The sequence below is a fragment of the Streptomyces antnestii genome (assembly GCF_004005495.1).
Lineage (GTDB): Bacteria > Actinomycetota > Actinomycetes > Streptomycetales > Streptomycetaceae > Streptomyces > Streptomyces antnestii.
Window position 1 is genome coordinate 515,856 of the sequence record NZ_RZYA01000001.1, and the last position, 115,343, is coordinate 631,198.

A 115,343-nucleotide genomic window follows, 5' to 3' on the forward strand; every position below is an offset into this window, starting at 1 on the left:
CCGCGGGGAAGGGTGTCGGGGCGAACGAGGGGCGATAGCCGAGGAACGGGGAGCGGGCGTCCGCGGCCCGCAGGACGTCGTGCGCCACGGCGTCGAGCTCCAGGAGCGAGACGCCGACGGCCGCCTTGTCGCGCACCGCGGCGAGTGCCTGGGCCACGACGCGGCCCGCTTCCCGCATCGCGTCGATCGATGTGTCTGTCTTGAGTTCCACCATGCCAATTACAATACCGGTATTTGAATGGGGTCACGCCGCGGGGCCGCCGGTAGACTGGGCGCATGGTCCGTACCCCCTTGACCCCGGAAGAGCGCGAGCGCGGTGAGCGGCTCGGCCTGCTCCTGCGCGAGGCGCGGCGCGGGCGCAGCATGGTGGAGGTCGCCGCGAGCGCCGGACTGTCGGCGGAGACCCTCCGCAAGATCGAGACGGGCCGGGCGCCCACCCCCGCGTTCTTCACGATCGCCGCCCTCGCCCGGACCCTCGGCCTGTCCATGGACGAGATCGCGGCGACCTGCTCGCTCGCGCCCGTGTGACCTGCGCCGGCACTAGCTGTCCGTGAGTGCGCCGGCAGCAACGCGTGAAGTCGGTCGCACTCCGGAAAAGTGCCCGTAGCCGTCCCGTAACGCGAAGGGTGTTTTCTTCCGAACCGGAAGGCTCCACTCTGCGGGGGGATCGGGCGGCGCGTGATGGACGGTCAACAACTCCCCGACGAGGTCCGGGAGTTCGCGGTGTATCTGCGCGACCTGCTGGCCCGACTCGACCAGGCCGCCGGCTGGTGCGGCGTCTTCTGGCAGCGCGACCCCGACGGGATGCGGGCCTGTCTGGCCGGCGGCGAAGTGCCTCCCTGGGATGTCGTGGAGGCGGTCCTCCAGGATCTGGCCGTGGACCACGGGCCCGACGAGGCCGACCGCGAATACGTACGGGCCCGCGCCCTGCACCGCGCCTCGCAGGTCGCGTACGACGCGCTGCCCGGTGTCCGTGACCTGCTCGGCGACCGGCTCGACGTGATGCTTCGCGAACAGCGCCACGCCGCCGGCCGGACGGCGGAGCTCGCCCGGCTCCTGCCCGCGGCCACCAACCCCGAGCAGGCCGACGGGATGCGTCTCGACCTGGCGTGGGCGCGCGACGACCACGCACGCGCGACGGCCCGCTGCGCGGAGTTGCGGGGGAGGATGGCGGACCTGGACCGCGCGGCGCGTTCCGCACCCCCCGAGCCGTCCGCTCCGGCGACCACATCCACCCCGTCTACCCAGTCCACCTCGTCAAGGCCCGCGAAGGAACGCAAGCGCCGCCCGCGCGGCAGCGCCCGTTTCGCCGGGATGCCCGACGTGACCGAGGCGGCCGACGTGCCCGAGCCGGCCGATGCGACCGACGTGACCGACGTGACCGGCCGAGGTGAAAACGCCGTCCCCGCCCCCGGCGCGACCCCACGTGGCGCCCGGTTCGCCGGAGCCGTTGCCACCCGAGCCCATCCTTCCGCGCAGCGCCTCGCCCCGGCGGCGCCCGACCACGACGCGGACCGCGCCACCGCCGCCTGCGTCTCCGCCCTTCTGCGGCTGCGGGGTGAGGGCCGCGGCGGGGAGGCGCACGGCGTGCTCGTCGAGGCCGCCCGCTGGCCCGCCGCCCGATTCCCGCTGCTCGCCGCCGAGTTGCACCGCGCGGGCCTGGGCGCCGACTGGGCGACCCTTCTGTGGGAGACCGCCTCGCTCCCGGCCGACCTCCTCGTGGCCGCCGCCGACGCGCTCGGTGCCGCGGGCCGCACGGCGGACGCGCGGCAGATCCTGCGTCAGGGGGTGGCCCGCCCCGCCGCCGAGATCGGCGAGGCGGTGCTCCGCCTGGGCGCGCAGGGCCGCAGCCGTGAGACCCGCGCGCTCCTCGACGCGTACGTGCGCGTCCGCACCCCGGAAGAAGCCGCCCGCAGCGTCCGGGGCGACCCGGACCGCCTCGTGCCGCTCCTCGTCGACGCGGCGCGAGGCGTGTCGGACGAGCGTTACTGGGACGTGGTCCACGCGCTGCGAGTCGCCGGTTTCCATACCTAGTCCGACCACTCCTCACCCGCACGGGTGCGAAACATGATCGATTCCGCCGGTTGACGGCGATGGTCTTGGCAAGGCCGCCGGTGAGGCTTACGTTCAACCCTCTACGGCCTGCGTCTACGGGCGTAGAGGCTCTCTGACGTCCCCCGGCGGGGCAACAGGCAAAGGAGCGGCACATGGCCCACGTCGTACGCGCCGCGCTGGTCCAGGCGACCTGGACGGGCGACACCGAATCCATGATCACCAAGCATGAGGAACACGCGCGGGAGGCCGCCCGGCAGGGCGCCCAGGTGATCGGCTTCCAGGAGGTGTTCAACGCCCCCTACTTCTGCCAGGTCCAGGAGGCCGAGCACTACCGCTGGGCCGAGCCCGTACCGGACGGGCCGACCGTGACGCGCATGCGGGCACTCGCCCGCGAGACCGGCATGGTCGTCGTCGTACCGGTCTTCGAGGTCGAGCAGTCCGGCTTCTACTTCAACACCGCGGCCGTGATCGACGCCGACGGCACCTACCTCGGCAAGTACCGCAAGCACCACATCCCGCAGGTCAAGGGCTTCTGGGAGAAGTACTACTTCAAGCCGGGGAACCTGGGCTGGCCCGTCTTCGAGACCGCCGTCGGCCGCGTCGGCGTCTACATCTGCTACGACCGGCACTTCCCGGAGGGCTGGCGGCAGCTCGGCCTGAACGGCGCCCAGCTCGTGTACAACCCGTCCGCCACGAGCCGGGGCCTGTCCGCGTACCTGTGGCAGCTGGAGCAGCCCGCCGCGGCCGTCGCCAACGAGTACTTCATCGCCGCGATCAACCGCGTCGGCGTCGAGGAGTACGGCGACAACGACTTCTACGGCACGAGCTACTTCGTCGACCCGCGCGGCCGGACCGTCGGCGAGACCGCGAGCGACAAGGACGAGGAACTCCTCGTACGAGACCTCGACTTCGGCCTCATCGACGAGGTACGCCAGCAGTGGGCGTTCTACCGCGACCGCCGGCCCGACGCGTACGAGGGGCTGGTGCAGCCGTGACGACCGTGACCCGTGAAGGCGCCGACGAAAGGGCCCGTGCAGCCGTGATGACCCCCGACCTCCACGCCCGTCACCGCGCCGTCCTGCCGGACTGGCTCGCCCTGTACTACGACCGCCCCATCGAGATCACCCACGGCGAGGGCCGCCACGTCTGGGACGCCGACGGGAAGCAGTACCTCGACTTCTTCGGCGGGATCCTGACGACGATGACCGCGCACGCCCTGCCCGAGGTGACCAAGGCGGTCAGCGAGCAGGCCGGCCGGATCATCCACACCTCCACCCTCTACCTCAACCGGCAGATGGTCGAACTCGCCGAGCGCGTCGCCTCGTTGTCCGGCATCCCCGACGCCCGCGTCTTCTTCACCACCTCCGGCACCGAGGCCAACGACACGGCGCTGCTGCTCGCCACCGCGTACCGCCGCTCGAACCAGATCCTCGCGATGCGCAACAGCTACCACGGCCGGTCCTTCTCCGCCGTCGGCATCACCGGCAACCGAGGCTGGTCCCCGACCAGCCTCTCCCCGCTCCAGACGCTGTACGTCCACGGCGGGGTCCGCACGCGCGGCCCGTTCGCCCACCTGAGCGACGCCGAGTTCATCGCGGCCTGCGTCGACGACCTGCGCGACATCCTCGGCCAGACCCGGGGCGTCGCCGCCCTCATCGCCGAACCGATCCAGGGCGTCGGCGGCTTCACCTCACCGCCCGACGGCCTGTACGCGGCGTTCCGGGACGTGCTGCGGGAGCACGGCATCCTCTGGATCGCCGACGAGGTGCAGACCGGCTGGGGCCGCACCGGCGAGCACTTCTGGGGCTGGCAGGCGCACGCGCAGAACGGGCCGCCGGACATCCTGACCTTCGCCAAGGGCATCGGGAACGGCATGTCGATCGGCGGCGTCGTCGCGCGCGCCGACGTCATGAACTGCCTCGACGCCAACTCCATCTCGACGTTCGGCGGTTCGCCGGTGACGATGGCGGCGGGGCTCGCCAACCTCATCTACCTCCTCGAACACGACCTTCAGGGCAACGCGCGGCGCGTCGGCGGGCTCCTCATCGAGCGCCTGCGGGCCGTCGCCGCCACGACGGAGTGCGTACGAGAAGTGCGGGGCCGGGGCCTGATGATCGGCATCGAGCTGGTCAGACCCGGTACGGACGAGGCGGACCCGGACGCGGCGGCCGCCGTCAGCGAGGCCGCACGTGAGGCCGGACTTCTCGTCGGCAAGGGGGGCGGCCACAACACCAGCGTGCTGCGCATCGCGCCGCCCCTGACGCTCACCGTCGCCGAGGCGGAAGAGGGCGCGGCGATCCTGGAGCGGGCCCTGCGCACCGTCTGTTAGCCCGTCGCCCGTGGTGAGGAAGGGGCCCCGATGACCGTCACTGCCGCCGAACACGCCCTGTCCGTACGGCAGATACTCGCCCTGGAGCGGATCGCGGCGGGGGAACCCGAGGTGGTCGCCGGGGCCGGCCACCTCGACCGGCCCGTGCGCTGGGTGCACGTCGCCGAGGCCGCCGACGTCGGCGTGATGCTGAGCGGCGGCGAGATGGTCCTCACCACCGGGGTCCTGCTCGCCGGGGACGGCCCCTCACGGACCGACTACATCAAGTCCCTGCACCGGGCGGAGGCGGCGGCCGTCGTCCTCGGGCTCGGCCGCGCCTTCCCGTCCCCGCCCGAGGACATGCGCCGCGCCGCCGAGCGGTACGGCCTGCCGATGGTCGTCCTGCACCGCCCGTTCCCCTTCGCCGAACTGACCGAAGAGGTTCAATCCAGGCTCGTACGAAGGAAGTTCGCCGCCGTCAGCCTCTCCGAGGGCATCCGCACCGCCCTCACCGGACTCATCACGGCGGGCGCCCCGCTCCAGCGGCTCCTCGACGAGGTCGCCGCGCACAGCGCCTGCCCCGTCGTCGTCGCCAACGTCGCCCACCGCGTCCTCGCGACCGCCGGTGAGCGGCCCGCCGTGGACGACGTGCTGCGCGACTGGGAGCGCATCGCCCGCCGGGCCGGGTGCGCCGACGGAGCCGACTGGTACCGCGCCGACCTCGACGGGCGCGGCGAGCGCTGGGGCAGCGTCGTCCTGTGCGGCTACCGAGGCGACGGCCCCACCGGACGCCTCCTCGCCGAACGCGCCGCCGAGGCCCTCGTCCTGCACCGCATGCTGGGCGGCGCGGCGGCTCACAGCTGGGAGGAGCAGTCCGCGCAGAGCATCCTCACCGACCTCGTCTCCGGTGTCGTACCGGCCCGTCAGCTCCTGCCCCGGGCCCGGGCCGCCGGACTGCCCGTCAACCGCCGCACCTTCGTCCCCCTCGTCGTCCGTGACGGAGACCCGGCCGAACTCGGCCGTGTCCTGCGCCTGTTGGGCCTCTCCGGGCTCGCCGCCGAACTCGCCGACGGGGCCACCGCCGTCCTGCTCAGCCTCGCCCGCGACCAGGCGCCCGGCCCGCTCACCGAGCACTTCGCGGCCCGTCTGCGCGACGGCACGGGGGAGCCCGCCGTCGTGGCCGCCGCCGACCCGCGCACCGGCTGGGACGACGTGCCCGCCGGGCTTCGCGAGGCCCTGCACATCGCCGAGGCCGCCGCCGGCACCCCCGACGTCCCGCCCGTCGTGCGCCTGCGCGACGTACGCCTGCGGGGCCTCGTGCGCCTCCTGCGCGACGACCCGCACGTCCAGGCCTTCGCCGAACGCGAACTGGACGGGATCCTGTACGCCGACGACCCCGGCCTGCTGCCCGTCCTGCGGACCTACCTCGCGACCGGCCGCAACAAGTCCCGCACGGCGCAGCTCCACCACATGAGCCGCCCCGCCCTCTACCGCAGGCTGGAGACCATCGAGACGCTCCTCGGCATCGGCCTCGACGACTTCGAGCAGGCCGCGTCCGTCCACATCGCCCTCCTCGCCCATGACGCGCAGAGAGGGTGACAGCGTGGAACGGCGCACGGCGACAGACGTGACACGGTGCAACTCCGTTACGCGGCACGGACTTCCTACGCTCACGGGACACCGAGCGACCGGAGGTCCCCGATGAGCACCGTGATCCGCGCCGCGATCTTCCAGACCGCCTGGACGGGCGACAAAGAGTCCATGATCCAGGTCCACGAGCAGGCCGTCCGCGACGCCGCCGCGCAGGGGGCGAAGGTCCTCTGCTTCCAGGAGCTGTTCTACGGCCCGTACTTCTGCCAGGTCCAGGACGCGACGTTCTACGCGTACGCCGAGTCGATCCCCGACGGCCCCACCGTCCGCCGCTTCCAGGCGCTCGCCGCCGAGCACGGCATCGTCCTCGTCCTGCCGATGTACGAGGAGGAGCAGCCCGGCGTCCTCTACAACACGGCCGCCGTGATCGACGCCGACGGCTCCTACCTCGGCAAGTACCGCAAGACCCATCTCCCCCAAGTCAACGGATTCTGGGAGAAGTTCTACTTCCGGCCCGGCAACTCCGGGTGGCCCGTCTTCGACACGGCCGTCGGGAAGATCGGCGTCTACATCTGCTACGACCGGCACTTCCCCGAGGGCTGGCGCGCGCTCGGCCTGGCGGGCGCGCAGATCGTCTTCAACCCGTCGGCCACCTCACGCGGCCTGTCCGGCTACCTGTGGCAGCTGGAACAGCCGGCGTCCGCCGTGGCGAACGAGTACTTCGTCGGCGCGATCAACCGGGTCGGCCAGGAGGAGTACGGCGACAACGACTTCTACGGGACGAGCTACTTCGTCGACCCGGAGGGGCAGTTCGTCGGAGACGTGGCCGGTGACAAGGAGCCCGAACTCGTCGTCCGTGACCTCGACATGGCCAAGCTCCACGAGGTCCGCAGCCGCTGGCAGTTCTACCGCGACCGCGCCCCGGCCGCGTACACGCCGCTGACCAACCCGTAGGCAGCGCAGGAAGAGGGAGCATGAGCAGCAGCCGTACCGTCATCCGCGGCGGACTCGTCGTCACCGCCGCCGACGAGATCCACGCCGACGTCCTCATCGAGGACGGCCGCATCGCCGCCCTCGCCACGCCCGGCAGCGACGCCGCGGAGTCCTGGACGGCGGACCGGACGATCGACGCCCGGCAGAAGTACGTCATCCCGGGCGGTGTCGACGCGCACACCCACATGGAGCTGCCGTTCGGCGGCACCTTCGCCTCCGACACCTTCGAGACGGGCACCCGGGCCGCGGCCTGGGGCGGCACGACCACCATCGTCGACTTCGCCGTCCAGTCCGTCGGGCACACCCTGCGCGAGGGCCTGGACGCCTGGCACGCCAAGGCCGACGGGAACTGCGCGATCGACTACGGCTTCCACATGATCGTCTCCGACGTGCACGACGAGACGCTCAAGGAGATGGACCTGCTCGTCTCGGAGGGGGTCACGTCGTTCAAGCAGTTCATGGCGTACCCCGGCGTCTTCTACTCCGACGACGGGCAGATCCTGCGCGCCATGCAGCGCTCCGCCGAGAACGGCGGCCTCATCATGATGCACGCCGAGAACGGCATCGCCATCGACGTCCTCGTCCAGCAGGCCCTGGACCGCGGCGAGACCGATCCCCGGTATCACGGGGAGGTCAGGAAGGCCTTGCTGGAGGCCGAGGCGACGCACCGCGCCATCAGGCTCGCCCAGGTCGCGGGCGCGCCCCTGTACGTGGTGCACGTCTCGGCACGTGAGGCGCTCGCCGAGATCGCCCGCGCCCGCGACGAGGGCCTGAACGTCTTCGGCGAGACCTGCCCCCAGTACCTCTTCCTGTCCACCGACAACCTCGCCGAGCCGGACTTCGAGGGCGCCAAGTACGTGTGCAGCACACCCCTGCGCCCCAAGGACCACCAGGAGTCCCTGTGGCGGGGCCTGCGCACGAACGACCTCCAGGTCGTCTCGACCGACCACTGCCCCTTCTGCTTCACCGGGCAGAAGGAGCTGGGCCGCGGCGACTTCTCCAAGATCCCCAACGGCATGCCGGGCGTCGAGAACCGCATGGACCTCCTCCACCAGGCCGTCGTCGACGGACACATCTCGCGCCGCCGCTGGATCGAGATCGCCTGCGCGACCCCGGCCCGCATGTTCGGCCTCTACCCGAAGAAGGGCACCATCGCGCCCGGCGCCGACGCCGACGTCGTCATCTACGACCCGCACGCCGAGCAGACCGTATCCGCCGACACCCACCACATGAACGTCGACTACTCGGCGTACGAGGGCAAACGGCTCACCGGCCGCGTCGAGACCGTGCTCTCACGCGGTGAACTCGTCATCTCCGAGCGGGAGTTCACGGGCCGTGCCGGTCACGGCGTGTACACCCCGCGCGCCACCTGCCAGTACCTGAACTAGAAACGTGGTAGATCCCATGGACTTCGGACTCGTCCTCCAGACCGACCCCCCGGCCTCGGGCGTCGTCGCCCTCATGCAGCGTGCCGAGCGCGAGGGCTTCACGAACGGGTGGACCTTCGACTCGTGCGTGCTGTGGCAGGAGCCCTTCGTCATCTACAGCCGGATCCTCGCCGAGACGACACACCTCAAGGTCGGTCCCATGGTCACCAACCCGGGCACCCGCACCTGGGAGGTCACCGCCTCCACCTTCGCCACCCTGAACGACATGTACGGCAACCGCACCGTCTGTGGCATCGGCCGCGGCGACTCCGCGATGCGCGTCGCCGGACGCAAGCCCAACACGCTCGCCCGGATCAGCGAGGCCATGAAGGTCATCCGGGCGCTCGCCCGGGGCGACGAGGCCGACCTCGGCGGCACGGTGATCCACTTCCCGTGGGTGCGCAACGGGGCCGAACTGCCCGTCTGGATGGCCGCGTACGGGCCCAAGGCCCTGAAGATGGCCGGCGAGGAGGCCGACGGGTTCATCCTCCAGCTCGCCGACCCCTACCTCACCCAGTACATGATCAAGGCCGTGCGTGACGCGGCCACCGCCGCGGGCCGCGACCCGTCCGAGGTGAAGATCTGCGTGGCCGCGCCCGCCTACGTCACCGCCGACGACTCGGCCGCCGCCCTCGCCCACGCGCGCGAGGAGTGCCGCTGGTTCGGCGGCATGGTCGGCAACCACGTCGCCGACCTCGTCAGCAAGTACGGCGAGCACTCGTCCCTGGTCCCCGACGAACTCACCGACTACATCAAGGCCCGCGAGGGCTACGACTACGCCCACCACGGCAGGGCCGGGAACCCCGACACGGAGTTCGTGCCGGACGAGATCGTCGACCGGTTCTGCGTCATCGGCACCGTCGAGGACCACATCGCCAAGCTCCGCGCGCTGCGGGACCTCGGCGTCGACCAGTTCGCCGTCTACGCCATGCACGACGCCAAGGAGGAGGTGATCGACACGTACGGGGAGCGCGTCATCGCGGCGGTGAACGCGTGAGTCCCGTGGTGAACGCCTGAGCCCCACCTCGGTCCACCCCCCCCCGAACCTCCCCGCCAGGGTCCCCACCGCCCGCACCCGCACGGCCCGTTCGCACCTCCCCGCTGACTGAGCCGCGGCTCCTCCGGCTCCCGAACGAATGGCCTGCTCATGACCGACACCGCGCCACCCACGCTGCCCGCGGGCGGCGGCATCGACCTCGGCGCCGACGCCTACCCCGCCGGCAGCCGCTACGCCAACGACGACCTGCGTCCCGTCCCCCTCGCCGAACGCCGCTGGACCACGTACAACTTCGTGGCCCTGTGGATCGGCATGGCCCACTGCATCCCGTCCTGGACCCTCGCCTCGGGCCTCGTCGCGCTCGGCATGGACTGGAAGCAGGCCGTCCTCACCATCGCGCTCGCCAACGTCATCGTGCTCCTGCCGATGCTGCTCACCGGCCACGCGGGACCCAAGTACGGCATACCCTTCCCCGTCCTCGCCCGCGCCTCGTTCGGCCTGCGCGGGGCCAACCTGCCCGCGCTGATCAGGGCGGCGGTGGCCTGCTGCTGGTTCGGCATCCAGACCTGGATCGGCGGGCAGGGCGTCTTCGTCCTGCTCGGCAAGGTGTTCGGCGGCTGGGCGGACGTGTCGCACGTCGGCGGCTACCCCTGGACCCTGTGGCTGTGTTTCGTCCTCTTCTGGGCCCTCGAACTCGCCGTCATCTACCGGGGTATGGACACCCTGCGCCGCTTCGAGAACTGGGCGGCGCCGTTCGTCCTCGTCGGCGCGGTCGTCCTGCTGGTCTGGATCGCGAACAAGGCCGGCGGCTTCGGCCCGCTCCTCGACGAGCCGTCCAAGGTCGGCTGGGGCCCCGGCTTCTGGAAGATCTTCTTCCCCGGCCTGATGGGCATGATCGGCTTCTGGAGCACGCTCAGCCTCAACATCCCCGACTTCACCCGCTTCGGCAAAGGCCAGCGCGCCCAGGTGTGGGGACAGACCCTCGGCCTGCCGACGACCATGACCCTCTTCGCCCTGATGTCCGTCCTCGTGACATCCGGCTCCGAGAAGGTCTACGGCGCGGCCATCTGGGACCCGGTCGCGCTCGCGGGCAAGACCGACAACGTCTTCGGGCTCCTGTTCGCGCTCATCACGGTGTTCGTCGCGACGATCTCGGTGAACATCGCGGCGAACGTCGTCTCACCCGCGTACGACCTCGCGAACCTCGCGCCGAAAATCATCAACTTCCGCACGGGCGCGCTGATCACGGGCGTCATCGGCGTCCTCATCATGCCGTGGAAGCTCACCTCCACGCCCGAGCTGTACATCTTCACGTGGCTCGGTGTCGTCGGCGGACTGCTCGGCACGGTCGCGGGCATCCTGATCGCCGACTACTGGATCATCCGCCGCACCGTCCTCCACCTCGCCGACCTGTACCTCCCGAGCGGACGCTACTGGTACCGGGGCGGCTGGAACTGGACGGCGGTGGCCGCCTTCGCCGTGGGCGGCGTCCTCGCGGTCGGCGGCTCGTACTCGACCCTCGACGCGAAGGGCACGAAACAGGGACCGTTCCCGGCGGACGGGCTGATCCCGTTCCTCAAGCCGCTCGCCGACTACGGATGGGCGGTCGGGCTCGGGTCGTCGCTGATCCTCTACGTGCTCCTCACCAAGGCACGCGGGCGCGCGGCGGACTAGGGCGTGTCCGGCGGATCATGGCCGGGGTCGCGGCTCCCCCAGCTACCGCTGGGAGGTGCCCCCATGCGCACGGCACCTCGCCGCGTTGCCGAAACGCCCGGACACCTCCGCCATCAGGACGCTCCGGCGCCTTGCGATGCACCGCACCAGACGCCGCGACCTGTCCGACCCTGATCCGGCGGACACGCCCTAGCCCTTGGCTGCGGCCAGCGCCGCCACCGCGTCCCCGGCCGCCCGCAGCGCGCCCTTGGAGATCTCGTCCGCGGCGGGCGCGCCGTGGGACTCGAAGTCGCTGCCGTTGTAGGTGACGGTCACCAGGGCGTTGGCCGACCTGACCGTCACCACCGCCTCCCGCTTGTCCTGTTTGTCGTTCGTCGTGAGGGCGACCGCGACCCTGGCCCCGTCACCGAGGCCGGACGCCGCGTCGCCCTTGCCGCGCGCGGTGAACGCGGTGTCCGCCGCCGCGGCCGACTCCTTGATCTCGAAGGAGACGTCGAGCCAGCGGTAGTCGTAGCCCTTCAGCGCGCTCCACGAGCAGCCGCGGCGCAACGAGCGGTCGGCGGCGGAGAGTTCCTTGCCCGCCGCGTCGGCCTTCGGCACCAGGGCGGCGACGGTCTTCGCCGGGACGGCGGCGCACGGCTCGGGCGGCTCGCGGTACGTCCGCCCGGTCCCGGCGGGCGCCGACTTCGAGGCCGGTGTCGGTGTGGGGGTCGGGGTGGCGTGCGGGGCCGCGGCGGGCTGTCCCGCGGGCTCCGCCATCGGGCCCGAGGTCCAGGCCCAGCCGGCGCACGCGAGCACCGCGACGGGCAGGACCCGCACGGTCAGGGCGAGGGGGAGCGGGAGAGAACGCACGGCGTACGTCCCTTGTGTGAGAGGTGGAGGGGACGCCAGTGTCACACGAGTTACCCCGCGGCAACACCGCCCCCTCCCGCCTCATGCGTCAGGCCCTCCCGCTCAGCGCGTCACGATGTCTCCAGGAGCGCGGGCAGGGGCAGGGCGGACTCGATGCGGTCGACCGCGACGAACGCGCCGTAGGCGATCAGATGGACCAGACAGTGGTCGGTGAACGGCGGCTTCAGCCAGGCCGCGACGTCCTCGTCGGTGATGCGGTACGGGGCGAGCGCGGCCAGCAGCGCGAGCCGCGCGCCGGGCCGCCGGTCCCGGTCGGGCAGCTCGTCCCACGCGAGCGGCGGATGCGTGCCGTCCCAGTCGGCGACCACCTCGTGGACCAGGCCCAGGTCGACGTCGTCGAGCAGGCCCGCGCCCATCGACGCGGCGGTGCTCAGCGCCGCGTACGCCGGGCCGACCGTCGTCCCCGCGGCCCAGGCAGGGCCGGGACCCGGGTCGTCGAGAAGGGCGAGGCTCGCGCCGGGCGCGTGCGCCCTGGTGACCGTACGCGTCAGGGAGCGGCCGGCGAGGCTGCGGACGGTGCGCAGGCGCTGGGCGCCCGCGGGCAGCAGGTTGTCGGTCAGGAGCGCCGACACGATCCGGTTGATGAAGTGGAACGAGAGCGCGGTGCCGATGTGCGCGGCGGCCTCGGCGCGCGGGAAGGGCGTCGGGACGAGCGCGGGCGAGCCGGGCACGCGGGTGGCGCGGCCCCAGTCGAGCAGGCGCGCGTGCCGCTCGTCCGCCGGGGTCTCGCCCCGCGCGAGCGACTCGGCGAGCCCGTGGTCGCCGGTGGCGTGCAGCAGCACGGTGTGCGCGTCCACGCAGAACGGGCAGCGGTTGGCGAGCGAGACACCGGCGGCCACCAGTTCCCTGTCGATACGGGTGCCCGCGCCCGCGATCAGCGACTCGCGCATCAACGCCCAGGTGGGCCCGAGGAGTTCGGGCGCCGACGACAGGACGACGAACGTGGACGCCTCCTCGATCCCGAAGTCGTCGCCGAGCTGCCGGTAGACCTCGGCCACGCGCCCGGTGGCGGACTTCGGCGGCGCGGGGGTGGTGTAGCGGAACGGTGTGGACATCTGCTCCTCCAAAGTGACGACGCCAGGTGGCGATGCCGGGTGGCGGTGCCGGATGGCGATGTGTCCGAGACTGGCTCGCGCCGACCTGCCACGCGTCGTACGGCGGTGGCTACTTGGGGCTGCGGCCCGGCGACCGGGTACGCGCCGCGCTACTGCGCCGGGAGTAGTCCGCGGACGGTCCTCACGGGTGACGCGGCGGGCGCCGGACGGGCCCTAGGGTGCCGGTATGGAGGGTGAGAGCGGGCGGGGCGGGGCCGTGGGCGGTGTGTCCGGCAAGGCCCTGGCCGGGGACGCGGCGCTGGCCGTCGTGGTCGGCGCGCTCGTCGTGCTCGCCGCCGCGTCCGGCACGGGCGGCGCGACGCCGCTGGACTACGGGCTGATCGCCGCGGCATCCCTCGTGCTCGCCGCCTACCGCACGGCGCCGCGTCTCGTGCTCGCGCTCGCCACCGTCCTCGACGCCGGGTACGTCGTCCACGCCGGGCCGGGGCCGCTGGCCGCGCTGCCCGTGCTCGCCGCCGCGCACACCGCGTCCCGGGCGGGGCACCGGGGGCTCGCGGCCGGGGCGGGTGCCGTGTTCCTCACGGTGTACGGCGTCTCGGGGCGCCCCCTGGAGAGCTGTCTGCTGCTCGCCGGCTGGTTCCTCTGCGCCGTCGTCACGGGACTCGCCGACAAGAACTGGCAGGCGTATCTGCGCCAGACCGAGCAGCGCGCCCTGGAGGCGGAGCGCACCCGTGAGGAGGCGGCGCTGCGCCGGGCGGGGGAGGAGCGGCTGCGGATCGCGCGCGAACTGCACGACTCGCTGACGCACAGCATCTCGATCGTCAAGCTCCAGGCGGGCGTCGCCGTCCACCTGGCGCGCAAGCGGGGTGAGGAGGTCCCGCCCGCACTGCTCGCCATCCAGGAGGCCGGCGGTGAGGCGATGCGCGAACTGCGGGCCACGCTCGACGTGTTGCGCACGGAGGAAGAGCCTGCGGGGGATCCGGCCGCGCTCGTCGAGCGCGCCAGGTCGGCCGGGCTCGTCGTCGACCTCACCGTCACGGGACGCGAGCGGCCGCTGCCCGGCGGCCTCGAACGGGCCACGTACCGCATCGTCCAGGAAGCCCTGACGAACGTGGCGAGACACGCGGGTCCGACCCCGGTGACCGTACAACTGCACTATGGAGACCGAGAGTTGGAGATACGTGTCGAGGACGACGGCTCCGCCGATCCCGCGTCTCCGCCCACGCCGGGCACCGGCCTCACCGGCATGCGGGAGCGGGTCGCCGCGCTCGGCGGGGAGCTGCGCGCCGGGCCGCGCTCCGACGGCGGCTTCGCGGTCACCGCTCAACTCCCCTACGAAGCAAGGGCAGTGGGGGCGACATGAGCCGTGTGCTGCGGGTCGCCCTCGTCGACGACCAGGCCCTCATGCGCGCCGGGTTCCGCGCGCTCCTGGACGCCGAGGACGGCATCGAGGTCGTCGGCGAGGCCGCCGACGGGGCACAGGGGCTCGCCCTCGTCCGCGAACACGTCCCCGACGTCGCGCTCGTCGACGTCCAGATGCCCGTGATGACCGGCATCGAGGCGACCCGCCACATCGTCGCCGACCCGCGCCTGGCCGGCGTACGCGTCGTCATCCTCACCAACTACGGCCTCGACGAGTACGTCTTCGACGCGCTGCGCGCCGGGGCGTCCGGCTTCCTGCTCAAGGACACGGAGCCCGCGGACCTGCTCGCCGGCATCGAGGTGGTGGCCCGGGGGGACGCGCTCCTGTCGCCCTCCGTGACGCGCCGCCTCATCGGCGAGTTCGTGTCGCGGCCCCCCGACCGTGCCACGCCCCCCGGCCTGGACTGCCTCACCCGCCGCGAACGCGAGGTCACCGCGCTCGCCGCACGCGGCCTCACGAACGAGGAGATCGCCGCGCACATGGTGATCAGCCCGTTCACCGCCAAGACCCATGTGAGCCGCGCGATGACGAAGCTCGGCGCCCGCGACCGGGCCCAACTCGTCGTGTTCGCCTACGAGTCGGGCCTGGTCACGGCACGCGCCGGGGAGTGACACACACCAGGGATGCGCGCCGGGGATTGGGCGCACGCCGGTCACCCGTGCACCCCGTCCCACGGACACCGGCGGCCCACTTCGTACGATCCCTCACACCCGCCCCACATCCGCCTGACGCCCGAGGAGTAGCACCCTTGTTCACCACCCGGCCGACCCTTCAAGGCACCTTCGGCATGGTCTCGTCCACCCACTGGCTCGCCTCCCAGTCGGCCATGGCCGTCCTGGAGAGCGGCGGCAACGCCTACGACGCCGCCGTCGCCGCGGGCTTCGTCCTGCACGTCGTCGAGCCGCACCTGAACGGGCCCGCCGGCGAGGTCCCGATCATCCTCGCCCCCGCCGGCGGGGAGGTCCGCGTCCTGTGCGGGCAGGGCGTCGCGCCCGCCCGGGCCACCGTGGAGCACTACCGCGCCCTCGGCCTCGACCTCGTCCCCGGCACGGGTCCCCTGGCCGCCGCCGTGCCCGGCGCGTTCGACGCCTGGATGCTCCTCCTGAAGGACCACGGCACCAAGTCCCTCGCCGAGGTGCTGAGTTACGCCATCGGGTACGCGGAGGACGGGCACGCGCCCGTGGAGCGTGTCGGCGAGACCGTCGAGTCGGTGCGGGCCCTCTTCGAGACCGAATGGCCCTCCTCCGCCGAGGTCTATCTCAAGGACGGCGCCTCCCCGAAGCCCGGCGAGCTCTTCCGCAACCCGCAGCTCGCCGCGACGTGGCGGCGCGTCATCGAGGAGGCCGAGGAGAGCGCGGGCGACGATCGCGTGGCCCAGATCGAGGCCGCCCGCGCGATCTGGCGCGAGGGCTTCATCGCCGAGGCCCTCGTACGGCAGGCCGGCCGCCCCACCATGGACACCAGCGGCACCCACCACAGCGGCACGCTCACCGCGGCCGACCTGGCCGGCTGGTCAGCGACCTACGAGGCGCCCGCCACCTACGACTGGAACGGGTGGACCCTGTGCAAGGCCGGCGGCTGGAGCCAGGGCCCCGCCTTCCTCCAGCAGCTCGCCCTCCTCCCCGACGAGCTGCCCGCTTACGGCTCCGCCGAGTACGTCCACCTGCTCATCGAGGGCTGCAAGCTCGCCATGGCCGACCGCGAGGCCTGGTACGGGGACGCGGACCCGCAGGGCGTGCCCGTCGCCGCGCTGCTGTCCGACGAGTACAACGCGGCGCGCCGCGCCCTCGTCGACGGCAAGGCGTCCTACGAGTTGCGCCCCGGCAGCCCGCTCGGCGCCGCCCCGCGGCTGTCCGCGCACGCGCACGCCGTGGCGGCGGGCGACGACGGCTTCGACGCCCTGGGGACGGCGGGCGCGGGCGTCGGTGAGCCCACGGTCGCCAAGAGCGGTGACATTCCCGCGGTCGCGAAGGACGGTGACGTTCCCGCGGTCTCGAACAGCGGTGACCAAGAGGTCGGGGCGGACGGTGCGACCCGCGGCGACACCTGCCACCTCGACATCGTCGACCGCTGGGGCAACATGGTCGCCGCGACCCCCTCCGGTGGCTGGCTCCAGTCGAACCCCGTCGTTCCCGAGCTGGGCTTCCCCCTCGGCACCCGCCTCCAGATGGCCTGGCTGGAGGAGGGCCTGCCGAACTCGCTCACCCCCAGGCGCCGGCCCCGGACGACGCTGACCCCCTCGCTCGCCCTGAAGGACGGCGTGCCGGTCCTCGCGTTCGGCACGCCCGGCGGCGACCAGCAGGACCAGTGGCAGGTCCACTTCTTCCTGGCCGTGGCTCTGCGCGAACGCGTGCGCGGCGGGCTCGACCTCCAGGGTGCCGTCGACGCCCCGAACTGGCACAACGACTCCTTCCCCGGCTCCTTCTTCCCGCGCGGCATGCGGCCCGGCAGCGTCACCGTCGAGTCCCGCATCGGCGAGGAGATCATCGAGGAGCTGCGCCGCCGGGGCCATGAGGTGACCGTCGGCGAGCCCTGGTCGGAGGGCCGCCTCTGCGCGGTCGCCCGCGACCCGGAGACCGGCGTCCTGTCGGCCGCGGCCAACCCGCGCGGGATGCAGGGCTACGCGGTCGGCCGCTGAGCCCGGGCGGCGGCCAGGGGTGCCGGGCCGCTGTTGACAGACGGGATGCGGAGGGCGGAATTCACGGTGATTCCACCCTCCGTCCATCCGCCCGGCATGGATTGTCAGAGGCCCGTGCTCTCATGGAGACATGATCGAAGCAAAGGCAATCAAGGAAAGCATCGACGACTTTCTGGTACGGGGCGCCTCCGACGTCGAGCAGGTGATCCGGGACGCGGCAGCGGCCGAGATCACGCCCCGCTTCCGCCGGCTCATGGCGGACGAGGTCGCCCAGAAGAGCGGCCCGCACGACCTGGTGACCGTCGCCGACCGGCTCGCCGAGGAGTATCTGACCCGGGAGCTCGGCGCGCTGCTGCCCGGCTCCGTCGTCGTCGGCGAGGAAGCGGTGCACGCCGACCCGTCGACGTACGACGCGATAGGCGAGGACGCGCCGGTGTGGATCGTCGACCCGGTCGACGGGACACGGCAGTTCGTGCACGGTGACCCCGGGTTCTGCACGCTGGTCGCGCTCGCGGTGCGCGGTGAGGTCGTCGCCTCGTGGACGTTCGCGCCCGAGCTCGACGAGTTCGCCGTCGCGATCCGCGGCAAGGGAGCCTGGCTCAACGGCGAGGCGCTGCACGCCGGTTCGCCCGTGCCGGACGACGGCCTCGACGTGGCGACGTCCCACCCGGACTACACGACGGACGCACAGAAGCGCGACCTGCTCGGCCTGTGGGTCGACGGTGTGCGCCCGCGCCCGTGCGGCTCCGCCGGTCTGGAGTATCTGGCCGTCGCCCGCGGCGAGTTGGATTCGACCGCGTTCTCCTGGGAGGCGGCTTGGGATCACGCGGCGGGGCTGCTCCTCGTCGAGGAGGCCGGCGGGGTCCACCTGACCCGGGACGGCGTGCCCTTCCGGATCACCGGGGGGAACGCGCTGCCGTTCACGGCCGCGCGGGACGAGGCCACGGCTCGCCGGATGGTGGGACTGCTGTCGGGCGGAGCCTGACCTGGAGGCCGGTGTACTCCGGCCGCAGATCGAAGCGGATCGTGGTGACCTCGAACTCGGCGACGGTGCCGACCGGCGGCCAGTCGCCGGGATCGCGGGGCAGCCACGCCATGTCGACGAAGGCGGGCACGTCCAGTGCGTCGAGAGCGACGAACAGGCCGGTGAGCCCGGGACCCCAGGGCAGCACCGAGACCGTGCCGGTCACGCGCGTGCCCTGAGGCAGCGGGCCCGAGTCGTAGCGCGTGAAGTGGCGATGGAACACGGCCCGCGCCCAGGCGCGCTCGAACTCCTCCTCGGTGACCGGTTCGGCGTCGCCGGGCGCGACGACCGGGCCCGGCGTCATGACCCCGTACACCGCCTCGTAGAGCTGCACGCCGAGCGGTCCGAACTCCTCGCGCGCCACGCGGAGTTGGTCACGTGAGGCGGCGACCGCGGCGCCACGGGGCGTCCCGTCGGCGTCCGTGCCGCGATCGGACAGAGGCTCGGAGAGGGGCTCGGACAGGGGTTCCGGAAGCGTCGGCACCCGCAGCGCCCCCGCGAAGACGGCCTCGCGCAGCGGACGGTCGTCGTCACCGGTCTCGTACCAGGACCAGGCGTCGTCCTCGGGCGAGTGGCAGCGGAACCGGCGCGTCATCCGCGGAACCCTACCCGTGCGTCATCCACGGACCTCACCCGCGCCCGGCTCCTGTCGGCGGCCCGGCATATCCTGGCCGCAGTGGCCATCGGCTGACAAAGGAGTCCGAAGGTGCCGTCGATGCTCGATGCCGTCGTCGTGGGTGCGGGACCGAACGGACTGACCGCTGCCGTGGAGCTGGCCCGCCGCGGGCTCTCCGTGGCCGTCTTCGAGGCCAGGGACACGGTCGGCGGGGGAGCGCGCACCGAGGAGCTCACCCTCCCCGGGTTCCGGCACGACCCCTGCTCGGCCGCCCACCCCCTCGGCGTCAACTCGCCCGCGTTCAGGGCCATGCCGCTCGAACGGTACGGCCTGGAGTGGCTGCACGCCGAGCTCCCGATGGCGCACCCGTTCCCCGACGGCAGCGCGGCCGTACTGGCGCGTTCCGTCGCCGAGACGGCCGCCTCGTTCGGGCCGCGTGACGCGGGGACGTACCGGCGGCTCGTCGAGCCCTTCCTGCACCGGTGGGACACCCTGGTGCGGGACTTCATGGCGCTGCCGCTCACGTCCCTGCCCCGCGACCCGGTCACCCTCGCCCGCTTCGGCCTCGTGGGACTGCCGCCGTCGACGTGGCTGATGCGCCGCTTCCGCGACGACCGGGCGCGCGCCCTGTTCGCCGGACTTGTCGCGCACGCCATCGCACCCCTCGGCGGCCTCGCCACGGGAGCCGTCGGACTCGTCTTCGCGCTCGCCGCCCACGCGCGCGGCTGGCCCGTCGCCCGCGGCGGCTCGCAGTCCATCTCCGACGCGCTGACCGCGTATCTGAAGGACCTCGGCGGAGCCGTCCACACGAATTACGAGATCAAGCGCCTCGACGACCTGCCGCCCGCCCGCGCCTACGTCTTCGACACCTCACCCCGGGCGCTCGCCCGTATCGCCGGACTCGGCGGCTACTACGACCGCTACCGGTACGGCGCGAGCGTCTTCAAGCTCGACTACGCGCTCGACGGGCCCGTGCCGTGGACCGCGAAGGAGGCCAGGAGCGCGGGCACCGTCCAGGTCGGACCCGGCAGCCGCGACATCGCCGCCGCCCTGCGCACCGCGTCCCGCGAGGACCGCGCCCCCGACAAGCCGTTCCTCATCACCGTCCAGCCCAGCGTCGTGGACCCCACGAGAGCCCCCGCCGGAAAGCAGGTCTTCTGGGCGTACGGGCACGTCCCGAGCGGCTGGGACGGCGATCTCACCGACGCCGTCGAGCGGCAGCTGGAGCGCTTCGCCCCCGGGTTCCGCGACCGGATCCTGGCTCGGGCCACGGCGGGCCCGCCCGAGCTCGCCGCCCGCAACGCGAACTATGTGGGCGGTGACATCGCCTGCGGCGCGGTGAGCGGGCTCCAGCTGCTGCTGCGGCCCAAGCTGTCGCTGTCGCCGTACACGACCCCGCACCCCGCCGTCTTCATCTGCTCGTCCGCGAGCCCGCCAGGACCGGGCGTCCACGGCATGTCCGGGCACAACGCGGCGAAGGCCGTGTGGAGGAGGATCCGCGCGTCATGACCCGAATCACTCTGGTGAAGGGCGACATCACCGCCGAGACCGCCGACGCGATCGTGAACGCCGCCAACTCCTCGCTGCTCGGCGGCGGCGGGGTCGACGGCGCGATCCACCGGCGCGGCGGCCCCGAGATCCTCGCCGCGTGCCGGGCGCTGCGCGCCTCGCACTACGGCAAGGGTCTGCCCACGGGACAGGCCGTCGCCACGACGGCCGGGAATCTCCACGCCGCCCATGTGATCCACACCGTCGGACCCGTCTGGTCCGCCTCCCTCGACCGGTCCGAGCAGCTCGTGTCCTGCTACCGCGAGTCCCTGCGCGTGGCCGCCGAGCTCGGCGCGCGGACCGTGGCCTTCCCCGCGATCTCGACCGGCGTCTACGGCTGGCCGCTGGACGACGGGGCGCGCATCGCGATCCGCACCGTGCGCCAGGTCGCCGGGCCGCCCGTCGAGGAGGTGCGCTTCGTCCTGTTCGACGACCGGGCGTACGCGGCCTTCGCCGACGCGCTGGCCGACTGACTGAGCTGACTACGGCGCGGGGGTGGCCGGCGGCGGGACCGGCGGGCAGGCTGCGGGACTGGCGGGCCGACCGTGGCGCCGGCGGGCTGATTGCCGCGCCGCTGGGGTCTGCCGTGGGTCGTCCGGGGGTGGACGTGTGTGACGGGGTTCTGGCGTGTCGGCGGGCTGATTGCCGCGCCGCTGGGGTCTGCCGGGGGTCGGCCTGGGGTGGACGTGTGTGACGGGGTCCTGGCGTGTCGGCGGGCTGATTGCCGCGCCGCCGGGGTCTGCCGGGGGTCGTCCCGGGGTGGACGCAGGTGACGGAGTCCTGGCGCGCCGGATGGCTGACTGTCGCGTCGGCCGGGGTCTGCCGGGGGTCGGCCTGGGGTGGACGTGTGTGACGGGGTCCTGGCGCGTCGGATGGCTGACTGCCGCGTCGGCCGGGGTCTGCCGGGGTCGTTCCGGGGTGGACGTGTGTGACGGGGTCCTGGCGTGTCGGCGGGCTGATTGCCGCGCCGCCGGGGTCTGCCGGGGGTCGTCCCGGGGTGCACGCAGGTGACGGCGTCCCGCCGCACCGGCTGGCTGACCGCCCCGCCGCTCGGGCCCGCCCAGGGCCGTCCCGCCCCCACGTACATGTCGGATTCCCGCCAGCCCGGCCGGGTGGGCATCGACGATGCTGGCAGCATGCACACCGACACCGACCGATGCGTGCGGGCCGTCCGGTCCAAGGACGCCCGCTTCGACGGCTGGTTCTTCACCGCCGTCCTGACGACCCGGATCTACTGCAGGCCCAGCTGCCCGGTGGTGCCTCCCAAGCCCGAGAACATGACGTTCCTGCCCAGCGCCGCCGCCTGCCAGCAGGCCGGGTTCCGGGCCTGCAAGCGCTGCCGCCCCGACACGAGCCCCGGCTCCCCGGAGTGGAACCACCGCGCCGACCTGGTCGCCCGCGCCATGCGCCTCATCGGCGACGGTGTCGTCGACCGCGAGGGCGTCCCCGGCCTCGCCGGCCGCCTCGGCTACAGCACCCGCCAGGTCGAGCGGCAGCTCCTCGCCGAGCTGGGCGCGGGCCCCCTCGCCCTGGCCCGCGCCCAGCGCGCCCAGACCGCCCGGATCCTCGTCGAGACGACCGGCCTGCCGATGGCCGACATCGCGTTCGCCGCCGGTTTCTCCTCGGTCCGCACCTTCAACGACACGGTCCGCGAAGTCTTCGCGCTCTCCCCGAGCGAGCTGCGCACCCGCGCGCCGAGGACCGGGTCGGCGGCACCCGGCGCGATCACCCTGCGCCTGCCGTTCCGCGCCCCGCTCACCCCCGACAACCTCTTCGGCCACCTCGCCGCGACCGCCGTACCGGGCGTCGAGGAATGGCGCGACGGCGCGTACCGGCGCACCCTCCGCCTCCCCTACGGGCACGGCATCGTCACCCTGACACCGGCCCCCGACCACATCGGCTGCCGGCTCGTCCTCACCGACCAGCGCGACCTGACCGTCGCGATCAGCCGCTGCCGCCGGATGCTCGACCTCGACGCCGACCCCGTCGCCGTCGACGAGCAGCTGCGCGCCGACCCGCTGCTCGCGCCCCTCGTCGACAAGGCGCCCGGCCGCCGCGTGCCGCGCACGGTGGACGAGGCCGAGTTCGCCGTACGGGCCGTGCTCGGCCAGCAGGTGTCCACTGCCGCCGCCCGCACCCACGCCGCGCGCCTGGTCACCGCGCACGGCGAGCCGGTCGACGACCCCGAGGGCGGCCTCACCCACCTCTTCCCCACGCCCGCCGCCCTCGCCGCGCTCGACCCCGAGACGCTCGCCCTGCCCCGCAGCCGCCGCACGACCCTCACCACGCTCGTCCGTGAACTCGCGGACGGCACCCTCAATCTCGGCCCCGAGAGCGACTGGGACGAGGCCCGCCACCGCCTCATGGAGCTGCCCGGGTTCGGGCCCTGGACGGTCGAGGTCATCGCGATGCGGGCCCTCGGTGACCCGGACGCCTTCCTGCCCACCGATCTCGGAATGCGCCGCGCCGCACAGGAGTTGGGCCTTCCCCACACTCCCGCCGCTCTCACGGCGCGCGCCGCGTCCTGGCGCCCCTGGCGCGCGTACGCGGTCCAGTACCTGTGGGCCACCGACGACCACCCGATCAACTTCCTGCCCGCGTAAGGGACTTCCACCATGAGCGACAAGACCAGTACAACCGACAAGACCGGCACGACCGAAAAGGCCGGCACGACCGGCGTGAAGCAGCACCACGTCATCGACAGCCCCTACGGGCCCCTGACCCTCGTCGCCACCGACGGCACCCTCAGCGGCCTCTATATGACGGAGCAGCGCCACCGCCCCGCCGAGGAGACCTTCGGGGAGCGCGACGGCCGGCCCTTCGGAGCGGTCATCGACCAGCTGGAGGCCTATTTCCAGGGCGAGTTGACGGAATTCGACCTCCCCCTGCACCTCGACGGCACACCGTTCCAGCGCAGCGTCTGGCAACAGCTCCAGCGCATTCCCTACGGCGAGACCCGCACCTACGGGGAGCTCGCCGAGGCCCTCGGTAACGCGAACGCCTCCCGCGCGGTCGGCCTCGCCAACGGCAAGAACCCGGTCGGCGTCATCGTCCCCTGCCACCGCGTGATCGGCGCGAGCGGCGGCCTGACCGGCTACGGCGGCGGCCTGGACCGCAAACAGCGTCTGCTCGACTTCGAACGCGGCACGGCGCTGTTCTAGGGGCAGCCGGTCACCTCGACCTGAGCCGACCGCACCGCACCGCACCGCACCGCACCACGTCGAACCTCAAACCGAACCTCACCGCGCCGCTCACTCGAACAGTCGCCTTCTCGTCGCCGCGTCCCGGCCCGAGTCCGAGGGTGGTCACAGGGGGCCGACCGGGCCGTTGGAGAGGACCGATCCCGTGGTGAGGCTTGCCGTAGACCTGAACCGCTGCCAGGGGTACGCGCAGTGCGCGTTCCTCGCGCCCGATGTCTTCGCCATGCACGGCGACGAGGCGCTGCTGTACGCCCCGGAGGCCGACGAGTCGCAGCGGGCGAGACTGGCCCAGGCCGCCGCGGCCTGCCCGGTCCAGGCCGTCCTCGTCGATGCGGTGGACGTGCCGGCGGACGTACCGGACGAGGCGGTGTCCGGTGCCCGGTGACGGATCCCTGGAACGGCTCAGGCGCGAGGGCCGCATCGTCGTCGTGGGCGCCTCACTGGCCGGCCTGCGCGCCGCCGAAGCGCTGCGGGCCAAGGGCTTCGAGGGCTCCCTGACCATGATCGGCGACGAGCCCCACGAGCCGTACGACCGGCCCCCGCTCTCCAAGCAGGTACTGCTGGGCAGGGCGGCCGCCGACCGCACCGCGCTGCCCAGGCTCCGACCGGTCGACGCGACCTGGCGGCTCGGTGTCCCCGCCAGCGGCCTGGACATGGCCGCACGGCGGGTGCGGCTGGCCGACGGCGACGAGGTGCCGTACGACCGGCTGCTGATCGCCACCGGGGTCCGGGCGCGACCGTGGCCGCACGAGGCCGAGGCGGAACTCGACGGCGTCTTCGTCCTGCGGACCCGTGACGACAGCGCCGCGCTCGCGCGGCGGCTCGACGCGGGGCCCAAGCGGGTCCTCGTCATCGGGGCCGGGTTCACCGGCTCGGAGATCGCCTCCGCCTGCCGTGAACGCGGCCTCCCCGTCACCGTCGCCGAGCGCGGCTCGGCCCCCCTGGTCGGCGCCCTCGGCGGGGTGGTCGGCTCGGTCGCCGCCGAACTCCAGCGGGAGCACGGGGTCGACCTGCGATGCGGGGTCATGGTGACCGCTCTGGAAGGCGACACCTCGGGACGGGTACGCGCGGCGCACCTGTCCGACGGCTCCACCGTGGAGGCCGACGTGGTGATCGTCTCGCTCGGGGCCACCCGCAACACCGAATGGCTCGCCGGGTCCGGACTCGGGGCGGGCCCCCGGGGCATCGCCTGCGACGCCGGCTGCCGTGCCTTCGACATTCGCGGGATAGTCACCGACGACATCTACGCGGCGGGCGACGTCGCCCGCTCTCCCCACGCCCTCTTCGGCTACCAGTTCCTGTCCCTGGAGCACTGGGGCAACGCCGTCTCACAGGCCCGGATCGCGGCGCACAACATGCTCAGCGAGAGCACCGACCGCCTCCCTCACATGGAGGTGCCGGCCTTCTGGTCCGCGCAGTTCGGAGTCAACATCAAGTCCGTCGGGGCGCCGTCGCTGGGGACGGAGATCCTCATCTCGCAGGGCTCGCTCCAGGAGCGGCGGTTCGTCGGTGTCTACGGGTATCAGGGGCGCGTCATCGGCGCGGTCGCCTTCGACCATGCCCGGTGGCTGCCGTTCTACCGGGAGCTGATCGAGACCACCGCGTCGTTCCCGCCACCGTTCGACAACGTAGACCGGCGCCCGGGCGGACAGCGGCCGATCGACGCGGACTTCCCCGACCCGTCGGTCCCCACGCACGGCCCCACCGTGACCCTCAGCGGATACTCGCCGGCCGACCGCCGGATGACGTTCACCCCCGCGCACTGACCCCGTACGGCCAACGGCCACGAGGACCCGCCATGACGCAATCCCTGCTGCACCAGATCCTGGACCACGCCAACCGCGCCAACCCGTACCCGCTCTACGAAGAGCTGCGGAAGACGCCGGTACACCATGTGGACGGCGGCCCGTACGTCGTCAGCACCTATTACGAGATCCGCAGCCTCCTGCACGATCCCCGGATCAGCTCCGACGTCCGCAATCTGGCCTCGACCGCCCGGGACCCGCTGGCCGGGCCGGCCCAGGAGGAGAGCGCCCTGCCGCCCAGTTTCCTGCGGCTCGACCCGCCGGAACACGACCGGCTGCGACGCATGACGAACCGGCCCTTCGGCCCGCCGCACTCCCCCCGCCGGATCGACGGGATGCGCGGGGAGCTCCACGACATCGTCTCCGGCCTCATCGACGACATCGGCGACCCGGACCGGATCGACCTGGTGGACCAGTTCTCGTACCCCTTCCCGGTGACCGTGATCTGCCGGCTGCTCGGGGTGCCGCGCGAGGACGAGGCGCGCTTCCACACCTGGGCGGACACGCTCGCCGCCAGCCTGGACCCCGACCCGGACGCGGATCCCGCCGAGCGGGGCAAGGGCGCGAACGAGGCCCGTATGCAGCTGGGCATGTACCTGGCCGGCCTGATCGAGGAACGCCGCAAGAATCCCGGCGACGACATGCTCTCCCGGCTGGCGACGGCCCAGGGCGAGGACGGCGCCATGACGACGATGGAGCTGCTCAGTACCGCGGCACTGCTGCTGATCGCGGGGCACGAGACCACCGTCAATCTCATCACCAACGGAATGCTGACGCTGCTGCGCCATCCCGACGTCCTGCAGCGGCTGCGCGAGGATCCGGGGTTTGCCGTGCCCCTCGTCGAGGAGCTGCTGCGCTTCGAGCCGCCGGTGCAGCTGGTGCCACAGCGCACCACCCTCGCCGACATCGAGGTCCGCGGCGTCACCATCCCCAAGGGCGCCTCCCTCTGGCTGGTTCTGGCGTCCGGCAACCGCGACCCCCAGCGCTTCGAGGACCCGGACCGCTTCGACCCGGACCGCCGGGACATCCAGCACCTCGGCCTGGGCAGCGGCATCCACAGCTGTTTCGGCGCACCGCTCGCCCGCCTCGAGGCCCAGTTCGCCCTGTCGGAACTGGCCCGGAGGCTGGAGAACCCACGTCTCCTTGAGGACCCGCCGCCGTACCGGCAGAACGCCGTGCTGCGCGGGCCGCGGCATCTGCCCATCTCGTGCGACGGGATCCGCCCGTGACGGCATCCGCCGGGCGTGATCCACACGAGAGGTCCTAGGGGTGCGCCGTGTCTAGTCGGCGCAGCAGCTTCGGCAGCGCGGTGCCGATCGGTTCGCGGATGATCTCGTCGGCCCGTTCGTCGTACGGCGTCGCCTCGGCGTTGACGATGACGAGCCGCGCCCCGTGATCCGCGGCGACACCGGCGAGCCCGGCGGCGGGCTGCACCTGAAGACTGCTCCCCACGGCGACGAACACCTGACACGCCTTGGTGATCGCGACGGCCTCGCCGAGGACCACCGGATCGAGCCGCTCCCCGAACATCACGGTCGCCGACTTGAGGATCCCCCCGCACTCCAGGCACGGCGGATCGTCCTCCCCCGCCTCGACCCGGGCGAGCGCGTCCTCCATCGGCCCGCGCGCGTGACACCGGGTACACGTGAACTTCCGTGCTGTGCCGTGCAGTTCGAGCACCTTGCGATCGGGCATACCGGCGAGCTGGTGCAGCCCGTCCACGTTCTGCGTGATCACCCGCACGGGCACCCCGGCCCGCTCCAGATCCGCGACCGAGCGGTGCGCGGCGTTCGGCTCGGCGGCGAGCGTCCGGTTCTTCCGCCGGATCTGCCACGACCTGCGCCGGATCTCGGGATCACCCATGTAGTAGTCGTACGTGACGAGCTTCTCGGCCTCGGGATCCCGCCGCCACAGGCCGTTCGGCCCGCGGTAGTCCGGGATCCCGGAGTCCGTGGAGATCCCGGCACCACTGAGAATCGCGACAAGCGGCTGCTGCGTGCTCATGGCGCCGAGGGTAGGACGGACCGGTGGTTCCCGGCGAACGCTTAACGCCGCCTGCGGTGCCGTCGCGGGAAGACCGGGCGTCAGTCGTTGCCGGTGAGGCGTCAGCCGTTGCCGGTGAGCGGAGCGCCTTTTCCGGTGAGTGGGGCGTCAGCCGACCGGGACGCCGTCCTCCAGTTCCGCCGCCCCCCGGTCCTCCGTGAGGACGTCAAGGGCCGCGCTCACCCGGCGGCCGAGGGGGCCCGGCAGGTACCGGTGCAGCTCGGCCCGCTCGACGAGGCGCCACGACAGCAGCTCCTCCTCCTGGAGCCTGATCGCCTTGAACTGGTTCTCGTCCAGGACACCGCCGTCGTACAGATACGCCACCAGCGGCGGCCGCGCGGCCGTGGCCGACACCCAGTCGACGGCCAGCAGCCGGCCGAGCGCCACGTCGAGGCCGATCTCCTCGGCCGTCTCGCGCCGGGCGCCCTGGCGCGGGCTCTCCCCGGCGTCGGACTCGACGGTGCCGCCGGGCAGCGCCCACCCGTCGCGGTAGTTCGGCTCGACGAGCAGCACGCGCCCCTCGCCGTCGAGGAAGAGCGCGGCGGCGCCGCACAGGACACGGGGGAGACCCGCGATGTACGCGGCGAACTCGGCGGTGGAGGTCATGAGGGAAGCGTAACGACCGCGCGCGACCGCCCGCGCGCGCCGGATCACTCCTCGGCCAACTCGACGGTACGTGCGGCGAGTTCACTGATCCGCACGCCGTCGAACCCGAACACCGCACTCCGCACCCGGTCCTCCAGCGGGTCCTTCCAGCGCGCCGGGATCGCCGCGGCCCCGCACAGCACTCCGGCCACGGACCCGGCCGTCGCGCCGTTCGAGTCCGTGTCCAGGCCGCCGCGCACCGTGAGCGCGAGGGTGCGGGTGAAGTCGCCGTCGCCGTACAGGAGTCCCGCCGAGATGACGGCCGCGTTCGGGACGGTGTGGATCCAGCCGAGCCCGGCCGTCTCCTCGTCGAGCGTGGCCAGGGCCTCCTCCCGGCTCAGCCCCGCCTCGTGGAGCGACACCGCGCGGCGCACCGTGCGGGACAGGCGGCTGCTCGCCGGGATCACGGTGAGGGCGGTGTCGAGCGCGGCGCGCGCACCCGGCGCCGTGAACGCCGCCGCGACGAGCGCCGCCGCCCACATCGCCCCGTACACGCCGTTGCCCGTGTGGGACAGGACCGCGTCGCGGCGCGCCAGGAACGCCGCGCGGTGCGGGTCGCCCGGGCACGTCCAGCCGAAGACGTCCGCCCGGATCAGCGCGCCGATCCACTCCTGGTACGGGTTGTCGTACGTCGCCGTGAGGGGCGGCTTCAGCCCGTTCGCGAGATTGCGGTACGCCGCCCGCTCCGCGGTGAAGGTCTGCAGGTACGGCAGCCGCAGCAGCCACAGCTCGCCGACCTCCTCGGTGGTGAACGCGAAGCCGTGCGTCTCCAGGAGGTGCAGGCCGAGGACCGCGTAGTCCACGTCGTCGTCGCGGCAGCTGCCGTGGATCCGGCCGCGCACGCAACTCTGCCACTCGGGGCGCAGCGCGCGGGCGTCCGCCTCGTCGGCGGGTTCCGGCAGATAGTCGGTGAGCGGCAGGGCGGCGGTCCGCCGCAGGTAGGCGTCGATGCGCGCGCGGGTCCAGTACTCGCCCTGTTCCACCGGCTTGCCGAGCATGTTGCCCGCGATCCGGCCGTACCAGCCGCCGAGTACGCGGTCCTGAAGGTCACCGCCCACGGGGGTCATGCTTCCGGTGTACCCGAAGAAGGGGCGGGGGTGACCGCGCCCGCCGCACCGGCTTGATCGATCATTTCTATGCCGGTGCCGCCCTGGAAAGAGCGCATATGACCGGCGATAACATCCCGGCCCGCCGTTTCGCGGACCGGACAGCCATGGGCAGCGGGCCCCACCTCCGGTTAAGGTCGCAGCGGCGCGACTGCCTTGCGCGAGCAAGGCGCGAAAGCAAGGGGAATGCAAGGTGGCGGACGCTGGAGTGACGGCGGAGCGCGTGCTCATCGCCGCGGACAAGTTCAAGGGCTCGCTCACGGCCGTACAGGTCGCGGAGCGGGTCACGGCCGGTCTGCGGCGGATCGCGCCCGGGGTGCGGATCGAGTCCGTGCCCGTCGCGGACGGCGGCGACGGCACGGTGGCCGCGGCCGTGGCGGCCGGGTTCGAGCGCCGCGAGGTACGGGTCACGGGCCCGCTCGGTGACCAGGTCAACGCGGCGTACGCCCTGCGGGACGGCACGGCCGTCGTCGAGATGGCCGAGGCCTCCGGGCTCCAGCTGCTGCCCGAGGGCGTCTTCGCGCCCCTCACCTCGACCACGTACGGGTCCGGCGAGCTGCTGGCCGCGGCGCTCGACGCGGGCGCCCGCTCCATCGTGTTCGGCGTCGGCGGCAGCGCCACGACCGACGGCGGTGCCGGGATGCTGGCCGCCCTCGGCGCGCGCTTCCTGGACGCGGACGGCAAGCCGGTCGGCCCCGGCGGCGGCGCCCTCGCGGACCTCGCGACGGCCGACCTTTCGGGCCTCGACCCGCGTCTCGCCGACGTCGAGATCGTCCTCGCCAGCGACGTAGACAACCCGCTGACCGGCCCGAAGGGCGCCCCCGCCGTGTACGGCCCGCAGAAGGGCGCCACGCCGGACGACGTGGCCACCCTCGACGCGGCGCTCGCCCACTTCGCGCGGGTCCTGGCGGAGTCGATCGGCCCGAAGGCGCTGGAGTACGCGGACTCGCCCGGCGCGGGAGCCGCCGGCGGCATCGGCTACGGCGCCCTCGTCGGACTCGGTGCGAGCTTCCGGGCCGGGATCGAGGTCATGCTCGACGTCCTCGGCTTCGCACCGGCGCTCGCCGGCGCCTCCCTAGTCATCACCGGAGAGGGCTCCCTCGACGAGCAGACCCTGCACGGCAAGGCCCCGGCGGGCGTCGCCGCGGCGGCCCGCGCCGCGGGTGTCGAGGTCGTGGCGGTCTGCGGCCGGCTCGCCCTCCCCGCGGAGGCCCTGGGCCGCGCCGGTATCCGCCGCGCCTACGCCCTGACGGACGTGGAGCCGGACGTGGCCCGCTGCATCGCCGAGGCGGGCCCGATCCTGGAGACGGTCGCGGAGCGCATCGCCGCGGACTTCCTGGTCTGACGCACGGGGGTGACGCGTCGACCCCGACGCGTCACCCCGGGTCTTGCGTTGCTCGGGTCTTGCGTTGCCCGGGTCCTGTGTCGCCCGGGTCCTATGTCACTCCGGTCCCACCTCACTCCGGTCCCACGTCACCCAGGCCGTGTTCCGAAGGCCCGCCCCGGCCCTGCGCGAGGCTCCGCCAGTGCTCGTCGGCCGGCGCACGCACCGCGCGCCATGTGTCGACGAAGAGACGGGTCGCCGTGTGGCCGGGCCAGTCCGTGGGGAGCAGCGCTCCGGGGAGCCGGGAGTCGCGCGCGAACGTGCCGCGCCAGGCGTGCACGAGCCGCGTCCGCGCGACGAACGCCTCCTCGGCGGAGCCGGCCCGCACCCCGCGAAAGCGCGCCACGAACTCCTCGTGCGCCGCGCGCACGGCATCCAAGTCCCAGGCCCTGCGCACCAGTTCGGCGTCGTCGTCCGCGCGGGACGTGAGCCAGAGCGCGTACGGGGCGAGCCCCTGGTCGGCGAGCAGCGCGCGCAGCGCCGGTACGCCCCCGGCGTCCGCCGCGACCCACACCCCCTGGCCCAGCGGCCCGAACCCCTCGAAGGCCAGCTGTTCCTCGACCAGGGCCCGGTCCCGCCACGCCTCCGCCGGTACCCGCAGCAGCAGTTGCTGCCACTCGCCGTGCCACGGTGTCTCCTCGACCGCCCGTTCGAGGCGGTGTGTCCACGCCGTGAGCAGGGTGACCAGGCGCGGTTCCAGGACGACGCGCGTGCGGCGCCCCACGGGCTCCGTCCGCAGCCAGCCCTCCCGCACGAGCCGCGTCAGCGCCCGCCGCGTCGCCGCCTCACCGACCCCGCAGGCGCCGAGCGCGCCCACGACGGCCCCCGCCATGACGCGCTCGTCGCCGGGATAGCGCACGTACTCGCCGAGCACGGTCAGCAGCAGCGTCCGCGCGCTCGGCGAGCCGTCCGCGCGCCGCCGCGTCCGTGGTGCCCCCTCCAACTCCGGCCACCTCCCTGTCTGTTGACCTGCGTGACGCCCGGATGTAGGACGTAAGAAGCAAGATGCTCGACCTTATGTCCAACGTCCGTCCCGACGAAAGGCGTACGCGTGCATCCACCGAGCAGTCCCCGCGGCCCGCTCCGCTTCGGCGCGTTCATCGCGCCGTACCACGGCACCGACGGCAGCCCGTCGGTCCAGATCCGCCGCGACCTCGACCTCGTCCGCCACCTCGACGCGCTCGGCTACGAGGAGGCGTGGATCGGCGAGCACCACTCCGCGGGCTACGAGACCATCGCCTCGCCCGAGGTCTTCATCGCCGCGGCCGCCGAGCACACCCGCACCATCCGCCTCGGCACGGGCGTGAACTCGCTGCCGTACCACCACCCGCTGATCCTCGCGGACCGGCTGATCCAGCTCGACCACCAGACCCGGGGCCGCGTGATGTTCGGGGCGGGCCCCGGCCAGCTCGCCTCGGACGCGTTCATGATGGGCATCGACCCGCTGCGCCAGCGCGCCATGATGGCGGACGCCCTGGACGCCGTCGTACGGCTTGTGCGCGGCGAGACCGTCACGGCCCGCACGGACTGGTTCACGCTCGACGAGGCACGGCTCCAGCTGGCGCCCTACCGGCCCGGCGGCCTGGAGATGGCCGTGGCCTCCACCGTCTCGCCGACCGGCTCCGTGCAGGCGGGCCGGCACGGCATCGGCCTGCTCTCCCTCGCCGCCGCGGACCCGGCGGGCCTCGCGGCCCTGAACGGGAACTGGGCGGCGTACGAGAAGTCCTGCGCCCGTCACGGCCACACGGCGGACCGCGACGACTGGCGGCTCGTCGTCCCGATGCACCTGGCCGACACCCGCGCCGAGGCCCGGGAACAGGCGGCGTACGGAGTGCGGCACATCGTGCGCTACATCGAGGGCCTCGCGGGCGTCGAGCTGCCGTGGGGCAGGACCGCCGAGGGCGCCGTGGAGCACTGGACCACCGAAGGTTTCCCGACCTTCGGCATCGCCACCATCGGCACCCCCGACGACGCGATCGCCCGCATCGAGGCGCTCACCGAGGCCTCCGGCGGCTTCGGCACGCTCCTCCTGCTCGACCTGCCCACCGGCACCCCGACGGCGAAGCTGCGCAGCTACGAACTGTTCGCCGAATACGTGGTCCCCCACTTCACCGGCGCGAACCGCCGCCGCGACGCCTCCATGTCCTGGGCCAACGCGAACAGCGAACGCTTCATCGGCGCGATGCGCCAGGCGATAGAGGCGGCGGTGACGGGCACCCCCCAGGACACGGACGCCCCCCGAGACGCAGCCGCCACCCACGACGCGGGAGCCGGGCGGTGACCGGCGTGATGCGGGCCGCCGTGTTGCGGGGTGGGCGGTTCGTCGGGGCCGGGGTGCCGGGCCCGGGCCCTGACCGGGTGCTCGCTGAGCCGGCCGCTGCCCGGGACGTGCGCGCCGCCCGGTACATGGGCGTCGCCCAGGCCGCCGTGTTGCGGGGTGGGTGGTTCGTCGGGGCCGGGGTGCCGGGCCCGGGCCGTGGCCGGGTGTTCGCTCAGCCGGCCGCCGCCCGGTACATGGGCGTCGCCCAGGCCGCCGTGTTGCGGGGTGGGTGGTTCGTCGGGGCCGGGGTGCCGGGCCCGGGCCGTGGCCGGGTGTTCGCTGACCGGGGCCCTGCCCGGGACGTGCGCGCCACCCAGGACACGGGCGCCCCCCGAGACGCCGCCGCCACCCACGACGCGGGAGCCGGGCGGTGACCGCCATGATGCGGGCCGCCGTGTTGCGGGGTGGGCGGTTCGTCGAGGCTGAGGTGGCGGGGCGTTCCTGTTCGATCCCGACGCCGATCTGGTGATGGGCCACGAGCTGTGCGCGCGGGTGCTCAGCCCGGGGGAGTGGCAGGGCAGGACCGTCGTGGGCCTGCCCTGGGCCCTCGACGCCGGTGGCACGCTGCGTACGGTCGGCTACTCGAGCACGTTCCCCGGCGGCTTCGGGGAGCGCGTCGTCCTCCAGGAGGCGGCGCTCGTCCCGGTGCCCGAGCACGTGCCGGCCCCGGTGGCCGCGCTCACCGAGCCCCTAGCCGTCGGCTTCGGCAACGTCGCCCGCGCCGCGCCCCCGCCCGGCTCGGGAGCCGTCGTCATCGGGGCGGGCCCCATCGGCCTCGGCGCCACCGCGGCGCTCGTGGAGCGGGGCGTGGCGCCCGTCGTCGTCTCGGAGCCGTCCCCGCGCCGCCGCGCCCTCGCGGAGCGCTTCGGCGCGCACGTGACGGTCGACCCGGGGGCCGGGGACCCGTTCGACGTCTGGAGCGAGGCGTCGGAGCCGGGGCAGGCGCTCACGGTCCTGGAGTGCTCCGGGAAGGCCGGCATGTTCAACACGGTCCTGCACCGGGCGCCCCGCTCGACGAAGGTCCTGCTCATCGGCGCGTGCATGACGGAGGACGTGTTCCGTCCCGTCGTCGGCATCTACAAGGACATCACCGTGACCATGTGCATGGCGTACCCGCCCGAGGAGTTCGCCCGCACCCTCGGACGCATCGCGGACGGGACGGTGGACGCGGCCGCCCTGATCACCGGCGAGGTGGGCCTGGGCGGGGTCGGCGCGGCCCTGGACACCCTGCGCACCCCCGACGACCACGTGAAGGTCCTCGTCCGCCCGGACGTCCACGGCATCGGCGTGCACCCACCGCGCTGAGACGCACACGCAGACATGCGGAAGGCCCCGGACCAGCTGGTCCGGGGCCTTCCGTCACGTACGGAGTACGCAGTACGGGAATACGGGTTACGGCAGCTGCGCGGCACGCGCCTCGCGGCGGTTGCCCCGGAAGTTGTTCACCCTCCGGGCCGTCGCGAAGAGCGGGATCACGGCGCCCAGGACGAGCTGCAGCGCGCAGCCGGTCTGGAGCAGGAGCTGGCCGCCGGGGGCGTCGAACGCCCAGGCCGCCAGGAGCCCCATCGCCGCCACGATCCACCCCAGCATCGCCACCGCGAGGGGACCCCGCGGCTTCGGGTACTCGACCCGGCTCACCATCAGCCAGGCCGTCCCGACGATCGCCAGGACCGTCGCCACGAACGGCAGCTCCAGGAGCACGATCGACACGACCGTGAGCGCCCCGAAGGGGCTCGGCATGCCCTGGAAGGTGCCGTCCTTGACCGTCACGCACGAGAATCTCGCGAGCCTCAGCACGACGGCCAGGAGCACCACGATGGCGCCCACCGCCGCCACCCGCTGATGCGCGTCGTCGGCGACCATGCCGTAGACGAGCACGAAGTACGCGGGCGCGAGCCCGAAGCTGATGAGGTCCGAGAGGTTGTCCAGCTCGGCACCCATCGGCGACGAGCGGAGCTTGCGCGCCACCAGGCCGTCGAACAGGTCGAAGATCGCCGCGGCCAGCATCAGGATCACGGCCGTGGCCGCGCTGTGCCGGGCCATGCCGGACTCGGCGCTGCCCTGGAGGTGCGGGATCAGGATCCCGGTGGTGGTGAAGTACACCGCCATGAAGCCGCACGTGGCGTTGCCGAGCGTGAGGGTGTCCGCTATCGACAGACGGAGTGAGAGCGGCATTTCCTCCGCTTCGTCCGCCTCCTCGGCCTCGGGCACCCAGCCGGCCTGCGTCTCTGGATCAGTCACGGTCAATGCGAGTCACCCCAGCCACGGTCTTCTGACCGACCTCGACCGCGACCTCGACACCCTCGGGGAGGTAGATGTCGACGCGCGACCCGAAGCGGATCAGACCGATGCGCTCGCCCTGCTCGACCTTCGTGCCCTGCGGGATGTAGGGGACGATGCGTCGGGCCACGGCGCCGGCGATCTGGATCATCTCGATGTCGCCGAGCTCGGTGTCGAAGTGCCAGACAACGCGCTCGTTGTTCTCGCTCTCCTTGTTGAACGCCGGGACGTACCCGCCGGGGATGTGCTCCACGGACGTCACCGTGCCCGCCAGGGGCGCGCGGTTGACGTGGACGTTCAGCGGGCTCATGAAGATCGCGACCCGGGTCCGTCCGTCCTTCCACGGCATGATGCTCTGCACCACGCCGTCGGCCGGGGAGATGACCCGGCCCGAGGCGATCTCACGCTCGGGGTCGCGGAAGAACCACAGCATGCCGGCCGCCAGAGCGGTGGCGGGTACGGCGACTGCGGCGGCCTTCTTGGAACGGCGCGAACGGGCCAGGCTCAGGGCGGCGGTGGCGACGGTCGGCAGGAGCCACGGCGATGCTCCGCGCGCAATGCGTCCACCGAGGACGCCGTCGCGTGGTGCAGAGGTTTGGCTGTGGGGCATGGATGACCTTCGTAGCGGATGATGCCGCGCTCGGTACGGGGGGACGGCGGCTTTTCCGGGATGTTATCGGTTGCGGGCCACAACTGGGCAAGCCAGGAAGCTGAGTCGGCGGCCGAAGAGTGCTGACGGGGTGTGATCTTCTTCTCGAACAAAACACCCCTAATCAGACATTCAGCCCTGGAGTCGATACTCCTCGAGCAGGCGGCGGCCAATGATCATTTTCTGGATCTCGGCGGTACCTTCACCGATGAGCAGCATCGGAGCCTCACGGTAGAGACGCTCGATCTCGTACTCCTTGGAGAAGCCGTAGCCGCCGTGGATTCGGAAGGCGTCCTCGACCACTTCCTTGCAGTATTCGGAGGCGAGGTACTTCGCCATCCCTGCTTCCAGGTCGTTTCGTTCCCCTGAATCCTTTTTGCGAGCTGCATTGACCATCATCGCATGGGCGGCCTCGACCTTGGTAGCCATCTCGGCCAGCTTGAACTGGATCGCCTGGTGCTGGGCGATCGCCTTGCCGAAGGTGTGGCGCTGCTGGGCGTACGAGACGCCCAGTTCGAAGGCACGCTGCGCGACACCGCAGCCACGTGCCGCGACGTTCACGCGGCCGACTTCGACTCCGTCCATCATTTGGTAAAACCCTCGGCCCGTCTCGCCGCCGAGCACCCGATTGGCCGGAATGCGCAGTCCGTCCATGATGAGTTCGGTGGTGTCGACGCCCTTGTAGCCCATCTTGTCGATCTTCCCGGGGATCGTGAGGCCGGGGCGGACCTCTCCGAAGCCGGGCTCCTTCTCGACGAGGAACGTCGTCATCGACTTGTGGGGCGCCGTCCCCTCGGGGTGGCCTTCGTCACTGCGGGTGAGCACCGCGACCAGCGTGGACGTGCCGCCGTTCGTCAGCCACATCTTCTGGCCGTTGAGGACGTACTCGTCGCCGTCCCGGACCGCCTTCGAGGTGATCGCCGACACGTCGGAGCCGAGCCCCGGCTCCGACATGGAGAACGCGCCGCGCACCTCGCCGGCCGCCATCCGTGGCAGGAAGTACTCCCGCTGCTCCTGCGTGCCGTGCTGCTTCAGCATGTAGGCGACGATGAAATGGGTGTTGATGATGCCGGAGACCGACATCCAGCCACGCGCTATCTCCTCGACGCAGAGCGCGTATGTGAGAAGTGACTCACCCAGGCCCCCGTACTCCTCGGGGATCATCAGCCCGAAGAGGCCCAACTCCTTGAGGCCGTCGACGATCTGCTGCGGGTACTCGTCGCGGTGCTCCAGCTCGGTGGCGACCGGGATGATCTCCTTGTCCACGAAGTCGCGGACGGTGGAGAGGATCTCCTGCTGGATGTCGGTCAGACCGGCGGTCTGGGCGAGTCGCGCCATGGCTACTTCTCCTGCTCCTTGAGCTGGGGGCGGCCGGGCTGTTCGCCGCCGCGCTCCTTGATGTACGTCTCGGTGGGGACCATGACCTTGCGGCGGAACACGCAGACGAGGGTGCCGTCCTGCTTGTAGCCCTTCGTCTCGACGTGGACGATCCCGCGGTCGTTCTTCGACCGGGAGGGCGTCTTGTCGAGGACGGTGGTCTCGCCGTAGATCGTGTCGCCGTGGAAGGTCGGCGCCACGTGCCTGAGCGACTCGATCTCCAGGTTGGCGATGGCCTTGCCGGACACGTCCGGTACGGACATGCCGAGCAGGAGGGAGTAGATGTAGTTGCCCACGACGACGTTCTTGCCGAAGTCGGTCGTGTTCTCCGCGTAATTCACATCCATGTGCAGCGGATGGTGGTTCATCGTCAGGAGACAGAAGAGGTGGTCGTCGTACTCGGTGACGGTCTTCCCGGGCCAGTGCTTGTAGACCGCGCCGACCTCGAACTCCTCGTAGGTGCGTCCGAACTGCATGGTGCTCAGGCCTCCGGGGCTTCGAAGCTGGTGGTGCGGGTCATGCCGGCGGCGCGGCCCTTGCCCGAGATCACCAGGGCCATCTTGCGGCTCGCCTCGTCGATCATCTCGTCGCCGAGCATCGCGGAGCCCTTCTTCCCGCCCGCCTCGGAGGTGTAGTAGTCGTACGCGTCCAGGATCAGCTCGGCGTGGTCGAAGTCCTCCTGGGAGGGGGAGAAGATCTCGTTCGCGGCGGCGACCTGGTCGGGGTGCAGGACCCACTTGCCGTCGAAACCGAGCGCCGCGGCGCGCTGCGCGACCTCGCGGTAGCCCTCCTGGTTACGGATCTGCAGGTAGGGGCCGTCGATCGCCTGGAGGTTGTTCGCGCGGGCCGCCATCAGGATCTTCATCAGGATGAAGTGGTAGGCGTCCGCGGTGTAGCCGGGCGGCTGCTCGCCCACGACGAGGGACTTCATGTTGATGGAGGCCATGAAGTCGGCCGGGCCGAAGATGATGGTCTCCACGCGCTGGGAGGCCGTGGCGATGGCGTTGACGTTGTTGAGGCCCTGCGCGTTCTCGATCTGCGCCTCGATGCCGATCTTGCCGACCTCGAAGCCCATCGTCTTCTCGATCTGCGTCAGGAGCAGGTCGAGGGCGACGATCTGGTCGGCCGTCTGGACCTTGGGGAGCATGATGCAGTCGAGGTTGTTGCCCGCGCCCTCGACGACGGTGACGACGTCGCGGTAGGTCCACTCCGTGGTCCAGTCGTTGACGCGCACGACCCTCGTCTTGCCGGTCCAGTCGCCCTCGTTGAGGAACTTGACGATGGTGTGGCGGGCGTCGGGCTTGGCGAGCGGCGCGCAGGCGTCCTCCAGGTCGAGGAAGACCTGGTCGGCGGCCAGGCCCTGGGCCTTCTCCAGGAACCGCGGGTTCGAACCCGGCACCGCGAGACACGAACGGCGCGGACGCAGACGGTTGACGGGGCTGGTCATGCGGGGACCTCCAGAGGGTCGAGCTGGTTCGCTTTCCGGATCTCGTCGACGATACGGCCGATGATCTCCGTGATGCCGAAGTCCTTGGGGGTGAAGACGGCGGCCACACCCGCGCGCTTCAGGTCTTCGGCGTCGCCGTTGGGAATGATGCCGCCGACGATGACGGGAATGTCGGAGGCGCCCGCGTCGCGCAGCCGGTCGAGGACGTCCGGCACCAGCGCGGCGTGCGACCCGGAAAGGATCGACAGGCCGACGCAGTGCACGTCCTCGGCGAGCGCGGCGGACACGATCTGTTCGGGCGTGAGCCTGATGCCCTGGTAGACCACCTCGAAGCCGGCGTCGCGGGCCCGGACGGCGATCTGCTCGGCGCCGTTCGAGTGACCGTCGAGGCCCGGCTTGCCGACGAGGAGGCGCAGCTTGCCGCCGAGTTCGTCGCCGGTGCGGCGGACCTTCTCGCGGACGAGGGCCATCGGAGTGCCCTCCTCCGCGGTGACCGCGACCGGCGCCGACGAGACGCCCGTGGGGGCGCGGAACTCGCCGAACACCTCCCGCAGCGCCTCTGACCACTCGCCCGTCGTGACACCCGCGCGGGCGCACTCCAGGGTGGCCTCCATGAGGTTGTCCGTACCGGCGGCCGCCTCCTTCAGGCGCTCGATGGCCTGCCCGGTCGTCGGGTAGTGGAACGGGTCGCCCATGCCCTGGCGCTCGCTCGACTCCTGACGCGTGGTCCGCCAGTCGCCGATGGCCCGCACGACCTTCGCCTCGACGGCGTGGTCCACCGTCATGATCGCGGTGTCCAGGTCGGCGGTGAGCGGGTTCGGCTCGGTCGACTCGTAGATGTTGACGCCGACGATCTTCTCGTCGCCGGCCTCGATCCGGGCCCGGCGCTCCGCGTGCGAGGAGACGAGCTGGGACTTGAGGTACCCCGACTCGACGGCGGCCATCGCGCCGCCCATCTCCTGGATCCGGTCGATCTCGGCCATCGAGTCGGCGACGAGCTCGTCGACCTTCTTCTCGATGACGTGCGAGCCCGCGAAGATGTCCTCGTACTCCAGGAGGTCGCTCTCGTGGGCGAGGACCTGCTGGATACGCAGCGACCACTGCTGGTCCCAGGGCCTCGGCAGGCCGAGGGCCTCGTTCCAGGCCGGGAGTTGGACGGCACGCGCGCGGGCGTCCTTCGAGAGCGTGACGGCGAGCATCTCCAGGACGATGCGCTGGACGTTGTTCTCGGGCTGCGCCTCGGTCAGGCCCAGGGAGTTGACCTGGACGCCGTACCGGAAGCGGCGCTGCTTCGCGTTCTCGATGCCGTACCGCTCGCGGGTCACCTGGTCCCAGATGCGGCCGAACGCCCGCATCTTGCACATCTCCTCGACGAAGCGGACGCCCGCGTTCACGAAGAAGGAGATACGCGCGACCACGTCGCCGAACTTCTCCTCGGGGACCTGACCCGAGTCGCGCACGGCGTCGAGGACGGCGATCGCGGTCGACATCGCGTACGCGATCTCCTGGACCGGGGTGGCCCCGGCCTCCTGGAGGTGGTAGCTGCAGATGTTGATCGGGTTCCACTTGGGCATGTGGCTGACGGTGTACGCGATCATGTCCGTCGTCAGCCGAAGGGAGGGCCCGGGCGGGAACACGTGCGTGCCCCGCGACAGGTACTCCTTGACGATGTCGTTCTGCGTCGTGCCCTGGAGCCGGGTGATGTCCGCACCCTGCTCCTCGGCGACGACCTGATAGAGCGCCAGCAGCCACATGGCGGTGGCGTTGATCGTCATCGAGGTGTTCATCTGCTCCAGGGGGATGTCCTGGAACAGCCGGCGCATGTCACCGAGGTGCGAGACCGGCACCCCGACCCGGCCGACCTCGCCGCGGGCGAGGACGTGGTCCGGGTCGTAGCCGGTCTGCGTCGGCAGGTCGAACGCGACCGACAGGCCGGTCTGGCCCTTGGCGAGGTTGCGCCGGTACAGCTCGTTGGACGCCTCGGCCGTGGAGTGACCGGCGTACGTGCGCATGAGCCACGGACGATCTTTCTGGCGCTCAGTCATCAGCGTTTCCTCCCCCGGGAGTTCAGATGTTGCGGAAGCGGTTGATGGCGTCGATGTGCTGGGCGCGCTTGTCGTGGTCGCGCACGCCCAGGCCCTCCTCGGGGGCCAGCGCGAGGACGCCGACCTTGCCCTGGTGGAGGTTGCGGTGCACGTCGTAGGCGGCCTGGCCGGTGTCCTCGAGGGAGTACACCTTCGAGAGCGTCGGGTGGATCTTGCCCTTGGCGACCAGGCGGTTCGCCTCCCACGCCTCGCGGTAGTTCGCGAAGTGCGAGCCCACGATCTTCTTGAGGGACATCCACAGGTAGCGGTTGTCGTACTCGTGGTTGTAGCCCGACGTCGAGGCGCAGGTGACGATCGTGCCGCCCTTGCGCGTCACGTAGACCGAGGCGCCGAAGGTCTCGCGGCCCGGGTGCTCGAAGACGATGTCGACGTCCTCGCCGCCGGTGAGTTCGCGGATGCGCTTGCCGAAGCGCTTCCACTCCTTCGGGTCCTGGGTGTGCTCGTCCTTCCAGAACTTGTAGCCCTCGGCGTTGCGGTCGATGACCGCCTCGGCGCCCATGGCCTCACAGATGGCGGCCTTCTCCGGGCTGGAGACCACACAGATCGGGTTGGCGCCGCCGGCGAGCGCGAACTGCGTCGCGTAGCTGCCGAGGCCGCCGCTGGCGCCCCAGATCAGGACGTTGTCGCCCTGCTTCATGCCGGCGCCGTTGCGCGAGACGAGCTGGCGGTACGCGGTGGAGTTGACGAGCCCGGGGGCCGCCGCCTCCTCCCAGCTCAGGTGGTCCGGCTTCGGCATCAGCTGGTTCGACTTGACGAGCGCGATCTCGGCGAGACCGCCGAAGTTCGTCTCGAAGCCCCAGATGCGCTGCTCGGGGTCGAGCATCGTGTCGTTGTGGCCGTCCGAGGACTCCAGCTCGACGGAGAGACAGTGCGCGACGACCTCGTCGCCCGGCTGCCAGGCGTTCACGCCGGGGCCGGTGCGCAGCACGACACCCGCGAGGTCCGAGCCGATGACGTGGTACGGCAGGTCGTGGCGCTTGGTGAGCTCGCTGAGCCTGCCGTAGCGCTCCAGGAACCCGAACGTCGACATCGGCTCGAATATCGAGGTCCAGACGGAGTTGTAGTTCACGGAGCTGGCCATGACGGCGACGAGCGCCTCGCCCGGGCCGAGCTCGGGAACCGGCACGTCGTCCAGGTGGAGGGACTTGCGGGGGTCCTTGTCCCGGGTGGCGAGGCCCGAGAACATCTCGGTCTCGTCCTTGTGCACGGTGATCGCGCGGTACGACTCGGGGAGCGGCAGAGCGGCGAAGTCGGCGGAGGTCGACTCCGGCGACTGGATCGCGTCCAGGATTTCCTTCACGGTGTTGCCTCCGGCGATGCGTCCCAGCGGGGACGTTGAGGGGTACGTCGGGTGGAGAGCTGCTGTGGGTGAAGAGGTGCCGTCGGTTCGGCGGGTGGTGCTACGGCAGCGCTTGGTCGGCGCGGGAGGTGTGCCTGTGACGCAGGCGTCCGGGCGCGCTCGCCACGAGATGGGTGGCTTGCGGGGACAGCCGGCGTACGGAAGTTCTCCGCGCCCCGGCCACCCGGACAACATCAACGTATGGCACCGCGTGCCAGTCGGCAAGACACTGGGTGCCACAACTTTTTGAGCGATGATCGATCACCGCAGGTGGGAGGGGGTGCGGCCATGACGAAGGGGGCGCTACCGATGGGTAGCGCCCCCTCAAAACCGCAGGGTAAATCGGGTCAAAAAGTACCTACGGGCGCTCCCTGAGCGCCTTCTCGATGGTCCTCATGACCTCTTCGAGAGGGGCGTCCGTGCGGGCGACCGTGACGAGGACCTCGCCCCGCTGGGAGACCGTGGCCGGGGTCGCGGCGGGCGAGGCGTCGTGGCCCGCGCCGATGCCGGTGCCGAAGGTGCGCCGGACGATCGCGAAGGCGTGGTCGAGCTGGCTCTCCACGTCACCCTGGCCGCCCGCCCGCAGCCAGCGCCGCAGCACGTGGTTGTGGGCGGTGACGACGGCGGACGCGGCGACCTCGGCGAGCAATGGGTCGTCGTTGCCGTGCTGATGGGCCGTCTCGTCGAAGTGGCCGAGGAGATAGCGGGTGAACAGGCGCTCGTAGCGGGCCACCGAGGCGATCTCCCGCTCGCGCAGGGTCGGTACCTCGCGCGTGAGCCGGTAACGCTCCACCGACACGGCCGGCGAGGCCGCGTACATCTTCATGACTTCCTTGATGCCGCGGCACACCGTGTCGAGCGGATGCTCGTGCGCGGGCGCCGCGTTGAGCACCGCCTCCGCCCGGATCAGGGTGTCGTCGTGGTCCGGGAAGATCGCCTCTTCCTTGGAACGGAAGTGACGGAAGAAGGTCCGCCGGGCGACGCCCGCCGCGGCCGCGATCTCGTCGACCGTCGTGGCCTCGTAGCCCTTGGTCGCGAAGAGTTCCATCGCCGCGGCCGCCAGCTCCCGGCGCATCTTGAGCCGCTGGGCGGCGGCGCGGGTGCCCGCGGCGCTCTCCGGAGCGTCGGGCGTGGGCGTCGTACGGGAGGACTTGGCGGCCTTGGACATGCCATGAACGTACTGCATATGCGCGGTGGCGTGCGCCGGAGCGGGGCTCCCCCCGGCCCCGGTGGGGGCGGGGGGAGTGCGGGCGGGCGGGCGGAGCAGCCCGCCCCAGTCCGTGGGCGGGGCCGGGCCCCGGTCCATGGGCCGTCCCGCGCCGCTGCCCATGGGCAGGTCGGCGCCGCTGCCCGTGGGCAGATCAGCGCCGGGCATATTCGCGGAAGCCGCGGCCCGTCTTGCGGCCGAGGCAGCCCGCGGCCACCAGGTGCTCCAGGAGCGGCGCGGGGGCCAGGCCCGGGTCACGGAACTCGCGGTGCAGGACCTTCTCGATCGCCAGCGAGACGTCGAGGCCGACCACGTCCAGGAGCTCGAAGGGCCCCATCGGATAGCCGCCGCCCAGCTTCATCGCGGCGTCGATGTCGTCGAGCGTCGCGTAGTGCTCCTGCACCATCTTGATCGCGTTGTTCAGGTACGGGAACAGGAGCGCGTTCACGATGAAGCCGGCGCGGTCCCCGCAGTCCACCGGGTGCTTGCGGATCTTCGCGCACACCTCGCGGACCGTGGCGTGCACGTCGTCGCCGGTCAGCACGGTCCGCACGACCTCGACGAGCTTCATCGCGGGCGCCGGGTTGAAGAAGTGCATGCCGATCACGTCCTGCGGGCGCGAGGTCGCGCGGGCACAGGCCACGACGGGCAGCGACGAGGTCGTGGTCGCCAGGACCGCGCCCGGCTTGCAGACCTTGTCGAACGTCGCGAAGAGCTGCTGCTTGATCTCCAGGTCCTCGGCCACCGCCTCCAGGGCCAGGTCGACGTCCGCGAAGGCGTCGTACGAACCCGCCGGAGTGATCCGCTCCAGGGTCTGCGCCGCCGCCTCCGCCGTCATCCTGCCCTTGTCGACAGAACGCGAAAGAGACTTACCGATACGGGACTTGGCCTTCTCCGCCTTCTCCTCGCTGCGGGCCGCGAGCACCACGTCGTAGCCGGCCTTCGCGAACACCTCCGCGATGCCGGACGCCATCGTCCCGGAGCCCGCGACGCCGACCGAGCGGACCGTCCTGGCCCCTTCGGCGGCCTCGCCCGCGAGCGGCGTGAGCGCGTCCCGCACCACCTCGGCGCCGCCCGGCTCCGCGTACGTGTAGAAGCCGCGCCCCGACTTGCGGCCGGTCAGGCCCGCCTCGCTGAGCTGCTTGAGGACGGGGGCCGGAGCGTGCAGGCGGTCGCGGGACTCGGCGTACATGGCGTCGAGGACCCGGCGCGCCGTGTCGATGCCGATCAGGTCGAGCAGCGCGAGGGGGCCCATCGGCAGACCGCAGCCCAGCTTCATCGCGGCGTCGATGTCCTCGCGGGAGGCGTACTTGGCCTCGTACATCGCGGCGGCCTGGTTGAGGTAGCCGAACAGCAGACCGTCGGCGACGAAACCGGGCCGGTCGCCCACCGCGACCGGCTCCTTGCCGAGTTCGATCGCGAGGTCGGTGACGGCGGCGACGGCGGTCGGCGCGGTCAGCACGCTGGAGACCACCTCGACGAGCTTCATCGCGGGTGCCGGGTTGAAGAAGTGCAGGCCGAGGACGCGCTCGGGCCGGGCCGAATCGGCGGCGAGCCGCGTCACGGACAGGGCGTTCGTGCCGGTCGCGAGGATCGTCTCCGGCCGCACGACGGAGTCGAGGTCACGGAAGATCTGCTGCTTGATCTCGTACGACTCCGGGGCCACCTCGATGACGAGGTCGGCGTCGGCCGCGGCCTGGAGGTCCGTGAACGTGCGGAAGCGGGCGAGGACGTCCCGGCGCTCGTCCTCGGTGAGGCGCTCGCGGCGCACAGCACGCGCCGTCGAGGCCTCGAGCGCGGCGACGGCCTGGGCGGCCGCGGCCTCGCTGACGTCGATGCCGATGACCTCACGGCCGGCGCGGGCGAGGACCTCGGCGATGCCGGTGCCCATCGTGCCGAGACCGACGACCGCGACGGTCGGGAGGGTGGCCGGGGAAGCGGGGGACAGAGGAGCGTCCATCTGAGGACTCCAGGAGGGAGGAGTGACGACTGAGGGGCGCACGCGGATACGCCGACAGGCGCACGGAGTGCGGGAGTTCGAGCCGGACAGCCGGACGGAAAATGCACGCACACGTCCGGCGAAGGGCGGATCGCTGTAGATCGCTCCACCGATACCGATTCCGACGTCGATTCCGAAGAACCGCTTTTAACCGCTTGAACCGGTTGAATCGATGAGAGGGAGATCCGGCGGGCCCTGTCCCGGAGCCACGCCGTACTGCGGTACCTGAGGCACCGAACCGACTGACACCCTCGGCGGCTGCGTCACCAGGCCGCCAGGAGTGGAATACGGGGAGTGTGCCCCGCTCACTTGAGATTAACCGGCGAGTAACGAGCGCGCCACCCCCCGGCGTTCACCAGTCTCTGTGATCTACGTCGCCGGGCCGCGCGGCCGCTCTACGCTGGACGGCATGGACGAAGAGTTGCGATCAGTCACGGAGCGCTTACGGGCCGAGTCCGCCGCCTCCCCCCTTCTCGACCGCCTCGCGACGACCCGCGACCACGACGAACTCGCGTCCGCACTGACCGCGCCCGGGCAGCCGCTGTGGGCGCGCGAACTGGCCGCGTACCGGCTCGGGGTGGCCGGTGACCACCGGGCCTTCGAGGCGCTCGTCCTGCTGCTCAACCACCGCGACCCGGCCCGCTGCGCCACGGCCGCGCACGCCCTGGCCGCCCTCGCCGACCCCCGCACCGCACGCGCGGCGGCGGCCCTCGCCACGAACGAACTGCGCATCGCCTACGCCCTGCACCCGGTCCGGCTCCTGACCGCCCTGCGCGCCCCCGAGTCCGCGCCGGCTCTGATCGCCACCCTGGAACGACGCCTCGGCCCCCACGACCCCTACCGCAAGGTGGCCCTCGCGTGCGTGGAGGGCCTCGCCGCCCTGGGCGACCCCCGCGCCCGCCCGGTGCTGACCGCCACCCTGGCCCACCCGGCCCTCGCGAAGTCGGCGGCCCACGCGCTCGCGAGCCTCCCGACGGAGGACTAGGGCATCTCGAGAGGGCGCAAGTAGCGGACTTCCGGCACGGGCACCCCGTCCACCTCGTACGTGTCCTCGGCGCCGTCCGGGGAGAATCCGGCGCGTTCGTAGAAGCGGCGGGCGCGGGCGTTGCCCTCCACCACCCACAGCCGGACCCGCCCGTGCCCGGAGGCGACGCACCGCTCCAGCACGACCTCCAGGAGAGCGCGGCCCACGCCCGTCGACAGCACGCCGGGCAGCACGTAGATCGCGTACAACTCGGCGTCCCCGGGCGGCGCATCGTCGTCGCGGAGCGGGCCGTGACAGGCCCAGCCGACGACCTCGCCCGCGCGCCCGGCGACCAGATTCACCACCGACGGGCCGCGGCGCGCCAGCAGTTCCCGGCGCCGCGCCGTCTCCTCCTCGACGTCCATCGCGTCGAGATGAGCCGCCGGCATCAGGCCCGCGTACGCCGTCTGCCAGCCGAGGACCCGGATGCGGGCCACCGCCTCGCAGTCGGCGTCGGTCATGTCCCGCACGCGGATCCCGGCGGCCGGGACCGGGGCGGTGTCGCGGGGCCGATGGCTGTCCATGCCGCCATCCTGGCCCATACGGCGACGCCACCCCGGTCGACCTGCTCAGCTGCGGAAGCCCAGGAGGCCGTGCAGGCGGGTGCCGTTCGGGCCCGTTGCCGGGGTGGGGGTGGCCTTTTTCGTCAGCGGTTTCGGGGCGGGGAGCTTCTTGCAGACCGCGTCGGCCTCGCCGGTGCCGTGGGGGGTCTTGCCCGTGCTCAGGTAGTCGGTCAGGTAGCGGTCGAGGCAGGTGTTTCCGCTGAGGGTGATGCCGTGGTTCCCGCCGCCCTCCTCGACCACCAGGCTGGAGCCGCGCAGTTCGCGGTGGACGGTGACCCCGCCCTCGTACGGCGTGGCCGCGTCGTCCGTGGCCTGGAAGAGCAGCGTCGGCGGCAGTTCGTCGTTCGAGACGTCCGGCGGGTCGAGGCGGCTCGTCGGCCAGAACGCGCACGGCGCGTTGTACCAGGCGTTGTTCCAGGTGGAGAAGGGGGCCTTCTCGTTCGCCTGCCAGTTGTCGGCATGCCAGGTGTTCCAGTCGCGCGGCCACCGCGCGTCACGGCACTGCACCGCCGTGTAGACGCTGTAGCCGTTGTCGCCCGCGGCGTCGACCGCGCCGAACTTCTTGTACGTCCTGACGAGCGGCTCCGGGTCCTTGTCCTTCACGTACGCCGCGAACGCCTCGGCCAGATAGGGCCAGTAGCCGTCGTAGTAGCCGCCGGGGATGAAGGTGTCCTCCAGCTCGCCCGCCCCGACCTTCTTGCCCGCCGGCTTCTTCTGCACGGCGGCGCGCATCGCGTACCACTCGGCCTCGACCTTCGCGGGGTCCTTGCCGAGCTTGTACGTCGTGTCGTGCTGCGCGACCCACGCGAGGAACGCCTGGTGGCGGGCGTTGAACGCGTGGTCCTGGTTCATGTTGTCGTCGTACCAGACCCCCGTCGGGTCGACGATCGAGTCGAGCACCAGGCGCCGCACGCGGTGCGGGTAGAGCTTGGCGTAGACGGCGCCCAGGTAGGTGCCGTACGAGTAGCCGAAGTAGCTGAGCTTCGGCGCGCCGAGCGCCGCACGGATCGCGTCCACGTCCCTGGCGGTGCTCACCGTGTCGATGTACGGCAGCACGTCCGCGTACTTCGCCGCGCACGCCGCCGCGAACCCCTGCGCGCGGTCGAGGCCGGCGCGCTCGACGGCGGGGGACGACGGCACGCTCGCCGGCCGCACCGGTTTGAAGTACCCCGGCCGGCAGTCGAGGGCCGGCTTGCTCTTGCCGACGCCGCGCGGGTCGAAGCCCACGACGTCGTACTGCGCCGCGACCTTCTTGGGAAGTCCGCCGGCGACGAAGCCCGCCAGCTTCAGGCCGCTGCCGCCGGGGCCGCCGGGGTTCACCAGGAGCGGGCCCTGCGACGTCTTCGCGGTGTGCCGGATCCGCGACAGCGCGAGCGTGATCTGCCGGCCGCCGGGCCGCGCGTGGTCGAGCGGTACCCGCACCGACGAGCACTGCAGCGCCGGATAGTCCTTGGTGCCGCAGTCCTTCCAGGTGAGGGCGGAGCGCGGGGCGGACGGGGCGAAGGTCGCGGGGACCGTGGCGGAACCCGCCGAGGCCGGGGCGGCGGCGAGCAGTCCGGCAACCACCGTGGCGGCGCCGCACAGGGCCGCTGCGCGTTTGTTCATGGGGCATCCCAGGGGCGAGGGTTCGAGGCCGCGAGCCCACGGCCCCCGCCGCATGGTCCCCGTATCCGGGCCCGAAACGGCATGTTCCGCCGAGAGTTGACCCGATTGGCGTGCAGAGGTCCGGGGGAGGGCGAGCCGGGTGGCCGCGGGAGCGGGCTTCGGCGCGCGAGGGTCCGATGCCGAACTCCTCCGTCAGTTCATGTGCCTGACGGGTGATCCGGCGCCGGCTTCGACGTCGTCCTGTCCTCGGGAGCCGCACCCCGCATGAGTACCGAGTAGGCGATCCTCGCGTGGCTTCTCGCGGCGGCGTGCGGCCCGGCCGCCAGCGACCTCGTCATGCCGCGCCACGCCGATTCCGCGTTTGACGTGCTGAGCATCGAGCCTCCTGACGCAATGACGCCCGGTAGCCGGCGCCGGCCACAGAATAGAACACATGTTCCCTTGATCGTGCGACCCCGAATTTGGTGGCGGATACGGAGGGTGGTTGGCTTGGGCTCTCCACCTCGGGAAACCCCGAGAAACCCCAGAGAAACCCCCCGAGATCACCGAACTGCTGGAGGAAAGAGCCATGGCGCAGGTCGAGGCCACCACGGAGCGGGTCGTCGCCGCCAAGCCGGACGACGTGTTCGACGCTCTCGCCGACTACAGCGGCACGCGCGCGAAGCTGCTGCCCGAGCACTTCAGCGAGTACGAGGTCCGCGAGGGCGGTGACGGCGAGGGCACCCTCGTCCACTGGAAGCTCCAGGCGACCAGCAAGCGGATCCGCGACTGCCTCCTCGAGGTGACCGAGCCGACCGACGGCGAGCTCGTCGAGAAGGACCGCAACTCCTCGATGGTCACCACCTGGCGCGTGACCCCGTCCGGCGACGGCGCCTCCCGCGTCGTCGTCACCACCGTGTGGAACGGCGCCGGCGGCATCGGCGGCTTCTTCGAGAAGACCTTCGCCCCCAAGGGCCTCGGCCGCATCTACGACGCCGTGCTCGCGAAGCTCGCCGCCGAGGTCGAGAAGTGACCCCGAGGTGACCCTGGAGTAACTCCGGTGTAGTGCTCACCGGTTCGAGTGGTTTTCCGTTCGCGCGCGGTTGTACGCCGTAGGGCTCCGACCGGCGCATTCGGCCCCGGAGGCCCTCGGAACCGCACCTCGCCGCGCTTGCCCGCAGTTGTCGCGTAATGCGAGAAATATGCGGCGCAGGCGCGACGAGGGGAGCGACAGGTGGGCACGACGACGCTGGTGACCGGCGAGCGGCAGGCGGTGCCGGCGACCGACGAGGCGCCGCCGGTGGAGCCCCAACCGCCGCTGGGGCAGACACAGTTCCCCGTCCACGGGCTGAGCCCGCGCCGGGTGCGGATGGTGTTCGTCGGGCTGATGCTGGCCCTGCTGCTCGCCGCCCTGGACCAGATGATCGTCGCCACCGCGCTGCCGAAGATCGTCGGTGAGCTGCACGGTCTCGACAAGATGTCCTGGGCGATCACCGCCTATCTCCTGACCGCCACCATCGGCCTGCCGGTCTACGGCAAGCTCGGCGACCTCTTCGGCCGCAAGGGCGTCTTCCAGTTCGCCATCGCCGTCTTCGTGATCGGCTCCGCGCTGGCCGGCTGGTCGCGCAGCATGGACGAACTCATCGCGTTCCGCGCCGTCCAGGGCATCGGGGCCGGCGGGCTCATGATCGGCGTGCAGGCGATCATCGCGGACATCGTGCCGCCCCGCGAACGCGGCCGCTACATGGGCCTCATCGGCGCCGCCTTCGGCCTCGCGTCCGTCGCGGGCCCGCTGCTCGGCGGCTACTTCACCGACCATCTCACCTGGCGCTGGTGCTTCTACATCAACGTGCCCTTCGGGCTCGTCACGTTCGCCGTCGTCACCGCCGTCCTCACGCTGCCCCGCCCCGCGGCCCGGGCCAGGCTCGACATCCTCGGCATCCTGCTGCTCGCGGCGGCCTCGACCTGCCTCGTCCTGCTGACCAGTTGGGGCGGCACGGAGTACGCCTGGGGCTCGCGCGTCATCCTGGGGCTCGGCGCCGGAGCGGCCCTGTCGTCCGTCCTGTTCCTCGTCGCCGAGCGCTTCGCCGCCGAACCCCTCATCCCGCTGCGGCTGTTCCGCGACCGGGTCTTCAACATCACCGGCCTGGTCGGGATGGTCGTCGGCGTCGCCCTGTTCGGCGCGGCCAGCTACCTGCCGACCTTCCTGCAGATGGTCGACGGCGCGAGCGCCACCGAGTCGGGGCTTCTCATGCTGCCGATGATGGGCGGCGTCGTCATCGCCTCGATCCTCTCCGGCCAACTCATCAGCCACACCGGGCACTACAAGATCTACCCCCTCCTCGGCGGGGCCCTGTCCACCGTCGGCATGTGGTTCCTGTCCCGCCTGGAAGTGGACACCCCGCGGGTGCAGTACAGCGTCTACATGGCCGTACTCGGCGCGGGCATCGGCCTGATCATGCCCGTCCTGATCCTCGCCGTGCAGAACGCCGTGCGCCCCGCCGACATCGGCACCGCGACCAGCGCCCACAACTACTTCCGGCAGATCGGCGGCAGCGTCGGCGCGGCCGTGTTCGGCACGCTCTTCGCCGACCGGCTCGCCGGTGCCCTCAGGGACCGGCTGCCCAGGGGCGCGGGCCTGCCCGACCCCGAGTCCATCACCCCGCAGCTCGTCCACGCCCTGCCGCCCGCGCTGCGCGACGGCTACATCCAGGCGTACGCCGACGCGATGCCCAGGATCTTCCTCTACCTCGTCCCGGTCCTCGTCCTCGGCCTCGTGATCGCCTTCTTCCTCAAGGAGACACCCCTGTTGTCCAGCGCCGCCCCCCACCAAGCGACGGGCACCGAGCCCGCGTCCGTCCCCTCCCAGTCCCGGACGTCGGCCGGCGCCGGGGTGCCGGTCTGCGGCATCGTCCAGCACTCCGACGGGACGGCCGTGCCGCGCGCCGCGCTCACCCTCATCGACGTCGGCGGCCGGCAGATCGGCCGCGGCGCGAGCGGCGACGACGGCCGCTACGCCCTGTCGACCCCGGGGCCGGGCAGTTACGTCCTGATCGCCGCGGCCGGCGGACACCAGCCGCAGGCCGTGACCGTCACCGTGGGGGAGCGGCCCGTGGACCTCGACGTCGTCCTCGGCGGCGCGGGGCGGCTCGCCGGAAGCGTGCTGACCGCCGACGGCGCGCCCGTGCGCGACGCCGCCGTGACCCTGACCAACGTCCACGGTGAGGTCGTCGCCGGCACGCGCAGCGGGCGCGAAGGCGGTTACGTCATCACGGAGTTGGTGGCCGGCGAGTACACGCTCGCCGGGAGCGCGCCCGCGTTCCGGCCCGCCGCGCTCCCCGTCACGGTGATGGCCGCGCGTGAGACCCGCCAGGACATCGAACTCGCCGGCGGCGCCGTACTGCGCGGCACGGTCCGGGCCGGCGGCGGCCGTCCCGTCGAGGACGCGCGGGTCACCCTCCTCGACGCCGCGGGCAACGTCGTCGACACCCTCACGACCGGCGCCGACGGCACCTTCCGCTTCGTCGACCTGTCGTCGGGCGAGTACACCGTGATCGCCGCCGGATACCCGCCGGTCGCCACCGTGCTGCACATGGCGGGCGGCGGCCGCACCGAGCGCGATCTGCAACTGGGCCACGAGGACTGAGTGTTGAGGGTGGGCCACCCATCCGGTCCGGGCGGGCTCCACGCCGCCTGAATTCGGCCGATGCGGCACCCCATGACCCCGTTCCGCGTACCGTGGAACGGGTAAGGGCCAAGCCGATGACGCTCGGTCGCCGCGCGGGGGGAAGGGAGCGCAGGCCATGCACCGTGGCACCGGGACAGCCTCGCGGAACCCCGTGCCGGGCCGCGTACCCCTGGCGGTCGTCGTGGTCGACGGGGCGGGACTCGTCTCGCACTGGAGCACCGGCGCACGCCGTCTGTTCGGGCCCGCGCGCGAGGACGCGGTCGGGCGCCCCGCCACCGACCTGCTGCCCGTCTCCGGCGCCCTGCCGGACGAGGCCGGCGGCGCGGCGTACGGGGTCCTGCCGGACGGCACCGGCGGCACGGGGTACGGGATCCTGCCGGACGACGCCCGCGGCACGGAGTACGGGATCCTGCCGGACGGCATCGGCGGCACGAAGTACGGGATCCTGCCGGACGGCGCCGGCGGCGCGGAGTACGGGATCGACGGCGCGTACGACGGCCTCGGGCCCGGTCTGGAGTCCTCGCTCGACGGGCGGGCCTCCTATCCCGCGGCAGGCCGCGCCCGGCTCACGGCCCCGGGCAGTGAGCGCATCGACGTCCTGTGGTGGGCCTACCCTCTCGTCGGGCCCGGGCCCGAGAAGCTGCTCGTCCTCGCCGCCGACGCCGGGAGCCTGCGCGCCGAGGGCGTGCCCGAGGGCGACCCCCAGGAGCGCATCGCGCCCGGCTTCGCCCTGCACACCGACCTCCCCGGGGCCGACGAGCTGGCCCGCGGACTCCCCGCCATCCTGCCCAGCATGAGCGTCGGCGAGAGCGCCCGCATCGTCTCCCAGGTCCTCGAACTCGGCTATCCCGTACTGGAGTTCAGCCGCCACGACCGGGTCCCCGTCACCGCCGACTGGGGCGTGCCCCGGCGTGCCGAGCGCAAGGCCCGCAGAGAGGAGGCGGCCCGCGCGGCCGCCGCCGGACTGCCCGCGCCGCGCCGCGCGCCCGACGACGCGGATGGCGATGCGGATGACGACGCCGCCGACCTGGAGCACGCGGCCGTCCGCGAACACCTGGAGTTCCTCAACGAGGTGAGCGGGCGCATCGGTTCGTCCCTCGACCTGTCGCGCACGATCGTCGAGGTCAGCCGCGCCGTCGTACCGCGCTTCACGGACGTCGCCGGCACCTATCTGCGCGAACAGGTCGTCGCGGGCGAGGGGTTCCCCGAAGGCCCGCCCGACACGACGACGATGTGGCACCGCGTCGCCCTGGAGCACACGGACGAGCCGGGCCGCTGGGACGACGTCGTGCCCGTCGGCGAGTCGATGCCGTTCCCCGCGCACACGCCGTTCTTCCAGTGCATGACCAGCGGCCAGCCCGTCCTCGTCCCGCGCATCACCGAGGAGATGGGCAACGCGATCGCCTCGCAGTTCGAGAAGCGCGACATCCGGCCCCTCATCACCGACCGCTCGATGCTGGTCGTGCCCCTCAAGGCCCGTAACGTCGTCCTCGGGTTCATGATCCTGCTGCGCCACCGGGAACGCCCGGTCTTCAACGACATGGACCGCGTCACCGGCGCCGAACTGGCCGCCCGCGCGGGCCTCGTCCTCGACAACGCCCGCATGTACACGTACCAGGAGAGCGTCGCCGAGACGCTCCAGGACAGCATGCTGCCGCACATCGAGCCCCGCATGCCCGGCTGCGACATCGCCACCCGCTACCTGCCCGGCACGCTCCTCGGACGGGTCGGCGGCGACTGGTTCGACTCGGTCAAGCTCCCCGGCTCACGGACCGCGCTCGTCGTCGGCGACGTCATGGGCCACGGGCTCAACTCGGCAGCGATGATGGGCCAGTTGCGCACCGCCGTCCAGACCATGGCCGCCCTCGACCTGCCCCCGGCACAGCTCCTGCGCAACCTCGACGACCTCGCCCAGCGCCTCGGCGAGCACTACCTCGCGACCTGCCTGTACGCGGTCTACGACCCCATCGCCAACGAGCTGGAACTGGCGAACGCCGGACACATCCCGCCGGTCCTCGTCCGCGCCGAGGACGGCCGCAGCGAACTGCTCGAACTGCCCACCGGAGCACCCATCGGGGTCGGCGGCGTCCCCTTCGAGTCCGTACGGGTACCGATGGCGCCCGGCGACCGGCTCGTCTTGTGCACCGACGGGCTCGTCGAGGTGCGCGGCGAGGACATCGGCGTCGGCCTCGCCACGCTCTGCGAGTCCGCCGCCCACCCCGCGGCCTCCATGGACGCCGCCTGCGACACCATCATCAGATCCCTCAACACCGCCGGCGGCCGCAAGGACGACGTCGCCCTCCTGATGGCCCGGCTCAACGGCATCGCGCCCGAGGACGTCGCCCGCTGGAGCGTCGCCCCCGAGCCCGCCGAAGTGCCCCGCGTCCGCGCACTCGTCCGCGAGCAGCTGACGACGTGGGGCCTCGGCGCGCTCGCCGCCACCGCCGAACTGCTTGCCGGTGAGCTCGTCGCCAACGCCGTGCGGCACGCCCGCACCCGCACGGTCGAGGTACGCCTGGTGCGCTCGGGAACCCTGGTGTGCGAGGTCGAGGACGACGACCAGAAGCTGCCGACGCTGCTCAGCGCGGGCCCGGGCGACGAGTTCGGGCGGGGCCTGCGCGTGGTGAGCGCCCTCGCGAGCGAGTGGGGCACCAGCCGTACGGGCTCCGGGAAGACCGTGTGGTGCGAACTGGCATTGCCGCGCCGCTAGTTCGCCTCGGGCGTGAGCCGGGCGTACTCGTATCGAATGGGGCGTGAAGGAATGCGCCGGGTGCTTGTGGGGCGGGCCCGGGCGCGGTAGACCGATCATGCCGTGCCACCGCATTCCGGGAGTTGCAGATGAGCGTGACGAGTCGGTACCAGGATGCCTGGGAGAGTTTCTGGCGTGACGCCTCCGACGAACCCGGCGGGGTCTTCTGGGACGCCGAGCCCGCCCTCACCGCGAGCGTCCATCTCGCCCTGCTGGAGCCGCACCTGGCGAACGCGGGGCTGCCCTTCGTCGACGTGGGCTGCGGGAACGGTACGCAGACCCGCTTCCTCGCCGGCCGCTACCCGCGCGTCGTCGGCGCGGACCTCTCCGCCGCCGCCCTCGGCCACGCCCGGCACGCCGACCCCGCGGGCCGGGCCGACTTCCGGCAGATCGACGCCACCGAACCGGCCGAGGCGCGGCAGCTGCACGCCGAACTCGGCGACGCGAACGTGTACATGCGCGGTGTGCTGCACCAGTGCGAGGCGGCCGACCGGCAGCCGCTGATCGACGGCGTCGCCGCGCTCCTCGGCGAGAGCGGCCGTGCCTTCGTGGTGGAGTTGTCCGAGGCGGCCCGGCCCGTCCTGATGGGTCTCGCGCAGGGTCCCGCGGGCCCGCCGCCCAAGCTGGTGCCGGTGTTCTCGCACGGCCTCGCGCCCGCCGAGGTCTCGGACGCGGCCGTTCCCGACTACGTACGCTCCGCGGGCCTCGACGTGCTCGCGAGCGGCGAACTCCCGCTCACCACCACGGAGTACACGCCGGACGGCGCCCGCATCGAGCTTCCGTCACGATGGCTCGTCGTGGGGCGGGCGGGCTGAGGGGCGGGGCCCCAGGCGGCGCAGGACGCGGCCGAGCCCGCCCAGCAGATGCGGGCAGAGCGGCCGGCCGTGCGACAGCGGGACAGCACCGTGTGCGGCCACCGCGCGGAAGAAGCCCCGCCCGGGTCTGGACTGCAGGGTGGTGTTCCACCGGTAGCCGGGGCCGTGGGCCAGGGTCACCCGCAGGGCGCGCCGGCCGAGCCCTTCCTGCCGGCGTGACTCCAGGATCCAGATGCCGAGGAGCCGGCCCGTGCGGCAGCGTGCGCACAGCCGGAAGCGGACCTGGCCCACGAGGGCGCCGCGCTCGTCGTGGAGCAGCACCTCACCGGCGCCGCCCGGCGCACGCGGAGGGACGCTCGTGAGGCGCACCGGCCCGGACGATGACGCCGCTGGGCCGGGGGCCATGGGTGACCGGCCGGCTCGTCAGTCGCGGGAGTTGCCGAAGAGGAGGCGGTAGCCGACGAGCAGCACGAGCGAGCCGCCGACAGCCGCGATCCACGTCGTCAGGTCGAAGAAGCTGTTCGCGACCGGGCGGTGGAGGAAGTGCGAGGAGATCCAGCCGCCGACGAACGCGCCGGCGACGCCGATGAGGGTGGTCCCTATCAGGCCGCCCGGGTCGCGTCCGGGGAGCAGGACCTTGGCGATGACCCCGGCGACGAGGCCGAGGATGATCCAGCTGATGATGCCCACGTGTGCGTCGTTCCCCTCAGTGGTGTGCGGTGTGCGGTGTGTGGTGCGTCGTGCGGGTGTCCGCGTGTGCGTTGCGAGTTTGCGCAACTGTACAGACGGGGGTGAAGACGCGAAACGGTCCCGGTCGGTTGCGCTGGTCAGCCGTAGGAGAGGTTCGAGCAGAGGCTGTCGGCGGCGGAACGGGCGTCGTGGGAGACCTCGGACGGTACGGCGGTGGGTGCGGGCCCCGTCGGGGCGGCGGCCGACGGATGGTCCGCGTAGTCCTGCCCGACGATCGCCTTGATGCCCGCCGTCGCGGTCTCTTCGAGGCGCGCGCCGGGGAACCGCTCGGCGACCGTACGCGCTCGTGACGTCTCGCCGGGGCCGTACTGGATCAGGGTGGTGGCGTGGTTCTGGCTGCTCGCGGTCGCCGTGCCCAGGACGGTGAAGCCGCCCTGAGTGAGGGTGCGCGCGGCTTCGGCGGCCAGTCCCGGGACGGCCGTGCCGTTGTACACGGTGACACGGATGCCGTCGCCCGAATTCGGCATGGCTGATGCGGAGTTGACGGCGGCCGTGGGGGAGGCGGTGGACGCGGCGCCCTTCTTGCCGCTGGCGTCCTTCCCGTCGAGCGTGCGGTCCTCCTTGAGCGCGGCCCACAGCGCGTCGGCGTCCGGTTCGACGACCGCGACGCGGCTTCCCTCGTAACGCCAGGGAAGGGTGACGAACTTGGTGTTGTGGAGGTCGATGTTCCTGAGGGACATGGCGAACGAGAGGAGCTTGTCGGCGGAGCCGAGGCCGGGGTCCACGGTCATCGACCGGGTCGCCGCCTGCGCGAGGGGCAGCAGCTTCGTGGGCGTGAGGCCGTCGCTCTTCACCTTCTTCATCAGGCTGCCCACGAAGGCCTGCTGGCGCTTGATGCGGCCGATGTCGGAGCCGTCGCCGATGCCGTGCCGCAGGCGTACGTAGTCGAGGGCCTTCTGGCCGGTGACGGTCTGCTCGCCGCGGGCGAAGAGGAGCTTGCCGCGGGTGGTGCGGTGCGGGTTCAGGTCGCGCTGGTAGATGTCCTGCGGGAGGCACACCTTCACTCCGCCGACGACGTCGGTGAGGGCCGCGAAGCCCTTGAAGTCCACGACGACGGTGTGGTCGACGCGCAGGCCGGTCAGCTTCTCCACGGTGTTCTGCGTGCAGGCCGGGTTGCCGCGGGCGGTCTCGCCGGTCGAGTACGCGGCGTTGAACATCGTGTCGGGGCGGGTCCTGGTCCAGCTGCCGTCGGGCAGTTTGCAGGGCGGGATCGTGACCAGGGTGTCGCGGGGGACGGACACCGCGACGGCGTTGCGGTGGTCGGCGTAGACGTGCAGCAGGAACGCCGTGTCGGAGCGGCCGATGTCGCCCTTGTCGCCGCCGCCGAGGGCCGAGTTGCCTCCGGTGCGGGCGTCGGAGCCGATGACGAGGACGTTCTCCCCTTTGGAGGCGTCGGCGGCCGGGCGGTCGCCGGAGATGCCGTCGGCACTGAACGTGCTGATGTCTCCGCCCAGTTTCAGGTACACCCAGCCCACCCCCGCCGTGACGAGGACGAGCAGGGACAGGGCTATCGAGAGCGTGAGCCGCACGCGCCCGCGCCGTCGGCGCGCGGTGCGTGCGGCGGGCCGGGCGCCGGACGTGCGGCGCGGGGGAGCCAACTGCTCACGGGTGCCTGCCATGGGTGCGCCCTCACTCGGTCCGGGGTTGTACAGTTGCGCAATGTAGCAAGCTTTCTGGTGGGTGCCGTCCCCGGTGCCCACCTCATCCGAGAAGACGAAGGATGGGGCGAAAATGTTCCGCAACGGTCTCGAGCCCTGGCACCTGCTCATCGTGGCGATCGTGGTCATCGTCCTGTTCGGTTCCAAGAAGCTGCCGGACACGGCGCGTGCGCTCGGCAAGTCGATGCGCATCCTCAAGAGCGAGACGAAGGCGATGAAGGCGGACGACGTCGAGGCCGAGGAGCGCCGGGACCCCGCCGCGTCCTGACCCGGGCGATCGCCTGGGCGAAGTGATCCCCGGAGCCGGAGCGATCGTCTGAACGGAGGGGTGGCCGCCGCCTTTCGGTGGACTGGACCTCTGGCTGTCCCGGCGGCTCTGGCCTGCGCGTTGCCCGGCGCGTACGGTGATGCGCCATGAAGATCCTCATCAGCGCCGACATGGAGGGCGCCACCGGTGTGACCTGGCCGGGGGACGTGCTGCCGGGCACGCCGCAGTGGGAGCGCTGCCGGTCCATGTTCACCTCGGACGTCAACGCCGCCGTGCTCGGATTCTTCGACGGGGGCGCCGACGAGGTGCTCATCAACGAGGCGCACTGGTCGATGCGCAACCTGCTCCTGGAGCAGCTCGACGAGCGGGCCGAGATGCTGACCGGCCGCCACAAGTCGCTCTCCATGGTCGAGGGCGTCCAGCACGGCGACGTCGACGGCATCGCGTTCGTCGGCTACCACACGGGCGCCGGCATGGAGGGCGTCCTCGCCCACACTTACCTTGCCAACTCCATCACCGGCGTCTGGATCAACGGCATACGCGCGAGCGAGGGGCTGCTCAACGCGCACGTCGTCGCCGAGTACGGCGTGCCCGTCGTCCTCGTCACGGGCGACGACCATGCCTGCGACGACGCCCTCGGCTATGCGCCCGAGGCCCGCAAGGTCGCCGTGAAGGACCATGTGTCCCGGTACGCGGCGGTATGCCGTACCCCGAGGAGGACCGCCGCCGACATCAGGGCCGCGGCCAAGGAGGCGGCGGCGCTCGCCGTGCGTCACGAGCCCGTCCAGGGCGGCCCGTTCACCATCGAGCTCGAATTCGACGCCGAGCATCTGTCGATGGCCGCGACCGTGGTGCCCGGCGTCCGCCGCACCGGGGAACGCAGGGTCGCCTACACGCACGACACCATGTACGACGGCATCCGCACCTTCAAGGCGGTCACCACGATCGTCTCGGCCGCGGTGGAGGAGCAGTATGGCTGACCAGACACCTCAGGCACCTCAGGCATCTCAGGCATCTCAGGCACCTCAGGCATCTCGGGCACCCCTGGCATCCCAGGCCGCTCACGTGGACGATCAGGCGCTCGACGAGGTCGTGACCTTCACGTCCGAGCTCATCCGCATCGACACCACCAACCGTGGCGGCGGCGACTGCCGGGAGCGCCCGGCCGCCGAGTACGCGGCGGCGAAGCTCGCCGAGGCGGGACTGGAGCCGGCCCTCCTGGAGCGCACCGAGGGGCGGACGAACGTCGTCGCCCGCATCCCCGGCACGGACCCCTCCGCCGACGCGCTGCTCGTCCACGGTCACCTCGACGTCGTCCCGGCGGAGGCCGCCGACTGGAGCGTGCACCCGTTCTCCGGCGAGATCCGCGACGGCGTCGTGTGGGGCCGGGGCGCGGTCGACATGAAGAACATGGACGCGATGATCCTCGCGGTCGTGCGGCAGTGGGCCCGCGCCGGTGTGCGGCCGCGCCGGGACATCGTCGTCGCCTTCACCGCCGACGAGGAGGCGAGCGCCGAGGACGGCTCCGGTTTCCTCGCCGACCGGCACGCCGCGCTCTTCGAGGGCTGCACCGAGGGCGTCAGCGAATCGGGTGCCTTCACCTTCCACGACGGCTCGGGCAAGGAGATCTACCCGATCGCGGCGGGCGAGCGCGGCACGGCCTGGCTCCGGCTCACCGCGCACGGCAGGGCGGGCCACGGCTCGAAGGTGAACCGCGCCAACGCCGTCAGCCGGCTCGCCGCCGCCGTCGCGCGGATCGGCGCGCACGAGTGGCCGGTCCGGCTGACCCCGACCGTGGCCGCCGCGCTGACCGAACTCGCCGCCCTGTACGGCATCGAGGCCGGTGTGACGTCCCCGGACTTCGCCGTCGACGAGCTCCTCGCGAAGCTCGGCCCGGCCGCGGCCCTCGTCGAGCCGACCGTCCGCAACAGCGCCAACCCGACGATGCTGTCCGCCGGATACAAGATCAATGTGATCCCCGGCGAGGCGACCGCGCACATCGACGGCCGGTATCTGCCGGGCGGCGAGGACGAGTTCCGCGAGACCCTCGACCGGCTCACCGGGCCCGACGTCGACTGGGAGTTCGAGCACCACGAGGTCGCTCTGCAGGCGCCGGTCGACTCGCCGGCGTTCGCCAAGATGCGGGCGGCTGTCGAGGAGTTCGCGCCCGAGGGGCACGTCGTGCCGTACTGCATGTCGGGCGGCACCGACGCCAAGCAGTTCTCGCGGCTCGGCATCACGGGCTACGGCTTCGCGCCGCTGAAGCTCCCCGAGGGCTTCGACTACCAGGCGCTCTTCCACGGCGTCGACGAGCGCGTCCCGGTCGAGGCGCTGCACTTCGGGGTCCGCGTGCTCGACCGATTCCTGAGGTCGGCGTAGCAGGGTGAGCGGGGGCACGGGCGGGGATCGGAAAACGGTCCGGGAAGCGGTTCGGGAGACGGTCTAGGAAATGGCGACGCGCGTGGAGAACATGGGGGCCTCAGTAGTCATGGGGGACGGGGAGAAGATGGTGCTGATCCAGAGTCACGGATCGTGGCCGTCGCCGATCTCGGCCGATCTCGCCGCCGCGCACGACGGGCAGCCGGAGTACGTCGGCTTCGTCGGCGACGAGGTGTGGTGGACCGAGCCCCGGCCCGCCGAGGGCGGCCGGCGCGCCCTGGTCAGGCGGCTCGCCGACGGCACGGAGCACACAGTGCTGCCCGCGCCGTGGAACGTGCGCAGCCGCGTCATCGAGTACGGCGGACAGCCGTGGGCCGGCGCCGGCCGCCCCGAGGGTCCCCTCCTCGTGTTCGTCGACTTCGCCGACCAGCGGCTCTACGCCTACGAGCCGGACGCCCCCGGCGCCGTACCCCGCCCCCTCACACCCGTCTCGGCGGTGGGTGACGGCCTGCGCTGGGCCGATCCGCGCATCCACCTCGACCGGGGTGAAGTCTGGTGCGTCCTGGAGGAGTTCACCGGCGACGGTCCGGGCGACGTGCGCCGTGTCGTCGCCGCGGTGCCGCTCGACGGGAGCGCCGCCGAGGACCGGGCCGCCGTGCGGGAACTCTCCGACGGGCGCCACCGGTTCGTGACCGGCCCCCGCCTCTCGCCCGACGGCCGCCGCGCCGCCTGGCTCGCCTGGGACCACCCGCGGATGCCGTGGGACGGCACCGAGCTGATCGTCGCCGACGTGGCCGGGGACGGCAGCGTCGGCGGGGCGAGGACCGCGTTCGGCGGACCGGACGAATCCGTCGCGCAGGTGGAGTGGGCCGCCGACGGCGCCCTCCTGTACTCCAGCGACCGCAGCGGCTGGTGGAACCTCTACCGCGTCGGCCCGGACGGCGAGCCCCGGCCCCTGTGCCCGCGCGAGGAGGAGTTCGGCGGACCGCTCTGGAAGATCGGCCACCGCTGGTTCGCCCCGCTGGAATGCGGCCTGATCGCCGTCGTGCACGGCAGCGGCGCCACCGCGCTCGCGATACTCGACCCGACGACCGGCGAGGTTGTGGACGCGGCCGGACCCTGGACGGAGTGGAGCCCCACCCTGGCGGCGCACGGCACCCGCGTCGTGGGCGTCGCGGCCAGCCCGCGCAGCGGCCACGAGGTCGTGGAACTCGACACGCGGACGGGCCGGGCGCGCGTCGTCGGCGCCGCGCACACCGACGCCGTCGACCCCGCTTACTACCCCGAGCCGCAGATCCGCACCTTCGCGGGCCCCGAGGGGCGCGACATCCACGCCCACGTCTACCCGCCGCACAGCCCCACCCACGCCGCGCCCGACGACGAACTCCCGCCCTACGTCGTGTGGGCCCACGGCGGCCCCACCGGACGCTCGCCCCTCGTACTCGACCTGGAGATCGCCTACTTCACCTCGCGCGGCATCGGCGTCGCCGAGGTCAACTACGGCGGCTCCACCGGCTACGGGCGCGAGTACCGCAACCGGCTGCGCGAGCAGTGGGGCGTCGTCGACGTCGAGGACTGCGCCGCCGTGGCGCTCGCGCTCGCCGCCGAGGGCACCGCCGACCGGGCCAGGCTCGCGATCCGCGGCGGCAGCGCCGGAGGCTGGACCGCCGCCGCGTCGCTCACCACCACCGACGTCTACGCCTGCGGCACCATCCTCTATCCCGTGCTCGACCTGACGGCCTGGGGCTCGGGCGAGACCCACGACTTCGAGTCGCGGTACCTGGAGTCACTGGTCGGCCCGCTCGCCGAGGTGCCCGCGCGCTACGTGGAGCGCTCGCCGGCCGAGCACGCGGACCGGCTCACCGTGCCGTTCCTGCTGCTCCAGGGCCTCGACGACGTGATCTGCCCGCCCGCGCAGTGCGAGCGGTTCCTGGCCCGCCTGGAGGGACGGCGCGTCCCGCACGCGTACATCACCTTCGAGGGTGAGGGCCACGGCTTCCGGCGCGCCGACACCGTGATCCGCGCCCTGGAGTCCGAACTCTCCCTGTACGCCCAGGTGTTCGGCCTGGATCCGGCCGGGATTCCCACCCTGGAGCTGTCCAAGTGACGTCGACGACACCGCTCACCCGTCCCGCGCGGCTCACCCCCGGTGCCCGCGTCGCCGTCGTCGCGCCCAGCGGTCCGGTGCCCGACGACCGTCTCCAGGCGGGCCTCGACCTGCTGCGCGGCTGGGACCTGGAGCCCGTGGCGGCGCCCCATGTCCCCGATGTGCACAGGGAGTTCGACTATCTCGCCGGGACGGACGCCGACCGCGCCGCCGACCTCCAGCGGGCCTGGTGCGACCCGTCCGTCGACGCGGTCCTGTGCGCACGGGGAGGCTACGGCGCCCAGCGCATGGCCGACCTGCTGGACTGGGACGCGATGCGGGCCGCCGGGCCCAAGGTGTTCGTCGGGTACAGCGACATCACGGCGCTGCACGAGGCGTTCGCCGTGCGCCTCGGCCTCGCGACGCTGCACGGACCGATGGTCGCCGCGGCCGACTTCCTCAAGAACGCCCGCGCGCAGGACCACTTGAGGGCGACGCTCTTCGAACCCGAGACCGTGCGCACGATCACGGCACCCGGCGGCGGACGTCCCCTCGTGGGCGGGACGGCGCGCGGTGTCACCCTCGGCGGCTGCCTCTGCCTGCTCGCCGCGGACCTGGGCACCCCGCACGCCCGTCCGTCGGCCAGGGGCGGGCTGCTGTGCCTGGAGGACGTGGGCGAGGAGACGTACCGGCTCGACCGCTATCTCACCCAACTCCTGCGCTCCGGCTGGCTGGACGGGGTCGCGGGGATCCTGCTCGGGTCGTGGGCGGAGTGCGAGGCGTACGGCGAGGTGCGCGCGCTGCTCGCGGACCGGCTCGGCGGTCTCGGGGTGCCGGTGGCCGAGGAGTTCGGCTTCGGGCACTGCGACGGGGCGCTGACCGTCCCGTTCGGCGTGCCGGGTGAACTCGACGCGGACGCGGGGACGTTGACCCTCGACCTGCCCGCGCTGGCCTGAAAGACGCGCTCGCTGAATCTTCGTCAAGAAACACGCGGCACGGTGATTGACCCGCGTATGACACGTGTCACAACATGACCACGCCCAGACTTACCGGTCGGTAGCCGGTGGGTCTTCCTCAGCGTGGAGGTAGCCGTGCCCCGATCCCGACCGCGATCACCACTGGCGCTGGTCCTCGCCCTCGGCGCCCCGGTCGCCGCGCCCCTCGCCCTCGCCGGCCCTGCGAACGCCGTTCCGCAGACAACCCAGACGACGCAGACAACCCAGACGACGCAGACGACCCGGACGACGCAAGCGACGCGGACCGGCGAATACACCGTCACCGCACTGAAGTTCACGGTCCGGGCCGGCGGCCGCAACTGCGTCGTCGACGCCGACCTCTACCGGCCCGCCGGGGTCGACGCCGCGCACACCGCGCCCGCGGTCCTCGCCACCAACGGCTTCGGCGGCAGCAAGTCCGACGGCTCGACCGACGCCATCGGCAAGGCCGTCGCCGCCCGCGGCTACGTCGGGCTCGTCTACTCGGGGCTCGGCTTCGGCAAGTCGGGCTGCCTCGTCTCGCTCGACGACCCCCGCATCGACGGCGCGGCCGCCTCCCGGCTCATCGACTACCTTGCCGGTACACGCGCCGCCGACGACGGCACGAAGGCCGACTTCGTGACGAAGGACGGCAAGGGAGACCCCCGGGTCGGCATGATCGGCGGCTCGTACGGCGGCGCCATCCAGCTCGCCACCGCCGCCGTCGACCACCGCGTCGACGCCCTCGTCCCGATGATCACGTGGAACGACCTGGCGTACTCCCTCGATCCGAACAACGCCTCCGACCGCTCCGTCCCCGGCGCCTTCAAATGGCAGTGGACCAACGGCTTCTACCTGATCGGCGAGGGCCAGCCCCTCCTCGCACCGTCCCTCGACCCGTCCCGCGTCAACAAGCTCACCTGCCTGCACTTCGTCGACGACGCCTGCGAGACGATCCGCACCCTGAACTCCGGCCGCTACCCGGCCGCGAAGACCGGACCGATGCTCGCCTACGCACGCAGCGTCTCCCCGGTCTCGTACCTCAAGCAGGTCAAGGCCCCGACGCTGCTCGTGCAGGGCCAGTCCGACAGCCTCTTCAACCTCAACGAGGCGCAGGCGTCGTACAACACCCTCAGGGCGCAGGGCACCACCGCCAAGATGATCTGGCAGTCCTGGGGCCACAGCGGCGGCCTCACCGACCCGGCCACCGGCGAACTCAACATCGCCCAGGGCAACCTGGAGACCTCCTACGTCGGCAAGCGGATCCTCGCCTGGTTCGACCGCTACCTCCAGCACAAGAAGGGCGTCGACACCGGGCCCGCCTTCGCCTACTACCGCGACTGGATCACCGACCCGAACCGGACCTACGCCACCGCGGGCAGCGTCCCGACCCTGAGCCGGAAGCTGTACCTGTCCGGCGACGGCAAGCTCGTCGACAACCGCAAGAAGGTCGCCCGCGGCAGCCGCGAGTACCGGAACTGGCTGATCCCCACCAGCCACTCCGAGTCCTCCCTCGCCGGCCTCATCGGCCTCCCCGACCCCGCGCCCCACGACACCGCCGGCACCTACCTCGGCTGGACCAGCGAGCCGCTGACCACCGCCACCGACGTCGTCGGCGCCCCGAAGGCCACCCTCAAGGTCGTCTCCCCGCGGACCGAACGCGTCCAGAACTCGGGTGACGCCGCCGACAAGCTCGTCCTCTTCGCGAAGCTCTACGACATCGCGCCGGACGGCACGAAGACGCTCGTGCACCGGCTGGTCGCACCGGTCCGCGTGCCCGACGTGACCCGCTCCTTCACCGTCTCGCTGCCCGGCATCGTCCACCGCTACGAGAAGGGCCACCGCCTCCAGTTCGTCATCGCGGCCAGCGACGACGCGTACGGCGGCAACAAGGGCGTCAAGCCGGTCACCGTCACCAGCGCGCCCGACGACACGGGCGTCCTGGAACTGCCGGTCGTCGGGGAGTAGGTACCCCGCCGTGCGCGAACCCCGCCCGGCCGCACACGCCGGGCGGGGAACGCGGGCGTCGCTCCTAGGGAAGGGTCCACCGACGCCATCGGGGCGGTCCGCGGCGGGTACTTCATGCACCGGCGCAAGTGAGCCGGGCCGCCACGTAGGCTGACCGGATGTCCGAAGCCGAGAGCCCCCACCTCGCCCAAGGTCCCCACGTGGCCCTACGCGCCTTCACGCTCGCGGACGCCGAGGAGTTCACGGCCCGTGCGCGGGAGAGCCGGCACCTGCACCACCCCTGGCTCTTCCCGCCCACCGCCGCCGATACCTACGCCGCCTACGCGGGTGCCCTCATCGACGACCCGGCCCGGTTCGGTTTCCTGGTGTGCGAGCGGGCGGGCGGCGGCATCGTCGGTTTCATCAACATCAACAACATCGTCCGCGGCGGCTTCCGCAGCGGTGCCCTCGGTTACGGCGCGTTCGCGCACGCGGCGGGCCGCGGCCTCATGAGCGAGGGCCTCGGCCTCGTCGTCCGTCACGCCTTCGGCCCTCTCGGCCTGCACCGGCTCGAGATCAACGTGCAGCCGCGCAACGAGGCGTCGATCGCGCTCGCCCGCCGCGCCGGCTTCCGCCTGGAGGGCTACTCGCCCGACTTCCTCTACGTGGACGGTGCCTGGCGCGACCACGAACGCTGGGCGCTCACGGCCGAGATGCCCGGTGCTTCCGGTTGACCTTCATCGTGTCCATGTCGGTCGCCGACGACTTCAGCGCACCGAAGCCGTAGCCCTCGCCCAGAGCCCGCAGGGACGCCTCCGCCATCTCCTCGGCGAGCGCCTCCGCCATCTCCTCGCCGTCCTCCGCGTCCGACTCCACGACGAACCGCAGCGAGAAGTGCTTCAGCACCCGGTCGTACGTGAGTGACCCCTCCGGTGTGAACCTCATCGAGGTGAGCCCGTGGTCGTCGGCCTCGGCGAGCAGCCGCTCGCGCGCGCCGTCGGTGAGGCCGTCCCAGGTGCCGCGGACGATGACCCGGTAGGTGTGCTGCGTTCCCATCCGGGGAGGGTAGCCCGGCGGGGCGCGCGGCGCCTTTGCTTAATTCTGACCGGGAGAGCCCCTGGTCACCTCACGGGCGAGCCTGTTCCATGGTCGTCGGGGGCGCACCGCGTGCGGACGGTCGGCCCCGCGAACCGGGAGGCGGACTTGACGCACTCGCAAGCCGAGCGGACGACCCTGCGACGCGACGTACTGACGCTGCCCGGCGTGGCGCTCGGCGCGTCCGACCCGCTGCCACCGCTGCGGCCCCTCGACGAACCCCACGAACTCGACGACCGCTCCCGGCAGGGCATGCCCCGCGACATGGCCCGCCAGATCGGCTACGAGCCGCTGCGCAGCGTCCTGCCGGAGCGCATCAGGAACGGCTACGGGCGCGACCGCGCCCCGGTCACCCTGGACACGCTCGTGCTCGAGAACGACCGGCTGCGCGTCACGGTCCTGCCGGGCCTCGGCGGCCGCGTCCACTCCCTCTTCCACAAGCCCACCGGACGCGAACTCCTCTACACCAACCCGGTGTTCCAGCCCGCCGACTTCGCGCTCAACGGCGCCTGGTTCTCCGGCGGCATCGAGTGGAACATCGGCGCGACCGGGCACACCACCCTGTCCTGCGCGCCCCTGCACGCCGCCCGCGTCACCGCACCCGACGGCGGCGACATGCTGCGCCTGTGGGAATGGGAACGGCTGCGCGACCTGCCGTTCCAGGTGGACCTGTGGCTCCCGGCCGGCTCCGACTTCCTCCACGTGGGCGTGCGGATCCGCAACCCCCACGAGCGGCCCGCGCCCGTCTACTGGTGGTCGAACATCGCCATACCCGAGGAACACCGTGTCCTCGCCCCCGCCGACGAGGCCTGGCACTTCGGCTACGAGCGCAGCCTGCGCCGCGTCCCCGTCCCGGAGTCCGACGGGGTGGACCGCACGTACCCGCTCAGCGGCGAGTACCCGGCCGACTACTTCTACGAGGTCCCCGACGGGCAGCGCCGCTGGATCGCCGCGCTCGACGACGACGGGCACGGACTCGTCCAGACCTCGACCGATCTGCTGCGCGGCCGCAAGCTGTTCCTGTGGGGCCACGGCGCGGGCGGGCGGCGCTGGCAGGAGTGGCTGACCGAACCGGGCACCGGCGGCTACGCCGAGATCCAGGCGGGCCTCGCCCGTACGCAGCTGGAGCACGTACGCCTCGACGCCGAAGCCGAGTTCACCTGGCTGGAGGCGTACGGACCGCTGTCCGCGGCGGCCGGTGCCGTGCACTCCGCCGAGGACTGGGCGACCGCCCGCGGCGAGGTCGAGCAACGGCTCGAAGGCGTGCTGCCCCGGGCCGACGTCGACGCCGCCCACGAGGCCTGGCTCCCGCACGCCGACACCGAACCCGGCGAGACGCTCGCGGTGGGCTCCGGCTGGGGCGCCCTCGAAGTGCTGCGCGGGGACCTCAAGCTGCCCGGCACGCCGTTCGACGCGTCGACGCTCGGCGACGAGCAGGCGCCGTGGCTGGAGCTGCTGCGCAGCGGGGCCGTCCCCGAGCCGCGCCGCGTCGGACCGCCCGGGCCCACCCTCGTGGCGCCCCACTGGCGGGACATGCTGGAGACGGCGCCCGCCCAGCCGCTCACCGAGTACCACCTCGGGGTCGCCCAATGGCACGCGGGGGACCGGGCGCAGGCGGTGCGCAGCTGGGAGCGCGGGCTCGAACTCGCCCCGTCGCTATGGCCGTTGCTGCGCTGTCTGGCCGTCGCCGACCAGGAGTCCGGCCACCACGAGCGCGCCGCCGACCGCTACGCGGAGGCCTACGACGACCTGTGCCAGGAGCGGCGTGACGACGGCGAGGCGTGGACGGCGGCCACCGCGGCGCTCGGCCGCGAGGCCGTCGAGGCGCTGCTCGCGGTCCGCCGCCCGGGTGCGGCCCGCGCCGTCTGGGACCGGCTGCACCCCGTGACGCGGGCCCGTGGCCGCTTCCGGCTCATCGAGGCCCGCCTGCTGCTCGCCGAGGGCGACAGGGCGGCGGCACGTGCCGTCTTCGACGAGGGCTTCGAGGTCGCCGACCTGCGGGAGGGCTCGGAGACGATCGCCGAACTGTGGTCGCGCCTCGCCGAACCGGGCGAACGCCTGCCCGCACAGTACGACTTCAGCATGCGGCCCCGGGGGTCAGGTCCCGGGGCCGCATGATCGTGGGCCAGGGCCTGTCCTCAAATTCCCGTCGTCCGCCGCGAGCGTGCGTGCCAGGCGTCGCCCGGCAGGCGGGAATTTGAGGACAGGCCCTAGTGCTACTCAGGGCAGGAGCAGCTCGCCGTTCCTGGCGACGACGCGGCCGGCCCTGACCACCACGTCGCGCGCGGGCAGGTCGACGACGACCTGGGGCAGGCACTCGCCGCGCACCAGGAAGAAGTCGGCCGGTGAGCCCGGGGACAGGTCCAGGTGGGGGAGCCCGAGGAGTCGGGCGCCGTCGTCGGCGGCGACGCGGAAGCTGTCCGCGAGCTCCTCGTCGAGACGCGCGCCCTGGGCCTCGGCGAGCAGGTGCACGCGGTGCAGCATGTCGGCGTTGCCGAACGGGCTCCACGAGTCGCGCACGCCGTCCGAGCCGAGGCCGACGCCCACGCCGAGCTCCCGCAGACGGCGCGTCGGCAGGACAAGGGACTCGGAGGGGGCGACGGTCGTCAGGGAGATCCCCGCGTCCGCCAACTCGCCGCCCAGCTTATCCAGTTCGACGCCCTGAAGGCCCGGCACGCAGAACACGTGACTGATGCTGACCTTGCCCTGGAGCGACAGCGCCCTGGTCCGGTCGACGATCGCCCGGACCACTTCCAGGCCGGGCTCTCCCCTGTCGTGCAGGTGGATGTCGACGCCCACGCCGTGCCGGTCGGCGATGCCGAAGACCAGGTCGAGCTGTTCGTCGAGCGCCTCGTCGAAGCTGCTCGGGTCGATGCCGCCGACGATGTCGACGGCACCGCTGCGCGCGGCCTCCTCCAGGAGCTCCGCCGTACCAGGCTTGCGGACGACACCGTGCTGCGGGAACGCGACGACCTGCACGTCGAGCGCGTCCTTCAGGGCCTCACGCGCGGCGACGACGCCCTCGACACCGGCAAGCCCGTAGGCGGGCGCGACATCGACGTGGGCCCGCATCGCGCGGGTGCCCTGCGTGACCGCGTGCGACATGAGACGCAGAGCGCGGTCCTTGAGCGGGGTCGTCTGCGAGCGGAACAACTCGGCGTCCGCTTCGGCGTATTCGGCGATGGAGGACGCGGGCCGGCGCGACACCCAGGGCTCGCCCCAGGTGGTCTTGTCCGGGTGGATGTGCGCGTCCACCAGGGTTGGCAGCGCGATCCGGCCGCCGCCGTCGACGACCTCGGCACCCTCGGGCGCCGGGCCGTCGGCGAACACACCGTCGACGACGGTCAGGTGGACGGCCCGCGCCGCGCCCAGCGGACGTACGTTCCGGAAGACGGTCGCCGTCATACGGCGATTCCGGTACGCACGACGCGCGCCGGCTTCTTCAGCACGGAGATGTCGTCGAGCGGGCTGCCGGACAGCAGGATCGCGTCGCCCGCGTAACCGCGCGCGAGCCGGCCGACCTTGCCCTCGAAGCCGAGGAGACGGGCCGCGTTGGTGGTCGCGGTGCGGATCGCGTCGAGCGCGGACAGGCCGGCCGAGTGCATCATCTCGATCTCGGCGCCGATCGGCTCCACCGAGCCGCCCGACGAGTCCGTGCCGGACACCAGGCCCACGCCGAGCTCGTGGGCGCGCTTCGCGGCGGCCTTGAGCTTGGGCAGGTAGGTGCGGCCGCGCTCGTCGAGCACCGGGTTGGGGTCACCGATCATGCCGCCGATGGCGACCATCGTGGGCGTGAAGTACGTGCCGCGGCGGCGCATCTCGTGGAGCGACTCCTCGGTGATGAACGCGCCGTGCTCGATGGACTTGACGCCGGCCATGACCGCGTCCTGGATGCCCTTCGCGCTGTAGCTGTGGCACAGCACGTCCTTGCCGCCGCGGCGGGCGGTGGCGACGATCGTGGCCAGCTGCTCGCGGCTGTAGACCTGCTCCAGCGGGTCCTGCTCGGCAAGTCCCGCACGCGGGTTCACGCGGGTCTTGATGGTGTCGGCGCCGCGGGCCAGGTTGACCTCGACGACGCGGCGCAGGGCCTCGGTCGAGCGGACGCCGTCCTTGAGACGGGCGATCGGGGTGAGGTCGGGGTCGGCGAGGATCGTGTCACCGAGGTCGGGCGAGACGAAGACGCCGGACGCGCGCATCCGGGGGGCGCGGCCCGGGGCCTGCCGGGAGAGCTCGCGGACGGCGATGTCCTGGTAGAAGTTCGTCGAACCGCTGCGCACGGTGGTGGCGCCGAGCGCGAGGGTTCTGGCGGCCTCGGTGGCGGTGTTCAGGTGGATGTGCGAGTCGACGAGACCCGGCAGGACCCACTGGCCGTGCGCGTCGAGGACGGTGACACCGGCGGGCACGTCGACGTCCTTGCGCTTGCCGGCCGCGCGGACGACACCGTCGAGGATGACGACGACCGCGTCCTCGGTGACCTCGCCGGTCTCCGGGTCGAGCAGCGTGCCGCCGTCGATGACGAGGTCACCGCCGCGGGGGGCGGTGCCGGGGCTGGAGGCGCGGGTGGGCGCGAGGGCCGACGCGCCGGGCGCGGAAGCGGCGAGGGCGGCCGTGGTGCCCGCCAGTGCGGCGGCACCGGCGAGTACACCGCGACGGGTCAGCCTGCTGGACGGCGGTGGGGTGTTCTCGACGCACATGGTGGCTCCTCGGCGGAACGGGGCAGGATGCTCTGGCCCGACATTTTGTATACCAAGATGGGGGTGCGGGCAAGGAGGCCGTGGCTCCGCCCCTGGTCAGGGAGGGGAATCGGGTCCGCATTCTGGTCGGCCGGGACGATGGCTACGAGATCTTGGTATACAACCCGGTTGCGCCGTCGCCGCCCCGTCGCCTCAGCTCTCGCGGCCCCCGCCGACCCCGTCGCCTCCGCTGCCTTCGGAGCCGAAGAGTGACCGCAGGGCCACCGACCGGCTGTCGCGCACATGCAGCAGCGTGCTCGCGGCGGCCGTCTCCTCGTCGCCGCCGGCGATGTGCCGGAAGATCGCCGCGTGCTGCTCCCGCATGTGGGCCGGCTCCTCCCGCAGGCCGAACAGGAGCTGGAGCTGCCAGCCCAGCTGTTCCATCGTGCGCGCGAGGAGCGGGTTCGCCGACAGCGCCACGATGCCCTCGTGGAACGCGGTGTGCGCGGCGACCTCACGCGCCCCCTCGTCCGCCGCGGCCGCCCGCTCCGCCACCTCGAGCGACGCGCGCAGCGCGGCAAGCCCCTCCGGCTCGCGGGGCGCGGCCCGTGCCACCCGGCGGGCTGCGAGCCGTGACGCCTGCACGGACAGCGGCTCCCACACCTCGTAGAGATGCTCCACGTCGGCGCGCTCGAGCCGCCGCACGCGCACCCCGCTGTGCGGCAGGAGTTCGAGTAGGCCCTCGGTGACGAGCGAGCGGAGCGCCTCCCGCACCGGGACGCGCGACATCCGCAGTTCCTCGGCGATCTCCCGCTCCACGAGGCGGGCCCCCTGCGGATAGCGCCGGTCGACGATGCGCTGCCGGATCGCGTCCCGCGCCTGCGTGCCGAGCGACGGCTTGACGGCCCCGCCGCGCGCGGCATCACCGCCCGCCCGGGCCTCCCCGCGTGTGCCCCCGTTGCCCGCCATGTGTGTACCGCCCCTCACTCCCACGTACCCGGGGCGAGGATACGTGGGCGCGCACGCCGGAGACCTCTAGGGCGTGTCCGCCCTAGCCCTGCCCCTGCCGGTCGGCGTACTCGAAGACCGAGCCGTCCGGGTGCAGCGCGATCAGGTTGCGGCCGGCCGGTGTCGGGAGCGGTCCGGCCAGGACGTGCGCGCCGGACGCGGTGAGGACGGCGTGGGCCTCGTCCACGTCCGGGACGGCGATCGTCGCCGAGACCTTGCGCAGGACCTCGATCTCCGCGTCGGGCCCGCTCATCAGGAGGAAGCAGCCGACCGCGGCCACGGAGACCCCGCCGCGCTCGAAGCGGAGCGCGCGGCTGCCCGCGAGCCGTTCGTAGAAGGCGACCGAGGACTCCAGGTCCTCGACGCAGATGCGCAGCGTGGTTCCCAGGATCTCCATAGCGGTGAGGGTAGTTGGCGACACCGGGGCGCGTGATCGTTTCCCTACTTACGGCACAGGATCTCGCCGTGCAGCACCGAGAACCAGGCGTCCGGCTGCTTCCCCCACGTGCGCCACGCCTCGGAGATCTCCTCCAGCTGGGCGGTCGTCGCGTGGCCGCCCTCCGTCGCGCGCTCCGCGTACGCGGAGGCGAGGGTGCGGTCCGCCCACAGGCCGCTCCACCATTCGACCTCGTCCGGCGCCGCGTAACACCAGGTGGCGGACGTCGCGTTGATGTCGGCCGCGTCGAAACCGGCCTCCAGGGCCCAGGACTTGAGGCGTCGGCCCGCCTCCGGTTCGCCGCCGTTGGCGCGGGCGACCCGCCGGTACAGGTCCATCCAGTCGTCCATGCCGGGCGACCGCGGGTACCACGTCATGGCGGCGAAGTCCGCATCGCGGACGGCGATGAACCCGGTCGGCTTGGTGACGCGGCGCATCTCGCGCAGCGCCCGCACCGGGTCGCCCACGTGCTGGAGCACCTGGTGGGCGTGCACGACGCAGAAAGTGTCGTCCGGGAAGTCCAGGGCGTGGACGTCCGCCGTCGCGAAGTCGACGTTGGTCAGGCCGCGTTCGGCCGCCGTCGCCCGCGCCTGGTCGAGCACGCCCGCCGCCCGGTCCACGCCGGTGACGTGCCCCTCGGGAACCAGTGCCGCCAGGTCGGCGGTGATGGTGCCGGGGCCGCACCCGATGTCCAGGATCTTCATGTGGGGCTTCAGCGAACCGAGCAGGTACGCGGCCGAGTTGGCGGCGGTCCGCCAGGTGTGGGAACGCAGCACGGACTCGTGGTGGCCGTGCGTGTAGACGGCGGTCTCCTTCGGCATGGTGGACCCCTTCGCAAGATCGGTGACCGGTGAACCCAGTGAGATCACCGTACGCCGCCTGGCCGAATATTGAGATGGCCATCTCATGATGCGGACTCGGCGAGGGTGCTTCACGGGAGCGTCAGCGGCCGGTAGACCCGTAGCGCTTCGTGCTGCTTGTCGACCGTCAACTCCGGGCCGCACGGCCTGACTTCACCGTCGAAGGCCAGTGGTGTGCCGGGCGCGATCCGGTCCAGGCGCAGCAGTTTCCGCCGGACCGAGGCGTGGAACGGGGAGCGGGACAGCGGTCCGGCGAGCGCCGCCGCGAGGAGGCGTACGCCGGGCAGCCGGCCACCGTGCACCACGCGCACGTCGAGCAGCCCGTCCGCGAGATCCGCGCGCCGGGCGGCCGTGAGCCCCATCCGGCGGTACGTGCAGTTCCCCGCGAACACCAGCCACAACGGCCGCCTCGTGCCGTCCAGTTCGGCCTTCAGGGGATGGTCGTGGCGCAGCACGTACGCGGACGCCACCACCTCCGCGAGCCGCCCGCCGATCCGCCCGGACCACCGCTCGCGCTCCTTCACCAGCTTCGGGTACACCCCCAGGCTGAAGGTGTTGAGGAAGATCCCGGAGCCGGCCGACGAGGTGAAGCGGCCGACGTCGACCGCCACCGCGTCCCCCGCCTCGACGGCCCGTGACAGATCACCCGGTTCCTCGATCCCGAGGTCGTACGCGAAGTGGTTGAGCGTGCCGCCGGGAAGCACGGCCAGCGGCAGACCGCGGCGCAGGGCGACGCCCGCCGCGGTGTTCACCGTGCCGTCCCCGCCGCACACCCCGAGCGCCCGCGCCCGCGTCGCCGCCGACTCCAGCGCGGCCGGCAGACCGGACCCCGAGGTCTCGACGATCTCGGCCTGCGGCAGCAGGCCGCGCAGTGCGTGCACCCGGTCCGGACTCCCCGCGCCCGTGTTGACCACCATCACCAGGCCCGCACCGCCGGGCAGCGCGGGCACGTCGTCCACCAGGGGGCGGCCCGGCGACGGCAGCTGGTCACGGGTGGGGACCAGGCCCCGCAGTGCGAAGGCGGCGCCCGCGCCGAGCGCCGCGCCCGCCAGGACGTCCCCCGGGAAGTGCGCGCCCGTGTAGACGCGGGACGCGGCGACGGAGAACGCTAGCGGCGCGACCAGGGCGCCGAGGGCGTGCGACTCAAGCGTGACGCCGGTGGTGAACGCCGCCGCCGAGGCCGAGTGACCGGACGGGAACGACGTCGTGATCGGCTGCCGCCGCAGGCGCCGTACCAGCGGCACCGGGTCGAGGGTGGGCCGTGGCCTGCGGACCGAGCGCTTTCCGAGCGTGTTGATCGTCGCGGACGCCAGGGCGAGCGAGGCGACGCCGCGCACGGCCGCGCGACGGGCCCGCGGCGAACCGCCCGCCGCCAGCGCCCCCGCCACCGCGAACCACAGCACCCCATGGTTCGCGCTGTGGCTGAGGCGGGGCAGGACCCGGTCGCCGCCGGGCCAGTGCCGGCGCGCCGCGTACTCGAATACGCGCAGGTCAAGGGCGATGAGCCGGCGGTGCAGGCCGGGCCCGGGAAGGGGCGCGGCCGGCCGGGGACGAGGCGGGCGGAGGTGAGCGCACACGGCGCACGAGTACCCGCCCCGGGCCCCCGCACCCGGGGCGCGGCGAAATCGTTTTGCTCCTCACCCGGCCGGGCGCCCACAATGCGGACCATGGGACATCTGGAAGCCGCGCACCTCGAGTACTACTTGCCGGACGGGCGGGCGCTGCTCGGTGATGTCTCCTTCCGGGTCGGGGAGGGCTCCGTGGTCGCCCTCGTCGGGCCGAACGGCGCGGGGAAGACGACCCTCCTCAAGCTGATCTCCGGCGAGCTGAAGCCGCACGGAGGCACCGTCAACGTAGGCGGCGGCCTCGGCGTGATGTCCCAGTTCGTCGGCTCGGTGCGGGACGAGACGACCGTGCGCGACCTGCTCGTGTCGGTCTCGAACCCCCGCATAAGGGAGGCGGCGCAGGCCGTCGACAAGGCCGAGCACCTGATCATGACCGTCGACGACGAGGCCGCGCAGCTCCAGTACGCGCAGGCCCTGTCCGACTGGGCCGAGGCGCGCGGCTATGAGGCCGAGACCGTCTGGGACATGTGCACCATGGCCGCCCTCGGCGTCCCGTACGACACGGCCCAGTTCCGCGAGGTCCGCACCCTGTCCGGCGGCGAGCAGAAGCGGCTCGTCCTCGAAGCGCTGCTGCGCGGCACCGACGAGGTGCTCCTGCTCGACGAGCCGGACAACTACCTCGACGTGCCCGGCAAGCGCTGGCTGGAGGAGAAGCTGCGCGAGACCCGCAAGACGGTCCTCTTCGTCTCGCACGACCGGGAGCTGCTCGCCCGCTCCGCCGAGAAGATCGTCAGCGTCGAGCCGGGCCCCGGAGGCGCCGACGCGTGGGTGCACGGCGCGGGCTTCGCGACGTACCACGAGGCGCGCCGTGAGCGGTTCGCCCGCTTCGAGGAGCTGCGCAAGCGCTGGGACGAGAAGCACGCGCAGCTGAAGAAGCTCGTCCTCAGCCTGCGGCAGGCGGCCGCGGTCAGCCACGAGATGGCGTCGCGCTACTCGGCGGCGCAGACGCGTCTGCGCAAGTTCGAGGAGGCGGGACCCCCGCCGGAGCCGCCGCGCGAGCAGGACATCACGATGCGCCTGCACGGCGGCCGCACCGGCGTACGGGCCGTCACCTGCAAGGGCCTGGAGCTGACCGGCCTGATGAAGCCCTTCGACCTGGAGGTCTTCTACGGCGAGCGCGTCGCCGTCCTCGGTTCGAACGGCTCCGGCAAGTCGCACTTCCTGCGCCTGCTCGCCGGGAACCCCGACGACACGGTCGCGCACACGGGGGACTGGAAGCTCGGCGCCCGCGTCGTGCCGGGCCACTTCGCCCAGACCCACGCCCACCCCGAACTCCAGGGCCGCACCCTGCTCGACATCCTCTGGGCCGACCACGCCAAGGACCGCGGTCAGGCCATGGGGCGGCTGCGGCGCTACGAGCTCACCAACCAGGCCGAGCAGAAGTTCGAGCGCCTTTCGGGAGGCCAGCAGGCCCGCTTCCAGATCCTGCTGCTCGAACTTGCCGGAGTGACGGCGCTGCTCCTCGACGAGCCGACCGACAACCTCGACCTGGAGTCCGCCGAGGCCCTTCAGGAGGGCCTGGAGGCGTTCGACGGCACGGTCCTCGCGGTCACGCACGACCGCTGGTTCGCCCGCTCCTTCGACCGCTACCTCGTCTTCGGCAGCGACGGCCAGGTGCGCGAGTCCGCCGAACCCGTGTGGGACGAGCGCCGGGTCGAGCGAGCCCGGGGGTAACGGGCGCCGCGCACCCGCCCGTTGGGGGCGGGCTCAGGGTTCGCCCCGGTTTGCCCCGCGTGGACCGGGGCAGGCGCCGTCACAGTGCTTCGGACCGGAGGCACGTCCGTGGGAGGGCTTCGCGAGCCGCCCCGGTGTGCCCGGCGAGAAGGGCTCCGAGCTCCCACGGTGACCATCACCCGCACCCGCAGGGAGATGCGAAACGATGCGCACCGACAGGGCGGTGAAGCGCCACCCGCACGACGACGCCCCCGACACGGCCGAGGCCTTCCGCAAGCTGGCCGGCCTGCCCGACTGCCACGAACGCGACGAACTGCGCCGGACCGTCGTCGAGGCGTGGCTCCCCATGGCCGACCGGCTCGCCGGCCGCTTCCGCGACCGCGGCGAGACCTACGAAGACCTGTGCCAGGTCGCGGCGCTCGGCCTGGTCAAGGCGGTCGACCGCTACGACCCCGAGCGCGGCGACGCGTTCGAGAGCTACGCCGTCCCCACCGTCACCGGCGAGATCAAGCGCCACTTCCGCGACCACACGTGGACCCTCCATGTGCCGCGCCGCGTCCAGGACCTGCGCAACCGGGTCCGTTCGGCCCGCCGTGAGCTGTCCCAGACGATCCCGGGGCGCGCCCCCACCCTCGCGGAGATCGCCGGGCACGCCGGGATGACGGAGGACGAGGCACGCGCCGGGATGGAAGCCCTGGAGAGCTTCCGCACGCTGTCTCTCGACGCCGAACTCCCCGGCCGCGACGACGGCCACTCGCTCGGCGACTGTCTCGGCGCGGCCGACCCGGCCCTCGACGTGGTCGTCGACCGGGAGTCGGTCAGGCCCTGCGTCGCGGCCCTGCCCGAGCGTGAACGCACCATCCTCTACCTGCGGTTCTTCGGCGACATGACGCAGCGCCGGATAGCCGAGCGGCTCGGCATCTCCCAGATGCACGTGTCCCGCCTGATCAGCCGCTCCTGCGACCGGCTCCGCGACCAGGTGCTCAGGGACGCCACGTAGCCGCCGTCGGTCGGCCCCCCCGGCTGCCCCGTCGTGGGTCGGCGCCCCTCGGCTGCCCCGTCGTGGGTCGGCGCCCCTCGGCTGCCCCGCCGTCGGTCGGCCCCCCGGCCGCCTCGCCGCCGCCCGGCCTCCTCACGCCGTGTCACCCACTCGGACCAGCCCCCGCCCGGCCGCCCGTCCCCCCGCTCCTACGTGCGCCCCCGCCCGGGCCGCCGGTGCCGTCGGCCCGTCGCAGGCCGAGCGGGACCGGGCGGCTCGGGGGACGCTGGGGAGGGCAGGAGGTGGCACATGCGGCGCAGCGAGTCGGAGAGCCGGGAGGGGCACGGGCCCGTCCGCTACGGCCCGCCGCTGCCCGACGCCGGGCTTCCCGTACTGCCCGAGCTGGCCGCCGCGGCCGAGGCCGCGGACCCGGCGGTCCCGGAACCGCCCGGCGGCGCCCCCGCACTCCTCGACGCCGCCTGCGGCTACTGGCGGCGCCGGGGTCTGCCCACCGCGCCCGACCACACCGCCGCCGCGCCCGGCGGCGCCCCCCTGCTCCTCGCGCTGACCGCGGCGCTCGGTGGCGACGTGCTGCTGCCCCGGCCCTGCCCGGCCTGGTGGGCGCCCCAGGCGCGGCTCCTCGGCCGGTCCGTGTTCCCCGTCGCGACGCCCGCCGAGTGCGGCGGCGTCCCGGACCCCTTCGCCCTCCTCGAAACCGTGCGCCGGGTCCGCGCCGAGGGCGGCGATCCGAGACTCCTCGTCCTGTCCGTCGCCGACGACCCGACCGCCACCGTCCCGCCGCCCGAGATCCTGCACGAGGCCGTGGAGGCCGCCGCCGGGGAGGGCCTGCACATCGTCAGCGACGAGACCTGGCGCGACACCCTGCACCGGGATCCGGCCCGCTCCACCGTTCTCATCGGCCCCGCCGAGATGCTGCCCGACCACGTCAGCGTCGTCAGCGACCTCGTCGGCGCCTACCTCCCGCCGGGCCTGCCCGCCGCCGTCGCCCGCCTCCCCGCCACGGAGCGCGGCGCCGAACTGCGCGCCCGCGTCCTGGACATCCTCACGGCGCTCGGCTCGGTCCTGGCCGCCCCCGCCGCCGCGGCCGCCGCGTACGCGCTCGGCGAGCCGCCCCCGATCACCGCACGGCTGCGCGCCGCGACCGTCCTGCACGCGCGCGTCGCCGCCGCCGTGCACCGCGTGGTGCTGGCCTCCGGCGGACTCGCCAGACCGCCCGAGGCCGGCCGGCACCTGTACGCGGACCTGGAGCGGCTGCGGCCCGCGCTCTCCGCGCGCGGGGTCGGCGACGCCCAGGACCTGGAGGACGGGCTCGCCGGCCGCCTCGGCATGCCCGCCCCCGGCGGCCACCGCTTCGGCGACGACCTCGCCGCCCTGCGCGTACGCCTGTCCACCAGCCCCTTCCTCGGCTCGACCCCGCAGGAGCGGATGACATCCCTCAACTCGCCGGAACCCGTGGAATTGCCGCACGTGCAGCGCGCGTTGAGCATGTTGGAGTCGGCGCTCGACGACCTCAGGGCCGACGTCAAGGGATGGGAGAGTCCTCGATGACGCAGCAGTCCGAGTCGACGGCACAGCGAGCTGATGCCCCCGCGTCCTTCGTGCCCCTCGCCGAGCCCCGGCCGCTCGGCGGGGGACGCACCTGGCCCAAGTCGTTCGCGGACCGCCTCACGGCGCCGCTGCCCGGACTCCGCGCGTTAGCCCGGTTCGCCCGCGAGGGTGCGCTGCGTCCGCCGCCCGAGGCGCTGACCCGGATCGCCGACCTGCCGTTCGCGCCGGGCCCGCTGCCCGCCGTGGACGCCAGGACCGTCGCCGTCAGCTGGGCGGGACACGCCAGCTGGGTGCTGCGCATAGGCGGCCTCACCGTGCTCACCGACCCTGTCTGGTCCCGCAAGATCCTCGGCACCCCGGCCCGCGTCACCCCGGCGGGCGTCGCCTGGAGCGCCCTGCCGCGCGTCGACGCCGTCGTCATCAGCCACAACCACTACGACCACCTGGACGCCCCGACCCTCAAGCGCCTCCCGAAGGACACCCCGGTGTTCGTGCCCGCCGGACTCGGCCGCTGGTTCACCCGCCGCCGCTTCTCCCGCGTCACGGAGCTCGACTGGTGGGAGGCGGCCGAACTCGACGGCGTCCGCTTCGACTTCGTACCGGCCCACCACTGGTCCAAGCGCAGCCTCGTCGACACCTGCCGAACCCTGTGGGGCGGCTGGGTCCTCACCGACCTGGAGGGGCAGCGGGTCTACTTCGCGGGGGACACCGGGTACGGCCACTGGTTCCGCGAGATCGGCCGCCGCTACCCGGGCATCGACCTGGCGCTCCTGCCGATCGGCGCGTACGACCCGCGCTGGTGGCTCAAGGACGTGCACTGCGACCCGGAGGAGGCGGTCGCGGCGGCCCGGGACGTGGGCGCGCGCCGGATGGCGCCGATGCACTGGGCCACGTTCCTGCTGTCGGCCGAGCCGGTCCTCGAACCCCTCACGCGCGTACGGGCCGCCTGGCGGAAGGCGGGCCTGGCGCGCGAGGACCTGTGGGACCTGCCGGTGGGCGCGTCACGCGTGCTCGCCGTCTGACCGCCAGGGCCTTTCGTTCGGATCAGGCCGACGGCGACATGTGCGGCTACCGCCGCGTGGGGAGCGGGGTCTGGTGCCGTGCATCGCAAGGCGGAGGAGGGAGCCCACGCGGGGGGGCACCTCCCAGCGGTAGCTGGGGGACGTAGGCGACTGACGACAACGCCGCGAGGTGCGGTGCCGGGCTCCGCGAGCCCGGCGTGATCCAAACGGAAGGCCCTAGGGCCGGCCCCCGCGCAGCCGCCGCCACACCGCGGGTGCCGCACTGATCGCCACGGTCAGGCCGACCGCCGCCACGACGCCCTCCCACGGCTCCGGGAACAGCGAACCGCCGAGGATGCCGATGAGCTGATACGTCAGCGTCCAGGCCAGGCACGCCGGTACGTTTCCGCGTACGAACCGCCGCAGCGGCATCCTCGCCATCAGACACGCCAGCATCACGGGGATGCGCCCGGCGGGCACGAGCCGGGACAGCACGAGCACCGTCACCCCATGGGCGGCGAGCCTGGCCTGCGCCTGCGCGAGCCGTTCCTCGGGCGCCCGGTCGCGGATCGCCGCGAGCCACCTGGAGCCGTTCCTCGACCTCATGCCGCGCTGCCCCAGCCAGTACAGCGTCACGTCCCCGAGGAACGCCGCGAGCGACGAGACGACGAACACGAGCAGCAGCGAGAGCGGTGACGTCTGATGGAAGGCGACCACGGCCGCCGAGCTGACGAGCGCCCCCGTGGGCACGACCGGCACGAGGGCGCCGATCACGATCAGCAGGAACAACGAGGGGTAGCCGACGGCCTGCTGGGTGGACTCCGGCGGCGCGTGGGTCACCGCGGCGGCGAGCAGTTCACGGCCCGCCCGGCCGGCGGGGTTCACCCGGCGACCTCCGGCCGCACGCTCTCGCCGTGGCCGAGCAGATGCACCGTCACCCCGGGCGCCAGCCGGGCGGCCCGCCGCACGAACTCGTCGCCGGGCGCGTGGAACTCGTGCGGCCGCACCGCGTCCATACCGATCGGCCAGTACGTCCCGTAGTGCACGGGCACGGCGCAGCGCGGCGCGATCCGGGCGAGCGCCTCGGCGGCGCGCCCCGCGTCCAGATGGTGCGGCCCGAGGCAGGGCCCCCAGCCGCCGACCGGCAGGAGCGCCACGTCGACCTCGCCGACGGCCTGAGCCATGGAGTCGAAGAGGCCCGTGTCGCCCGCGAAGTACGTACGGGCCTCGCCGCTCACCACGAAGCCGAGCGCGGGGGAGCGGTGCGGGCCGATGGGGACGCGCCGCCCGTCGTGGGACGCGAACACGGCGCGTACGTCGAGGCCTTCGACGTCCAGGCGGGTGCCCGGTTCCACCTCGGTGAGCCGGAGATGCGCGAGCTTGCGCAGACCGGGCACCGCGCGCAGGGACCCTCGCGGGAGCAGGACGCGGGTGCCGGGCGCGAGCCTCGCCAGGGACGGGAGGTGCAGATGGTCGGCGTGCAGATGGGAGACGAGGACGAGGTCGGCGACGGCGGCCTCGGGCGGCGGGGGCGCCCCGCGACGCCGCCGCAGATGCACGAGGCGGCGCGTGAAGAGCGGGTCGGTCAGCACGCGGACGCCCGAGTCCTCGACCGTGCAGGTGGCGTGACCCCACCAGGTGATCTCCACCGGCACCTCCAGGACCTCCCGCGAACGACTCCTCCGGGCGACTCTTCCGAGCGACTCCTCCGAGCCTACGGGCAGGAGTAGGGTCGACGACGAAACCGGAGGTGAGGGGGCCACCATGGGTGAACCGGCGCGAGCGGCAGCGGCCGGCCCGGAGGGGGGCGCGGTCCGGGTCATGGCGATCGCCAGCCTGACGCCGCTGGAGGAACTGGACGCCGACCCCTTCCTGGTGGACTCGCGCAGCCAGCACGCGATGTGCGCCCGCTGGGCCGCCGACCGGGGCTACGTGGTCACCAGAGAACTCCTCGTCCACGCCCTGCGCTCCGACCACGACGTGCTGTGGGCGGACGTCGACGCGGGCCACGTCGACCTGTTCGTCGTCCCGAGCCACCGCGTCCTGCGGGCCGCGCTGCGCTCCGTCGACGAGTTCACCGCCGAGTGCGCCCGCCGCGGCGTCCGCCTGGAGACCGCGGGGCTCGCGGAGCCGAGGTACGACGCGGAGATGAAGAAGCGCGTCCACCGCCGCATGTCGATGCCGACGGCCGGATACGACGGCTGCTGACCCGGGCCACGCGCCGCCGCCCCACACCCCCAAGGGGGAGAACCCAGATGCAAACGGCTCATATGACACGCTGGGCCGAGGGGGCGACGGCGTTCGACGGAAGGTGAGCGAGGCGTGGGCGAGGGGCGATGGCGACGGGTCGCCGGCGCGGGATGGCGGTCGATCGCCGTGTGGGCGGTCAGCACCGTCACGATGCTCGTGCTCGCCGGGATCCTGCCGGACTTCCAGCTCCAGTCGGCGAGCGGCGACAGCGCCACCCGCATCGCCGTCACCGCCGCGCTCGGCGCCGGTGCCTTCGGCATCCTGTCCGCACTGGTGTGGCCGCTCCTCGTACGCGCCCTGCTCCTCGTCCCCGCCCTCGTCCTCGGCCTCGCCGTGTTCGCCCTCAACGGCGGGCTGCTGCTCCTCGCCCTCGACCTCGTCCCCGACGGCCGGGGCGAGGCCAACCCGGAGACCGCCGTCGTCGTCGCCGCGGTGATGTCGGCGGTCGCCTCGGCCACCGGCGGAGCCCTCGCCGTACGGGACGACGACGCCTACCGCCGCCGCCTGTACCGCCTCGCCGACCGGCGCCGCCGCAGACACGGCCCCGGCGCAGGACCGTCCACCCCCGGCACGGTCTTCCTCCAGCTCGACGGCGTCGGCCACGACGTGCTCCGCGACGCCGTGAACCAGGACCTGATGCCCACCGTCGGCGCCTGGATCGGCGCCGGCACGCACCGCCTCACCCCCTGGCGCACCGACTGGTCGAGCCAGACCGGCGCGAGTCAGCTCGGCATCCTGCACGGCAGCAACCACGACGTGCCCGCGTTCCGCTGGTACGAGAAGGACACCCGCGAGATCCAGGTCTCCAACCGGCCCAGCAGCGCCGCCGAACTCCAGCGCCGCGCCATCGAGCGCACCGGCGACGGCGGCCTCCTCACCCTGGACGGCGCGAGCCGCGGCAACCTCTTCAGCGGCGGCGCAGGACAGGTCGCCCTCGTGCTGTCCGTCGCCGCCCGCCGGGGTAAGGAGAACCGGTCCAGGGCCGGCTACTTCGCGTACTTCAGGGACCCGGCGAACGCCGTACGCACCGCTCTGTCCTTCGTCGCCGAGACCGGCCGCGAGATCGGCCAGTCCACCCGGGCCCGCCTGACCCGGCAGCGTCCCCGCGTCGGACGCGGCGGCCTCTACCCGTTCATCCGGGCCTTCGCGACCGTCGTCGAACGGGACGTCGTCGTCGCGGCCGTGATCGGCGACATGCTCGCGGGCCGCAGCTCCGTCTACGCGGACCTCGTCGCGTACGACGAGGTCGCCCACCACTCCGGGCCCGGCAGCCGCGACGCCGAGAAGGTCCTGGCCCGCCTCGACCGCTCGCTCGCCCTCATCGCCAAGGTCGCCGAGCACGCCCCGCGCCCGTACCGGATCGTCGTTCTGTCCGACCACGGGCAGAGCCCCGGCGAGACGTTCCGCGCCCGCTACGGGCTCGGCCTCCAGGACCTCGTGCGGGCCGGCTGCGGACTGCCCGTGCCGCGCCGCGCCGGGCGCACGCACAGTGGCGCCGAGGCCCGCGCGGCCGTCCGGGCCGCACTGCGCAGGCCCGTCGAGGAGGGCCGGGAGAAGCACCGCCCGTCCTCGCGCCGCTCCGAACCGATCGTGCTCGCCTCCGGCAACCTCGGCCTTGTCTCCTTCCCCGACGTGCCGCACCGCATGAGCAAGGAGGAGATCGACGCCCGCCACCCGGCGCTGCTCACCACCCTCGCCAACCACCCCGGCATCGGCTTCCTGCTGGTGCGCAGCGAAGAGCACGGCGCCGTCGTCCTCGGCGCACGCGGCGCCGAGATCCCCCTGGCCGCCCTCGACGACGAACCCGGGCCCCTCGCCGACTTCGGCCCGCACGCCGCCGACGCGGTCCGCCGCACCGACTCCTTCCCGCACACCGCCGACATCATGGTGAACTCCTGGTACGACCCCGCCGAGGGCGAAGTGCTCGCCTTCGAGGAGCAGATCGGCTCCCACGGCGGCCTCGGCGGCGCCCAGGGCCACCCGTTCCTGCTCGCCCCGGAGGTCTTCTCGCCCCCGGTCGCCGAGGGCACCGAACTCGTGGGTGCCGAGCAGGTCCACCGGGTGCTCCGCCGCTGGCTGCGCGAGGGATACGGCCCCCAGGTCCCCCTCGTCCCGCTGGACGAATCCCGGCGCGAGCCCTCCGCCGACGCATCATTTACGGCCGCGACGGTGATCCCGCAGGACGAATCCGCCTGATTTGGAGCGGTGCGTGCCGGGGACCGACCATGGGACGCCGCCCGGCGATCCCGGTCGGCGCCCGCACCAAGAGAGGCGCTCCCCCCATGCACGACACCGGAACCGTGACGAAGCCGGCTCCGGCCCCACAGCACGAAGACACGTCCAGCAAGCACGCCCGCCGTTTCGGGCTCCCGGTCGCCACCGCCCTCGTCATGGGCAACATCATCGGCGGCGGCATCTTCCTGCTCCCGGCCTCCGTAGCCCCGTTCGGCACCATCAGCCTCGTCGCGTTCGCCGTCCTCACCGCCGGCGCCATCGCGCTCGCCCTGGTCTTCGGCCGCCTGGCCCGGCGCAACCCGCAGACCGGCGGCCCCTACGTCTACGCCCGCGAGGCCTTCGGCGACTTCGCCGGATTCCTGGCCTCCTGGTCGTACTGGATCACCGCCTGGGTGTCGAACGCGGCGCTCGCCGTGGCCGCCGTCGGCTACCTCGACGTCCTCCTGCCGATCCACGGCTCCAAGCTGTGGACCATCGTCGCCGCGCTCGCCGTGCAGTGGCTCCCGGCCCTCGCGAACCTCGCCGGCACCCGCTACGTCGGCGCGGTGCAGCTCGTGTCGACCGTCCTTAAGTTCGCGCCGCTGCTCCTCGTCGCCGTCGGCGGACTGTTCTTCTTCCACGCCGACAACCTCGGGCCCTTCCAGGCGAGCAACGACTCGCCGCTCGGCGCCGTCTCCGCGTCCGCCGCGATCCTGCTGTTCAGCTACCTCGGCGTCGAGTCCGCGTCGGTCAGCGCCGGCGAGGTCCGCGACCCCGAGCGGAACGTGGGCCGCGCGACGGTCCTCGGCACGTGCCTCGCCGCCCTCGTCTACCTGCTGTGCACGCTCGCCGTCTTCGGCACGGTCGCGCACGACAAGCTCGTCGACTCCGGCGCGCCGATGTCCGACGCCGTCAACGCCATGTTCGGCGGCACCTGGGGCGGCACCGCCGTCGCCGTGTCCGCCCTGATCTCCATCGTGGGGGCACTCAACGGCTGGACGCTCCTCAGCGCCCAGACCCCGTACGCCGCCGCGAAGGACGGCCTGTTCCCGGCCGTGTTCACGAAGAAGAAGCGCGGCACCCCGACGGTGGGCGTCATCGTCACCGTCGTCCTCGCCTCCCTGCTGACGGTCTACAACTACACGGCGGGCTCGGCCGGGGTCTTCGAGACCCTCGTCCTCGTCACCACGTTCACCGCGACCGTCCCGTACCTCCTCGCGACCGCGGCGCAGATCTACTTCCTGCTGTCCGGACAGGGCCACAAGGTCGACGGCGCGCGCCTGGCCCGCGACATGGTGCTCGCCCTCGCCGCGTTCGGCTTCTCCCTGTGGCTGGTCGGCGGGGCCGGATACGCGGCCGTCTACCAGGGCGTCCTGTTCCTGTTCGTCGGCGTCCTCGTCTACGCGTGGATCGCGGCCCGCAAGAAGCGTGGCGCCGTGGACGCCACCGACTGATCCGCGGGCTGTGCGCATTGCGGCCGAATGCGGCCCGGGTGTGGTCGGATGGGTTCCACGAAAGCCCCGACCGGGACCTGACTGAAGGGAATCACCGTGGCTACCACGCGCTCCGCGCACACCGTGTGGGAAGGCGATCTGCTCAAGGGGAGCGGCGTCGTCACCTTCGACTCCTCCGGCATCGGCCAGCAGGCCGTGTCCTGGCCCTCCCGGGCCGAGGCGGCGAACGGGAAGACGAGCCCGGAGGAGCTGATCGCCGCCGCGCACTCCAGCTGCTTCTCGATGGCCCTGTCCAACGGCCTGACGAACGGCGGCAACCCGCCCGCCAAGCTGGTCACCTCCGCCGACGTCACGTTCCAGCCGGGCACGGGCATCACCGGCATCCACCTCACGGTGGAGGGTTCCGTGCCCGGGCTCGACGAGGCCGGGTTCGTCGCCGCGGCCGAGGACGCCAAGAAGAACTGCCCGGTGAGCCAGGCGCTCACCGGCACGACGATCACCCTGACGGCGAAGCTCGCCTGACGACGCACGGCACCGGTGCCGCGGTCCCGTCACGACGGGCCCGCGGCACCGTCGTCGGCGCTGTCAGCGCCCGGCGCTCACAGCGCGTCGCGGATCTCCCGCATCAGCTCCACCGTGCGCTCCGCGGACGCCGCCTGCGCCGCGATGTGGTCGAGGACCTCCAGATGGGCGCCGACCTCGGCCCGGTCGTCCAGGTAGAGCGCACCCGTCACGTACTCGCTGAAGACCATGTCCGGCAGCTCGCGCACCGGGAACCGGAACAGCGTGAACGGCCCGAACGTCCCCGGGTGCGGGCCCGCCGCGAACTCCGCTATCTGCAGCGTCACATGGGGCAGCGCGCTCGCCTCGATGAGCCGGTCCAGCTGGTTGCGCAGCACCTTGGCCCCGCCCGGCGGCCGGCGCAGCGCCGTCTCGTCCATCACGGCCCACAGATGCGGCGGGTCCTCGCGGGTCAGGAGCGCCTGCCGGGCCATGCGGAGCGTCACATGCCGTTCGAGGTCGCCGGGCTGCGCGCGGCCGACCGTGCCGGCGTCGAGCACGGCCCGCGCGTACTCCTCCGTCTGCAGCAGCCCCGGCACGAAGTGCGGCTCGTACGACCTGATGAGCCCGGCCGCGCTCTCCAGGCTCACGTACAGGCTGAACCAGTCGGGCAGGATGTCGTGGAAACGCTGCCACCAGCCCGGCAGATTGGCCTCTTCGGCGAGCGCGACGAACGCCTCGGCCTCCTGCTCCGGCACCCCGTACAGCTCCAGGAGCATCTGTACGTACGGGATCTTGAGGGCGACCTCGGCGGTCTCCATGCGGCGGATCGTGGCGCCGGTGACGTGCAGCGCGCGGGCCGCCTCGTCACGGTTGAGCCCTGCCGACTCGCGCAGCTCCCGCAGGCGTCTGCCCAGTACCACCTGGCCCACGGTGGGCGCGGGCCGCCGTTCACTCACGTCACGTCTCCCCACCGGCGCACTGAACATGTGCACGAGCCGCGTTACGGTACCAGTGCGATGAGTAGCATGCCCACCACCGAGTGAATCCGGTCAAGGGGTCAGCGACCGCAGATACTCCACCGTCGCCGGGTCGGCCGGCAGGAACGTCTCGATCGCCAGCTCCGCCACCGTCACGTCCATCGGGGTGTTGAACGTCGAGATCGACGACACGAACGACAGCACCTGCCCGTCGTGCTCGATCACCATCGGCAGCGCGAAGTACGGCACCGGCTCGTCCTCACCGGCCCCGTCGTCGTCCTCATGGGCCGGCGGATACGCCTTGACCTCCTCGTACACCGCGCGCAGCGCCTCCGAACGGTCGAGGGCGATCTGCCGCTCCATCTGGGCCAGGAGATGGCCGCGCCACGCGCGCAGGTTCCGGATCCGGGGCGCGAGGCCCTCCGGGTGCAGGGTGAGGCGCATCGCGTTGAGCGGCGGCACGAGAAGCGACTCGGGCAGCCCGGCCATCAGCATCGCGATCCCCTGATTGGCGGCGACCACCGTGTACGTCGCGTCGACGACCAGCGCCGGATACGGCTCGTAACCGCGCAGCAGCCGGTCGAGGCCCTCGCGCAGCGCCCCCATCGACGGGTCGTCGAGCGGTGTCTCCGCGAACCGTGGCGCGTAACCCGCCGCCAGCAGCAGCGCGTTGCGCTCCCGCACCGGCACGTCCAGCTGCTCCGCGAGCCGCAGGACAAGGTTCTCGCCGGGGCGCGACCTGCCCGTCTCCACGAAGCTCAGATGCCGGGCGGACGAACCGGCGCGCAGGGCGAGCTCCAGCTGGCTCACCCGCCGCCGCTCGCGCCATTCCCGCAGCAGAGGACCGATTCCGGACAGGCGGGCGGGCGGGGCAGTCGTCATGCCCACGACCGTAGCCGAGGGGCGCGTGGAGCCCCCCTTGTGGGACGCTTGAAATCCCCGCACGCCCCAGGGAAAGGACCTGCTCATGCCCACGGAGCCGCTGTCCCAGAAGGAGATCGAGGACCGTCTCGCCGAGCTGCCCGGCTGGAGTGTGGAGGGCGACCGGCTCGCCCGGACCTTCCGTCTCGGCAGCCACTTCGCGGCCACGGCCCTCGTCGTGCACATCGCGCAGATCCAGGACGAGCTCGACCACCACTCGGACCTGACCCTCGGCTATCACACCGTCGCCCTGTCCGTGAACACCCACAGTGCGGGCGGCGTCGTCACCGCACTCGACTTCGGCCTCGCCCAGCGCGTCCAGGAGATCGCCCCCATCCACGGCGCGAGGTGACACCTGTGCCCCGTCTCCCTCCGGAGGGAGACGGGGCACAGGTGTCGGTACGTGAGGCGGTCAGACGATGTCGAAGGTGGCGGGGTCGGGACCCAGACGGCGGTCCTCGTTCAGCGCGCTGATCGCGGCGATGTCCTCGAGGTCCAGCTCGAAGCCGAACACGTCGATGTTCTCCTTGATCCGCGACGGCGTCACTGACTTCGGGATCGCCACGTTGCCCAGCTGGACGTGCCAGCGCAGCACGACCTGGGCCGGCGTACGCCCGTGCTTCTGGGCGATCGCGACGATCGCCGGGACCTCCAGGAGGCCCTTGCCCTGCCCAAGCGGCGACCAGGCCTCGGTCGTGATGCCCTGCTCCGCGTGGAACTCGCGGGCGGCGCGCTGCTGGAGGTGCGGGTGCAGCTCGATCTGGTTGACCGCGGGAATGATCGACGTCTCGCCGAGCAGGCGCTCCAGGTGCTCCGGAAGGAAGTTGGAGACACCGATGGCCCTGGCCCGGCCGTCCGCGTAGATCTTCTCGAAGGCCTTGTAGGTGTCCACGTAGCTGTCCTTCGAGGGCAGCGGCCAGTGGATCAGGTACAGGTCGACGTGGTCGAGGCCGAGCTTTTCGAGGGAGGCGTCGAAGGCGCGCATCGTCGCGTCGTAGCCCTGGTCCGCGTTCCACAGCTTCGTGGTGACGAAGAGCTTGTCGCGGGCGATGCCGGAGGCGGCGAGGGCCTTGCCGGTGCCTTCCTCGTTGCCGTAGATCGCGGCGGTGTCGATGCTGCGGTACCCGGCCTCCAGGGCTGTCGTGACAGCCTTCTCGGCCTCGTCGTCCGGCACCTGCCAGACGCCGAAGCCGAGCTGCGGCATCGCGACGCCATTGTTCAGGATGATCGGGGGGACCTTGCTCACGAGCTCTCGATCCTTCGCGTTGTCGGGTGGTGCTCCCATCGTCAACGATCAGGGCCCGGGCCGCATTCCCGTTCACGGCGTGTTCACGGGTGCACCCCCGGCCCCGCTCACCCCGCCGGACCGAGGTACGCGTCCCGTACGGCGGGGTCGGCGCGCACGGCAGCCGGGGTGCCCTCGGCCAGCCGGGTGCCGAGGTCGAGCACGACGATGCGGGAGCACAGGTCCATCACGAACGCGACGTTGTGCTCGACGAGCAGCACCGCGCAGCCCTGTTGGTCGGTCAGATGGCGGACCACGGCTTTGAGCTGGCCGATCTCGTCGTCCGTCATCCCCGACGCGGGCTCGTCGAGCAGCACCACCCGCGCCCCCTCCACGCCCGCCCGCGCCAGCTCCACCATGCGTGCCTGGCCGACGGGGAGCGTCCCCGCGTAACTGCCGGCCAGCGATTCGAGGCCGCAGGCGCGCAGCATCTCCGCGGCCCGCGCGCGCCGCCGCCGCTCGTACGCCCGTCTGGTCGGCGCCGCCACCAGGTCGGCGGCGAGGCCGCCCCCACCGCCCCGCCACTCCTGCGCCACCAGCAGGTTGTCGGCGACGGTGAGCTGGCCGAAGAGCTGCTGGCGCTGGAACGTGCGGCGCATCCCGTGGCGGGCCCGCCAGACGGGGGAACGGCGCGTGACGTCCTCGCCGTCGAGCAGGACGCGGCCCGCGTCGGGGCGCCGGATCCCGGACAGCACGTCGAAGAGCGTGGTCTTGCCCGCGCCGTTCGGGCCGATGAGGCCGCACACCTCGCCGGGGCGCAGCGTCAGGCCGACCCCGTCGAGCGCGCGGACCCCGCCGAACCTGACGCCGATCCCGGCGGCCTCCAGGACGGGTCCCGTGGCGCGTCCGGCGGCGGGTCCCGTAGCGATGCCGGTCATGGGCGCACCCCTTCCTCTTCGTCTGTCGCCGCGAGCCCGAGGTAGGCCTCGGTGAGCCGGTCGGCGCGTACGTCCGCGCGCGGGCCGCACCAGGCGACGCGGCCCCGGTCGAGATACGCGACGGTGTCCGCGACGCCGAGGATCTCGGTGGCCTTCTCCTCGACGAGGAGCAACCCCGTTCCGGCGTCCCGGAGTTCGGTGAGCAGCCCGAACACCTCGTCGACGATGCGGGGCGCGAGCCCGAGGGACGGCTCGTCGGCGATCAGCACGCGTGGTGGTTCCTGGAGGAGCGGGGCGAGGGCGAGCAGCTGCTGTTCGCCGCCCGACAGCGCGCCCGCGACGACGCCCCGGCGGGCGGCGAGCCCCGCGAAGCGCGCGTACACGGCCTCGCGCGCGTGCTTGTCGGGGAGGTGCAGGGTGAGGTTCTCCTCGATGGTGAGGGCGGGGAAGATGCCGCGCCCTTCGGGGGCGAGGAGGACACCGGCCCGCGCGCGGCGGACGGGGCCCTCGCGGGTGGCGTCCCGCCCGGCGACGTACACCTGTCCCGCAAGGGGTGCGAGCAGGCCGGCCGCCGTGCGGCAAGTGGTCGACTTCCCGGCGCCGTTGGGCCCGAGCAGGGCGACGATCTCGCCGGGGCGCACGGTGAGGTCCACGCCGTGCAGGACGGGAGCGCCGTCGTATCCGGCGTGCAGGCCGCGCAGTTCGAGTACGGGCGGGGTGCCTTGCGCGGGCGCCGGGCGGGGGGCGGGGACCGTCGCCTCCGGTACGGCCCATGGTTGCGCGGGTTTCGCGCTCCGCCGCCGGTGCCGCCGTACCGAGAGCGCCGCGCAGTATCCGTCCGGGTCGTTGGCGAGGGCGAGGCCCGCGAGCCCGAACAGGACGACCGGCAGGTGCACGGAGCTCGTGACGTGGTCGGCCACGACGTGCGGCACGATCGCGTACACGAGGCCCGCGACGACGGCGAACTGCGGGCGCCGCACCCCGGCCGCGACGACCACCGCGAGCCAGATGAGGCCCGTCATCGCGGTGAAGTCGGTAGCGGTGATACGGGTGTTGTACGACGCGTACATCACGCCGCCGAAGCCCGCGAGGCCCGCCGAGAGGGTGAAGAGGAGGAGTTTGGTGCGGACGACGGAGACACCGGAGGCCATCGCGGCGGCGGGCGCGGAGCGCACGGCGAGCATGGCGCGGCCCGACGGCGAGTTCCGCAGCGCCGCGAGAGCGGCCACGGCGGCCGCGCACAGGACGACCATGGCGACGCCCATCGCCCGGTCGTCGCTCAGGTCGACGGGTCCGAGGACGGGGCGCGGGATCTCCCAGCCGGTGTCGCCGTTGCGCAGCCAGCCGATCTGGAAGAGGACCTGGTCGGCGAGGAAGGCGAGGGCGAGGGTGGCGAGCGCGAGGGTCCTGCCCCCGAGGCGCAGCGCGGGCAGTGCCACCAGCGCGCCGAGGAGCGCCGCGACGCACGTGCCGACGAGCGCCGCCGCGATGAACGGCCAGCCGTGGCTCATCAGGAGCCCGGCCACGAGCGCCGCGCCGGTGACGAACGTGGCCTGCGCGAGGGACACCATCGCGCCGAGTCCGGTCACGACGGTGAAGGAGACGAAGACGAGGGAGAGGGCGAGGCCCTGGGCGAGGATGCCGCTCCAGAACGGGGTCGTCACCGTGTAGAAGGCGACCGCGAGCAGGACGGCCGCCGCCGCCCACGGACCCCAGGTCCGCATCCAGGAGCGGCCCGCCAGGTAGTCGACGGGCGGCGCGTCGACGGCTGCCGTGCCCGCCGTGCGCTGCCGCCGGGTGAGCAGCAGCAGTCCGGCGAACAGGATCAGGAAGGGGACCGCGGTGCGGAACCCGGTGATGCCTTCCGCGAAGGAGGCGTAGCCGGCGACGAGGTTCTGCAGGACGCCGAGCCCGAGTCCGCCCGCGAACGCGAGGGGTACGGAGGCGAAGCGCCCGAGCACTGCGGCGGTCGCCGACACGAACAGGAACAGGGTGAAGTCGTGCGCGGACAGGCCGAGCAGCGGGGTGGCGAGAACCCCGGCGAGGCCCGCGAGGCCGGACGACAGCATCCACGCCACGGTGGAGAGCCGGTCGGCGCTCATGCCGCGCAGTTCGACGAGGGAGCGGTTGTCGACGGCGGCCCGCAGGCGCAGGCCGAGCGTCGTGTGCCGCATCAGGATCCACAGGCCGAGCGCGACGGCGGCGGTCGCCACCCAGGTGATCAGCTGGTCGGAGTCGATGCCGACGCCGTCCATGAGCTGCCAGTTCTTCGCCGGGCTCGGGCCGATACCCGGAAGCCCGAACTGGTTCTCCGCGGGCTTGACCGGCACCCCCGCGTCGTCGAGGAGTTCGACGATCCACAGGCCGAGGGCGGGCAGCGCGACGAGCAGGCCGATGGTCGCCACGATCTGCGCGGTCTCGCCGACGCGCGCCAGCTTGCGGAACATCAGCCGGTCAAGTCCCCATCCCAGCAGGGGAGATACGACACAGACGAGCAGGAGCGCGGTCGGTACGGCGGGCCAGCCGAGGCCCGAGTGGAGTTCGTAGAAGGCGAGCGCGCACAGGTAAGCGGTGGCGCCGTGCGCGAAGTTGAAGAGTCCGGAGGCCGAGTAGGACAGGACGAGGCCGGTGGCGAGGAGCGCGTACAGCGCACCCGACACGAGCCCGCTCAGCACGAAGGCAAGCAGGTCGGACATGCGGGTCGCCCCCTACTTGAACGGGATGGGCTCGTAGCACTTGAAGGGCGACGAGACGTGGTACGCCCCGTTCCTGAGCTGGACGAGGGCGCCGCAGCCGAACGCCTGCTTCTGTCCCCCGGGCAGGGACCGGTCGCCGACCATGGTGCCGGTGTCGGAGAACCCGTCCGCGGCCTTCTGGAAGGAGGCGACCGTCAGGTCCCGGCCCGCCTTCTTCGCGATGGCGAGGAAGAGGTCGGCGGACATGTAGCCGGTCATCATGTGCATGTTGAGCGGCACGTCCTTGCCGCCGGACGCCTTCTTGATGTCGGCCTTGAACCGGTCCATGTCCGCGGACTTCGTCTCGAACGGCGCGAAGGTCAGCAGCACGTGCACGCCGTCGAGCGCCTCCTTCGTCGCGCTCTTGGCGAGCAGCCCGGGGTCGTAGTCGGTCGGGTCGGTGAGCACGCCCTTGTACCCGGTGCGCTTGACGGCGGTGAACAGGCCGATGTTGTACGGGGTCTGCATCACGGAGACCACGATGTCGGGCGCCTTGCCGCCGTTGCTGCGCAGGATCTCCTTCGTGTACGCCGACCAGTCGCTGGGCACCGAGGTGGCCGGCACGGACGACTTGGCGAAGGTGACCTTGTAGCCGGCGGACGCGAAGCTCTGCTTGTAGGTGCGGATGGCGAAGGTGCCCGCGTCGTTGTCGTTGGCGAGGATGGCGACGGTCTTGCCCCGGGAGCCGTGGGTGACCTGCTTGAGCCCCTCCGGCCACTGCTGGGAGATGGTGCCGCCCGGCATCGGGACCAGACAGCCCGTCATGCCGTACATGTAGCTGGGCCCGCAGAACGACGGGATGGTGCCCCAGCCGAACGTCGGGACCTGCTGCTTCTGCAGGAAGTCGGCGCCGGAGAAGGTGACCGAGCTCATCGGTGCGATGGCGAACACCTTGTCCTGCTGGACGAGTTTGCGGGCCGCGGCGAGGTTTCTGGCCGGGTCCTGGCCGTCGTCCTCGGCGCCCAGGTAGTCGATCTTCCTGCCGTTGATCCCGCCCTCGGCGTTGGCGCGGTCGAAGCGGGCCTTCGCGCCGAGGTCGGTGTCCTTCTTGCTGTAGCCGCTGGCGGTCGTCATGGAGACGATGCCGCCGACCTTGATGGCCTTGTCGGTCACTCCGCGGGCCGGACTCCCCTTGCCGTCAGGGGAGTTGCCTGAGTTACCGGTGGCCGCGGAGTTGCAGGCGGTGGCGAGCAGCAGTGCCGCCACGGTGGCGGTGATGGCGCGGATCGATCGCGACACGGTGGGCCCCCTCCGTCGAGTGAGGGTGATTCTGTGTGCGACCTGATGAACCGTCAATAACTGACGCATCGGTAATTGATGAACCGTCAGAAACGGTATGCGGCCTGCTCGGGGCGGGGTGGCGGGGTTACCGCCGGGAACGTACCGGCGCGGAATCAGCCCCGGTACAGTGCCTCGACCTCCTCGGCGTACGCCTCCTCGATCGCCTTCCGCTTCAGCTTCAGGGACGGCGTGAGCAGCCCGTGCTCCTCGGTGAACTGGTAGGCCAGTATCCGGAACGTACGGATCGACTCGGCCTGCGAGACCAGGGTGTTGGCCGCCACGACGGCCCTGCGCACCTCGGTCTCCAGGTCCGGGTCGTGGACCAGCTGGGCGGGCTTGAGCGGCGGCTTGCCGCGCATCGTCAGCCAGTGCTCGACGGCCTCGGAGTCAAGGGTGACGAGCGCGGCGACGTACGGCCGGTCGTTGCCCACGACGATGCACTGCGCCACCAGCGGATGGTCGCGCACCCGCTCCTCCAGCTGCTGCGGCGAGACGCTCTTGCCGCCGGAGGTCACCAGGATCTCCTTCTTGCGGCCGGTGATCGTCAGATACCCGTCCTCGTCGAGCGCGCCGAGGTCACCGGTGGCCAGCCAGCCGTCGTGCAGCGTGGCGTCGGTGGCCTTCGGGTCGTTCAGGTAGCCCTGGAACACGTTCGGGCCGTAGAGCCACACCTCGCCGTCGTCGGCGATGTGGACCGTCGTGCCGGGGACGGCCCGGCCGACCGTGCCGTACCGGGTCTGCTCCGGCGGGTTCGCGGCCGCCGCCGCGGTGGACTCCGTGAGGCCGTAACCCTCGTAGATCGTGACGCCGGCGCCCGCGAAGAACAGGCCGAGGCGGCGGTCCATCCCGGAGCCGCCCGACATCGCGTGCCGCACCTTGCCGCCCATCGCGTCGCGGACCTTGGAGTAGACGAGCTTGTCGAAGACGCTGTGCTGGACGCGCAGCGACGCGGACGGCCCGGGGCCCGTACCGAACGCCTTCGCCTCCTGCGCGTCCGCGTACCGCACCGCGCACTCCACGGCCTTGTCGAACGGACCCGTCTTGCCGTCCTTCTCGGCCTTGCGGCGGGCCGCGTTGAAGACCTTCTCGAAGATGTACGGAACGGCGAGGATGAACGTCGGGCGGAACGCCTGCAGGTCGGGCAGCAGGGCCGCCGCGTTGAGCTGCGGCTGGTGGCCCAGCATGACGCCGCCGCGGATCGCGGCGATCTGCACCATGCGGCCGAAGACGTGTGCCAGCGGCAGGAACAGCAGCGTCTTGGCCTCGTCGCCGCGCTTGGAGTGGAACACGGGCTCCCAGCGGCCGACCATCGTGTCCGCCTCGAACATGAAGTTCGCGTGGCTGATGACACAGCCCTTGGGGCGGCCCGTGGTGCCCGAGGTGTAGATGATCGTGGCGACGGCGTCGGGGGTGACGGCGCGGCGGTGGCGGTGCACCACCTCGTCGTCGATGTGCGTGCCCGACGCGGTGATCTCGGCCACCGGATCCCGGTCCAGCTGCCACATCCGGCTGAGCGAGGGCAGCCGGTCGATGACGGTCGCCATCGTCATGGCGTGGTCCTCGTGCTCCACGAGCACCGCCGACACCTGCGCGTCGTACAGGGTCCAGAAGACCTGCTCGGCCGAGGCCGTGGGGTAGATCGGCACGACCTGGGCGCCGACCGTCCACAGCGCGAAGTCGAACAGGGTCCACTCGTAGCGGGTCCTGGACATGATCGCGACGCGGTCGCCGAACCGGACGCCCTGCGCGAGCAGCCCCTTGGCGAGCCCGAGCACCTCGTCACGGAACTCGGCTCTCGTGACGTCGCGCCAGCGGCCGGCGTCGTCCTTGCGGCCGAGCGCGACACGCGTCGGATCGTCAAGGGCGTGGTCGAACACGACGTCGGCCAGACCGCCCACCGGCGGCGCCGACGCCAGAGGGGGGGAGGTGAACTCGCGCAATGTTGCTCCTCGTGGCGCTCCGCACAGCGCCGGTGACGGTACCCCACCGCGAGCCCCGGCGGGAGGGGCCCAAATGAACCGGAGCGCGCCGAATATGCACTGGTCAGCCGGTGAAATACGGCCACAAGGGGAAGGGCGGGACAGAATTCTTACGGGTTAGTAAGTTTCGGTGGCGTAATCTCCACGGAATCTGTACCGAGCGGTTACCGAGGGTCCGCTGCGGGGTTTTTGGGCGGAGTAGTCGGTTCCGATTTCTCCACGGACGTCCCCGGGCCCGCACAGACGTGGATCCGCGCCATGAACCTCAGCGGCTGCGGTGGAGCCGGTCGCCCCCGTCGAGGATCGCCTGCGCGAGCGCCTGCGCCGCCTCACCCTGCCCACGGCCCCGCCGCGGCCCGTGCAGCAGCACGAAGTCCACCTCACCCAGCTCCGGCAGCCCCGCCCGCTCCGGCACGCGGACCAGGCCCGGCGGGATCAGGCCCCGCGAGTGCGCCATCACACCGAGACCCGCCCGGGCCGCCGCGATCAGACCGTTCAGGCTGCCGCTCGTGCAGGCCACGCGCCAGGCCCGCCCGTGCCGCTCGAGCGCCTCGAAGGCCAGGGCGCGCGTAATCCCGGGCGGCGGGTACACGATGAGCGGCACCGGACGCTCCGGGTCCAGACGCAGTCGCTCCGAGCCGATCCACACCAGCCGGTCGTGCCACACCGACTCGCCCCGCGGGTCCTCGGGCCGCCGCTTGGCGAGCACCAGGTCGAGCTTGCCCGCGTCGAGCTGCTCGTGCAGCGTCCCCGACAGCTCGACCGTCAGCTCCAGGTCCACCTCGGGGTGGTCGTGCCGGAACGCCTCCAGGATCTCGGTGAGCCGGGTCAGGACGAAGTCCTCCGACGCCCCGAAGCGCAGCCGGCCGCGCAGCCGCGTCCCGGTGAAGAACGCGGACGCCTGCTCGTGCACCTCCAGGATCCGGCGCGCGAAGCCGAGCATCGCCTCACCGTCCTCCGTGAGCTCCACCGTGTGCGTGTCCCGCGTGAACAGCGTCCGCCCCGTGGCGTCCTCCAGGCGCCGCACGTGCTGGCTCACCGTGGACTGGCGCAGGCCGAGGCGGCGGGCGGCCTGGGTGAAGCTCAGCGTCTGGGCCACCGCGAGGAACGTACGCAGCTGCGAAGGGTCGTACACGTCACCGACCTTACCCCCGCTCATCGCGGAACGTGATGACAGTCAGTGCGGTATGCAGGATTCCCGATCGCGGTGTTCCGGAGGACGATGGAGAGGGCACGACCTGAACCGACAGCAAGGAACATGGAACCCGTGAAACGCCTGACTTGGCCCGCCTGGATGCCGGTCGACCCCTACATCCTGGCGCTCATCGGCACGGTGGGCCTCGCGGCGCTCCTGCCCGCGCGCGGCGGTGCGGCCGACGTCGCGTCCGGCGCCTCGACCACCGCCGTCGCCTTCCTCTTCTTCCTCTACGGGGCGCGCCTGTCGACCCGGGAGGCGCTCGACGGCCTCAGGCACTGGCGGCTCCACGTGACGGTCCTCGCCGCCACGTTCGTCGTCTTCCCGCTCCTCGGCCTCGCGGCCCGCGGCTTCGTCCCCGTCTTCCTGACGCCGTCCCTGTACGACGGGCTGCTCTTCCTCACCCTCGTGCCCTCGACGATCCAGTCGTCGATCGCCTTCACCTCCATGGCCCGCGGCAACGTGCCCGCGGCGATCTGCGCGGGCTCCTTCTCCTCGCTCGCCGGCATCGTCGTCACCCCGCTGCTCGCGGCGGGGCTGCTCGGCAACAGCGGCGGCGGATTCTCCGCGGACTCCCTCGTCAAGATCGTGCTTCAGCTGCTCGTGCCGTTCCTCGCCGGGCAGTTCCTGCGCCGCTGGGTCGGCTCCTTCATCGCGCGGCACAAGAAGGTCCTCGGCTACGTGGACCGCGGCTCGATCCTCCTCGTCGTCTACACCGCGTTCAGCGAGGGCATGGTCCAGGGCATCTGGCACCAGGTCAGCGCCGTGCGCCTGGCCGGGCTCCTCGTCGTCGAGGCGGTGCTGCTCGCCGTGATGCTGGCCGCCACCTGGTACGGCGGCAAGGCGCTCGGCTTCGGGCGCGCGGACAGCATCGCGATCCAGTTCGCCGGGTCGAAGAAGTCCCTGGCGGCCGGGCTGCCCATGGCGAGCGTCCTGTTCGGGGCGCACGCGTCCCTCGCCGTGCTGCCGCTGATGCTGTTCCACCAGATGCAGCTGATGGTGTGCGCGGTGATCGCCAAACGCCGGGCGCGCGACCGCCTGGAGCAGGCCGGCGCGGACAGGGAGCAGGTCAGCGCGGGCGAGCGAGCCGCAGCGCCACGAACCGCGGCCGGTACAGCGACACGTTCCGGCTGACCTGCGCCTGAGCGGTGCCGGGCGTCGCGTCGAGCCAGTTGACGTCGTAACTCAGGAGCAGCCGCCCACCCCCGCCGCCGAGCTCCGGATGGGCCTGCGGATTGTAGGCGGCCACGCCGGAGCGGACCGGCCCGTCGCGCGGCAGCGGCGCCTCGAAACCCTTCGCCGGGCCGTGCCAGGGCCCGGTCGGCGCGCACGCCCAGTACGACGTGACCCGGCTCAGGCCGGCGGTCCCCGCGGCCATGGTGAACAGGACGTACGTACCGCCGTCGCGCACGACGGTGAACGCGCTGCCGACCCCGCGCCGTTCACCGTCGCCGAGGACCGGTCGTGGCCGTGGGGTCCGTGTCCAGCGTGCGCCGTCCCAGTAGCGCCACGCCCCCGGCTCGGCCAGCCGGCCGCGCGGCACCCGCGCCACATAGGCCCGGCGGACGGCCCGCTGCCCGTCGTCACCGCCGAACACGTACGTCCACCCGCCCCGGCCGACCGCCGTCGTGCCGAACAGGACCCGTCGGCCCGGGTCCGGCACCGCCCGCTGGTCGAGGACGGTCACGACGCTCTCGACGCGCAGGTCCGACAGCGAGAGTGTGGCGACCTCCGTGGCGGCGGGCACGCCGTAGATCCACGGGCCCGTCCCCGTCGCGCGGGTCCAGAGCAGGACGCGCAGGACCCGCTCGGCGGAGCCGGGGGAGCGGGGTTCGACGCGGGCCGCGACCGGCCAGCGCCACTGGCCCGGCGCCGGGTCGGGGAACAGGGGCGTGGGGAGCGTGCGCTCCAGCACGCCCGAACGGCCCGACACCACCGCCGAGTTGCGTACGAAGGGCGCCGACGCGTCGCGCCAGGCGTGCGGCTCGCCCGCCGGGTCGGGCGGCGCGTGCACCTGCCCGAGATACGTGTCGGAGAACAGCCACAGGACCCGTCCGTCCGGCAGCCGCACCGAGTGCGTCCCGTCGCCGCCCGTCCAGTCGTCGGCCCGTGACGCGTCGTCGCCGTAGCGGGCGAACGCGAGCGTGCGGCCGCGGTCCGCCGACCAGGACGACACCGTACGGGCCGTGCAGCGCCGGCCGCCCTCCCGGTCGTGGTCCGGGAGGGCGGTCAGCAGGGCGGCGGCGCACACCAGGGCGAGCAGCAGGCCGAGACCCGCACCCAGATCCCTGCGGCGCACCGACTCTTCGGCCGCGGGCACGCTCGGACGTTAGTGCCCGCCGCGCACCCGGTCCATGGGCAGCCACAGGACGGTGTCCGGGGTCACAGGGGCGCTCGGGTCGCTCAGCTCCCCGTCGCTCAACACCCTTCCCTCGACGCGTACTTCGTCGATCGCGCCGGTGAAGTGCGCCCGGCTGTCCATGCGTTCACCGATGTGCACACCGAACGGCGAGTTACGGCTGACCGAGCCCGGCACGTCGGCCGCACTCACCGACGTACCGTCCACCGACAGCGTCAACTGCCCTCCGCCGCGCCGGAGGACGGCGTGGTGCCACGCGCCGTCGTTGTACGCGGACGTGGTGCGCACCACGGCCGTGCGCGGGGCCGCGGCGCCGTCCCGGGCGGTGATCAGGCCCGTGACGCGGTTGCTCGCGGGCTCGGCACGCAGCCACACCTGCGGCTGTGTGGTGCCGATGCCGCCCATCCACAGCAGGGGCTGCTCGCCGGTCGTGGCCGAGTACCGGAACCACAGCGACGCGGTGAAGTCCTTCGTGCCGAGCGGCAGCCGGTCGCTGTAGGGGAGGCGTACGGCGTCGTCCCTGCCGTCGAGACCGAGCGCTCCGCCGAAGCGTCCTGCGGTCGGCGACGCCCCGCCGAGCACGGACGCGTCCCGCGCGCCGCGGGCCCTGTCGTCCGTCGTGGGGTCGGCGCCCCGGCGCGGCGTCAGCCAGTCCTCGGTGAACCGCGCGAAGCGGATCTCGTCGCGCGCGTCGACCGCGCCGCCCTCGTACAGCAGACCCACCCGGTCACCCGTCGCCCGCACGAGATCCGAGTAGCCGGACCAGTCGGTCGTCACGACGGTGGAGCGGTCGAAGCTGTCCCAGGTCCGCCCGCCGTCGTACGAGGAGCGGATCGTCATGGTCCTGCGCCGGTCGGGGTCGCCCGGGCAGGCGAGCAGGAGCCGCTTGCCGGCGCGCAGGACCGAGCCCTGCACCTGTGGGGTGTAGAGGTCGGGGATCGCCGTGAAGGGGCGGGTGAACGAGTCGCCGCCGTCCCGGCTCCACGTGTGCGTGCGGTGGCCGAGGTCGGTGCCGTCCTGCTCGCGGCCCGACACGTACAGGGATCCGTCGGGCAGTTCGGCGAGCGTCATCTCGGACGGCTTCTGCCGGAACGTGCCGTCGTCCGCGATCGGCCACGAGTCCTTCGCGCCGACCCGCCAGTGGTCGCCGCCGTCGTCGCTGACCATGAGCGCGGCGTGGTTGGCGGTGACCCTGCTGCCGTTCCATGTCTCCGCGTTGACGGTGAAGACGAGCCGGCCGGGGTGGCGTCCCCGGGTGAGCTGGACGCCGTGCACGGGCCCTGTCGCGTACCAGGAGTTCCAGTCCGTCGGCAGGATCTCGTCGCCCAGGTCGCGCGGCGCCGACCAGGTGCGGCCGTCGTCGTCGCTGTACTGGAGGTGCGGGGTGCGGTCGCACGGCACCGAGCAGTTCTTCCCGTCCGTGCGGCCGGTGTTGTACGTCTCGGCGAGCAGAATGCGGCCGGTCCTGAGGTCGACCACGGGGGCGGGGTTGCCGTGCGTGTCACCGGCGCCCTCGTTGACGACCCGGAGCGGACCCCAGGTACGCCCGCCGTCCTCGGACCGCTTGACCACGATGTCTATGTCGCCCGCGTCGGAGCAGTCGTGCGTACGCCCCTCGGCGAAGGCGAGCAGCGTGCCCGCCTTCGTCCTCACGACGGCCGGGATGCGGTAGCAGGCGTACCCCGGGTCCTGGGACGCCTTGAAGAGGACCTGCTGCTCGAACGGGGGCGGCTCGTCCGCCCCGGCGGCGTGCGCGGGCAGCGCGGCTCCGGAGGCGGCGACCAGCAGGGCGACGACGGATGCGCTCAGGAATCTCAGACGTGATCTCAGACGTAAGCGGAGGTTCGACGGCATGGTGCGGCCACCCTTCACGGCTCGTGTCACAGTCGATGTCACGGCTCATGCGTCTGGTCATCCGGACATCCCACGTCCAATGTCCGGATCACAGACGCTACTTGGGGTGCTCGACACGCCACAAGAACCGTGCATCAAGGGATCACTGGATCGGCGCAGAGCGGGGCCCCGCCCGGCGCAGGGGGCGCTCCCCGCCGGGTCGGGACCCCCGCGCCGTGCCGCGGGGGAACCGGTCAGCCCTGCCGGCCGTGGCCCGCAGGGCGATGCGGTGTTCTCCCGCGTACACGTGCAGACCCCCGGTCCGCCCGAAGACCCGCCGGGCCTCGCGCAGCCGGTCGGGGAGGCTCGCCAGGAGCGCGGGTCCGAGCCGGACCGGGGGAGTGAGGGGTTGCCGTCAGTCCCGGTTCTGTACGTGCTGGTAGCCGAAGCGGCCCTTGATGCAGAGGTTGCCGTGGGTCACCGGGTTGTCGTGCGGCGAGGTGACCTTCACGATCTCGTTGTCCTGCACATGGAGCGTCAGATTGCAGCCCACCCCGCAGTACGCGCACACCGTCGTCGTCTCCGTCTGCTCCGCCTCGTTCCAGGTCCCCGCGGCCCGCATGTCGAACTCCGACTTGAAGGACAGCGCGCCCGTCGGGCACACCTCGACGCAGTTCCCGCAGTACACGCACGCCGAGTCCGTCAGCGGCGCGTCGTGCTCGACGGCGATCCGGGCGTCGAAGCCGCGTCCCACGACCGAGATGGCGAACGAGTTCTGCCACTGGTCACCGCACGCGTCGACGCACTTGTAGCAGAGGATGCACTTGTCGTAGTCCCGCACATAGAGGTCGTTGTCGACGCGTGGCTCCTCGTCGACGCGCGCTGCGTCCGGGCCGAACCGGTCGGGCTTCGCCTCGTACTCCTTGATCCACTCGGCGGCGCGCGGCGTCGTCGACAGGTTCACCGACGAGGCGAGCAGTTCGAGGACGACCTTGCGGCTGTGCCGGGCCCGCTCGGTGTCCGTGCGGACCTGCATCCCGGCCTCGGCCTTGCGCGAGCAGGCGGGGGCCAGCGTGCGGGCGCCCTCCACCTCGACGACGCACACCCGGCACGCGTTCTTCGGCGTGAGGGTGTCGCCCTCGCACAGCGTCGGGATGTCCTTGCCCGCGGCCCGGCACGCGTCCAGGATCGTCGACCCCTCGGGCACCCGCGCCTCCTGCCCGTCCAGGGTGAACTCGACGAGGCGGCGCGGCACTCCCAGCGGTATGGCGGTCATTCGTACGCCCCCAGGCGGTCGATGGCGGATTCCACGGCGTTCCACGCGGTCTGCCCGAGACCGCAGATCGAGGCGTCCCGCATGGCCCGCCCCACCTCCCTGAGCAGCGCGATGTCACCCGCCGCCGCCTCGCCGGTCCGCTCGGCGATCCGGTGCAGCGCCTCCTCCTGCCGCACCGTGCCGACCCGGCACGGCACGCACTGCCCGCACGACTCGTCGCGGAAGAACTCGGCGATCCGCAACAGGACTTGAGGCAGCGGCACGGTGTCGTCCAGGGCGAGCACGACGCCCGAGCCGAGCGTCGTACCGGCCGCGCGCGTCCCCTCGAACGTGAGCGGGATGTCCATCTCGTCGGCCCGTACGAAGCCGCCCGCGGCGCCGCCGAGCAGCACGGCCCGCAGATTGTCCGGCTTGCCCGCGAGGTCGAGGAGTTCGCCGAGTGTCGCGCCGAACGGCAGCTCGTAGATTCCGGGCCGCGCGACGCTCCCGGACACGCAGAACAGCTTCGGCCCGGTCGACTTCTCGGTGCCGATCGCCGCGTACGCCTGCGCGCCCATGGTCAGGATCGGCAGGACGTTCACCAGCGTCTCGACGTTGTTCTCGGCCGTCGGCTTGCCGAACAGGCCCTTCTCCACCGGGAAGGGCGGCTTGGAGCGCGGCTCGCCCCGGTACCCCTCGATGGAGTTGAACAGCGCGGTCTCCTCGCCGCAGATGTACGCGCCCGCGCCCCGCCGGATCTCGATGTCGAACGCGTAGCCCTGGCCGAGGACGTCGTCCCCGAGGAGTCCGCGCGCCCGCGCCTGCTCGATCGCGTTGTCCAACAGCCGTAGCGCGCGGGGGTATTCGCCCCGCAGATACAGGAACCCCTTGTGTGCGCCGACCGCGTACCCGGCGATCGTCATGGCCTCGATGAGGGAGTACGGGTCGCCCTCCATCAGGACCCGGTCCTTGAAGGTGCCGGGTTCGGACTCGTCGGCGTTGCACACCAGGTAGTGCGGGTGGTCCGGCTGCGAGGCGGTGGCCTGCCACTTCACTCCGGTCGGGAAGGCCGCGCCGCCGCGCCCGACCAGGCCCGCGTCGGTCACCTCCCGGATCACCCCGGCGGGCCCGAGCGCGAACGCCCGGCGCAGGGCGGCGTATCCGCCGTGGGACCGGTAGTCGTCGAGGGACGACGGGTCCACGACGCCGACGCGGCGAAGGAGGGTGAGGCCGGGCTGCCCGGCCTGGGGGACGGCGAGGGAGGCGGGAGCTTCGGGGTCGGCGGCCTCGGGGGCGGTGGCGGCGAGGACGGCGGAGTCGGGGGTGGCGGGGCCGACGACGGCTGTCGCATACGTTCTTTCAGCGCCTCCGGCGTTCCTTTCAGCCCCTCCGGCGCTTCTCTCAGCCCCTCCGGCGTTTGAGGAGCGGGGGTCCGGGGGCTGGCCCCCGAGGCTCGCCGCAGGCGAACCCGCCCGCACCACCAGCGCCGCCGGCGCCCGCTCACAAAGCCCCAGACAAGGACTCCGCTCGACCGAAACTCCGCTCCCCGGCCCGAGCCGCCCCTCCACCCCCGCGCACAACTCGGCGGAGCCGGCCGCCGCGCACGCGACATCCGTGCACACATGCAGCACGGTCGCCGGGCGAGGCTTCACGGAGAACATCGAGTAGAACGTCGCCACCCCGTACGCCTCCGCCGGCGGCACCGTCAGCCGTCGGCACAGGTAGTCGAGGGCGCCCTCGCTGATCCAGCCGACCCGGTCGTTGACCGCGTGCAGCCCCGGCAACAGCAGATCCCGCCGCTCCCGCGCCGGGCGCCCACCGCGCGCCCAGCGCAGATCCTCGTCCGTACGCTCGGTCGCGCCCTCCCACGCCGACTCGGGCGGCCCGAGCAGCGCGTCGACCGCCTCCCGTTCCTCGTCGGTCGGTTTGCTGTCACCGAAGTGCAGATCCATGTCCTGCCTCAGCTCCTCACGGCCGCGACGGGCAGCTTCTCGATGCGGATCGCCGACGCCTTGAACTCCGCCGTCCCCGCGATCGGGCAGTTCGCCTCGATCGTCAGCTGGTTGGTGTCCACCTCGTCGGGAAAGTGCATGGTCATGAAGGCGAGGCCGGGACGGAGCGCCGGGTCGACCCACACGGGCGCCACGACCGTCCCGCGCCGCGACGACACCCGGACCTGCTCGCCGACCACGACGCCGTACCGCTCCGCGTCCTCCGGGCACAGCTCGACGTACTCGCCGCGCCGCAGCGGGGAGGCGAAACTCCCGCTCTGCACCCCGGTGTTGTAGGAGTCGAGGCGCCGGCCCGTGGTGAGGCGGATCGGGTACGCGTCGTCGGTCAGGTCGACCGGCGGATCGTGCGCGACGATGCCGAAGGGCGCGGGCCGCCCGCGCAGCTCCGGGTCCGACTCCCACAGCCGCCCGTGCAGGAAGCTCGACGGCAGGACCTCCAGGTCGGGGCAGGGCCACTGGAGCCCCTGATGCTCCTCCAGACGGTCGTACGTCATGCCGAAGTGGCCCGGCGACAGGGCGCGGAGCTCGTTCCACACGGCCTCGGAGTCGGCGAACTTCCAGTCGTGGCCGAGGCGCGCGGCGATCTCGCAGATGATGTCGATGTCCTCGCGGGCCTCGCCGGGCGGGGTGAGCGCGGCGCGCACCCGCTGAACTCGCCTCTCACTGTTGGTGGTGGTGCCGTCCGTCTCCGCCCACGCGGCGGTCGCGGGCAGGATCACGTCGGCCATCTCGGCCGTCTTCGTGAGGAAGATGTCCTGGACGACGAGGTGGTCGAGGGCGGCGAGCCGGCGGATCGCCTGCTCGCTGTCGGCCTCGGACTGGGCGGGGTTCTCGCCGATGCAGTACACGGCGCGCAGGTCGCCGTGCTCCATCGCCTCGAACATGTCGGTGAGCGTCATCCCGTAGCGCGGCGGTATCTCGGTGCCCCAGGCCCGTTCGAACTTGACGCGGTGCGCGGCGTCGAGGATGTCCTGGAAGCCGGGCAGCCGGTTGGGGATGGCGCCCATGTCGCCGCCGCCCTGCACGTTGTTCTGGCCGCGCAGGGGCTGGACGCCGGAGCCGTAGCGGCCGACGTGCCCGGTGAGCAGGGACAGGTTGATCAACGCCCGTACGTTGTCCGTGCCGTTGTGGTGTTCCGTGATGCCGAGGGTCCAGCACAGCTGGGCGCGCTCGGCGGTGGCGTAGGCGTGCGCGAGGTCGCGGATCGCGGCGGCGGGGATGCCCGTGACCTTCTCGGCGAGGGAGAGCGTCCAGGGCTCGACCAGCTCGGCGTACTCGGCGAAGCCGGTGGTGGCCCGCTCGATGAACGCCTTGTTGTGCAGGCCCGCGTGGATGATCTCGCGGCCGACGGCGTGGGCGAGCGGGATGTCCGTGCCGACGTTCAGGCCGAGCCAGCTCTCCGCCCACTCGGCGGTGGAGGTGCGGCGCGGGTCGACCGCGTACATGCGCGCCCCGTTCCTGATCCCCTTCAGGACGTGCTGGAAGAAGATCGGGTGGGCGAAGCGGGCGTTGGAGCCCCACATCACAATGAGGTCGGTGTGCTCGACCTCCTCGTACGAGGAGGTGCCGCCGCCCGAGCCGAAGGCGGCGGAGAGCCCGGCGACGCTCGGTGCGTGACAGGTGCGGTTGCACGAGTCGACGTTGTTGGTGCCCATCACGACGCGCGTGAACTTCTGGGCCACGTAGTTCATTTCGTTGGTGGCCCGGGCGCAGGACAGCATCGCGAACGCGTCCGGGCCGTGGGCCTCGCGGGTGCGGCGGAACCCGTCCGCCGCCCTGGCGAGCGCTTCGTCCCAGGTCGCGCGGCGGAAGGGCTCGTCCCGGGAGTCCCGTACGAGCGGGTGGGTGAGGCGGGTGTATGTCCTCGGGGTGCGGTCCCGCTTCTTCATGCCGCGCTCCTCATGCGGTCGGCGAGCAGATCCGAGATGGCGTGGACGGTGCGGAGCGTCGGCACCGGTACGCCGGTGATCTCCGCCAGTTCGACGACGGCCGCGAGCAGCACGTCGAGTTCGAGCGGCTTGCCGCGCTCCAGGTCCTGGAGTGTCGAGGTGCGGTGGTCGCCGACGCGCTCGGCGCCGGCGAGGCGTTTCTCCACCGAGATCTCCGGCTTGCAGCCGAGCGCTCCGGCGACGGCGAGCGTCTCCGTCATCATGATCTCGATGACCTTGCGGGTGCCGCCGTGCAGGCACATCTGCCGCATCGTCGCGCGGGAAAGCGCGCTGATCGGGTTGAACGAGATGTTGCCGAGCAGCTTGATCCAGATGTCGGCGCGCAGGTCGGGCTCCACCGGGCACTTGAGGCCGCCGGCCACCATCGCCTCGCTGAAGGCGACGCACCGGTCGGACACCGTGCGGCCGGGCTCGCCGATGGAGAACCTGGTCCCTTCGAGGTGGCGGACCACTCCCGGGCCTTCCAGCTCGGTCGCCGCGTAGACGACGCAGCCGATGGCCCGCTCGGGCGCGAGCACCGCACTGACCGCGCCGCCGGGGTCCACGCTCTCGATGCGCTGCCCGTCGTGCGGGCCGCCGTGCCGGTGGAAGTACCACCAGGGGATGCCGTTCTGGGCCGCGATCACGGCCGTCGACCCGTGCAGAAGGGGCTCGATGAGCGGCCCGCACGCCGCGTACGAGTTGGCCTTCAGACCGAGGAAGACGTAGTCGACCGGGCCGACCTGCGAGGGGTCGTCGGTCGCGTGGACGCGTGCGGTGAAGTCACCGCGGGGGCTGAGCACCTGGACGCCGTGCTGCCTCATGGCCGCGAGGTGCGGTCCACGGGCTACGAGATGCACGTCGGCGCCGGCGCGGTGCAGCGCGGCTCCGACATAGGCGCCGATCGCACCGGCGCCGAGGACTGCGACTTTCACGATGGCGAGCTCCGTTCGGTCGAGGGCTCCTGCTCTCACGGGAGGAGAGTGCGGAGGACCGTCGGACTGTCGATGGAATATTGTCTACAGTATGGAAGTTAGGCCGACAAGAGGTGGCGCAGCCAAGAGGTGGCGCAGCGCGCGGATGCGACCCATGGGTCCGACGCCTGTTCGGGCATGGGCCGGGAAGCCGGGCAGGGCGGGGTGATGTGGGGCACCCTCCAACCGGCGCGCCCCAATCCTGTTGCTTTACGTGTCCTCGTACCGGTGAGTCGCTGACCAGACTGGTGGATCCGCATCTCGAACACCGAGGGGATCCACCCATGACCGGTTCGCGCATCGCCGCGGTTGGCCACTACCAGCCCGCCAAGGTCCTCACCAATGACGACCTGGCGGCCATGGTGGACACCGACGACGAGTGGATCCGCAGTCGCGTGGGCATCCGCACGCGCCATGTCGCCGGGCCGGACGAGCCGGTCGACGAGCTGGCCGCGCAGGCCGGAGCGAAGGCCCTGGCCGCCGCCGGGCTCACGGCGAGCGACATCGACCTCGTCGTGGTCGCCACCTCGACCGCCGTCGACCGCTCGCCCAACATGGCCGCGCGCGTCTCCCACCGCCTCGGGGTGCCCTCGCCCGCGGCGCTCGACATCAACGTGGTGTGCGCGGGCTTCACGCACGCCCTCGCCACCGCCGACCACGCCGTCCGCGCGGGCGCGGCCACGCGCGCCCTGGTGATCGGCGCCGACAAGATGTCCGCCGTCACCGACTGGAGCGACCGCACCACCTGCGTCCTCGTCGGCGACGGCGCGGGCGCCGTCGTGATCGAGGCCTGCGCGCCCGACGAGGAGCCGGGTGTCGGACCCGTCCTGTGGGGCTCGGTGCCGGAGATGGGGCACGCCGTACGCATCGAGGGCGAGCCGGCGCGCTTCGCGCAGGAGGGCCAGAGCGTGTACCGCTGGGCGACGCAGCAGCTGCCGCCGCTGGCCCGCGCGGCCTGCGAGCGGGCCGGGTTCACGCCCGAGGACCTGGCCGCCGTCGTCCTGCACCAGGCGAACCTGCGGATCATCGAACCGCTCGCGGGGAAGATCGGCGCCGTGAACGCGGTCGTCGCGAAGGACGTCGTCGACTCGGGCAACACCTCGGCCGCGAGCATCCCGCTCGCCTTCTCCAAGCTCGTCGAGCGCGGCGAGGTCCGCAGCGGCCAGCCGGTGCTGCTCTTCGGCTTCGGCGGGAACCTGTCCTACGCGGGCCAGGTCGTCCGGTGCCCCTGAGCAGGGCTGATCTCGCGGCGTTCACGGGTGTGACGCGTCCGACTCCCTCTCGCCCTGGCCATTGTGCTCGGTAGACTGTAGACGAAAGCCAATTCATACTGGCTTCTCCGTTGCCCAGGAGGGGGACCGCGATGTTGTCCACAGGACTGCCGCAGGGGGCGGTGCCCAAGCTCGAACGCCCCGGCCCGCTGCGTGAGCGGGTCTACGAGGCCCTGCTCGAGCTGATCACGACGCGCGCCCTGCAGCCCGGCCAGCACCTGGTCGAGAGCGAACTCGCCGGGCACCTCGGGGTGTCCCGGCAGCCCGTGCGGGAGGCGCTCCAGCGGCTGAACACGGAGGGCTGGGTCGATCTGCGTCCCGCGCAGGGCGCCTTCGTGCACGAGCCGACCGAGGACGAGGCGGACCAGCTCCTGACGGTCCGCACGCTCCTGGAGGCCGAGGCGGCCCGCCTCGCCGCGGCCAACGCGGGCAAGACCGGCATCACCGCCCTCGAGGAGCTGTGCGCCAAGGGCGAGCAGGCCGTCGCCGACGGCGACGTGGAACTCGTCGTGGCGACGAACGCGGCCTTCCACGCCAAGATCATGGAGCTCGCGGGCAACGTCGTCCTGGGCGAGCTCGCCGGACAGGTGGACCGCCGCGTGCGCTGGTACTACCGGCCGGTGGCCCGCCAGCGTGGCGAGCAGTCCTGGATCGAGCACCGTCAGCTGATCGCCGCGATCTCGAACCGCGACGAGGCGAGGGCGACGGCGGTCATGCGCGCCCACACCGAGCACACCCGCGAGATGTACCACCAGCGCGAGCAGGCGTAGGGGCCGCGCCCCTGAAGGTGCCGCGCCCCGGTAGCAGCCGCGGCCCTGAAAGGGGGCGCGGGACCGCTACAGCTGCGGCTCCGCCGCGTGGGCGCGACCTGCCGCAGGCGACCCGTCGTCCGAAGCCACGCCCCGGCAGGCCCGCGTCTCCGCGGCCAGCATCGCCACCAGGATCACGACGAGCGCGAGGAGTTCCGTCACGGCGGCCACGCGCGTCCCGAGCAGCGCCGCGCCGAGCACCACCGGCACGGCGGCCGCCCGGTACGCGAGCGGCGAGAGCCTCATCGCGGCCCGGAACGCGACGTCGCCGGCCAGGAACAGCGCCACACCGCCCGCCAGCGCCAGTGCGGGACCGGTGTGCAGGTGGTCCCCGAGATGCCCCAGGGACTTCTTCACGCCCGCCGCGAGGAACGCGACCCCGAGCAGCATCGGCAGGAAGGCGTAGTAGTACGCGTTCATGGCGAGGCGGAACCGGCGCTCGGGCGACGTGGTCCGGAACGTCTCCTCGGCCGCCCCCTCGTCCCGTACGAAGTACGTCCACCACAGCGCGACCGCGACCGCGAGAGCCAGGAACGCGCCCGAGAACAGGCCCACCGTCAGCGGCCGGCTGCCGATGCCGATGCCGATCGCGATGACGGACTCGCCGAACGCGATGATCAGCAGCAGCCCGTGGCGCTCCACGAAGTGCCCCGGTTCGAGCCCGCCGAGCTGCCCCCTGAGTTCGGCGGCCGGGCGCCCGCGCGGGCCGGCCTGAGCGAGGAACGGCGTCACGAACTGCACCACGATCGCGAGCAGCCACCACGCGTCGGCGGCGAGCCCGTGGCAGAACCCGGCCGCCGTCACGGCGAGCGCGGCCAGCGCGTTCGGCACCGCGTACCAGATCACGTCACGGCCGTGGCTGCGCGTGTACAGGGCGCTGTGCACGAGGACGACGAGCAGGAACCCGAGGCCGAACACCACGCCGCCGCCGGAGAAGGCGCGCGGGATGGCGAGCGCGCACACCAGGAACGCGCCCATCCCGACGACGAGGAGCAGCCGGCGTGACGGCCGGTCCGGCGGCACCTGGTTGGTGAGGTACGCGTACGCCGCGTACATCCAGAACAGCACGACGAAGATGAGGACGACCCGGCCCGCCGTGGCGAACGAGAGGTCCTGCGCGAGCAGCACGGTGAGCTGCGTCAGCGTGAAGACGAAGACGAGGTCGAAGAACAGCTCCAGCGTGCTGACCCGCTGCGCGGCGGCGGGCTGCCGCTCCGTGCTCCGCCCCGCCGGCGCCCGCGTACCTTCCGTCATGTCAACCCCCTTCATGTCAACCCCCTTGTGACGTCCGTCAGTTGTGCGTGCGACAGGGTACGCGGATCTTCCCTCCCGACTCTTTGTCCTGTGACTGGAGAAAGTCGGCGCCAATTGCTGCGCAACTTCTTCCCACTCCGGGCAACCACTGCTACGTTCCCCTCGAAAGCCCGAAGACGGGACGACAGGCGGCCCGGTGAGGCGGGGAGGGGCACGTGAGACGCATGACGGCGCGACCCGCGAACGCGCACCAGGCGCGCCTGCTGCGACTGCTGCGCGACGGGGGGCCCAACTCCCGGGCCCAGCTGGGCGATCAGGTCGACCTCTCGCGGTCGAAGCTGGCCGTCGAGGTGGACCGGCTCCTGGAGACGGGCCTCGTCGTGGCCGACGGACTCGCCGCCTCGCGCGGCGGGCGCCGCTCCCACAACATCCGGCTCGCCCCCGGACTGCGCTTCCTCGGCGTCGACATCGGCGCGACCTCGGTCGACGTCGCCGTCACCAACGCCGAGCTGGAGGTCCTCGGGCACATCAACCAGCCCCTGGACGTCCGCGAGGGACCGGTCGCCGTCTTCGAGCAAGTGCTCGCGATGGCGGCCAAGTTGAAGGCCTCGGGGCTCGCCGAGGGGTTCGACGGAGCCGGGATCGGCGTCCCCGGACCCGTCCGCTTCCCCGAGGGCGTGCCGGTCGCGCCGCCGATCATGCCGGGCTGGGACGGCTTCCCCGTCCGTGAGGCCCTCAGTCAGGAACTCGGCTGCCCGGTCATGGTCGACAACGACGTGAACCTGATGGCGATGGGGGAGCAGCACGCGGGCGTGGCCCGCTCCGCGCGCGACTTCCTCTGCGTCAAGATCGGCACCGGCATAGGCTGCGGCATCGTCGTCGGCGGAGAGGTCTACCGCGGTACGACGGGCAGCGCCGGCGACATCGGCCATATCCAGGTCGAACCCGACGGACGCCAGTGCGCCTGCGGCAACAAGGGCTGCCTGGAGGCCTACTTCAGCGGCGCGGCACTCGCCCGCGACGCCGAGGAGGCCGCCCGCGAGGGCCGTTCCGACGAACTCGCGGCCCTGCTCGAAGGGGCCGGGAAACTCAGCGCCGCCGACGTGGCCGTCGCGGCCGCCGCCGGTGACGCCACCGCCCTCGACCTCATCCGCGAGGGCGGCAACCGCACCGGCCAGGTCATCGCCTCACTCGTCAGCTTCTTCAACCCGGGCCTCGTGGTGATCGGAGGCGGCGTCACCGGCCTCGGCCACACGCTGCTCGCCGCCCTGCGCACCCAGGTCTACCGCCAGTCGCTGCCCCTGGCGACCGGCAACCTCCCCATCGTCCTGGGCGAGCTCGGCCCCACCGCCGGAGTCATCGGCGCGGCCCGCCTGATCAGCGACCACCTGTTCTCACCGGCGTAACACCGCACCGCGTAACACCACCCGGCGCAACACCGCTCGCGATCACCACACCAGTACGGCGCTCAGCTCCGCCCTGCCCTGAAACCGGCCGCACCCGCCGAGGGGAACCACCATGGCACCGTCACCACCGCTGCTCACCATGTCCAAAATCACCAAGTCGTTCCCCGGCGTCCGCGCTCTCGACGGCGTGGACCTGGAGGTCCAGGCCGGCGAGGTGCACTGTCTGCTCGGCCAGAACGGCGCCGGGAAGTCGACCCTCATCAAGGTCCTCGCCGGCGCCCACCAGCCCGACGACGGCACCATCACCTGGCGCGGCGAGCGCACCGCCCTCAGGTCACCCATCGCCGCGATGCGCCTCGGCATCGCCACCATCTACCAGGAACTCGACCTGGTGGAGGGCCTGTCGGTGGCCGAGAACGTCTTCCTCGGGCACGAGCCGACCTCCGCCGGATTCGTCGTACGGGGACGCGAGGCCCGCACCACGACCGCCGCGCTCCTCAAGCGGCTCGGCCACGGCGAGATCGACCCCGCGCGGCTCGTCGGCGACCTCTCGGCCGCGCAGCAGCAGATCGTGTCCATGGCCCGCGCCCTCTCCCACGACGTCCGCCTCATCGTCATGGACGAACCGTCCGCCGCGCTCGACCCGGACGAGGTCGACAACCTCTTCCGCATCGTCGGCGCCCTCACCGCGGACGGCGTCGCCGTCGTCTACATCTCGCACCGCCTGGAGGAGATCCGCCGGATCGGTGACCGCGTCACGGTCCTCAAGGACGGGCGGGCAGTCGCGGGGGGACTGCCCGCCAAGGACACCCCGACCCGCGACGTGGTCGCCCTGATGACCGGCCGGAACGTCGAGTACGTGTTCCCTGACCGACCGGTCGACCCGGCACTCCCCGACCCCGTCCTCACCGTCAAGGGCCTCTCCCGGGAAGGGGAGTTCGCCCCCCTCGACCTCGAACTGCGCCCCGGCGAGATCGTCGGCCTGGCGGGACTGGTCGGCTCGGGCCGCTCCGAGATCCTGGAAACGATCTACGGCGCGCGCAAGCCGAGTACCGGCCAAGTCACCGTGGACGGAAGGGTGTTGAGGCCGGGGAGCGTCCGTGCCGCCGTCCGCGCCGGACTCGGCCTCGCCCCCGAGGAACGCAAGGCCCAGGCCCTCCTGATGCTGGAGTCCGTCACCCGCAACGTCTCGGTCTCCTCCATGTCCCGCTTCTCCTACGGGGGGTGGCTGGACCGCGGCAAGGAACGCGAGGCGGCCCTCGCGGCGACCCGCGAACTGTCCCTGCGCCCCGACAACCCGTCCGTCCCGGTCCGCACCCTCTCCGGCGGCAACCAGCAGAAGGCGGTCCTGGCCCGCTGGCTCCTGCGCGGCTGCCGCGTCCTCCTCCTCGACGAGCCGACCCGAGGCGTGGACGTGGGCGCACGGGCGGAGCTCTACGCCGTGATCCGCCGCCTGGCGGACGAAGGCCTGGCCGTCCTCATGGTCTCCAGCGAGGTCCCCGAGGTCCTGGGCCTGGCAGACCGGGTCCTGGTCCTGAGAGAGGGCCAGGTGGTGCACCGGGCCCGCGCCCAGGACCTGGACGAGCACGATGTCCTCGACCTGGTGCTCGCCGGCGGTCATTAGGGGCGCGGGGAACTGCGCAAAGACCTCAGCCCGAACGAACCTGCACCCGAACAGCCGCCCCTCCGAGGGGCGCGGGACCGCTACATATGCGGCTCCGCCGCGTGGGCGCAAAACCCCCGCCAAAACAAGCCCGCACACGAAGGGACCCCGGCGCGATGACGCAGCCCGTTTCCCCCGCCCGGCCCGTCGCTCCGAAGAGCGCCCCGTCGCGGACCGGACCAAAGGCGTTCCGCCCAGACATACGAACCCTCTCCCTGGTGGGCGTACTCCTCGCCCTCGTCCTCATAGGAGGAGTCACCCAGCCCGACTCCTTCCTCGACACCGACAACGTCCAGCTGATCCTCACCCAGGCCTCCGTCATCGGCGTCGTCACC

The 115,343-nt window shown here is 72.4% G+C and carries 98 protein-coding genes and 1 pseudogene (2 of these 99 cut by a window edge); 52 read left to right on the plus strand and 47 right to left on the minus strand.

The window, feature by feature from the left end; translation table 11 throughout:
- Nucleotides 1-214, minus strand: partial view of a type I methionyl aminopeptidase gene (map, locus tag EOT10_RS02180; RefSeq protein WP_127826290.1) — the start only. Its footprint begins 554 nt before the window's first position; only the first 214 of its 768 coding nucleotides appear in the window; it begins with the start codon at nt 212-214; its stop codon lies beyond the left edge, outside the window.
- Nucleotides 215-276: 62 nt separating this feature from the next.
- Here map and EOT10_RS02185 point away from each other — a divergent pair, with 62 nt between their 5' ends.
- The 9 genes from EOT10_RS02185 to EOT10_RS02225 all read left to right on the plus strand — a co-directional run bounded on the left by EOT10_RS02185 (nt 277) and on the right by EOT10_RS02225 (nt 11,044).
- Nucleotides 277-528, plus strand: a complete 252-nt coding sequence (locus tag EOT10_RS02185) for a helix-turn-helix domain-containing protein (RefSeq protein WP_127826291.1) — start codon at nt 277-279, stop codon at nt 526-528.
- A 153-nt stretch (nt 529-681) separates the two neighbouring features.
- A complete protein-coding gene (locus EOT10_RS02190; RefSeq protein ID WP_127826717.1) occupies nt 682-2,034 on the plus strand; it encodes a hypothetical protein in 1,353 nt (450 codons plus the stop codon).
- Nucleotides 2,035-2,207: 173 nt separating this feature from the next.
- Nucleotides 2,208-3,050, plus strand: coding sequence for a nitrilase-related carbon-nitrogen hydrolase (locus EOT10_RS02195; RefSeq protein WP_127826292.1), 843 nt, complete (start codon nt 2,208-2,210; stop codon nt 3,048-3,050).
- 47 nt (nt 3,051-3,097) lie between these two features.
- Nucleotides 3,098-4,384 carry an aspartate aminotransferase family protein gene (locus tag EOT10_RS02200; protein WP_127826718.1) on the plus strand — a complete coding sequence of 429 codons (1,287 nt, stop codon included), beginning with the start codon at nt 3,098-3,100 and terminating at the stop codon, nt 4,382-4,384.
- Nucleotides 4,385-4,414: 30 nt separating this feature from the next.
- Nucleotides 4,415-5,962 (plus strand): PucR family transcriptional regulator, encoded by a 1,548-nt coding sequence (locus EOT10_RS02205; RefSeq protein WP_127826293.1) that lies wholly within the window; start codon nt 4,415-4,417, stop codon nt 5,960-5,962.
- Nucleotides 5,963-6,064: 102 nt separating this feature from the next.
- Nucleotides 6,065-6,907, plus strand: a complete 843-nt coding sequence (locus EOT10_RS02210) for a nitrilase-related carbon-nitrogen hydrolase (protein ID WP_127826294.1) — start codon at nt 6,065-6,067, stop codon at nt 6,905-6,907.
- Nucleotides 6,908-6,927: 20 nt separating this feature from the next.
- On the plus strand, nt 6,928-8,334 hold the full coding sequence (hydA, locus tag EOT10_RS02215; RefSeq protein ID WP_127826295.1) for a dihydropyrimidinase: 1,407 nt from the start codon (nt 6,928-6,930) through the stop codon (nt 8,332-8,334).
- A 16-nt stretch (nt 8,335-8,350) separates the two neighbouring features.
- Nucleotides 8,351-9,370 carry a TIGR03842 family LLM class F420-dependent oxidoreductase gene (locus EOT10_RS02220; RefSeq protein ID WP_127826296.1) on the plus strand — a complete coding sequence of 340 codons (1,020 nt, stop codon included), beginning with the start codon at nt 8,351-8,353 and terminating at the stop codon, nt 9,368-9,370.
- Between the two features lie 150 nt (nt 9,371-9,520).
- A complete protein-coding gene (locus EOT10_RS02225; protein WP_127826297.1) occupies nt 9,521-11,044 on the plus strand; it encodes an NCS1 family nucleobase:cation symporter-1 in 1,524 nt (507 codons plus the stop codon).
- 189 nt (nt 11,045-11,233) lie between these two features.
- Here EOT10_RS02225 and EOT10_RS02235 read toward each other — a convergent pair whose 3' ends face one another.
- Together EOT10_RS02235 and EOT10_RS02240 are read right to left on the minus strand one after the other, a co-directional pair.
- Nucleotides 11,234-11,896, minus strand: a complete 663-nt coding sequence (locus EOT10_RS02235; RefSeq protein WP_127826298.1) for a hypothetical protein — start codon at nt 11,894-11,896, stop codon at nt 11,234-11,236.
- Nucleotides 11,897-12,006: 110 nt separating this feature from the next.
- Nucleotides 12,007-13,011 (minus strand): carboxymuconolactone decarboxylase family protein, encoded by a 1,005-nt coding sequence (locus EOT10_RS02240; protein WP_127826299.1) that lies wholly within the window; start codon nt 13,009-13,011, stop codon nt 12,007-12,009.
- A gap of 226 nt (nt 13,012-13,237) precedes the next feature.
- Between EOT10_RS02240 and EOT10_RS02245 the strand changes: the two genes are divergently transcribed.
- The 4 genes from EOT10_RS02245 (at nt 13,238) to EOT10_RS02260 (ending at nt 18,057) form a co-directional block, all read left to right on the plus strand.
- Nucleotides 13,238-14,374 carry a sensor histidine kinase gene (locus EOT10_RS02245; RefSeq protein WP_127826300.1) on the plus strand — a complete coding sequence of 379 codons (1,137 nt, stop codon included), beginning with the start codon at nt 13,238-13,240 and terminating at the stop codon, nt 14,372-14,374.
- Complete coding sequence (locus EOT10_RS02250; protein ID WP_127826301.1) at nt 14,371-15,045, plus strand: response regulator; 675 nt, start codon at nt 14,371-14,373, stop codon at nt 15,043-15,045. The genes EOT10_RS02245 and EOT10_RS02250 overlap by 4 nt, the downstream gene beginning before the upstream one ends.
- 137 nt (nt 15,046-15,182) lie before the next feature.
- Nucleotides 15,183-17,072, plus strand: a complete 1,890-nt coding sequence (locus EOT10_RS02255; RefSeq protein ID WP_189490993.1) for a gamma-glutamyltransferase family protein — start codon at nt 15,183-15,185, stop codon at nt 17,070-17,072.
- A 130-nt stretch (nt 17,073-17,202) separates the two neighbouring features.
- Nucleotides 17,203-18,057: an inositol monophosphatase family protein gene (locus EOT10_RS02260; RefSeq protein WP_127826302.1), complete on the plus strand. Its 855-nt coding sequence runs from the start codon at nt 17,203-17,205 to the stop codon at nt 18,055-18,057.
- Here the strand turns inward: EOT10_RS02260 and EOT10_RS02265 are convergent.
- Nucleotides 17,993-18,691 (minus strand): hypothetical protein, encoded by a 699-nt coding sequence (locus EOT10_RS02265; protein WP_127826303.1) that lies wholly within the window; start codon nt 18,689-18,691, stop codon nt 17,993-17,995. The two genes, EOT10_RS02260 and EOT10_RS02265, sit on opposite strands and share 65 nt — an antisense overlap.
- A 120-nt stretch (nt 18,692-18,811) precedes the next feature.
- Here EOT10_RS02265 and EOT10_RS02270 point away from each other — a divergent pair, with 120 nt between their 5' ends.
- From EOT10_RS02270 to EOT10_RS02300, 7 genes are all read left to right on the plus strand, one after another.
- Nucleotides 18,812-20,221 (plus strand): phytoene desaturase family protein, encoded by a 1,410-nt coding sequence (locus tag EOT10_RS02270; protein ID WP_189491138.1) that lies wholly within the window; start codon nt 18,812-18,814, stop codon nt 20,219-20,221.
- Nucleotides 20,218-20,733 carry an O-acetyl-ADP-ribose deacetylase gene (locus EOT10_RS02275; protein ID WP_127826305.1) on the plus strand — a complete coding sequence of 172 codons (516 nt, stop codon included), beginning with the start codon at nt 20,218-20,220 and terminating at the stop codon, nt 20,731-20,733. The genes EOT10_RS02270 and EOT10_RS02275 overlap by 4 nt, the downstream gene beginning before the upstream one ends.
- A 663-nt stretch (nt 20,734-21,396) precedes the next feature.
- On the plus strand, nt 21,397-22,863 hold the full coding sequence (locus tag EOT10_RS02280) for a DNA-3-methyladenine glycosylase 2 (protein WP_127826720.1): 1,467 nt from the start codon (nt 21,397-21,399) through the stop codon (nt 22,861-22,863).
- 75 nt (nt 22,864-22,938) lie between these two features.
- On the plus strand, nt 22,939-23,421 hold the full coding sequence (locus EOT10_RS02285) for a methylated-DNA--[protein]-cysteine S-methyltransferase (protein WP_127826721.1): 483 nt from the start codon (nt 22,939-22,941) through the stop codon (nt 23,419-23,421).
- Between the two features lie 187 nt (nt 23,422-23,608).
- Nucleotides 23,609-23,845, plus strand: coding sequence for a ferredoxin (locus EOT10_RS02290; protein WP_127826306.1), 237 nt, complete (start codon nt 23,609-23,611; stop codon nt 23,843-23,845).
- Nucleotides 23,835-25,226 carry an NAD(P)/FAD-dependent oxidoreductase gene (locus tag EOT10_RS02295; RefSeq protein WP_127826307.1) on the plus strand — a complete coding sequence of 464 codons (1,392 nt, stop codon included), beginning with the start codon at nt 23,835-23,837 and terminating at the stop codon, nt 25,224-25,226. Before EOT10_RS02290 ends, EOT10_RS02295 begins: the two co-directional genes overlap by 11 nt.
- Before the next feature lie 32 nt (nt 25,227-25,258).
- Nucleotides 25,259-26,494 (plus strand): cytochrome P450, encoded by a 1,236-nt coding sequence (locus EOT10_RS02300; protein WP_127826308.1) that lies wholly within the window; start codon nt 25,259-25,261, stop codon nt 26,492-26,494.
- A 34-nt stretch (nt 26,495-26,528) separates the two neighbouring features.
- Here EOT10_RS02300 and EOT10_RS02305 read toward each other — a convergent pair whose 3' ends face one another.
- The 3 genes from EOT10_RS02305 to EOT10_RS02315 all read right to left on the minus strand — a co-directional run bounded on the left by EOT10_RS02305 (nt 26,529) and on the right by EOT10_RS02315 (nt 29,020).
- Nucleotides 26,529-27,269, minus strand: a complete 741-nt coding sequence (locus EOT10_RS02305; RefSeq protein WP_127826309.1) for an SIR2 family NAD-dependent protein deacylase — start codon at nt 27,267-27,269, stop codon at nt 26,529-26,531.
- A gap of 147 nt (nt 27,270-27,416) precedes the next feature.
- A complete protein-coding gene (locus tag EOT10_RS02310) occupies nt 27,417-27,914 on the minus strand; it encodes an NUDIX domain-containing protein (RefSeq protein WP_127826310.1) in 498 nt (165 codons plus the stop codon).
- Between the two features lie 44 nt (nt 27,915-27,958).
- On the minus strand, nt 27,959-29,020 hold the full coding sequence (locus EOT10_RS02315; RefSeq protein WP_127826311.1) for an ADP-ribosylglycohydrolase family protein: 1,062 nt from the start codon (nt 29,018-29,020) through the stop codon (nt 27,959-27,961).
- 232 nt (nt 29,021-29,252) lie between these two features.
- Here EOT10_RS02315 and EOT10_RS02320 point away from each other — a divergent pair, with 232 nt between their 5' ends.
- A complete protein-coding gene (locus EOT10_RS02320; RefSeq protein WP_223280712.1) occupies nt 29,253-30,404 on the plus strand; it encodes a glycerate kinase in 1,152 nt (383 codons plus the stop codon).
- A 112-nt stretch (nt 30,405-30,516) separates the two neighbouring features.
- Here EOT10_RS02320 and EOT10_RS02325 read toward each other — a convergent pair whose 3' ends face one another.
- Nucleotides 30,517-31,386 carry a PaaX family transcriptional regulator gene (locus EOT10_RS02325; RefSeq protein WP_127826312.1) on the minus strand — a complete coding sequence of 290 codons (870 nt, stop codon included), beginning with the start codon at nt 31,384-31,386 and terminating at the stop codon, nt 30,517-30,519.
- A gap of 108 nt (nt 31,387-31,494) precedes the next feature.
- On the opposite strand from EOT10_RS02325, the gene EOT10_RS02330 reads away from it, so the two are divergent.
- The 3 genes from EOT10_RS02330 to EOT10_RS02340 all read left to right on the plus strand — a co-directional run bounded on the left by EOT10_RS02330 (nt 31,495) and on the right by EOT10_RS02340 (nt 34,068).
- Nucleotides 31,495-32,724 carry an LLM class flavin-dependent oxidoreductase gene (locus EOT10_RS02330; protein ID WP_127826313.1) on the plus strand — a complete coding sequence of 410 codons (1,230 nt, stop codon included), beginning with the start codon at nt 31,495-31,497 and terminating at the stop codon, nt 32,722-32,724.
- Entirely contained in the window at nt 32,721-33,137 is a 417-nt protein-coding gene (locus tag EOT10_RS02335) for a hypothetical protein (RefSeq protein ID WP_127826314.1), read from the plus strand. Before EOT10_RS02330 ends, EOT10_RS02335 begins: the two co-directional genes overlap by 4 nt.
- Nucleotides 33,138-33,231: 94 nt before the next feature.
- A complete protein-coding gene (locus EOT10_RS02340; RefSeq protein WP_127826315.1) occupies nt 33,232-34,068 on the plus strand; it encodes a zinc-binding dehydrogenase in 837 nt (278 codons plus the stop codon).
- A gap of 87 nt (nt 34,069-34,155) precedes the next feature.
- Here the strand turns inward: EOT10_RS02340 and pssA are convergent, their stop codons facing one another.
- From pssA to EOT10_RS02385, 9 genes are all read right to left on the minus strand, one after another.
- A complete protein-coding gene (pssA, locus tag EOT10_RS02345; RefSeq protein WP_127826316.1) occupies nt 34,156-35,010 on the minus strand; it encodes a CDP-diacylglycerol--serine O-phosphatidyltransferase in 855 nt (284 codons plus the stop codon).
- Nucleotides 34,997-35,653, minus strand: coding sequence for a phosphatidylserine decarboxylase (locus tag EOT10_RS02350; RefSeq protein ID WP_127826317.1), 657 nt, complete (start codon nt 35,651-35,653; stop codon nt 34,997-34,999). The genes pssA and EOT10_RS02350 overlap by 14 nt, the downstream gene beginning before the upstream one ends.
- A gap of 171 nt (nt 35,654-35,824) precedes the next feature.
- Entirely contained in the window at nt 35,825-37,030 is a 1,206-nt protein-coding gene (locus EOT10_RS02355) for an acyl-CoA dehydrogenase family protein (protein WP_127826318.1), read from the minus strand.
- A gap of 2 nt (nt 37,031-37,032) precedes the next feature.
- Complete coding sequence (locus tag EOT10_RS02360) at nt 37,033-37,545, minus strand: MaoC family dehydratase (RefSeq protein WP_127826319.1); 513 nt, start codon at nt 37,543-37,545, stop codon at nt 37,033-37,035.
- 5 nt (nt 37,546-37,550) lie between these two features.
- The gene (locus EOT10_RS02365) at nt 37,551-38,516 is read right to left on the minus strand and encodes an HpcH/HpaI aldolase/citrate lyase family protein (protein WP_127826320.1); all 966 of its coding nucleotides are present in this window, start codon (nt 38,514-38,516) and stop codon (nt 37,551-37,553) included.
- Nucleotides 38,513-40,561, minus strand: a complete 2,049-nt coding sequence (locus tag EOT10_RS02370) for a protein meaA (protein WP_127826321.1) — start codon at nt 40,559-40,561, stop codon at nt 38,513-38,515. Before EOT10_RS02370 ends, EOT10_RS02365 begins: the two co-directional genes overlap by 4 nt.
- A 22-nt stretch (nt 40,562-40,583) precedes the next feature.
- Nucleotides 40,584-41,921: a crotonyl-CoA carboxylase/reductase gene (gene ccrA / locus EOT10_RS02375; RefSeq protein WP_127826322.1), complete on the minus strand. Its 1,338-nt coding sequence runs from the start codon at nt 41,919-41,921 to the stop codon at nt 40,584-40,586.
- 397 nt (nt 41,922-42,318) lie between these two features.
- Nucleotides 42,319-43,146, minus strand: coding sequence for a TetR family transcriptional regulator (locus EOT10_RS02380; RefSeq protein ID WP_189491140.1), 828 nt, complete (start codon nt 43,144-43,146; stop codon nt 42,319-42,321).
- 175 nt (nt 43,147-43,321) lie between these two features.
- Nucleotides 43,322-45,127, minus strand: coding sequence for a 3-hydroxyacyl-CoA dehydrogenase family protein (locus EOT10_RS02385; RefSeq protein ID WP_127826323.1), 1,806 nt, complete (start codon nt 45,125-45,127; stop codon nt 43,322-43,324).
- A gap of 448 nt (nt 45,128-45,575) precedes the next feature.
- On the opposite strand from EOT10_RS02385, the gene EOT10_RS02390 reads away from it, so the two are divergent.
- Nucleotides 45,576-46,151, plus strand: coding sequence for an adenylosuccinate lyase (locus tag EOT10_RS02390; protein WP_127826324.1), 576 nt, complete (start codon nt 45,576-45,578; stop codon nt 46,149-46,151).
- On the opposite strand, the gene EOT10_RS02395 is transcribed toward EOT10_RS02390, so the two are convergent.
- The gene (locus tag EOT10_RS02395) at nt 46,148-46,714 is read right to left on the minus strand and encodes a GNAT family N-acetyltransferase (protein WP_127826325.1); all 567 of its coding nucleotides are present in this window, start codon (nt 46,712-46,714) and stop codon (nt 46,148-46,150) included. The two genes, EOT10_RS02390 and EOT10_RS02395, sit on opposite strands and share 4 nt — an antisense overlap.
- A 45-nt stretch (nt 46,715-46,759) precedes the next feature.
- Complete coding sequence (locus EOT10_RS02400) at nt 46,760-48,358, minus strand: alpha/beta hydrolase (protein WP_127826326.1); 1,599 nt, start codon at nt 48,356-48,358, stop codon at nt 46,760-46,762.
- 568 nt (nt 48,359-48,926) lie between these two features.
- Here EOT10_RS02400 and EOT10_RS02405 point away from each other — a divergent pair.
- The 4 genes from EOT10_RS02405 (at nt 48,927) to EOT10_RS02420 (ending at nt 55,589) form a co-directional block, all read left to right on the plus strand.
- Nucleotides 48,927-49,370 carry an SRPBCC family protein gene (locus EOT10_RS02405; RefSeq protein WP_127826327.1) on the plus strand — a complete coding sequence of 148 codons (444 nt, stop codon included), beginning with the start codon at nt 48,927-48,929 and terminating at the stop codon, nt 49,368-49,370.
- A 201-nt stretch (nt 49,371-49,571) separates the two neighbouring features.
- Entirely contained in the window at nt 49,572-51,983 is a 2,412-nt protein-coding gene (locus EOT10_RS02410; RefSeq protein ID WP_189490999.1) for an MFS transporter, read from the plus strand.
- Between the two features lie 157 nt (nt 51,984-52,140).
- Nucleotides 52,141-54,735: a SpoIIE family protein phosphatase gene (locus EOT10_RS02415; protein WP_127826328.1), complete on the plus strand. Its 2,595-nt coding sequence runs from the start codon at nt 52,141-52,143 to the stop codon at nt 54,733-54,735.
- 128 nt (nt 54,736-54,863) lie between these two features.
- Nucleotides 54,864-55,589, plus strand: a complete 726-nt coding sequence (locus EOT10_RS02420; RefSeq protein ID WP_127826329.1) for a class I SAM-dependent methyltransferase — start codon at nt 54,864-54,866, stop codon at nt 55,587-55,589.
- Here EOT10_RS02420 and EOT10_RS02425 read toward each other — a convergent pair.
- The 3 genes from EOT10_RS02425 to EOT10_RS02435 form a co-directional block, all read right to left on the minus strand.
- Entirely contained in the window at nt 55,557-55,958 is a 402-nt protein-coding gene (locus EOT10_RS02425; protein ID WP_127826330.1) for a hypothetical protein, read from the minus strand. The genes EOT10_RS02420 and EOT10_RS02425 overlap by 33 nt on opposite strands.
- 54 nt (nt 55,959-56,012) lie before the next feature.
- Nucleotides 56,013-56,279, minus strand: a complete 267-nt coding sequence (locus EOT10_RS02430) for a GlsB/YeaQ/YmgE family stress response membrane protein (RefSeq protein ID WP_127826331.1) — start codon at nt 56,277-56,279, stop codon at nt 56,013-56,015.
- Between the two features lie 137 nt (nt 56,280-56,416).
- Nucleotides 56,417-57,958: an LCP family protein gene (locus EOT10_RS02435; protein ID WP_127826332.1), complete on the minus strand. Its 1,542-nt coding sequence runs from the start codon at nt 57,956-57,958 to the stop codon at nt 56,417-56,419.
- Nucleotides 57,959-58,070: 112 nt separating this feature from the next.
- Here EOT10_RS02435 and tatA point away from each other — a divergent pair, with 112 nt between their 5' ends.
- From tatA to EOT10_RS02470, 7 genes are all read left to right on the plus strand, one after another.
- A complete protein-coding gene (gene tatA / locus EOT10_RS02440; protein WP_127826333.1) occupies nt 58,071-58,265 on the plus strand; it encodes a Sec-independent protein translocase subunit TatA in 195 nt (64 codons plus the stop codon).
- 146 nt (nt 58,266-58,411) lie between these two features.
- Nucleotides 58,412-59,245 (plus strand): M55 family metallopeptidase, encoded by an 834-nt coding sequence (locus EOT10_RS02445; RefSeq protein ID WP_127826334.1) that lies wholly within the window; start codon nt 58,412-58,414, stop codon nt 59,243-59,245.
- Nucleotides 59,246-59,330: 85 nt separating this feature from the next.
- Entirely contained in the window at nt 59,331-60,644 is a 1,314-nt protein-coding gene (locus EOT10_RS02450) for a M20/M25/M40 family metallo-hydrolase (protein ID WP_431313246.1), read from the plus strand.
- A 127-nt stretch (nt 60,645-60,771) separates the two neighbouring features.
- On the plus strand, nt 60,772-62,751 hold the full coding sequence (locus EOT10_RS02455; RefSeq protein ID WP_127826725.1) for a dipeptidyl-peptidase 5: 1,980 nt from the start codon (nt 60,772-60,774) through the stop codon (nt 62,749-62,751).
- Entirely contained in the window at nt 62,748-63,686 is a 939-nt protein-coding gene (locus EOT10_RS02460) for a S66 peptidase family protein (RefSeq protein WP_127826336.1), read from the plus strand. The genes EOT10_RS02455 and EOT10_RS02460 overlap by 4 nt, the downstream gene beginning before the upstream one ends.
- A 135-nt stretch (nt 63,687-63,821) precedes the next feature.
- The gene (locus EOT10_RS02465) at nt 63,822-65,672 is read left to right on the plus strand and encodes an alpha/beta fold hydrolase (protein WP_127826337.1); all 1,851 of its coding nucleotides are present in this window, start codon (nt 63,822-63,824) and stop codon (nt 65,670-65,672) included.
- A 158-nt stretch (nt 65,673-65,830) separates the two neighbouring features.
- Entirely contained in the window at nt 65,831-66,385 is a 555-nt protein-coding gene (locus tag EOT10_RS02470; RefSeq protein ID WP_127826338.1) for a GNAT family N-acetyltransferase, read from the plus strand.
- Here the strand turns inward: EOT10_RS02470 and EOT10_RS02475 are convergent.
- Nucleotides 66,354-66,707: a DUF6204 family protein gene (locus tag EOT10_RS02475; RefSeq protein WP_127826339.1), complete on the minus strand. Its 354-nt coding sequence runs from the start codon at nt 66,705-66,707 to the stop codon at nt 66,354-66,356. The genes EOT10_RS02470 and EOT10_RS02475 overlap by 32 nt on opposite strands.
- A gap of 147 nt (nt 66,708-66,854) precedes the next feature.
- On the opposite strand from EOT10_RS02475, the gene EOT10_RS02480 reads away from it, so the two are divergent.
- Entirely contained in the window at nt 66,855-68,864 is a 2,010-nt protein-coding gene (locus EOT10_RS02480) for a DUF5107 domain-containing protein (RefSeq protein ID WP_127826340.1), read from the plus strand.
- A gap of 102 nt (nt 68,865-68,966) precedes the next feature.
- Here the strand turns inward: EOT10_RS02480 and EOT10_RS02485 are convergent, their stop codons facing one another.
- The 6 genes from EOT10_RS02485 to EOT10_RS02510 all read right to left on the minus strand — a co-directional run bounded on the left by EOT10_RS02485 (nt 68,967) and on the right by EOT10_RS02510 (nt 75,300).
- Nucleotides 68,967-70,151, minus strand: a complete 1,185-nt coding sequence (locus EOT10_RS02485) for an amidohydrolase (protein ID WP_127826341.1) — start codon at nt 70,149-70,151, stop codon at nt 68,967-68,969.
- Complete coding sequence (locus EOT10_RS02490) at nt 70,148-71,440, minus strand: amidohydrolase family protein (protein ID WP_127826342.1); 1,293 nt, start codon at nt 71,438-71,440, stop codon at nt 70,148-70,150. The genes EOT10_RS02485 and EOT10_RS02490 overlap by 4 nt, the downstream gene beginning before the upstream one ends.
- 192 nt (nt 71,441-71,632) lie before the next feature.
- A complete protein-coding gene (locus EOT10_RS02495) occupies nt 71,633-72,388 on the minus strand; it encodes a GntR family transcriptional regulator (RefSeq protein ID WP_127826343.1) in 756 nt (251 codons plus the stop codon).
- 82 nt (nt 72,389-72,470) lie between these two features.
- On the minus strand, nt 72,471-72,824 hold the full coding sequence (locus EOT10_RS02500; RefSeq protein WP_127826344.1) for a VOC family protein: 354 nt from the start codon (nt 72,822-72,824) through the stop codon (nt 72,471-72,473).
- Between the two features lie 44 nt (nt 72,825-72,868).
- A complete protein-coding gene (locus EOT10_RS02505; protein WP_127826345.1) occupies nt 72,869-73,684 on the minus strand; it encodes a class I SAM-dependent methyltransferase in 816 nt (271 codons plus the stop codon).
- Between the two features lie 110 nt (nt 73,685-73,794).
- Nucleotides 73,795-75,300 (minus strand): bifunctional phosphatase PAP2/diacylglycerol kinase family protein, encoded by a 1,506-nt coding sequence (locus EOT10_RS02510; RefSeq protein ID WP_127826346.1) that lies wholly within the window; start codon nt 75,298-75,300, stop codon nt 73,795-73,797.
- 90 nt (nt 75,301-75,390) lie between these two features.
- Here EOT10_RS02510 and EOT10_RS02515 point away from each other — a divergent pair, with 90 nt between their 5' ends.
- The 4 genes from EOT10_RS02515 (at nt 75,391) to EOT10_RS02530 (ending at nt 80,592) form a co-directional block, all read left to right on the plus strand.
- Nucleotides 75,391-77,022, plus strand: coding sequence for an ABC-F family ATP-binding cassette domain-containing protein (locus EOT10_RS02515; RefSeq protein ID WP_127826347.1), 1,632 nt, complete (start codon nt 75,391-75,393; stop codon nt 77,020-77,022).
- A gap of 205 nt (nt 77,023-77,227) precedes the next feature.
- Complete coding sequence (locus tag EOT10_RS02520) at nt 77,228-78,022, plus strand: SigB/SigF/SigG family RNA polymerase sigma factor (protein WP_127826348.1); 795 nt, start codon at nt 77,228-77,230, stop codon at nt 78,020-78,022.
- Nucleotides 78,023-78,310: 288 nt separating this feature from the next.
- Nucleotides 78,311-79,570: an aminotransferase class I/II-fold pyridoxal phosphate-dependent enzyme gene (locus tag EOT10_RS02525; protein ID WP_127826349.1), complete on the plus strand. Its 1,260-nt coding sequence runs from the start codon at nt 78,311-78,313 to the stop codon at nt 79,568-79,570.
- Entirely contained in the window at nt 79,567-80,592 is a 1,026-nt protein-coding gene (locus EOT10_RS02530; RefSeq protein ID WP_189491002.1) for an MBL fold metallo-hydrolase, read from the plus strand. The genes EOT10_RS02525 and EOT10_RS02530 overlap by 4 nt, the downstream gene beginning before the upstream one ends.
- Nucleotides 80,593-80,808: 216 nt before the next feature.
- Here the strand turns inward: EOT10_RS02530 and EOT10_RS02535 are convergent, their stop codons facing one another.
- Together EOT10_RS02535 and EOT10_RS02540 are read right to left on the minus strand one after the other, a co-directional pair.
- Nucleotides 80,809-81,456, minus strand: a complete 648-nt coding sequence (locus EOT10_RS02535) for a DedA family protein (protein WP_223280713.1) — start codon at nt 81,454-81,456, stop codon at nt 80,809-80,811.
- Nucleotides 81,453-82,226, minus strand: coding sequence for an MBL fold metallo-hydrolase (locus EOT10_RS02540; protein WP_127826351.1), 774 nt, complete (start codon nt 82,224-82,226; stop codon nt 81,453-81,455). Before EOT10_RS02540 ends, EOT10_RS02535 begins: the two co-directional genes overlap by 4 nt.
- Nucleotides 82,227-82,335: 109 nt before the next feature.
- Between EOT10_RS02540 and EOT10_RS02545 the strand changes: the two genes are divergently transcribed.
- The 4 genes from EOT10_RS02545 (at nt 82,336) to EOT10_RS02560 (ending at nt 87,011) form a co-directional block, all read left to right on the plus strand.
- Nucleotides 82,336-82,779 (plus strand): hypothetical protein, encoded by a 444-nt coding sequence (locus EOT10_RS02545; RefSeq protein ID WP_127826352.1) that lies wholly within the window; start codon nt 82,336-82,338, stop codon nt 82,777-82,779.
- 114 nt (nt 82,780-82,893) lie between these two features.
- Complete coding sequence (locus EOT10_RS02550) at nt 82,894-85,017, plus strand: phage holin family protein (protein ID WP_127826353.1); 2,124 nt, start codon at nt 82,894-82,896, stop codon at nt 85,015-85,017.
- 86 nt (nt 85,018-85,103) lie between these two features.
- Nucleotides 85,104-86,489, plus strand: a complete 1,386-nt coding sequence (locus EOT10_RS02555) for an amino acid permease (protein ID WP_127826354.1) — start codon at nt 85,104-85,106, stop codon at nt 86,487-86,489.
- Nucleotides 86,490-86,585: 96 nt separating this feature from the next.
- Nucleotides 86,586-87,011 carry an OsmC family protein gene (locus EOT10_RS02560; RefSeq protein ID WP_127826355.1) on the plus strand — a complete coding sequence of 142 codons (426 nt, stop codon included), beginning with the start codon at nt 86,586-86,588 and terminating at the stop codon, nt 87,009-87,011.
- Nucleotides 87,012-87,088: 77 nt separating this feature from the next.
- Here EOT10_RS02560 and EOT10_RS02565 read toward each other — a convergent pair whose 3' ends face one another.
- Nucleotides 87,089-87,949: a Sco1979 family transcriptional regulator gene (locus tag EOT10_RS02565; protein ID WP_127826356.1), complete on the minus strand. Its 861-nt coding sequence runs from the start codon at nt 87,947-87,949 to the stop codon at nt 87,089-87,091.
- 93 nt (nt 87,950-88,042) lie between these two features.
- A complete protein-coding gene (locus tag EOT10_RS02570; protein ID WP_127826357.1) occupies nt 88,043-88,852 on the minus strand; it encodes a helix-turn-helix domain-containing protein in 810 nt (269 codons plus the stop codon).
- Between the two features lie 85 nt (nt 88,853-88,937).
- Between EOT10_RS02570 and EOT10_RS02575 the strand changes: the two genes are divergently transcribed.
- On the plus strand, nt 88,938-89,243 hold the full coding sequence (locus EOT10_RS02575; protein WP_127826358.1) for a 4a-hydroxytetrahydrobiopterin dehydratase: 306 nt from the start codon (nt 88,938-88,940) through the stop codon (nt 89,241-89,243).
- Nucleotides 89,244-89,303: 60 nt separating this feature from the next.
- On the opposite strand, the gene EOT10_RS02580 is transcribed toward EOT10_RS02575, so the two are convergent.
- The 6 genes from EOT10_RS02580 to EOT10_RS02605 all read right to left on the minus strand — a co-directional run bounded on the left by EOT10_RS02580 (nt 89,304) and on the right by EOT10_RS02605 (nt 98,184).
- Nucleotides 89,304-90,095 (minus strand): aldo/keto reductase, encoded by a 792-nt coding sequence (locus tag EOT10_RS02580; RefSeq protein WP_223280782.1) that lies wholly within the window; start codon nt 90,093-90,095, stop codon nt 89,304-89,306.
- 149 nt (nt 90,096-90,244) lie between these two features.
- Nucleotides 90,245-91,054 (minus strand): ABC transporter ATP-binding protein, encoded by an 810-nt coding sequence (locus tag EOT10_RS02585; RefSeq protein WP_127826360.1) that lies wholly within the window; start codon nt 91,052-91,054, stop codon nt 90,245-90,247.
- Nucleotides 91,051-93,750 carry an ABC transporter permease subunit gene (locus tag EOT10_RS02590; RefSeq protein ID WP_127826361.1) on the minus strand — a complete coding sequence of 900 codons (2,700 nt, stop codon included), beginning with the start codon at nt 93,748-93,750 and terminating at the stop codon, nt 91,051-91,053. The genes EOT10_RS02585 and EOT10_RS02590 overlap by 4 nt, the downstream gene beginning before the upstream one ends.
- 12 nt (nt 93,751-93,762) lie before the next feature.
- Entirely contained in the window at nt 93,763-95,028 is a 1,266-nt protein-coding gene (locus tag EOT10_RS02595; protein ID WP_127826362.1) for an ABC transporter substrate-binding protein, read from the minus strand.
- A 155-nt stretch (nt 95,029-95,183) separates the two neighbouring features.
- Nucleotides 95,184-97,010, minus strand: a complete 1,827-nt coding sequence (locus tag EOT10_RS02600; protein WP_127826363.1) for an AMP-dependent synthetase/ligase — start codon at nt 97,008-97,010, stop codon at nt 95,184-95,186.
- Nucleotides 97,011-97,314: 304 nt separating this feature from the next.
- On the minus strand, nt 97,315-98,184 hold the full coding sequence (locus EOT10_RS02605) for a LysR substrate-binding domain-containing protein (protein ID WP_127826364.1): 870 nt from the start codon (nt 98,182-98,184) through the stop codon (nt 97,315-97,317).
- A gap of 159 nt (nt 98,185-98,343) precedes the next feature.
- Here EOT10_RS02605 and EOT10_RS02610 point away from each other — a divergent pair, with 159 nt between their 5' ends.
- Nucleotides 98,344-99,378, plus strand: a complete 1,035-nt coding sequence (locus tag EOT10_RS02610; protein ID WP_189491148.1) for a bile acid:sodium symporter family protein — start codon at nt 98,344-98,346, stop codon at nt 99,376-99,378.
- Here the strand turns inward: EOT10_RS02610 and EOT10_RS02615 are convergent.
- From EOT10_RS02615 to EOT10_RS02645, 7 genes and pseudogenes are all read right to left on the minus strand, one after another.
- On the minus strand, nt 99,314-100,564 hold the full coding sequence (locus tag EOT10_RS02615; RefSeq protein ID WP_223280714.1) for a DUF5005 domain-containing protein: 1,251 nt from the start codon (nt 100,562-100,564) through the stop codon (nt 99,314-99,316). The genes EOT10_RS02610 and EOT10_RS02615 overlap by 65 nt on opposite strands.
- A gap of 9 nt (nt 100,565-100,573) precedes the next feature.
- Nucleotides 100,574-102,457 carry an exo-alpha-sialidase gene (locus EOT10_RS02620; RefSeq protein WP_127826366.1) on the minus strand — a complete coding sequence of 628 codons (1,884 nt, stop codon included), beginning with the start codon at nt 102,455-102,457 and terminating at the stop codon, nt 100,574-100,576.
- Between the two features lie 286 nt (nt 102,458-102,743).
- Nucleotides 102,744-102,839, minus strand: a pseudogene (locus EOT10_RS41645) (formate dehydrogenase accessory sulfurtransferase FdhD); the annotation flags it as partial.
- Nucleotides 102,840-102,851: 12 nt separating this feature from the next.
- A complete protein-coding gene (locus tag EOT10_RS02630) occupies nt 102,852-103,712 on the minus strand; it encodes a 2Fe-2S iron-sulfur cluster-binding protein (protein ID WP_127826367.1) in 861 nt (286 codons plus the stop codon).
- Nucleotides 103,709-105,643 carry an NAD(P)H-dependent oxidoreductase subunit E gene (locus EOT10_RS02635; RefSeq protein WP_127826368.1) on the minus strand — a complete coding sequence of 645 codons (1,935 nt, stop codon included), beginning with the start codon at nt 105,641-105,643 and terminating at the stop codon, nt 103,709-103,711. Before EOT10_RS02635 ends, EOT10_RS02630 begins: the two co-directional genes overlap by 4 nt.
- 8 nt (nt 105,644-105,651) lie before the next feature.
- A complete protein-coding gene (locus EOT10_RS02640) occupies nt 105,652-107,592 on the minus strand; it encodes a molybdopterin oxidoreductase family protein (RefSeq protein WP_127826369.1) in 1,941 nt (646 codons plus the stop codon).
- The gene (locus tag EOT10_RS02645; RefSeq protein ID WP_127826370.1) at nt 107,589-108,566 is read right to left on the minus strand and encodes a 2-dehydropantoate 2-reductase; all 978 of its coding nucleotides are present in this window, start codon (nt 108,564-108,566) and stop codon (nt 107,589-107,591) included. The genes EOT10_RS02640 and EOT10_RS02645 overlap by 4 nt, the downstream gene beginning before the upstream one ends.
- 323 nt (nt 108,567-108,889) lie before the next feature.
- Here EOT10_RS02645 and EOT10_RS02650 point away from each other — a divergent pair, with 323 nt between their 5' ends.
- On the plus strand, nt 108,890-109,837 hold the full coding sequence (locus tag EOT10_RS02650; RefSeq protein WP_127826371.1) for a beta-ketoacyl-ACP synthase III: 948 nt from the start codon (nt 108,890-108,892) through the stop codon (nt 109,835-109,837).
- Nucleotides 109,838-109,968: 131 nt separating this feature from the next.
- Nucleotides 109,969-110,646, plus strand: a complete 678-nt coding sequence (locus tag EOT10_RS02655) for a GntR family transcriptional regulator (protein WP_127826372.1) — start codon at nt 109,969-109,971, stop codon at nt 110,644-110,646.
- Between the two features lie 66 nt (nt 110,647-110,712).
- On the opposite strand, the gene EOT10_RS02660 is transcribed toward EOT10_RS02655, so the two are convergent.
- Entirely contained in the window at nt 110,713-111,939 is a 1,227-nt protein-coding gene (locus EOT10_RS02660) for a low temperature requirement protein A (protein ID WP_223280715.1), read from the minus strand.
- Between the two features lie 224 nt (nt 111,940-112,163).
- On the opposite strand from EOT10_RS02660, the gene EOT10_RS02665 reads away from it, so the two are divergent.
- The 3 genes from EOT10_RS02665 to EOT10_RS02675 all read left to right on the plus strand — a co-directional run.
- Complete coding sequence (locus tag EOT10_RS02665) at nt 112,164-113,345, plus strand: ROK family transcriptional regulator (protein WP_127826374.1); 1,182 nt, start codon at nt 112,164-112,166, stop codon at nt 113,343-113,345.
- Nucleotides 113,346-113,457: 112 nt separating this feature from the next.
- Nucleotides 113,458-114,969: a sugar ABC transporter ATP-binding protein gene (locus EOT10_RS02670; RefSeq protein ID WP_127826375.1), complete on the plus strand. Its 1,512-nt coding sequence runs from the start codon at nt 113,458-113,460 to the stop codon at nt 114,967-114,969.
- Nucleotides 114,970-115,124: 155 nt separating this feature from the next.
- Nucleotides 115,125-115,343: the 5' end (the start) of an ABC transporter permease gene (locus EOT10_RS02675; protein WP_127826376.1), read on the plus strand. It continues 792 nt past the right edge of the window; only the first 219 of its 1,011 coding nucleotides appear in the window; its start codon is at nt 115,125-115,127; the stop codon falls past the right edge of the window.

Bases quoted from the DNA above. Each gene is read 5' to 3' on its own strand.
- EOT10_RS02195 (WP_127826292.1), top strand. From the start codon at position 2,208: ATGGCCCACGTCGTACGCGCCGCGCTGGTCCAGGCGACCTGGACGGGC.
- EOT10_RS02580 (WP_223280782.1), bottom strand. From the start codon at position 90,095: ATGCCGCAGCTCGGCTTCGGCGTCTGGCAGGTGCCGGACGACGAGGCC.
- EOT10_RS02220 (WP_127826296.1), top strand. From the start codon at position 8,351: ATGGACTTCGGACTCGTCCTCCAGACCGACCCCCCGGCCTCGGGCGTC.
- EOT10_RS02250 (WP_127826301.1), top strand. From the start codon at position 14,371: ATGAGCCGTGTGCTGCGGGTCGCCCTCGTCGACGACCAGGCCCTCATG.
- EOT10_RS02280 (WP_127826720.1), top strand. From the start codon at position 21,397: ATGCACACCGACACCGACCGATGCGTGCGGGCCGTCCGGTCCAAGGAC.
- EOT10_RS02490 (WP_127826342.1), bottom strand. From the start codon at position 71,440: ATGTGCGTCGAGAACACCCCACCGCCGTCCAGCAGGCTGACCCGTCGC.
- EOT10_RS02300 (WP_127826308.1), top strand. From the start codon at position 25,259: ATGACGCAATCCCTGCTGCACCAGATCCTGGACCACGCCAACCGCGCC.
- EOT10_RS02245 (WP_127826300.1), top strand. From the start codon at position 13,238: ATGGAGGGTGAGAGCGGGCGGGGCGGGGCCGTGGGCGGTGTGTCCGGC.
- EOT10_RS02420 (WP_127826329.1), top strand. From the start codon at position 54,864: ATGAGCGTGACGAGTCGGTACCAGGATGCCTGGGAGAGTTTCTGGCGT.
- EOT10_RS02200 (WP_127826718.1), top strand. From the start codon at position 3,098: ATGACCCCCGACCTCCACGCCCGTCACCGCGCCGTCCTGCCGGACTGG.
- EOT10_RS02310 (WP_127826310.1), bottom strand. From the start codon at position 27,914: ATGACCTCCACCGCCGAGTTCGCCGCGTACATCGCGGGTCTCCCCCGT.
- EOT10_RS02575 (WP_127826358.1), top strand. From the start codon at position 88,938: ATGCCCACGGAGCCGCTGTCCCAGAAGGAGATCGAGGACCGTCTCGCC.
- EOT10_RS02305 (WP_127826309.1), bottom strand. From the start codon at position 27,269: ATGAGCACGCAGCAGCCGCTTGTCGCGATTCTCAGTGGTGCCGGGATC.
- EOT10_RS02210 (WP_127826294.1), top strand. From the start codon at position 6,065: ATGAGCACCGTGATCCGCGCCGCGATCTTCCAGACCGCCTGGACGGGC.
- EOT10_RS02610 (WP_189491148.1), top strand. From the start codon at position 98,344: ATGCCGGTCGACCCCTACATCCTGGCGCTCATCGGCACGGTGGGCCTC.
- EOT10_RS02265 (WP_127826303.1), bottom strand. From the start codon at position 18,691: ATGACGCGCCGGTTCCGCTGCCACTCGCCCGAGGACGACGCCTGGTCC.
- EOT10_RS02405 (WP_127826327.1), top strand. From the start codon at position 48,927: ATGGCGCAGGTCGAGGCCACCACGGAGCGGGTCGTCGCCGCCAAGCCG.
- EOT10_RS02315 (WP_127826311.1), bottom strand. From the start codon at position 29,020: ATGACCCCCGTGGGCGGTGACCTTCAGGACCGCGTACTCGGCGGCTGG.
- EOT10_RS02360 (WP_127826319.1), bottom strand. From the start codon at position 37,545: ATGCAGTTCGGACGCACCTACGAGGAGTTCGAGGTCGGCGCGGTCTAC.
- EOT10_RS02505 (WP_127826345.1), bottom strand. From the start codon at position 73,684: ATGCCGAAGGAGACCGCCGTCTACACGCACGGCCACCACGAGTCCGTG.
- EOT10_RS02470 (WP_127826338.1), top strand. From the start codon at position 65,831: ATGTCCGAAGCCGAGAGCCCCCACCTCGCCCAAGGTCCCCACGTGGCC.
- EOT10_RS02530 (WP_189491002.1), top strand. From the start codon at position 79,567: ATGACGCAGCAGTCCGAGTCGACGGCACAGCGAGCTGATGCCCCCGCG.
- EOT10_RS02225 (WP_127826297.1), top strand. From the start codon at position 9,521: ATGACCGACACCGCGCCACCCACGCTGCCCGCGGGCGGCGGCATCGAC.
- EOT10_RS02455 (WP_127826725.1), top strand. From the start codon at position 60,772: ATGGTGCTGATCCAGAGTCACGGATCGTGGCCGTCGCCGATCTCGGCC.
- EOT10_RS02585 (WP_127826360.1), bottom strand. From the start codon at position 91,054: ATGACCGGCATCGCTACGGGACCCGCCGCCGGACGCGCCACGGGACCC.
- EOT10_RS02380 (WP_189491140.1), bottom strand. From the start codon at position 43,146: ATGCAGTACGTTCATGGCATGTCCAAGGCCGCCAAGTCCTCCCGTACG.
- EOT10_RS02555 (WP_127826354.1), top strand. From the start codon at position 85,104: ATGCACGACACCGGAACCGTGACGAAGCCGGCTCCGGCCCCACAGCAC.
- EOT10_RS02370 (WP_127826321.1), bottom strand. From the start codon at position 40,561: ATGACTGAGCGCCAGAAAGATCGTCCGTGGCTCATGCGCACGTACGCC.
- EOT10_RS02475 (WP_127826339.1), bottom strand. From the start codon at position 66,707: ATGGGAACGCAGCACACCTACCGGGTCATCGTCCGCGGCACCTGGGAC.
- EOT10_RS02640 (WP_127826369.1), bottom strand. From the start codon at position 107,592: ATGAAGAAGCGGGACCGCACCCCGAGGACATACACCCGCCTCACCCAC.
- EOT10_RS02400 (WP_127826326.1), bottom strand. From the start codon at position 48,358: ATGAACAAACGCGCAGCGGCCCTGTGCGGCGCCGCCACGGTGGTTGCC.
- EOT10_RS02240 (WP_127826299.1), bottom strand. From the start codon at position 13,011: ATGTCCACACCGTTCCGCTACACCACCCCCGCGCCGCCGAAGTCCGCC.
- EOT10_RS02190 (WP_127826717.1), top strand. From the start codon at position 682: ATGGACGGTCAACAACTCCCCGACGAGGTCCGGGAGTTCGCGGTGTAT.
- EOT10_RS02205 (WP_127826293.1), top strand. From the start codon at position 4,415: ATGACCGTCACTGCCGCCGAACACGCCCTGTCCGTACGGCAGATACTC.
- EOT10_RS02655 (WP_127826372.1), top strand. From the start codon at position 109,969: ATGTTGTCCACAGGACTGCCGCAGGGGGCGGTGCCCAAGCTCGAACGC.
- hydA (WP_127826295.1), top strand. From the start codon at position 6,928: ATGAGCAGCAGCCGTACCGTCATCCGCGGCGGACTCGTCGTCACCGCC.
- EOT10_RS02485 (WP_127826341.1), bottom strand. From the start codon at position 70,151: ATGACGGCGACCGTCTTCCGGAACGTACGTCCGCTGGGCGCGGCGCGG.
- EOT10_RS02385 (WP_127826323.1), bottom strand. From the start codon at position 45,127: ATGGACGCTCCTCTGTCCCCCGCTTCCCCGGCCACCCTCCCGACCGTC.
- EOT10_RS02390 (WP_127826324.1), top strand. From the start codon at position 45,576: ATGGACGAAGAGTTGCGATCAGTCACGGAGCGCTTACGGGCCGAGTCC.
- EOT10_RS02630 (WP_127826367.1), bottom strand. From the start codon at position 103,712: ATGACCGCCATACCGCTGGGAGTGCCGCGCCGCCTCGTCGAGTTCACC.
- EOT10_RS02520 (WP_127826348.1), top strand. From the start codon at position 77,228: ATGCGCACCGACAGGGCGGTGAAGCGCCACCCGCACGACGACGCCCCC.
- EOT10_RS02570 (WP_127826357.1), bottom strand. From the start codon at position 88,852: ATGACGACTGCCCCGCCCGCCCGCCTGTCCGGAATCGGTCCTCTGCTG.
- EOT10_RS02590 (WP_127826361.1), bottom strand. From the start codon at position 93,750: ATGTCCGACCTGCTTGCCTTCGTGCTGAGCGGGCTCGTGTCGGGTGCG.
- EOT10_RS02435 (WP_127826332.1), bottom strand. From the start codon at position 57,958: ATGGCAGGCACCCGTGAGCAGTTGGCTCCCCCGCGCCGCACGTCCGGC.
- EOT10_RS02500 (WP_127826344.1), bottom strand. From the start codon at position 72,824: ATGGAGATCCTGGGAACCACGCTGCGCATCTGCGTCGAGGACCTGGAG.
- EOT10_RS02445 (WP_127826334.1), top strand. From the start codon at position 58,412: ATGAAGATCCTCATCAGCGCCGACATGGAGGGCGCCACCGGTGTGACC.
- EOT10_RS02635 (WP_127826368.1), bottom strand. From the start codon at position 105,643: ATGGATCTGCACTTCGGTGACAGCAAACCGACCGACGAGGAACGGGAG.
- EOT10_RS02665 (WP_127826374.1), top strand. From the start codon at position 112,164: ATGACGGCGCGACCCGCGAACGCGCACCAGGCGCGCCTGCTGCGACTG.
- EOT10_RS02650 (WP_127826371.1), top strand. From the start codon at position 108,890: ATGACCGGTTCGCGCATCGCCGCGGTTGGCCACTACCAGCCCGCCAAG.
- EOT10_RS02275 (WP_127826305.1), top strand. From the start codon at position 20,218: ATGACCCGAATCACTCTGGTGAAGGGCGACATCACCGCCGAGACCGCC.
- EOT10_RS02415 (WP_127826328.1), top strand. From the start codon at position 52,141: ATGCACCGTGGCACCGGGACAGCCTCGCGGAACCCCGTGCCGGGCCGC.
- EOT10_RS02545 (WP_127826352.1), top strand. From the start codon at position 82,336: ATGGGTGAACCGGCGCGAGCGGCAGCGGCCGGCCCGGAGGGGGGCGCG.
- EOT10_RS02620 (WP_127826366.1), bottom strand. From the start codon at position 102,457: ATGCCGTCGAACCTCCGCTTACGTCTGAGATCACGTCTGAGATTCCTG.
- EOT10_RS02340 (WP_127826315.1), top strand. From the start codon at position 33,232: ATGGGCCACGAGCTGTGCGCGCGGGTGCTCAGCCCGGGGGAGTGGCAG.
- EOT10_RS02185 (WP_127826291.1), top strand. From the start codon at position 277: ATGGTCCGTACCCCCTTGACCCCGGAAGAGCGCGAGCGCGGTGAGCGG.
- EOT10_RS02660 (WP_223280715.1), bottom strand. From the start codon at position 111,939: ATGACGGAAGGTACGCGGGCGCCGGCGGGGCGGAGCACGGAGCGGCAG.
- EOT10_RS02495 (WP_127826343.1), bottom strand. From the start codon at position 72,388: ATGGCGGGCAACGGGGGCACACGCGGGGAGGCCCGGGCGGGCGGTGAT.
- EOT10_RS02350 (WP_127826317.1), bottom strand. From the start codon at position 35,653: ATGCCCCACAGCCAAACCTCTGCACCACGCGACGGCGTCCTCGGTGGA.
- EOT10_RS02270 (WP_189491138.1), top strand. From the start codon at position 18,812: ATGCTCGATGCCGTCGTCGTGGGTGCGGGACCGAACGGACTGACCGCT.
- EOT10_RS02260 (WP_127826302.1), top strand. From the start codon at position 17,203: ATGATCGAAGCAAAGGCAATCAAGGAAAGCATCGACGACTTTCTGGTA.
- EOT10_RS02515 (WP_127826347.1), top strand. From the start codon at position 75,391: ATGGGACATCTGGAAGCCGCGCACCTCGAGTACTACTTGCCGGACGGG.
- EOT10_RS02365 (WP_127826320.1), bottom strand. From the start codon at position 38,516: ATGACCAGCCCCGTCAACCGTCTGCGTCCGCGCCGTTCGTGTCTCGCG.
- tatA (WP_127826333.1), top strand. From the start codon at position 58,071: ATGTTCCGCAACGGTCTCGAGCCCTGGCACCTGCTCATCGTGGCGATC.
- EOT10_RS02355 (WP_127826318.1), bottom strand. From the start codon at position 37,030: ATGGCGCGACTCGCCCAGACCGCCGGTCTGACCGACATCCAGCAGGAG.
- EOT10_RS02670 (WP_127826375.1), top strand. From the start codon at position 113,458: ATGGCACCGTCACCACCGCTGCTCACCATGTCCAAAATCACCAAGTCG.
- EOT10_RS02525 (WP_127826349.1), top strand. From the start codon at position 78,311: ATGCGGCGCAGCGAGTCGGAGAGCCGGGAGGGGCACGGGCCCGTCCGC.
- EOT10_RS02395 (WP_127826325.1), bottom strand. From the start codon at position 46,714: ATGGACAGCCATCGGCCCCGCGACACCGCCCCGGTCCCGGCCGCCGGG.